Below are 115,343 nucleotides of genomic sequence, written 5' to 3'. Positions count from 1 at the left end.
TCCAAATCGGGTTATATAAAACGTGCGATGGCGTTAGGTGTTAAAGCATTTATTTTAAAAGAATCACCTACTGAATACTTAGTAAACGCAATTGGTAAAGTCCAAAAAGGACAACGAGTTATCGACCCCGAACTGGCACTTATGGCACTTGACGATAACGATCCGTTAACTGAAAAAGAACGCAAAGCTATCAAATTAGCAGGGGACGGATTAAAAACTGCAGAGATCGCCCAGGCGCTATTTTTATCAGAAGGTACGGTGCGCAATTATTTATCAGAAGCCATTTCAAAACTAAATGCCGCAAATAGAGTTGACGCTGCAAGAATTGCAAAACAAAAGGGCTGGATTTAGCCCATTTGAAACCCTTAAACTGGGTAAGACGTTCAATCTGATTATCGTAATAAAAAGTTGGTTTGTGATCCAAGTCCCGTTAAAGTAGGGCTTAGCTGATTTTATTGGCCCACAGGAATCTATGTAGAAAGGATGGAACCATGATTATAAAAGCGTTACTTATTGTCGCAGCCCTAAAGCTCCACAATCAATTAGATGAACCAATCGCACCCACTTTAGTTTATCTCATCCCTATGTTCATCATTTCCCTGTTTGCAGGTGCATCATTTTTTTGGCTTTTACTCACAAGCATTGTTTTAGGATGTTGTTTGTTCTGCTATTTTTTATTGTTGTCTCGATGGAATAGTGGACTGAACTATTATGGGATCATGGCCCTTGGGATCGCAGTTTTATTGTTTTTGTTTTAAATCACCTCGAACAAATAAAACGGTCAAACAAGAACATTCAAGGCCCCAGTTGGTAAAACAGGAAACATCATGAAGATAACAAGAACGACGTTAATTGTAAGAATTGTATTATTTGTCGGTACCTTTACGTCAATGTTTTTTGTCCCTTGGATTTTAGTCAAAGCCTGGTTGATACCACTACCAGACACTGTTCAAGAGCAAGTCATCGAGGCGATAAACTACGACTTTGATGGCATGGTTGTTTATGTCGATAAAGCGGGGGAGCCACCAGCGTGGTATACCGCAGGGTGGAAAGACCGAAACAATAAAATTCCTGCAGATCCAAACGCCTTATTCAAAATCGCCAGCATCAGCAAATTGTACGTTTCAGTCGCGACGGCAAAACTCGTCAACGCCAACCGCTTGTCACTGGATAAAACCCTGGCTGACTATTTTCCAGAACTGGTTGGCCGAATAGAAAACGCCGACAAAATAACGTTACGATTAATGGTTCAGCATCGCAGCGGCATTCCAAATTATACCGACACACCGGCTTATTGGGATGCACCTCCGGATACCAGCGATGAAAAGCTCGCCCTTGCACTTGATTTACCCGCGACATTTGCCCCAGGTTCGAGTTACGAATATTCAAATACCAACTACTTATTATTGGCAGAACTTATAAAAAAAGTGGTGGGTTACAGCCATCACCAATTTATCAAAGAAGAAATTTTAATACCTCTTGGGCTTACAAATACGTTCAGCTCGTTAAGCGAAGTTGATATTGATGACGTTATGGGGGGTTATTATGTTGGTGTTGAGCAAGATATTAAAGCAAACGACTACGGGTCGATGTTAGCCACGGTAGAAGATGTCGGTATTTTTCTGCGTGCGTTAAATGATGGCTCGGTATTTAAAGAGGGTGAAAAAGAAATCTACTCTTCTATTTATGTCTATGAACATGGCGGGTTAATTCCCGGCTATCAAAGTTTAGCAGAGTATCACAAAGACATTGACACCATAGTTGTCCAAGTGATTAATACCACAGACTTTAATGGCTACGACTGGAATTTGTCGCAAATTTTATACAGCCGTATAGTGAAAATTTTAAGAAACCAGCACGCTAATTAACAAGCGTATAAAAACGAGCTTGCTGTTCGACAAACTTAAAACAACAAAGCGACTTTCGAGTCGTACTTACTGACCATAGTGAAGGATTATCGATGTACCGAATTTTAATTATTTCCTTATCAATATTTATTGGCGCTTGTTCTAGCGTGGCTTCTAAAGACCGGCCTAGCAGTTATTATCAGGGTAATACAAACACAAAAGGCATTACCAGTGACTCGTTATTAGGTGAAAACGACCAAAAGATAAACGAATTACTTTATTACCAAGTAAAGCTACCAGCCAAAAATAGAATCGCGATTTTGAAATTAAGTCGAGACAATCAGTGGCAATTTTACTCTAACGACTTTACGACCCTTACGACATCTTTAATTGACGGGTTTATTTCTGAGCTACGTTCGTCTCCTCGGGTATATGACGCTTCGTTTTTACCGGCCATGTTAGTTCCTGATAAAAGAACGGTTCCCTCTTTAAGAGAAGCGGCAGCAAGGTTCCAAGCCGACTTACTACTGGCTTATAGAAGCTCATGTAATTCCTATAATAAATATCGATTTATGGACCCGAACGAAACCAAAGCTTATTGCTCTGTAGAAGCCGTATTGCTCGATGTTCGCTCTGGCGTAATTACCAAGTCTGTTGTGAGTACTCAAGATTTTGTTGCAGTAAAACAAAAAGACGATGTTAACTTTTCGGAAACAATAAAAAAGGCGGAATTAGAAGCGGTCGCCAAATCGCTATTAGACGTCGCTAAAGGCGTTAACAACTATTTGTTAACCGTACCAACTATCAACAATTAATTGAAAAAACAAATACCAAGAGGTTGCTCGTTACTGAATATCAGCACAAGTAACCTCTGTTTTTTGTTGCAGGTCTATTTAGGTTCAACTGTGATAACAATCCGTTTATAACTCGACAAAGCTGGCGTACCCTTATCAGACACTTTTAAAATAATATGTACCGTTTTTGTTTCGGTTACTTCTGGCGCTGTTATGTAGATCGCATGCGCATTATTGGCAGCACCGGTAGAAACCGTTTTTTTATAAGTGCCCGCTTCTGGGTAGTCAAACCAAATAAAGCTCAAGTTATCACCATCTGGATCGTAGGAATCACTGGCATCCAATGCCAAACTTTGTCCAGACTTTACGGTCATACGATCTGAGCTTTTTAATACCGCTATTGGTGCGTGATTCGCTTGTTGATAACTTTGAGTTGTCCAATCCATTCGTGCCGCAAAATCATTTTGCAAATCATCTCGCCAGCGCCATAGCGTTTCTTTATAACCTTCAAAACTACGCTTACCGGGGATGGTTGCCCGGCCATATTCTCCCGCCACATAAGGGGTAAACGTATCTGTGGCATTGGTCCAAATTGCCCGGGTTTCAGGGGCGATAATCACATCCGATCCCCCTTCCTTAGTTTTTGAAAAGTCTGGGATATAGAGTTCATATCGTCCCCCCCAGCCTCCCCAGTTCGGTTTTTCTGCATGATTTAACCCATTCGGGATTAAAGATAAAAAAGCCGGTGTATCGCCTTCCACGCCCCAAGCCACATCTGGATATCGAGCGCCTAAAGGACCGTGACCTTGCTGAATGTTAGTAGCAAACCACTTATTACTTATTGTGCTGTTATCTATACCGTCGATAACTGAATTAATGCCTGTCCATGTTGCGCTACCATAGTCATCACCTGGGCTCACAATATAAAATAAATTAGGGAAATTGTTTCTGATCCAAATCCCGCTATCGTCTTGGTCAGAAATGGTATAAACCCTAATTTTAGCAATCAGCGCCTTGGCTTCATGAGCGGGTTTGGTTTTGCGTATTTTATACAACGCCTGAGCAAGGGTATTTACGCCTCCCCAGGTTGATATCCATAGCGGACGTTTATCATTTTTTTCAAGCTCCGCAATGATCAAATCTGAGCCTTGAGAATCATGACCATCTCCAACCCCCTTCATACCGTAAAGAGGCAAACCAGATTTAACCAGCTGCAAAAGTGCTTTGCCACTTGGGTAACCTGATTGATGATTGACTAAATTAGGCTGAACTTCACTATAAGCATTAATCACCTTAACAATCGACTCCGGTTCAACCGAGTTTTTGTGCCAAACAGACGTTGTTGCGACAATCCCTTTAATGTCGATTTCATTGGCGTACAAAAACAGCCGGACTAATGACTGCGTATCGTCAGGATCTGCTTCTATGTCTGTTAAAATGATCACTCTATGTTTTTCATAATCTTGAGCGTAACCAAGATTAAGTGTCACGGTTAAACATATCATTATTAAAAGGAATAAATATCTCATCGATTAAACCCACAGCCAATTACAATGGGGATAAATTAAACCTCCTATGCACTATTGGTCTATTACGGTTTTTTATTTATTACGTATTATTACTTTTATATTTATTTAATTTGGTAAAATTGCTAAATCAATTTAGCCGTCAAACATACATTCAACCCTGTTAGTAATTAAGGATTTCATGTCAAAGTCAGTGCAACATATTGGGGCAATATCTCTGGTCGTAGAAAACTACGATGAAGCAATTGAGTTTTATACGTCAAAATTGCAATTTACGTTAGTCGCCGACACCGACTTAGGCGATGGCAAACGCTGGGTTTTGGTATCCCCGCCAAACTCAAATGGCACTAACTTACTGTTAGCGGAAGCGAGCAGTGAGGCGCAAAATAAAGCGGTTGGTAATCAAACTGGGGGGAGGGTATTTCTATTCCTACAAACCAATAACTTTTGGTACGACTACGAATTGATGAAAGCAAATGGCGTGGTATTTGACGAAGAACCCCGTGTTGAAGAGTATGGTACGGTAGTTGTTTTTCAAGACTTGTATGGCAACAAATGGGACTTGTTACAACTGGTTATTCCAACACTCTGACACAGTTAAGGAGTAGCAACATGGATTTTACATACCCGTTTAATCGCCACCTTGTTTAAGTCCTGTATCAAATGCTTTAATTAATACTTAAACAAGGCGACAGAAAATGCTCTATTATTTACCCGTTAGCGCTTTGAGTATAATTGTCCAATGATCTAAACCACCGTAAAATGCTTTAATCGGTAAACGCTCATTTAATCCGTGAGCGAACATGTCATCTGGATTCATAAACGCGCTAGACATCGCCCAAGTTGGGATCCCAGCTTTACGAAAATGCATGCCGTCGGTGCCACCAGACTCCATATAAACAACTATATCTACTTTTGGATAGCGACTATGAACTGCCTTACTAATCGCCGCCATCACATCTGCTCTTGGTTCTGAAATTGGGCTTTCAACTGGTGAGCCAGTCACGACAAACTCAACTGCGTCATTGTTAATCGCTTGTTTGAGTTGCTTTTGCACCTGCGCCACCGTTGTCCCAGGGAATATCCGGCAGTTTACGGTAACCATTGCTGATTGAGGCAGGGCATTTTCTGCATGTCCCGCTTTTAACATCGTAGGCACACATGTGGTACGGGTAGAACCGACATAAGACGGTTCGATTTCCAACCGGTCTGATGCCGCTTTATTATTGGGGTTATTGGCAAATTGCATCATTGCTTGACCCAACTCTCCCCCTAGCTTTTGTCCTGATATCCGAAAAAAATCACGGGTCATTTCACTATATTGAACAGGAAAATGGTATCCCTGAATTTTAGTAATCGCATCTGCGAGATCATAAATCGCATTATCCATTTTAGGTCGCGAGCTATGGCCACCAGCATTACGAATAGTAAGTTCGAACGTGGCGTAGGTTTTTTCTGCGGCTTGAACCAAATAGGCAACAGGCTTTCCGTCTGCACTCAAGTCTCCGCCTCCTGCGTCCGAGTTAAGCGCAAACTCAGCTTCTGCCAGTTCTGGCATGTCGTTCGCTAACATTTGAGTAGTTGTCATGCCGGTTTCTTCGTCACCAGAAAAGGCAATTATCAAGTCACGATTTGGTATAAAACCTTCATTTTTTAGCCGAATAAAGGTCGCTGATAACATAGTAATACCGTATTTGTTATCAATGGTACCGCGACCATAAAAATAGTTATCATCTTGGGTTAATTTAAACGGTGGGCGCTCCCAGTCTTTAGCTAATGCTTCAACAACGTCCATGTGCCCAATAAGTAAGATGGGTTTTTTACCCGAAGAACCATCGCCTCTGTAACGTACAATTAACGAAGCTGTTTCCCCCTTGGGAATAATTTGAATGTCTTTTGCTGCAAAGCCTGCTGCAGTAAATTCACTTGCCAAATATTTAGCCATTTTAGGAACATTACCGCGACCCGCTACGGTTGGGATTTCTATTATCGTTTGATATATTTCCAGGGCTTTTTTAGCATGGTTTGAATCCGCATTAGGGACACTCAAAACCGAAAACGTAGCGCTAAGTAGCACAAAAATTCCTAACAATTTTTTCATAATTAACTTATACATATCCTAAATGAACAACTAGCATATACCCGTTTATACAAAAACGATAGCGTGTCGTTTTTCACATACATAACCATTGTAAAACTCGAATCATTGCACTTATTGTTTCGGGGTTATCTATCGGGCTTGGTTGGCACGGCCATTTTGGTTGTCTAAAAGGGAACGCCAACAAGCGGTGAACCATTAACAATTGTCAGGTGTGTGACAAACTCTTTGGATTATTGCCTTCGCTTCGCTAAAGTAGAACCAATTTTTACGTGTAATAAAAATATAGCGTGGCCTGTTTTGGACTAAATCGGCATAAGGAACAATAATTGTGATAATTGATTGGGGTGTTGTCAGCTCTGCGGCTACCGCTGTAGGTTCGTTGGTTACGGCGCTTGGCGTTGGTTTTGGTGCGTGGCAAATTAAAGTCGGTAAAGAGCAAGCGCAAGCGACATTCGAAGATAGTTTAGATCAACAGTACCGCTCGTTATCAATGGAACTGCCCGTAAGTGTGCTAATTGGTGAACCGGTTGAAGAAAGTGATAGAAACCAGGTACGTGAGCTCATTTATAATTACCTTGATTTGAGCAACGAACAAGTCTATTTAAGGGCCAAAGGGCGTATTTCTAAACATACATGGACCTCTTGGTCTCAGGGAATAAAATTACATTTAGCGAAACCATCATTTGCGGAAGTGTACTCAGAAATAAAAGATAAATGTGACTTTACCTACTTAAATCGACTCGTAGCATCGGATTTTCAATCTGATCCAAAAAGTTGGTATCGCTAAGTCAGAAATGTCAATAAACCTATAATTCTTAAGTTTTCTATTCCTCGACTTAAGGTGGGTTTTAAATGCTGTTTCTATTTAAGGTTAATCTGGTTATACGCATCTATGATGTGCTGTGCCTTGTTGTTCCCCTTTTGAATACGCTGATAATGGCTAAGCGTTTTATGTAGATACCTTTGGGCAACCTTCTCTTGTTCTGCGGACTCCCCCTGCCAAATACTATCGCCGACAGGACTGATATCATGCTGAATATCGCTTGCGAGAGAAACATGAAGGATTTCATAAAAACGTTTATTGTCTTCGACTAAAACTTCATCGTTTAAACTGAAACCAAGCTCGATTAATTTTTGACGTAAAGAAAATTGATGATGTACGGGACACAATAAAAAGTCGAGTTTCAGGTTTTTATGTTCTTGCTGTTTTTTGTGTAGCGCTTCAATAAATTCAATCATTAAATCGCCACCCACACCTGCGATAATGACTAACTGTTGACCGTTAAAATCCCCTATAGGCAACTTTGCAACATCCAAGCAATGTGTTTTCCACAATGCGCTTTGAAGTGGGTAATGACGTTGTAGTTTAGTTTCTACCTCAGTCATTAGCGTCGGCACGATATCGACAAAATGTATTGTCGAACCCAAATTACGATCTAATAAAGCGGCACCTAAATAGCCATGATCACAGCAACAGTCCCAAATATGAGCATATCTAGAAGACACCATCTGTTCTATTTGCTTTAATCTTTTACTGAGTTTCAAAAAATGGTCCATTTAGCTATTCGACTGCCCGCATTGTATAGGGGATTGGGCAACGCCGACAAGTAACCATCAGGAACTCGACTTAGTATTAAACTTGTCGTTTTAACTAAAATTGCCAATAATGGCAAAAGCGTTAAGATAATGAATGATATACCGACCTAGGAATCGTAAACATGGACCAACAAAAGTGGTATAAAAACCCTGAGATGATAGTGGCATTATCGGCGCTTCTAATTGGCCTAGTAACCGCTTTCACATCTATTTATTCTGCTTATATTGACCGGGAATATTCTAGAGCCTCGGTATGGCCAAGATTGGAAATATTCAGAAGTCACAACCATGATTCCTTCAGTTACACGATAAAAAATAATGGCACTGGACCCGCGTTAATACATGATGCCAAAGTATTAAACGGCACCACATATATAAAGTACTGGCAAGAAATCCCACAATTTAAAAGCTTTGTGCAGTCGCATATAAGCAACCGTACCTTATCACCTCAAAATACAATAAGTCCGCTTGTGTACAATGGCGAACATGCAAAAGAATTTAAAATGGCCGATGAGTCAATTCAAATTGAGCTTTGTTATTGTTCAATCTATGACGAGTGCTGGGTAGTTGACAGAAATAATCAACCAACGCCAATTGAATACTGCGAAGTAAACGAAGCGCAAAAGTTTCTGCAATAACACAATGTGAGTTCACGATTTACAAACAAAAGGATGCGTTAACCGTGACATTCCCCATTATTTCAACCTATATATTTGGCATTTTTATCGCCGTCGTTGTGCTTTTCCAGTTTGCATTAATATTTGGTGCCCCGTGGGGAGAAATGGCGATGGGTGGAAAATTCCCTGGACGTTTACCTGTTAAAATACGCATCGCAGCGGTGATGCAAATCATACTGCTTTTATTAATGGCTGAAGTTGTATTCTCTCATTCGGGACTAGTTAACGATGTAAACTTTGGTTTTTTTCATATGGTCTTTCCAGACTATGCTATTTGGGTGGTCGTCGCTTTATGTTTATTAAGTTGTGTTGCAAATACCATGACCCCGAGTAAAAAAGAACGAGCATTATGGGCCCCGGTTTCGACCATTTTACTAATTTGTGTTTTAGTCGTTGCTCTCAACTAGGCAAACAACTAGCGTCATCAAACACCGCAAGGAGAACTAAAATGGTTACCGGTTACTGGGTAAGTAATAACTTAAAGGATATGGACCTCAATGCCATTCATGGTTATATATCTCAATCTTATTGGGCGAAAGACATTCCGATTGAAACGATGGAAAAAGCGATTAACAACTCTGTGTGTTTTGGTATTTTTACTGATTCAGGTGAGCAAATCGCCTTCGCTAGAATGATAACAGACCGTGCAACGTTCGCGTATTTAGCCGACGTTTTTGTATTAGAGCATCACCGAGGCATTGGTCTAAGTAAATGGCTAATGGAAGAAGTGGTTAAACACCCTGAGTTACAAGGATTACGTCGAATGGCGTTAGCAACTCGAGACGCCCACGAGTTATATAAACAGTTTGGTTTTACCGAATTACATTCGCCACATTCGTTTATGGAATTGCACCAACCAGACGTGTACAAAAAGACATGACGTTAAACGTTTAATTATTTTAACGTCTCATATCCGGCAATTTACCATTGTTAAATGCAACCTTTTACGACACAGATACCTTGTATTCTTTATTGCCAATCATCCAAAAGTTAGGCATGTTAGCGTGTCTTATTTGGTTTTTGGCTATATATTATTGCCATATTGAAAACCCTCAAACAACTTCCCCTTCGTCTTAAGGGTTATCGCTTAATCACAAAAAGTAGGAAATAATTTTGGATATTGCTGCAAACATACTCGTGCTGTTCATGGCCGTGCTTCATATTTACATATTAGTTATCGAAATGTGGTTTTGGGATAAACCACCGGGGCTAAGAGCATTTGGATTTAAAAAAGATTTTGCAGCCGCCACTAAGGTATTAGCTGCCAATCAAGGTTTGTACAATGGCTTTTTAGCGGCAGGGTTAATATGGGGCTTAGTGCATCAAGATCCGTTTTTTGGCCTGCAAATTCAATTGTTTTTCTTATCCTGTATTTTTGTCGCCGGTATTTTTGGCGCAATAACATCGTCAAAAAAGATCCTATTTGTGCAAAGTGTACCTTCGTTAATTACGATAATATTTGTACTGTTTAATTATTTAGGACTTTAATTTTACTTAATATTAGAAAAAAACAAGGCCAACATGGCCTTTTCAAGTGATGATGAAATGCTTAAAAAAGTGATATTGCAGGGCTATATAATAATTCCAGACGCAGATTTAAAGGAAGTGAATTCAGAATTGGATTTGCACATAAAATTAACACTCGGCGAACCTGGGTGCTTAATATTTGAAGTAATACATGATCAACAAAACCCGAACAAACTGCATGTCTACGAGGAATTTGTTGACGAACATGCATTTGAATATCATCAAAATCGAGTAAAATCTTCGAAATGGGGCAAAGTTACCACACGGGTTGAGCGACATTATAAGATTACTCACTGACTTCAAGATTAAAAATGGGCGACACCCAATATAGTAATAAGACGCACCGATTGTGAAATATAATTGCAGTACATAAACAAGTATTAGAAAGAAAATTGGAATGCCCAGTACAAGAGAAATTTAAATTTTCAAACTGGACTTTGTAATTCAAAAAATTACCCAGTTACTTAAAATGAATTTAAAGAACTGGTGTTTAGAATTTTAATTCACAACCTTCAACTCATGTTCGAACCACCCAAATAACAAGTAGATCCATCTATGCGAAAGACAGACAAAAAATTAGACAAACAAATTACGCTGGTGCTGAATGACATATGTGAAACAAAGTTAAAAGATTATTCAGGTTTTAAATGGGTTACACACTTAGCCAATTTTTCTAATTTTCCAAATAGCCTAAAAATTGCCATCGTATTTGATACTAACCAAAGTTTAACGCTGTTTAGAACAACAAATAACGACTCGAAAATCATTTCATTAATACAAGACAAACTGTCAAAAACCGGCATTGCGATCAAAGACCCTATTAAAAAAATTATTTTTGATACCGAAGAAAATTGCGAGCAACAGCATGGTGGAAATTGGCAACTTAGATTGAGTTAAATCGCTCTTCGGTTTTTATTTTTTACGTCAAATACACCTCAATAGAGTATGTTTGCAAAAAATTCCAAGCAAAAAAGGGGGTTGGTTACAACGAGAACAACTCGCTGTTTTAAGCCCCCTCGATTCCGCAGCGGTAATATGGAAGCCGTTTTGCTCAAAGCTCAAGGCGAGTTTGTTGCCGAAATTGTTTTAGTTTATATCAATGACCGTAATATGGTTGATCACGCAATGGTTTTTTAAGACTCGTTGCAGTTAAAACAAACTAAAAACAAATTCATGGCGATTTATCACACAACGATAAGTAATCAACTGGGCTGTATGATAAACTGCGCGCGTTTTTGGTACCGACCAAATATGCCCCACCATCAAAAATGGTTGCCGTTTTTTAATTTCAAACAGTTTAGGTTACAACATGTCAGATAAGTTCTTTTTTAAAGGCCGCCAAGATGCTCGCCAAAAACACATAAAATACGGTTACGAAGGTAAACTATATAACAAGCCTGGTAGCAAAAAATCACCTCTGCAATTAATCGTCACCTCAGAGACGCGTAAAGCCGAAGTAACTAAACTTGCTACAGAAGCCCAAATGTATGTTGATATCACGGTAGATTTAAGTGAGGGCGCTGTAGAATCCATCGCTGAGCTAACAACGCTATTAAATAAAGCTGAAACAGTTAAAGTAGATAAACTACCCGGTCGCAATGATCCTTGCGTATGTGGCAGTGGGCAAAAATATAAAAAATGTTGTGGTTAATTCGCTTCTGAATTCATTCCGTATTATTTTATATAACACAAAACAGTATGTTGCGACCTTGTGCGCAGCTAAATTGAAAAGACTGATTACCTATGGAATTAAGTGTTCAGAAAAAGTTTGAAACCTATCCCGACGATATTGCCGCCGCATTATTACGGATAAGAACACTTATTTACCAAGTAGCAGAGCAAGACGGCATTGATAAGTTGGAAGAAACCTTAAAATGGGGCGAACCCAGCTATATATCGCCAATTGGAAGTACAATCAGGTTCGATTGGAAAGCCAAACATCCCGACGAATATTGCCTATACTTCAACTGCAAAACAACCTTAATTGAAACCTTTAAAGAAATCTACGGTGAGACTTTTGTATACCAAGGTAACCGAGCTCTTGTGTTTAAAATAAGCCAAATTGATATTGACGCAATTAACGACAATCCAGCTCTTGCGCATTGTCTATCTATGGCATTGCGGTACAAAAAGATTAAACACCTCAAATTGCTAGGTGCATAATTATACGGTCTTATTTAATGATTTAATTTGGTTAAAAATTACCGCGCTAGAACATTTCCTTATTTCTGTTCTACACTGTAGGTTACCTGTTTTATTTTGAGTCGCACTGTTTGGCGACTTTTAGGCCATAAGCCGCCCATGGATTGAAATTAATACGGTCATAAATATTTTATATGTCTAATAAAACAGTAATGATTAGCCAATGTTCAAACATCGGTTAACTTAATGAGTAGACAATTAGAATGTGTGTGAAAAAAGAATAATTAAATAACCAATATGTCATAACACAATGAAAAATAACGAAAACTTACGTGTAATAGTTTACGTTTCTGAGCTTACATCAGACGTGGCTATTATTGATAAAACGTTAAAGGATATTATTACTAGTGCAAATCGTTTTAACGAAGAACACAAAATTTACGGTGCACTTTTTTATCATAATCAGCGCTTTTTACAGCTAATTGAAGGTGAGCACGACAAGTTATCATTACTTATGGATAAGTTGTATGCCGACACAAGACATACCAATTTAAAAGTAGTTGTTGATGCCCCTATTGGGGTTCGGACCTATGAAGATTGGACACTGGATTTATTTAATCTAAATGAAAATCAAAAGATAGACTTTGATCATATAATCACCATCAAAAAAATGTTTGATGCCCAATGTAAAATGGATGGTTGGTTGTTTGTACAAACCATAAAAGACTACATCAATTTAACGTAATTTTGGCTTATTCAAGTTACCCGCAACTAACATGACAAATCAATTCCAGATCGGCCCATCGTCACCATTTTTGTTAAAAACGACGTAAAGTTTTCATTTGTTATTGATTTGGTTTTACTCAAACGGATACAACCTTTTCCTAAATTATACCCTTTTAATAACTGACCTGTGGGATCCACTTTTGAAATATTTCCAACATATAGACTAACCGTATTTTTCTGGGCATTTAAATGACACATTACAATGTCATTAATTTTAAAACACAGCATTTTGTAGTTAATAGAAAGTTCTGTTTCTGGGGCCATTTCGAGTATTTTCTGTTGCAGTAATAACAACTTTTCTTTTCGCCAGTCATCTTCTAATGCAGCAACATAGTGTTCAGGTGTATTTACGTCATATTGCATACAAACTCCTTAATTGAAAAACGTTGTGTCGGTTATAGCAGTGGGATCTGCTGTTGTTCAAATATTAATAGCCATTGTTTTTTATCTAATCCACCAGCATAACCAGTAAGTGTGCCATTAGCCCCAATTACTCGATGGCAGGGCACAACAACCGCTAACGGATTTTTACCATTTGCAGCCCCAACCGCCCTTACAGCCCTAGGGTTATTTAAAACTTTAGCCAGATCCCCATAGGAACAGGTTTCGCCATAGGGGATTTGAGTAAGGCCCTGCCAAACTTGACGTTGAAACTCAGTACCAAAGTCACTTAAATGACAAAGTAAGTCATTAAACTCGGTTCTACGGTGAGCAAAGTACTCAGTTAATTGAGTGAAGGCTAAATCTAATAATGGGTGTTCATCGGAATTTTCGACATCAACCAAATCAGACTCTTTTACAAAGACAATCGACTTATAAACAGCGGGTTTAGAGGTGAAATTAACAACTCTAATTTCTAGTGGCCCCAGTGGTGTGGTCAGCCAGCGTGTTAATTGCGTGCCTTGCTCTTTATTATACGGATCTATTTTCATAACATTCCCCACATAGTAAATGTCATATATGAACGCCAAGGCTTTGCATGCTCGACATTAATGCTTGGGAAAATATCCAATGCCTTTTTAATACCTAAATCGGTATCAAGCCAGATGTCCGGGTGACCCTCACCGCGTAATTTTGCATACTCAACAGTCCAAGGTCCAATGCCTTTTAATGCTAACCATTGATCAATATCATTTTCAGCACCTGTTCCTTTTGTTGCAACAAAATGGTTAGCCAAATTTAAAATGGTCTGTTTTCGAGCACCTGGGATCTTTAAAAAGGCCAAATCAGATTTAGCGACTTGCTCTGGTGTTGGAAACCAGATCCGTTCATGGGGTTTATCATCATTGTTTATGTGATTAGCGGGCAACGCCACCCACTTTCTGTCACCTAACTGCTCCACTAACGTATTCAATAGGTTTGTCGCTGCTTTTACCGAAACTTGTTGGCCAAAAATAGCTCGGATCCCCGCCTCAAATGCATCCCAACATTTAGGAATGCGTAACCCCGAAATAATATGATGATCGGGTAAACCCGCACTGCGCAGTGACTGTTCAATGAGCGCGACGTTGGCATCTAAGTCAAAAATTTCACGAATGCGCTGACTGACTTGATAGAGGTATTTCGGGTTATCAAGTTCAATACTAACGTTAAATCCATGTTTATCTGGCCGATGCACCGCATTAAACCAACCTTTAACATACTGACCATCAGGCTGTTGCCAAGTGAATGTTCTACCGTAGGAACTTTGCCCAAGTGTTTCAACCGTATTGATCTGCCTATATTCGCAAAAACTTCGCCAATGCTGCCAGTTAAATGGTGGCTGGTAATTGAGCTGCAGACGAATAGGCACGTCTGCTGTGTGAAGTTTTTTGATCTCCGTTGGTGTTTTAGTCGTGATCCGCTTAAATGCGTCGTTAAATCGCCTAACATTATTAAAACCACAGGAAAAGGCTACATCTTGTATAGGCAAATGAGTTTGATGTAATAATGCTTTCGCAAACAAAATTTGCTGATGTTGAATATAAGCTTTTGGTGAAACCCCTAATTGTTGCTCGAACAGCTTTCGTAAATATCGATCAGTAATACCTAGACGCTCAGCAAGAGTAGTCAAATTTAAATCGTGAAAACCTTCGTTGTGAATAATATTTAGCGCTCGTTTAACCGTTGTTGCTGTGCCGAACCAAGCAGGAGAAAAGGGCGCAGACTCAGGACGACACCGTAAACATGGTCGATATCCTGAAACTAAAGCCTCAGAAGCTGTTTCGAAATATTCAACGTTTTCTTCTTTAGGGGGCGTGGCTGGACATACCGGACGACAAAAGATCCCAGTCGTCTTCACTGCGGTAAAAAATACACCGTCAAATCGGGCGTCTCGAGAAAGTCGAGCTTGTTGATAGTCTATTTGAACCATAATTTATTCTTCATCTTTAGCAATTAAACAAAAGTCTAACGTAAATCGGCAATAAAACTAGATGAATTCGGAACAGAATGTTAACAAACTTGATATGGTTTTTTTCTTTCCATATCGCGTGTTTTTGAGTTTTTGGGTTATATTATAGTGACTCAGTTTACAAATTACGGGTTAACCTTGTTAAAAACTTATAAACGGCTCTTGTTCTTTATTGCCATATCCGCCAGCCCTCTGGCATACAGTACAATAATTAAAGTACCAGCTCCTCGTTCGGTTTTTGATATTTCCCATGATTATCACGTTAAATTAATCAATCTTGCGTTAAACCAAGTCAGCGGAAGTGACTACCAAGTTCGCACCCTTAATCAAGTTAGTTTGTCCCAGGGCCGCGCAGAAGCTGAACTTAAAAAAGGTAAAACAATTAATTTGTATTGGTTTGGCGCAAGTAAAGAGCTAGATCACACATTGCGCGCAATCCCAGTCCCTACAACAAGAGGACTCATTGGTTTTCGTAAATTCATTATTCGGAAAGAGTCACTTCCTTCTTTTAATAAGATAACAAACGCCAAAGCACTCCGAAAAATGATTGCTTGTCAGGGCGAACACTGGCCTGATACCAAAATACTGCAAGATGCAGGTTTACCTGTCACAACTTCAGTGCAGTATGAAAGCTTATTTAAAATGGTAAAATTTAAACGTTGTGATTATTTTCCGCGCGGGTATCACGATGCAGAAAATGAGTTAGTTATGCGTAAACGTACCTACCCAGACTTAGTCAGCTATCCAAATATATTATTGCATTACCCATTTGCGGTTTATTTTTATACTAATAAAGAGAACGAGCAGCTAGGTAAAGATTTAGAAGAAGGTATGCATAAACTTGCACAACTTGGTGAAATAGAAGCCCTAATGAAACGCCATGAGTTAACAAAATCGGTTTATCCGCTTAAAAATGAAAGCAAAACCGTGCATATATCCATACCCAACAATTACATTACACCTAATCCACTGATCAAAGACGGGCGTTATTTCATCCAACCACAAGATTTCAAAATTGATTAAACTTGATTAAACATTAATTTGTTAATTCGAAAAGCAGTTGTTCAAGACTTGGATGCCACTGATATTGTTTTAAGGATACTGTTCGGCCCTTAAGAAAGATGCCTTCGTCCATCAATAACGCTTTTTGTCGTTGAAAGTCTTCACTACCAAGCGTAAAAGCCAATTGACCCGACGAGCGGAGTACTCGATACCAAGGCACGGGTTTATTATTGTGACCTTCTTTGGGAATAAATTGCATTGATTTACCAACTAACCGAGCTCTGCCCGGCAAACCGGCTAGGTCGGCGATTTGACCGTAACTTGCAACTTTCCCCACAGGAATTAGCTGAACTACAGACCATATTTTTTGGTACGTTTGTAAGCTACTCACAAATAACAACACTTACGTTCCATATGGAACAATGACTTACGCCCATTCACCATGCAAGAACACGCTATAGCGTTTTGTAATATTCATAACGAGATATAAGGTGCTCTTGAACGCCTACGTCAGTGTAATTTTGATGAATATATTTAAATATTTCAGGTTTACTCATTAGGCCACGCTTTTCTTTATAAGCCCAATAAGACGTCATTAAATCGTACTGAATTTCTTCTTGTTCTTGCTTAGTTCTCACTGCGATATTATGAACCATGACCATCACTCAAAATTAATTTTGGTTATTCTAACCTGAACGATAACAAATTCTAGTTTTATCCCATATTCAGAATAAGTTTTGCCTTTCCGACGCGCCATATTAATTTGAGCACTAAATTTATGCTCGCCATTATCAATTGTTTACTAGGTATTTATGGCGATTTGGCCATTTCCACAATGTGCTGACATAAAAAATCGTTTAGCTCTTCTATGTTCTATAGCTAACTGATATTTTCGCCATACTTTTACGCTTAATTGCGTGCTAGTTGCGCCATTAACGATTGCATCTACGAATTCTCTTTCTTCATCTAAGATAGGTTCAATGGCACATTCAGCTAACGCCTTTAAAAGTTGGCCATTTTGGGTAAGGAATTCTGCTTCTAAGACGGTAAAAAGTCCACAACGTCTAAACCCTTCAGGGAAATTAAGATCGTCATAGAATCGCGTTCGCTGTTTTCTAATATCATTTATCATGGGTTACCCTTAACTATTTACGAACAATAAAATGCAAAGTGTTAATCAGTTTGGCAATTTATAAGCTGAAAATAAGACAACGCCATGACAGAAAAGTGTCTTTTTTTAGAACATCTACGATATTGAAAAGATACGAGTTGAATAATCTAAAACCAACATGTTTTTACAAAAATACCGTCCTTAGCAAAAGGGCTGCTTTTAACCAAATAGCTAAATAAGTAACCATAAAACTGAAATTACAGGCGTTTATGCCGTAACGGTTGGTTCTACTAGTCTAATTGGACCATTAACCGCAGGTGTTATGTGTAATAAGGCACGCAAGAAGCCGTTTTAAGCGTCAATATAAGATAATGAGCTGTGGTGTATTACCCGCCGAAACATCGCCCTTTGTGGGGCATTAGGGGCCTTTATCTACAAATGAGGGATCGACGGAATAGTGCAATTAATTATGGAAGTAAAGTTGGTAGGCTAGTCAAACACCTAAAAACAAAAAACCCAGCCTAAGCTGGGTTTTAACTTTCAATCTAAACACGAAGTGTAAATCAAAATAAATTCTAGGAAGCTAATTTAGCCTTTACGAATTTGTTGGATAACACGTAATTGTGCAATAGCTTGAGCAAGCTCAGCTGCTGCTTCAGCATATTCAAAGTCAGCGCCTGGATTTGCAATAGCTTCTTCAGCAGATTTTTGTGCTGCTAAAGCTTCTGCTTCATCTAGGTCTTCTGCTCTAAGAGCTGTGTCAGCCAACACGGAAACGCTACCAGGTTGTACTTCTAAAATACCACCGGCAACGTAGAAAAACTCTTCTACTCCGTGTTGCTTAACTACGCGTACCATGCCAGGTTTAATGGCAGTAAGTAAAGGCGCGTGACCTGGATAAATACCCAAATCACCTTCACTACCTGTTACTTGTAATGTTTCAACAAGACCAGAGAATAATCTCTTTTCCGCGCTTACTACATCCAAGTGGACAGTCATTGCAGCCATTGTACGCTCCGTATTCTATTTATTCGCTTTTTCTACCGCTTCGTCGATAGAACCAACCATGTAGAACATTTGTTCTGGTAGTTCATCGTAGTCACCATTCAGAATGCCTTTAAATCCTGCAATAGTGTCTTTAAGCGATACGTATTTACCTGGAGAACCAGTGAATACTTCTGCTACGAAGAAAGGTTGAGATAAGAAACGTTCAATCTTACGAGCTCGAGATACAGTCTGTTTATCTTCTTCAGATAATTCGTCCATACCCAAGATAGCGATGATGTCTTTTAACTCTTTGTAACGTTGTAATACAGTTTGTACGCCACGTGCAACGTCATAATGCTCTTGACCAATAACTAATGGGTCAAGCTGACGTGAAGATGAATCTAGTGGATCGATCGCTGGGTAAATACCTTTTGATGCGATATCACGAGATAGTACAACTGTAGCATCTAAGTGAGCAAACGTTGTTGCTGGTGATGGGTCAGTCAAGTCATCCGCAGGTACGTATACCGCTTGGATTGAAGTGATTGAACCAGTCTTAGTAGATGCGATACGTTCTTGAAGAACACCCATTTCTTCAGCAAGTGTTGGTTGGTAACCAACGGCTGAAGGCATACGACCAAGTAGTGCAGAAACTTCTGTACCAGCTAGTGTATAACGATAGATGTTATCAACGAAGAATAAAACGTCACGACCTTCGTCACGGAATTTCTCAGCCATTGTCAAACCAGTTAAGGCAACACGTAAACGGTTTCCTGGAGGCTCGTTCATTTGGCCGTAAACTAGAGATACTTTATCTAGTACGTTTGATTCGTTCATTTCATGGTAGAAATCGTTACCCTCACGAGTACGCTCACCAACACCTGCGAATACTGAGTAGCCGCTGTGCTCGATTGCGATGTTACGGATAAGTTCCATCATGTTTACGGTTTTACCAACACCGGCACCACCGAATAGTCCAACTTTACCACCTTTAGCAAACGGACATACAAGGTCGATAACCTTGATACCAGTTTCTAGAAGTTCAGTAGAACTTGATTGTTCTTCATATGAAGGTGCTTCACGGTGAATTGTATAACGCTCTTCTTCACCAATTGGGCCCGCTTCATCAATAGGGTTACCTAGTACGTCCATGATACGACCTAGGGTCTTAGTTCCTACAGGAACTTCGATTCCTTTGCCAGTACCGACGACAACAGCACCACGAGACAACCCGTCAGTTGTACCCATCGCGATTGCGCGAACGATACCACCACCAAGCTGTTGTTGTACTTCTAATGTTAAGCCTTCAAGCTTACCATTAGTAACTTGTATTGCGTCATATACCGCAGGTACTGCATCTTGTGGGAACTCAACGTCCACAACTGCGCCAATGATCTGTACGACCTTACCTTGACTCATGACATTTCCTCATAAATTTTTGTTAACCTAAACCGCCGCAGAACCAGCACATATCTCAGAAATTTCCTGAGTGATGGCTGCTTGACGTGCCTTGTTGTAAACCAATTGTAAATCGTTGATAAGGTCACCCGCATTGTCTGTAGCGGCTTTCATTGCAACCATACGTGCAGCTTGCTCTGAAGCTGAGTTTTCAACGACACCTTGGTAAACCTGTGATTCCACATAACGAACTAATAAAGCGTCTAACAACACTTTAGGATCTGGTTCGTAGATGTAATCCCAGTTTCCTGACATGTCTTCATCTTCTGATTTTGGTAAAGGTAATAACTGATCGATCGTCGGTTCTTGCGTCATTGTGTTAACAAATTTGTTATACACAACGAACAAGCGGTCGATTTTGCCTTCATTGTAAGCGTCTAACATAACGCGAACAGAACCAACAACGTCTTGTACAGACGGTGCATCGCCGAGTCCTGAGTTTGCAGCAACTACTTTACCGCCAAAGCGGTTAAAGAAGCCGATAGCTTTAGTACCAATCGCAGCGAAGTCAACTTCAACATCAGCTTTGAAATACTTTTCAGCATCTTTTGCTACGGCTTTGAACTCATTTGCGTTCAAGCCACCACACAGACCACGGTCAGACGAAATCACCACATAACCTACACGTTTCACTTCACGCTCTTCCAAATATGGATGGCGAAATTCCAAGCTACCACGTGCAATGTGACCAATCACTTTACGCATAGTTTTCGCATATGGACGGCTAGAAGCCATACGGTCTTGAGCTTTCTTCATTTTAGAAGCCGCAACCATTTCCATAGCGTTGGTAATCTTCTGAGTATTTTTAATACTACCGATCTTACCTTTTATCTCTTTTGCGCCGGACATGTGATTCTCCGATAAACGTTCAACGAAAGTGAGTTACGCTTTAATAGCGAACTCACTTAACCTAATTACCAAGTTTGAGTCGCTTTGAACTTCTCAATGCCTTCTTTCAAACTTGCTTCGATTTCGCCGTTGAAGTTACCAGTTGCATCAATATTATCCATAAGCTCAGTGTAAGTACTTTGCATGAATGAAATTAACGCTGATTCGAAGTCCAATACTTTAGATACTTCGATGTCCTGTAAATAACCTTTTTCAGCAGCAAACAATGAAACACCCATTTCAGCAATTGACATTGGTGCATATTGTTTCTGTTTCATCAACTCAGTTACACGCTCACCATGCTCTAATTGAGCACGAGTTGCTTCATCTAGATCAGATGCAAACTGAGAGAACGCCGCTAATTCACGGTATTGCGCAAGTGCTAGACGGATACCACCACCTAGTTTCTTGATAATCTTTGTTTGTGCCGCACCACCAACACGAGATACCGAGATACCAGCATTTACAGCTGGACGGATACCTGCGTTGAACATGTCAGACTCAAGGAAGATTTGACCATCGGTAATCGAGATTACGTTAGTCGGGACGAATGCTGATACGTCACCTGCTTGAGTTTCAATGATTGGAAGTGCTGTTAAAGAACCTGTTTTGCCTTTAACTTTACCTTCAGTGTAACGTTCAACATAAACGTCATTTACTCGAGCAGCACGCTCTAGTAGACGTGAATGAAGATAGAAAACGTCACCTGGGTATGCTTCACGACCTGGTGGACGTTTAAGAAGCAAAGAGATTTGACGGTAAGCAACAGCTTGCTTAGACAAATCATCATATACGATTAGTGCGTCTTGACCGTTATCACGGAAATATTCACCCATTGTACAACCAGAGAATGGCGCTAAGAATTGCAATGCAGCAGATTCAGAAGCAGATGCAGCAACGATGATAGTATTATCTAACGCACCGTGCTCTTCTAGTTTACGTACAACGTTAGCGATAGTAGACGCTTTCTGACCGATAGCGACATACACACACTTAATATCAGAATCTTTCTGATTGATGATTGCATCGATTGCCAACGCAGTTTTACCTGTTTGACGGTCACCGATAATAAGTTCACGTTGTCCACGACCAACTGGGATCATAGAGTCAACAGACTTATAACCAGTTTGAACTGGCTCGTCTACCGATTGACGTTCGATTACACCAGGTGCAATTTTTTCTACTGGTTCAAAACCAGCAGCGTCGATTGGACCTTTACCATCGATTGGCTCACCAAGTGTGTTTACAACACGACCTAGTAACGCGTCACCTACTGGAACCTGTAAAATACGGCCAGTAGATTTAACTTTTGTACCTTCTCTAAGGTCCGCATATGGACCCATAACTACCGCACCTACAGAGTCACGCTCTAGGTTTAAGGCGATAGCATAGCGGTTACCAGGAAGCTCGATCATCTCACCTTGCATACAGTCAGCTAGACCGTGGATGCGGATGATTCCGTCGGTAACAGATACGATAGTACCTTCGTTACGTGCTTCGCTGACAACGTCAAACTGTTCAATTCTTTTCTTGATCAGTTCGGCGATTTCAGTTGAGTTAAGTTGCATGCTCAAATCCCCAATTACGATTGCAATACGTGTGATAAACGATCTAACTTGCCGCGGATTGTTGCATCAATAACGGTATCACCCGCCTTGATTAACATCCCGCCAACAACAGAGTTATCAACGCTGCAATTCAGCTTAATTTTGCGTGCTAGACGTTTTTCTAATGACGAAGATAATGCAGTTTCCTGCGCACTTGTCATCTCGATTGCTGAAGTGATTTCCACTTCAATTTCATTCTCGTACTCTGCTTTAAGTTCTGCGAACATTTCAGCAACAGCCGGAAGTGCAATCAATCGTCCATTCTCGGCCAATACTTTTACAAAGTTTTGACCGTTTTCATTCAGTTGTTCACCACATACTTTGATAAATAAATCAGAAGTAGCATCTGGTGAGTGAGAGCCAGACAAAAAGGTAACAATGTCGCTATTTTTTGCAACTTCTGAAGCAAAAAATAACATGTCGTTCCAATTCGAAACTGCTTGGCTTTCTACAGCGAAATCAAATGCAGCTTTAGCGTAGGGACGAGCTACTGTAGTCAATTCAGACATATTGCTCTATTCCTCTGCTTAAAGTTCTGCAACTAGTTTATCTAGGATATCGCTATGGGCAGCAGCATCTATTTGACGCTCTAAGATCTTCTCTGCACCAGCAATGGCTAAAACAGAAACCTGTTGACGAAGATCTTCCTTCGCGCGATTGCGCTCAGCTTCAACTTCCGCTTGACCTTGAGCAATGATTTTCTCACGCTCTTCATGTCCACGGGTTGTTTCTTCATCAACGATTTGTGTCGCACGCTTTTTGGCTTGCTCAATAATATCAGCAGCTTGAGCTTTAGCGTCTTTCAACTGCTCAGTTACTTTATGTTGGGCAAGTTCTAAGTCTTTTTCTGCACGTTCACCGGCAGCAAGACCTTCTGCAATCTTATTCTGGCGTTCTTCAATCGCACCATTCAATACTGGCCATACGTATTTCATCGTAAACCAGACAAAGAATATAAATGCAATCGCTTCGCCTAACAGAGTGGCATTAAGATTCACAACCGCTCTCCTTAATTAATTTAATGTTCGGAATGGACGAATTAATTAAAGTGCGAACATCAAGTATAACGCAATCGCCACACCAATCATCGCGATAGCATCGATTAGACCCGCTACGATGAACATTTTTACTTGCAGCTGTGGAGCTAGTTCAGGTTGACGAGCAGCAGATTCTAAGAATTTGCCACCTAGTATTCCGAAACCGATAGCTGTACCAAGTGCACCTAAGCCGATTAGTAAAGCAACAGCGATGTAAATAATTGGATCCATTTTTATCTCCAAATGGTTAGTTAAGTTAAAGTTAAAGTTAAAAGTAAAACTTGTTAGGACTTCCTGTCCTATAGATGGTAATTAGCCATCTATATAAAATCTTAAAAATTAGTGATCTTCGTGAGCTAACGATAAATATACAATAGTTAGCATCATGAAAATAAACGCTTGTAGCGGTATAACTAATAAGTGGAATGCAGCCCAGATAAAGTGAGCTGGCAATTGCCAAACACCAATCAGACCAGCAATTAGGATGAATATCAATTCACCTGCATATAAGTTACCGAATAAACGTAAAGCTAAAGACATTGGCTTAGCAAGCAAAGAAATAACTTCAATAATAAAGTTAAACCAGTACAACCAAGGTGTATTAAACGGGTGAGCATAAAGCTCTTTCATAAAGCCGCCAAAGCCTTTAATTTTAATCGAATAGAAAATCATTAGGACAAACACGCCCAGCGCTAATGCAGCTGTCATATTAAGGTCTGTAGTTGGTACAACCTTCATATATACGTCGTGTGGGTCATAACCCATTAGACCGCCGATCCATTGCGCTAAAGAAGGCAAGAAATCAACTGGGATAAGATCCATTGTATTCATTAACAATACCCACATAAAGATGGTTAATGCTAATGGTGCGATAAGTGGGTTTTTGCCGTGGAAAGTATCTTTAACACTTTGACCAACAAATTCGACAATCATTTCAACAAAACATTGAAATTTCCCCGGTACGCCGACAGTTGCTTTTTTAGCGACACTGCGGAATGAAAGAATGAATACCAAGCCGAGAAGGATAGACCAAGCAAGTGTATCCACATGCCATGTCCAAAAGCCTTCACCCACTGACGCATTGGTCAGATGGTGCTTGATGTAACCCTGTGTAGTGAGTTCACCAGCCATTGTTAATTTCCCAAAAGTTTAAAGTTATTAAAAAAAAATCGATTGCATAAACTGGCTAACTTTCATAATCACAAACCCTGCTAATAACGCCGGAAATACAACCGGAAGGGTCTTGATGACTAAAATAAACAGCGCACCAGTTAACATTATCTTTACCGTTTCACCGCGATAAAATGAAGCCGCAACTTGTTGTAGTTGTCTTGCCCCACTAAAACGAAACGCATATATAGTAAATATAAAAGCAGGAAGTACATCTAACATAACGCCAATCATAAATGACTGGCCAGCTTGCACTTCCCAAATAATTCCTACGGTAATCGCTAACAACATCCCAATGCTAATTTGCAAAGCCAAAAACTTAAATGCTTTGACTCTATTTATCTGGGAAAGATGTTGTACCAAAAATCGATTACCCTAACTTGTCATACGCACCCTACTTGGTGCAAAAACTGACTCCACTGAACTAAAAAACGTCACAATTGCTAAATTGTGGTGCATCAAGAGTCAAAAACTCGCGAAATTATACGTTTAAATGGTTTATTTGCAAGTTTTGCCAACCTTATTGTGTCTTTATCCTTTAAGCTCTATTTCCGCGTTGCGTGCAGTGAATACCATTAATTTCGGCGAACAGGCAGATCATTGATTTTGTTAACTAAACGCGACAAAAATGACACTTTTGTTGCAACTTACTAAAACTAAAGTTTGGCAGCTAAGTGTATTTAGTGAAATAAACATGGTGAATATTGATTATTAAATGATGTTTATTCAGTTACTTTGCGTATAAACAAACATATTTTCTTAGATCACTTAGAGTAAATAATCTAAATATGGTTATATCAGCGAATAAACTGGATCCGCTGATATTATCTTTAAATGTTAAACCGACTTATTTTAAGTGGTTTAAAATACCATCTAGTTCATCGAGTGAAGTATAGGAAATAACCATTTTTCCTTTGCCTTTTCGATTGTAAGATATCTCTACTTTGGCACCTAGTTTCTCAACTAACTGTTGTTCGAGTAGTTTTACGTCAGGATCTTTAACTTGTTCTGCTTTTGGCTTAGCTTCCTGCGATAAACTGTTTACCAGTTTTTCAGTTTCACGAACGGTTAGTTCTTTTGCGACAACTTTACGTGCAGCTAACACTTGCTCATCGCCACCTAAACCCAGTAACACTTTAGCGTGTCCAAACTCAAGATCACCATGTTCCATTAAGGTTTTTACATCGTCTTCGAGTTTATTTAAACGCAAATAGTTAGTGACCGATGTTCTTGATTTGCCGACAGCATCTGCTACTTCTTGGTGTGTTAATTCGAATTCATCTTGAAGGCGTTGCAATGCAATCGCTTCTTCCATTGCATTTAAGTCTTCACGTTGAATATTTTCGATAAGCGCAATAGCAACGGCCGCTTCATCTGGAACATCTTTGACAATGACAGGTACCGAGTCTAATTGGGCGATTTGAGATGCACGCCATCGACGTTCACCGGCAATAATTTCATATTGATCATCGCCAACAGGTCGAACAATTATTGGTTGAATAATGCCTTGGGTTTTAATTGATGCGGCAAGTTCTTCTAAAGCATCAGGAGACATATCTTTACGAGGTTGATATTTACCAGGTTGCAATTTTTCAATCGGAAGTTTCGACACAGCCGCAATTTCGTCATTAGGCTGCGCTGTTGAATTTCCTGTTGGATCGGCTTTATTCGATTGGGTCGCTAATAGAGCGTCAAGACCTCTTCCTAATCCACGTTTACGAGCAGACATTATTTTTCCTTTACTACAAATTGACGTTTATGATGATGCAGCGGCTTTTACTGCTTTGTCCGACCGACGTAAAATTTCTCCAGCTAATGCCAAATAAGCTTTTGCACCAGAAGAAGACTTGTCGTAATACATGACAGGCGAGCCAAAACTTGGGGCTTCAGCCAATCGAACGTTTCTTGGAATAACTGTACGGTAAACTTTATCGCCAAAATGGTGTTTTAGTTGCTCTGAAACATCATTGGCCAAACGATTTCGCGGATCGTACATAGTCCGCAAAATACCTTCAATTTTTAATTCTGAATTTAACACACTCGCCAGCGAAGTTATTGTGTCCATTAATGCGGTTAACCCTTCAAGGGCATAATACTCACATTGCATCGGCACGATAACGGAATCTGCCGCAGCCATTGCATTAACAGTTAACATATTGAGTGACGGGGGGCAGTCGATAAAAATAAAGTCATAATTGTCTTTTATTTTTTCTAAGGCTTTTTTCAAACGCAATTCACGTCCATACATTTCCATCATTTTGACTTCAGCTGCGGTGACGTCGCCATTGCCGGCAATAAGGTGATAGCCGCCAGACGTTTCTGTCTGAACAACTTGTTCGAAAGGCGTATCTTCGACTAATAGATCATAGGCACTGAATTCAATTTCATATTTATCAATACCAGAGCCCATAGTTGCATTACCCTGGGGATCTAAGTCGACTAACAAAACTTTACGCTTTGTTGCTGCCATTGACGCAGCTAAATTGACCGCAGAAGTGGTTTTGCCCACTCCACCTTTTTGATTGGCTATCGCTATAATTTTTGCCACGTTATCTATGATCCATATTCTAATTTATTGCGACGTTTTCTATTGCGATTTAAGCAACACTAAGTGTCGTTCAGCATTTAAATTCGGCACCACTAACGGTGCAATTGAGTCAACTTTAACAAAATCAGGCAAAGCTTCAATTTCTTCTTGTGCAAGTTGACCTTTTAACGCAAAAAATCGGCCATTAGGTGCAACAAGATGACGACTCCAATTGACCATATCTGAAATCGATGCAAATGCTCGGCTTAATACGCCAGCAAACTCGCCTTCGAAATCTTCTACCCGACTTTGTACAGGAATAATATTTTTAAGTCCTAAGTCGAGTTTAACTTGAGTCATAAATCTCACTCGTTTACCAAGGGAATCGAGCAACGTGAATTCTAGATCCGGATTTATAATCGCTAGTGGGATCCCCGGTAACCCTGGTCCGGTACCTACATCAATAAACTTATTATTAATATCAGTAACAGAAAGTAAGTGAGGACTTACAACTAGACTGTCCATTATGTGTTTTATTAACATCTGTTCAGGTTCACGCACAGACGTTAAATTATAGGCTTTGTTCCATTTATGCAATAACTCAACATAGGCGACTAATTGATCTATCTGCAAGTCACTAATTTTCAGGTCTGTTTGTGCTATTAATTTGGTAAGTTTGTTTTTTAACATGGGTGTATGAGATACAAGAAATTAAAATTACCGCTTAAGTATAACTAGCTAAACCAACCATACCTAGCGATAATTTTTAAACTTTGGAATTAAGCAAATCGGCGCAAAATGCCTTGTTTTTTAAGATAGACAAGGATCATCGAAATAGCTGCTGGTGTAATACCTGAAATACGTGATGCTTGACCAACAGTATCTGGTCTTGCTGCTTCAAGCTTGGCAATAACTTCATTTGATAAACCGCTTATGATCTTGTAATTAAAATCACTAGGTATTGTCGCTTGTTCGTTTTTGTCTTTTTTGGCAATTTCTAACAATTGACGATCTATATAACCTTGGTATTTAATTTGAATTTCAACTTGCTCAGCGGCTTGTTCGTTATCGCAACCCGGGCCAATACCATCGATTGCCATTAGATCTGTGTAGCGAATTTCAGGACGACGGAGCAGTTCTTCTAAACTTGCTTCTCTGCTCAACGGACCTTTTAACAGTTTATTAACGTCGTCTATTGATGCATGATCTTTATGAACCCAATTGCTTTTTAAACGTTGTTGTTCGATTGCAATTTTGTCCATTTTTTCATTAAATAATTTCCAACGGTGATCACAAACTAAACCAAGTTCACGACCTTTTTCTGTAAGGCGAATATCGGCATTGTCTTCACGGAGTAATAAACGATACTCAGCTCTTGATGTAAACATACGGTAAGGTTCTTTTGTCCCTAACGTTGCTAAATCATCAATTAATACGCCCATGTAGGCTTGATCTCTTGTTGGTGACCAGGCTTCTTTATCTTGTGCTTTAAGTGCGGCGTTTAAGCCAGCAACTAAACCTTGGGCACCGGCTTCTTCATAACCGGTTGTGCCATTAATTTGTCCAGCAAAGAATAAACCTTTAACAAATTTTGTTTCCAAAGATTGATTTAAATCTCGAGGATCAAAATAGTCATATTCGATTGCATAGCCCGGCCGTGTGATATGAGCGTTTTCAAAACCGGCAATTGAATGAACTAATTCAAGTTGAACGTCAAATGGCAAACTGGTGGAGATCCCATTTGGATAAACTTCATGGGTTGTTAAGCCTTCTGGTTCAACAAAAATTTGATGTTTGTCTTTATCTGCAAAACGAACCACTTTGTCTTCAATAGAAGGACAATAACGAGGACCAATTCCCTCAATTACGCCAGAATACATAGGTGATCGGTCTAATCCGCCACGAATAATTTCATGGGTTTTTTCGTTTGTGTAAGTAATAAAACAAGGGATCTGAGTTGGATGAGATCCTTTTTCACTGATGTATGAAAAATATGGTGTAGGAAGATCACCAGGTTGTTTTGCCATTACTGAAAAATCAATTGAGCGCGCATCGATTCTAGGTGGAGTACCTGTTTTTAAACGGTCTACACGAAATGGCATTTCACGAAGACGATCTGCCAATGCAATTGAAGGTGGATCGCCAGCTCGGCCACCAGAATGATTTTCTAATCCAATGTGGATCTTACCGCCTAAAAATGTTCCGACCGTTAGAACGACCGATTTTGCTTTAAACTTAAGGCCCATCTGGGTAACAACACCGACTACGGTTTCGTTTTCAATGATTAGATCATCACAAGATTGTTGGAAGATCTTTAAATTAGGCTGATTTTCTAGTGTGTTACGAATAAAGTTTCGATAAAGAATTCGATCGGCTTGAGCCCTTGTAGCCCGGACAGCTGGCCCTTTAGAACTATTTAATGTTCTAAATTGAATGCCACCAGCATCAGCTGCAAGTGCCATGATCCCGCCAAGAGCATCGATCTCTTTTACCAAATGGCCTTTGCCAATTCCGCCAATCGCAGGATTACAAGACATTTGGCCAAGTGTTTCAATGTTGTGAGTAAGCAATAGGGTTTGTTGCCCCATTCGTGCAGCAGCAAGGGCTGCTTCGGTGCCTGCGTGGCCACCGCCGATAACGATAACATCAAAATGTTCAGCAAAGATCATTAATACCTCAAATTCTTTAAATCGGGATCTTTTAAAAAGGGCGCATATTCTATCTTGCTTTTGCTGAGATTCAAATGGTTATTTTTTGGTCTGAAAGTGTCCAGTGATCTCATTTTCAGATCTCTTAATTATATTAAGATCTTTAAATAGATCTTTTATTATTACTACTATTAGCATTTGATTTTGTGTGCATAAGTGGTTTTTATTGTTATTTCATAGGATCTTAAAAGGATCCTAAACTGTGATCTAATGGGGATCTTATTCGGTATAACTTGGGTATAAACAGCCCTGTTATCCACAGGCACTGAAGTCGAAAAAGTTATATTCTGGATATCTCCAGTTAGAACATACGATCTTAACGATCTTATACACAACCTCTTCTAAGTATGAATGATACTGTGTGTATTATGTGTATATGTTGGGTACTTCATGTGATCGGGTTATTTAGTGAGGTGTTTTGGTGATCGATTGTGGGTAAAAATTATTTTTGTTTGATCAAAAAAAAAGATCCAATTTAGCGAATAAATTGAGATCTTTTTATGGATGATCGTATTTTGTGGAGTTTTTAACAGCTTAATTTAGTAAATCGAGTTTCGATTTTAGCCAAGGAATGATCAGATCTTCTGGTAATTCTTCGTCCATAGCGTCAACTGTGAAGGTTTCTGTGAGTTTATTTGCACCTAGTTTTAACAGTATTGATTCTATTTGATAGGCTGCTTTACAATAAGTGTCATAGCTACTATCACCTAGACCTATAACGATAAAACTGACATTAAATAAATCTGGTTTGGTGTTTTCTAACCAGGTTAAAAATGGTTTTAGATTATTTGGAATTTCACCAGCCCCATGGGTAGAGGTACAAAATATCCATAACTGTTTGGTGTCTGAACTGTCATATTCAGGCTCTAAAGTCACCTCTACAGGCAAATTATATTGTTCTAGTAGGGCACTTATATCATCCCCTACAAATTCAGCTGTACCGGTTTCTGTGCCTATTATTAGTTGTCGCATTGTGTTTCCTAGTTAAATATTTTTTCAATTTCTACTGGCGGCATTGGTTTATAGAAATAATATCCTTGGATTTGATCACATGAAAATTGTTTAAGTATTTCGACTTGCTGCACATGCTCTACACCTTCGACAATAGATTTCATACCAAGAGAATTTGCTATGGAAAGAATGTGGCTCATTAATTTTTGTCGTTTATTTTCTGTATGCAAATCATCAACAAAGACTTTGTCTACTTTTAGTATATCTACTGGAAATTCAATTAGATAACCCAAGGAGCTGTATCCTGTACCAAAGTCATCAAGCGCGATTTTTATTCCCATCGACTTTAAAATAGAGACTATTTTCTTAACTGCATTTGCATCATCCACCATGGCACTTTCTGTCATTTCGAGTTTTAAGTATTTTGAGGGGATGTTGTATTTTCTTAATGCGCTGTCTACTTCTTTTATTAGTGAAGGATTAACCCAATGTTTTGCTGATATATTAACGCCGACAGAAAACTCTTTGTCAGGCCCATATTTTGTAATCCATTTGGAAATTTGATTACACGTTTCATCAATTACGAACGAATCTATATCAAAAATTAGTCCTGTTTCTTCAGCCAATGGAATAAATTTGAAAGGTGTAATGAAGCTCCCATCGGGTTGGATCCAGCGGATCAGTGCTTCAAAAGTCTCTATTTCACTGGTAATCGTATTTACAATTGGTTGATAATATAAACACAATTCTCTGTTTCTTATCGCCTCTTTTAATTTGGGTTCTAGATGAAATTTATTTAAATTAGATTGATGAAGTTCTGGATCATAAAACGCAATACCAATGTCGTTGTCTAGAGCCGTTTGTGAAGCAAATGCGGCGTTAGCGATTAGTGACTTAGGTTTTTTCTCACGTCCTTTGGTCATGCTAATACCAATGCCAAGGTTTCCTTTAAAGGTTTCCTTTTCTAGCGTAATTGCCTGATTTAAGGGACTGTATAATTTGTCTAGAGTTTCTATGTTTTCAACCAAATAAGCTAAATTTTTTGCTGTACCGCTAATCGCAATTACATCATCAGCTAATCGGCCAATAGTGATTTCAGGGTCTTTGCAGGTTTTAGCAACTCGAACCCCTTGGTGCTGGATATATTCCCTCGCTAAATCTGGACCTAGCGTTTGACTAATAAAATTGAATAATGAAAAACGGATATAGACGACAACAAACGTTGTATCTAGGTTATTGCTCATTTCATTGTCTAAGGTGCCAGAGAACAATTCGAGTTTGGCAAAATCCGTATCTTTATCGAAGTCTTTATAATAGTTAGTTTCAATATTTACGAGCCGTCTTTTTCTAACCGCAGCCTTGAGCCTTGCGTTTAATAGTATCGGGTTGAATGGTTTTGGCAAAAAATCATCTGCGCCCATCTCAATCCCTTTTATGACATTTTGTATATCGTCTAATGCAGAGATCATTATGACCGAAATATTTGCCGTTTTAGGAGTTGATTTAATTTTTTCAAGGACTTCAAAGCCATCCATGCCTGGCATCATGACGTCTAATAGAACAATATCAAAAAGCTCGCTTTCCAATAATTTCAATGCAACAAAGCCGTCTTCAGCTTCGACAATATGTTTGTAATTAAGACGCGTTAATCTGCGCTTTAATGTATATCGATTATTTTCATTATCATCTACTACTAATATTTTAGTCTCTGGTGTCATTGTTCGTCCTTAGCGGTAGGTCTTTGCATTGATAAACATAGCTCTAATTATCTGCCTTTGGTCTCGTTAACTTAAATACTCTGAAAATATTAGACCGATGTTACTTTTATTAATGGGCTTTAATAAACAGTGCCTGACGCCTAGATTTAGATAAGTTTGTTTGTCTAGCTCTTCGCAGATTACAACAATTGGCACGTTATTCAATGTTTCATCTTTACTTAATGTTTGTATCATATTCATAGCTAGTTGCTTGTTAATTAAAGAATTGATGATAAACACACTTGGCTGTTTGGCAGACTTAAATTCAGCTATGTCGGTTTGAATTGCATAGGGCACGAGTTCGTTTGAATCACTTTGAAGGTGATACTTCAATAACTCTATCATGTGTTGGTCGTCGTCAATTATCAGCAATAAATTGGTATCTGTTTGAGTTGAGTCGTCTTGGCTTTCGGTTTCTTCTAAGCTATCTAACGTATTATTTGTGTTCTCAACAGTTCGTGGCATAGCAACTGGAATAGTGACATAAAAGTTTGTGCCGATATCAATTTCACTTTTGACTGTAATATTGCCACCCATTAAATTGGCTAGTTTTTGACTGATCGATAAACCAAGTCCAGTGCCTTCGTAGCGGCGGGTCGCTGATGAGTCTACCTGTTGAAAATCATTAAACAGTTTTGACAATTGGTTTTTGTCCATCCCAATTCCATTGTCACAGATGGCAAATTGAATATGAGCAATGCTGTCGATATCCAGTTTGTTCAACGTCATTCGAATAGTACCGTTCTCGGTAAATTTACAGGCGTTGCTAATTAGGTTTAACAAGACCTGTCTAAGTTTAGTTACGTCAGTAAACAAATCGCCAATATTGGGTTCTATTTCAACAATTAATGTGTTGTCTTGTTTTAGTGCAAGTGCTTCACAGGAGCGTTTTACGTCATTTATAAAGTAGCCAATATCAAATACTTCAGGGTGCAATTCCATTTTACCCGCTTCAATTTTTGATAAGTCTAGAATATCGTTTATCAGAGCGAGTAAATGTTTACTGGAGCGCAATACTCGATCTAACGGTTCAATATAATTTTCATCATTAGTCTCATTAGCGTCTTCTGACATCATTTCTGTTATGCCAATAATTGCATTGAGTGGTGTACGTAGCTCGTGGCTCATTTTAGCGAGGAAATCAGACTTTATTTGATTCGCTTGTATGGCTAATTTTTTAGCCTCTTCAGCTTCGTCACGGGCGTTTTCAGCGTCAATTTTTGCCTGGATAATTTTAACTTCAGATTCAGACAAATTATTTTCAATTCTTCCTAAAAAGTACCAAAACGAGATGAATATAAAGCTCATGATGACACCAAAAGAAATTGACGTGACTGTTAGTGAAACTTGGTAACTTCGTGTATCTGCACTTATATCTTTGAGCAACAGTACGCGCCCTAAGTAGTTTCCGTCGATATCATTAACTGGGAACAAAGCGAGATTAAATATTTTGTCGCCAAATCCAACTTGGTCTCGCATATATTTTAAATCCGGAGCATCGGTGGTCATAACGTCATCGAGCACATCGGCCAGCATTGGAAGATTGATATTGCCTTGAATCGGGGACATTAATACTAAATTCGTAAAATTATCCCAATGATTGATGATACCGAGTTGATTGTAGTGACGACTTACTGCGTTTTTAGATATTTTAGCTTTGTCGGCAAAAAGGTATAAATTGGCTTTATTTAGTGCAGAGACGTCTTGCACCGTATCAATTAGTGGCTTTGTAACTTGTACATAGCCAATTTTTGTATTGTTGTAAAAAATGCCGACAATGGCATAAATGTTTAATTTGCCATCGAGATTTAAATTAATGCCGGTCGCTGAATCGGTTTCAGCGTAAAGCGTATCGTGATGCGGCGCCTGGTTATAGTAAGTGCTGCCAACGCCAAAATTAGCTAAAAGATCTCCGTTTACGGAATATATTTGAATTTGTTCAATTAGCGCCTGGCTTGAATAGTTACGATGAAAAACCTTTATAGTAGCTTGTAGCGCTTCTTCGTTATTTGATTGAATCGCTGAAATTATTGGATTTCGAGAGGCTAATAATGTTGCAGAGCTGAGTAATTGATATCTTAAATCTTCACCCACTTGATATAGTTGGTCGTCTACCTGCTCAACTAATTCGGCTAAATCTTGTTGCCTTTCTTTAGTAGACCAACTGCTTAAAATAAATGTAAATATTAACCATAATGCACTAAAAGCGATAGCAAGAGCGATAAGTACCGGAAATCGCAATTTACCGCTGGCAATAATTTTGTCCCCCAAATTTAAATGCATCAATTCTGATCCTTGTTGTCAATTTGGTTTGTAATTAGCTGTTGTTGATCTAATTTTGACAACCAGGTTTTTTTTATCAGAACACGATCTTTATACACGCTGATGGTTTTATCTAGGCCTATGTCATAACGTTTTAAATAGGAAAATGAGTTAACAACGGTGGTTTTACTTATATTTGAATTTGGGTCTTTTACCCAGCCAACCACCTGATCTATAAGCTGAAATGGCAAGGTGATGATCTCTATAAAGGAATCAGTATGAACTTTGTTGACACTCTGAAACATCGAGTCGATGGCAATTTTAGCTAATAGATAGCCTTTTAAAGCTTGGTGAGAATAGGGCGCTTGTGGGCTGTAAGCTTTCATGTCTCGTATAAATTCTTCAATTAAAGGCAGGTTTCTGCGATGTAGCGGCACAGAACTTACAAATAATAGGTTGTGACTATTGGTGTCACCGTATTTTTCCACCAAAAGCTTTTGCAATAGTGTTTTTTCCACAACTGGTAATATAAGCATTTGGCACTGGTTTTGTTGTTTGGTTAATTCAGCGAGGATATTCGCTGTGGTGTTAACGTTATTTGCAAAAACAATAGTGCAATTTTTTTGTGTTTTTGGGGCACGAATGCGTGGATTAGTTAGCTTTCTTACTGATTTGAGCGAAATAGAACGAATCGCATCTTCTATGGCATTGAAGTCATAATCATTGTCTGCTGAGACATAAATCATGTCGCTGTTTTTTAATGTTTTGTTAAGAGAACGAAACATTTCAGAGTAGGGTTGCGATAAAAAACCAATGTATCTGTGATCTTTGATGTTAAGGGGTTGTTGGTGATGGTTCGCAGATAACAATAAGGTTTTATTATTGCCAGCCAGTCTAGCTAGATCAGCAACGTTTTCACTAATATCTGTAGTTAAAAGGGCCAACACATTTTTAGATGTTATTAACCTTTTAGCATTGGAAAGTGCTCGGTTCGCTTGGCCAATATCATCCATTGCTAGCAGTTTTATCTGGAATTTGTTGAAACGCTTCGATTGATTTTCGGCATGTATAAAGGCTTCAATTCCATTTTTGAAGTCGATACTAGATTGGGCATTTGGCCCGGACATGTTTAGTGTAATACCGATAGGTAATGTTTTTGCAAACACATTGGTTGAAATGAGGTTATTTGCTAATAGAGCAATAAGGCTCATAAAGAACATGTTTATGCATTTAGATCGAGTGATTAGCGCCATTCCTGCTTTTTAACGTCCTGAATCCATTGATGAGTCTAATACTAGTTTAAATATAGAATATTCCTAGTAATGAATTAATACCACTACATATAGTCTCTGTTATCTCTAGCTTTAACTACTTCCCTGTAATTATTCAAGTTTAATGCTATTTACCAATACAGAACGAACTGAATATTCGACCAAGTAAATCGTCTGAACTAAATTCACCCGTGATCTCATTTAGATGCTGTTGTGTCAGTCTGAGTTCTTCCGCGAGAATTTCGCCAGCAATGTACGAATCGAGTTGTTCTTTCCCCGTTAATAAATGGGATTCTGCTCTGTCTAAAGCGTCTAAGTGACGACGCCTTGCCATAAATGTACCTTCAGTCGTACCATTAAATCCCATCGCTTTTTTAAGGTGAGTTTTTAACGCTTCAATTCCTTTTTGTTCGCGGGCTGAAATTGAGATGATAGGTAATGTTCCATCAATGGTAATTTCTCGCTGATCAGCGGCAAGCAAGTCGACTTTATTGCGAACAATAGTCACTGGCATAGATTCAGGAAGTTTGGCCATAAATTCTGGCCAAATATCTTCTGGCGTTACACTGTGATTTTCCGTTGCATCTACCATCAATAGTACTTTATCGGCTTGTTCAATTTCTTGCCAAGCGCGTTCGATACCGATTTGTTCAACTTTATCAGGAGACTCTCTAAGACCTGCCGTATCGATTATGTGCAATGGCATGCCATCGATATGAATATGTTCTTTTAAAACGTCTCTGGTTGTTCCAGCGATGTCTGTAACGATTGCAGAGTCTTTGCCTGACAAGGCATTTAACAGGGAAGACTTACCTGCGTTTGGTTTACCTGCAATAACAACTTTCATGCCTTCGCGCATTATAGCGCCCTGTTTGGCTTCGTTTTTTACCACAGCAAGTTCGGCTATTATTTTATCAAGATCGCCTGCAACTTTTCCGTCTGACAAAAAATCGATTTCTTCTTCCGGGAAATCTATCGCAGCTTCAACATATATGCGCAGATGGATTGTCTGTTCAACAAGGTCATGTATTTTTTTAGAGAACTCACCTTGGAGCGATTGCAAAGCAGATTTTGCGGCTTGTTCTGAGGTACTTTCTATAAGATCTGCAATGGCTTCTGCTTGGGTTAAATCAATCTTGTCATTTAAAAAAGCGCGTTCTGAAAACTCACCCGCTCTTGCCAGTCTAACGTTGTCTATTTGGCAAATTTGCTGGAGTAACATATCAAGAATGATTGGGCCGCCGTGTCCTTGGAGTTCAAGTACGTCTTCACCGGTAAATGAATTAGGGCCTTCGAAAAAAAGTGCAATACCTTGGTCAAGAATATCGCCACTTAGCGCTTTAAATGGCAAATAGTCCGCGTAGCGTGGCTTTGGACATTTCCCTAAAATGGCAAGAGCGACGTCTTTTACCAACGGCCCAGAAATACGAATAATACCGACACCACCTTTGCCTGGTGCGGTTGCTTGTGCGGCGATAGTTTCAGTCGTATTTATTGTCATAATATCTCTCATTTTGTACAAAGTGCGCTCATTAAAAAAGCGACTCGAGAGTCGCCTTTTAATTTTAAACCAATTTACATTAAGTTGTTATGGTTAGTCTTTTTTTGCTGCGGCTTTTTTATCAATCCCGCGATAAATCAATAACATTTGAATGATAGAGATTACGTTTGAAACAAACCAATAAAGTACGAGTCCCGCTGGGAACCAAAGGAAAAATACTGAGAAGATAACAGGCATCCACATCATCATTTTTTGTTGCATTGGATCTGCAGCTGGCGTTGGACTAAGTTTTTGCATCAAGAACATCGACGCACCAAATAAAATTGGCAAGATGTAATACGGGTCTTGTGCAGATAGATCTGATATCCATAAACCAAATGGTGCATGGCGTAGTTCAACACTTTCTAAGAATACCCAGTATAACGCCAAGAAAATCGGCATTTGCAGTAACAGAGGTAAACAACCGCCCATCGGGTTAACTTTTTCTTTACGATAAAGTTCCATTGTGGCTTGGCCGTATTTTTGACGGTCGTCGCCAAAACGTTTTTTCAACTCTTCCATCTTAGGCTGTAATGCACGCATTTTTGCCATAGACTCATATTGTTTTTTGGTCAGCGGGAACAATGCTGTTTTCACTAAGATAGTGATAATTATGATTGCGATACCCCAGTTACCAACAACACCAAATATCCAAACTAAGGCCGAGAACAACATTTGGCTGATAAACCACAAAAATCCGTAGTCGACTGTTAAGTCTAACGTATCGTGAATAGCTTGAAGTTCGGCTTGATTTTTTGGGCCTGCAAATAGAGTCGCTGTAGTTGTTACAGTGTCACCAGCATTAACGATTTGAGCTGGTGATTTAACCCCAATGATCGCAGCTTGCTGATTACCTAAAATGCGAGTGTAGATAACATTTTGTTCCGTTTGTAACGGAACCCAAGCACTTACAAAGTAATGCTCAATCATGCCAATCCAACCGCCTGGTGTTGCTTTATTCAGTGGGCTATCTGCCATATCGTCAAAATCGTATTTTTCATACGCTTCATCAATGGTTGAGTAAACCCCGCCACGATATGTTGGCATCATCATGCTACTTTCAGTTGTTACAATTTCTTGTTTTAACTGGTAAAAAGGCTGAATTTCTAGAGAGTTATTAGACTGGTTTTGTACTTCAAATTTCACTTCAATTGAGTGTTTACCACGTTCGAAGTAAAAAGTTTTAGTAACTACTAAACCATTATCCATAGTGTAAGTAAGTGGGACGGTTAACGAATTATTCGTCATTGTCCATTCAGTTTGCGCAACGTCATAGACCGGACGGCCTGTACTTTGTGCGTCTGGCCCATGGCGACCTACTAAACCTGACTGGGCAATATATTGCGGAGCCTGGTGTAATAAATGATATTTTTCTTCAGACAGATGCGTTAAGTCATATTCGAGTAAAGTGGCTGACACTAGGTCACCGCCTTTTGTGTCGATTAGAACTTCGAGTGTGTCTGTAACAACCTTAACCACGGTATTGCTGGTTTTAGGCATAACGGCAGGAAATGCAGAATCTGATGACGGTAATTCGTCAACGGCGTTTGCAGTGTCACCTGTTGCGACTGGTTGGTCACCGGCTAAAATTGGCTGCGCAGTTTCAACAACTGCTTGCTCCGGTGTGTTGTAGTCGACTTGCCATTGTTGGTATAGCAAGAAACTGACTAACAATAATCCAATAGTTAAAAACGAACGTTGCGATTCCATAACGCTAATTACTCTTTATCTTTGTTTGATTTTGATGAATTTGGTACTGGATCAAATCCACCTTCAGTTAAGGGTTGGCATTTTAGAATACGTTTGATACTTAACCAAGTACCTTTTGATGCCCCGTGGATTTCGATTGCTTCTAATGCATAATTTGAACATGACGGATAGAACCGGCATTTGGCTCCAAACCAAGGGCTGATGGCGGTTTGATAGAATCGGATCAACGCTTTAAGGATTGTTCGCATCGTAAGCTAATTTTTTTCCATAGTTTATTCAATTGTTTTTGCAAATATGCATTATCTGCGTCGCCAATGTTATCACGGGCAAGCACAACTATGTCTATATTGGGCAAATTATCTTGATTTAAACGGAAACTTTCACGAATGTTACGTTTGATTCTATTACGGCCAACGGCTGTTTTTTCTTTTTTCTTTGCTATGGTCAGGCCTAATCTTGGGTGATCAAGGTCATTATATTTAGCAAGCAATGTGAAATGGTCTGACACCGCTTTTACAGGTCGGTCAAAAACTGGGGAAAAATGCGAGGGAGTTAACAGACGTAACTCCCTTGGAAAAGTATTACTTTTCACTGTTATGCAGAAAGACTAGAGCGTCCCTTTGCACGACGACGAGCTAATACAGCTCGGCCGTTTTTAGTAGCCATGCGAGCACGGAAACCGTGTGTACGCTTGCGTTTTAAAACGGTAGGTTGAAATGTACGTTTCATAGTTAAAATCCATCCGATCGGTTAATGTTACTATCACTTTTCTAACTAACAAAACACGTTAATTAGAACCTTCGAACCCGCAGGTCGCGACCCCTGCAGGGCCCCAAAAAAGGACGCCGAATAATATAGATTGATCCTTTATTAGTCAACAAGATCCTGATAAAAAATAAGTTATTTACAGGTTATTAACAATTAACACTGGTTTAGGTGTTGTTTTGTTGATAACTTTGTCGTTAAGAGCACTATGTTTGAGTATAGCAAAAACATTTAGAACGCCTAGAAAATATCGTTTTTGAGGTGTAAAAACGGTTTATGTAAGCGCTGTTCTTTTATTGCCTTTTTTTATTAATATTATTGTCATTCTTGGTTGAGTTTGTGGATAAATATAAGGCATAATGTATGGTGATTCGAAACAAAAATAATTATAACCGTACATCAATTTAGGATTATCCGTGTATCAGTCTCTTTGGCAGAGCTGCCTGCAAATTTTAGAACAAGAATTATCGCAGCAGCAGTTTAATATGTGGATTCGTCCGTTGCAGATACAAAGCTCCGAACAACTCATAACTTTATATGCACCAAACCGATTTGTATTGGATTGGGTGCGTGATAAATATATGAATCGTATAACTGAGTTGTTATCGCAATTTAGTGACGGTCATAGCACACCGAGTTTAAATTTTGATGTGGGATCAAATGCCGCAGTAATAGCGCCTCAAGTTTCTCATGCGGCTGCGACAAGCAATGTTTCTCATGCGCCTCATCATTCAACACAGCAACAGCACCATAACAACCAACAACAAACGCGACCATCTGAGTCAAATATCAGAGCCAGTTATAAATCAAATATAAATGATAACTATACGTTTGATAGTTTTGTTGAGGGTAATAGTAACCAATTGGCTCGCGCAGCTGCGATGCAAGTAGCAGATAACCCAGGTGAAGCATATAACCCATTGTTTCTCTATGGCGGCACCGGTCTAGGTAAAACCCACTTATTGCATGCTGTCGGTAATGGCATCATGGCAAATAAGAAAGATGCTAAAGTTGTCTATATGCATTCAGAACGTTTCGTTCAAGACATGGTTAAAGCGTTACAAAACAATGCGATAGAAGAGTTTAAACGGTACTATCGAAGTCTAGATGCATTGTTGATCGATGACATACAATTTTTTGCTAAGAAAGACCGTTCCCAGGAAGAGTTTTTTCATACGTTTAATGCGTTACTTGAAGGGAACAAGCAGATCATATTGACGTCGGACCGCTACCCTAAAGAAATTGACGGTGTTGAAGACAGACTTAAAAGTCGTTTTGGTTGGGGTTTGAATGTTCCAATTGAACCGCCAGAGTTAGAAACTCGAGTGGCTATTTTGATGAAGAAAGCCCATCAAAGTAAGGTTAAATTGCCAGAAGAGGTTGCGTTTTTCATTGCTAAACGCCTTCGTTCTAATGTTCGTGAATTAGAAGGTGCGTTAAATCGCGTAATTGCGAACGCTAATTTTACAGGTAGACCAATCACCATTGATTTTGTCAAAGACGCGCTTCGCGATTTATTGGCATTACAGGACAAATTAGTCACAATAGATAACATTCAAAAAACAGTGGCCGAGTATTTTAAAATTCGGGTTGCTGATATATTGTCAAAACGCCGTAGTCGCTCTGTAGCAAGACCAAGACAGATAGCTATGTCGTTGGCTAAAGAATTGACCAATCACAGCTTACCTGAGATTGGAGACGCGTTTGGCGGACGAGATCATACAACAGTCCTCCATGCTTGTAGAAAAATCAAAGAATTAAAAGAAGAAAGTCACGAGATAAAAGAAGACGTTCAAAATTTAGTTAGAATTTTGTCTTCTTAGTGGGAATAAACTAATGCATATAATAATAAGTAAAGATTCATTATTAAAACCATTGACCTTGGTCTCGGGGGCGATTGAACGAAAACATACGTTACCGATCTTATCGAACGTATTAATCGAAACGTCGTTAGACTCGGTTAAGTTCACTGGTACTGATATGGAAGTTGAATTAGTCGCATCGACTGTACCAGACAATGTTATTCAAGCTGGGGCGATAACAGTTCCAGCTAAAAAGTTATTTGATATTTGTCGTTCATTACCAGACAACTCAGAAATCGAGTTTAAAGTTGAAGGGCACTCAGTCATCGTTAAGGCAGGTAAAAGTCGTTTTAGTCTATCGAGTTTGCCAGCGAGTGATTACCCAAATTTGGAAGAATGGGATAGTTCTGATGTTATTCAGATGACTCGTCATACCTTACGTGCACTAATCGAAAGCACCCATTTTTCAATGGCGAACCAAGACGTTCGTTATTATCTCAATGGTATGAGTTTTGAATTTGAACCTTCGTTAATTCGAACGGTATCGACCGATGGCCACCGTTTAGCTTTAGCACAACAAAGTGTTGAAGGCGGTGTACAAGAGCAGCGACAAGTGATTGTGCCTCGTAAAGCGGTACTTGAAATTATGCGTTTGTTAGAAGATGACGACGCCTCAATTCAGTTTGAAATTGGCACAAACCATATTCGGATCGTAGAAGAAGGTTTTATCTTCACGACCAAACTTGTTGATGGTCGTTTTCCGGATTACCGACGTGTGTTACCACAAGGTGGTGATAAGTCGATAATTGCCGACAAGCAGATGTTAAAAGATGTGTTCCAGCGCGTATCAATTTTGTCTAACGAGAAGTTTAGAGGCGTTAGATTAAACTTGGCTTCAGGTGAATTGTTAGTGTCTGCTAACAACCCAGAGCAAGAGCAGGCTGAAGAGTTGGCTTTGGTTGACTACACTGGAGACAGTTTAGAGATTGGTTTTAACGTCTCTTATATTATTGATGTGTTAAATAATATCAAAACAGACACAGTAAAAATTATGTTAGCGGATTCAAATAGTAGTGCGTTAATTGAAGGGTTAGATGACGCATCGAGTTTGTTTGTCGTTATGCCGATGAAACTATAGAATTCTTATGCTGGTAAAATCCGTAATTATTTCTAATTTTCGAAATATCGAATCTGCAAACTTAATTACGGATAAAACAGTTAACGTGTTTTATGGCAAAAATGGTGGCGGTAAAACCAGTGTATTAGAAGCGCTGTTTTATTTGGGGCGGGCCAAATCATTTCGCACTTCTAAACGTAAAACGTTAGTCAATAATGACAGTGAGCGTTTTGCTGTTAGTGCAGGCCTTGTTCAACATGGAAATGAACATCGCTTGGGGATTGGGTTAGAACTAGCAGGTGAGTCGTTAATAAAATTGGATGGTGAAGTTGTTTCTCGTTTGTCTGAAGCATCTTCTTTATTTCCGACTCAAGTGATCACACCAGAAAGCTTTGACGTTTTTTTTAGCTCCCCTAAAGCACGGCGTAGTTTTATTGATTTTGGTTTGTTCCACGTGGAACACGAATACCAAGCAAAATGGTCTGAGTATGCGAGAGTCCATAAGCAGACAAACGCGTTACTAAGAAAACCAAATGTTAATAAAACGGAGTTACTTTATTGGTATAAGTGCCTTATCGATTCTGCAGAGATAATCGAAAGTTTTAGAAAATCATTTTTCGACAAATACTTTTCTAAAGCTATTGAAAAACTGGTAAATGAATTACCTGACAGTGAAACAGCAATACTGATTAGAAATGTCGAACTTAAATATAAACCAAAGACATTCAGTAGGTCGGAAGAAAATTTTGAACAACTCATTTATGACCAAATCGAAAAAGATTTACGTTATAAACAGGTTGGGTTCGGACCAAATAGGGCGGATATCGTTTTTGTTAAAGATGGCGACGATGTCAGTAATCAGCTTTCTCGTGGTCAGGCAAAAATGTTGTTTTATCTTTTAGAGATAGCGATGGTAAAAATCATTCGTGATGTTACCAAAAAGAATATGTTGTTATTGGTAGATGATCTTCCATCGGAAGTGGATGAATTTACACGTAGCACCATGCTTCAAATGTTATTACATTCAGAAGCACAAATATTTGTAACAGGGATAGAAAATAAAATTGCAATGGAATTTAAAAATTACACAGAATCGGTCAACGTGTTCCACGTGGAACAAGGTACCGTTACACCCAAAAGTATGGAGCAGTTATGTCCGTAGAAAATGATTACGACTCGGCTAGTATCAAAGTTTTAAAAGGCTTAGACGCAGTAAGAAAACGTCCTGGCATGTACATCGGTGATACTGATGATGGTTCAGGTCTACACCACATGGTTTTCGAGATTTTAGATAACTCTATCGACGAAGCCTTAGCAGGACACTGTAGTGACATTAATGTGAAAATTCACCTTGATGGTTCAATTTCAGTTAAAGACAACGGCCGTGGTATCCCAGTCGAAATTCACCCAGAGGAAGGTGTTTCTGCTGCTGAAGTTATCATGACAGTACTTCACGCCGGTGGTAAGTTTGGTGGCGATGATTCAGGTTATAAAGTATCTGGTGGTCTTCATGGTGTTGGTGTTTCAGTTGTAAATGCACTGAGCGACAAGCTTATACTTACAATTCGACGAAATGGTAAGTTATACGAACAAGAGTATAGCTTAGGTGTTCCGGTTGCCCCACTTGCAGAAATAGGCGAGTCTACTGAAAATGGTACTGAGGTTCGTTTCTGGCCAAGTCCAAAAACGTTCTCTGACGTGACTTATCACTTTGATATTCTTGTCAAACGTATTCGTGAACTGTCGTTCCTGAATTCAGGTGTATCCATTCGTATTACCGATGAACGTGAAGAAGACAAAAGTGAACATTTCTTCTTCGAAGGTGGTATCAAAGCATTTGTTGAGTATTTAAATACCAATAAAACTTCGGTCAATGATGACGTGTTCTTTTTCTCTTTAGAAAAAGATGACGGTATTATTGTTGAAGTTGCTATGCAGTGGAATGATTCGTTCCAGGAACACATCTTATGCTTTACTAACAACATCCCTCAACGTGATGGTGGTACGCATTTAAGTGGCTTTAGAGCGGCATTAACGCGTACTCTTAATACCTACATGGGTGCTGAAGGTTTAAATAAACCACGTGGCAAAGGCAAAAATTCAATCGAAGTTTCTGCTTCTGGTGATGATGCACGTGAGGGTTTAACTGCGGTTATCTCTGTAAAAGTTCCTGATCCAAAATTCTCTTCTCAAACGAAAGACAAATTGGTGTCATCTGAAGTTAAATCTGCAGTTGAACAAGCAATGGGTGAGAAGTTACAAGAATACCTATTAGAAAACCCAAGCATAGCTAAAAACATCATTATGAAAATTATTGATGCGGCCAGAGCTCGTGAAGCTGCTCGTAAAGCACGTGAAATGACTCGTCGTAAAAGCGCTTTGGACATCGCAGGTCTTCCGGGGAAATTGGCCGATTGCCAAGAAAAAGATCCTGGTAAATCTGAACTATATATAGTGGAAGGAGACTCTGCTGGCGGATCAGCTAAGCAGGGGCGTAATCGTAAAAACCAAGCTATATTGCCACTTAAAGGTAAAATCTTAAACGTTGAAAAAGCCCGTTTTGACAAAATGATTTCTTCTCAAGAAGTTGGAACGCTTATTACTGCATTAGGTTGTGGTATCGGTCGAGATGAATACGACCCAGAGAAATTGCGTTACCACAACATCATCATCATGACCGATGCCGACGTTGACGGATCGCACATTCGTACTTTGTTACTGACATTTTTCTATCGTCAGATGCCAGAACTCGTAGAACGTGGATACATCTATATTGCTCAACCACCACTTTATAAAGTGAAAAAAGGTAAGCAAGAACGTTATATCAAAGATGACGAAGTCTTAATTGAGTACCTAACTACATTAGCAATTGATAACAGTACGCTACATGTAAATGAAGATGCACCTTCGATCAGTGGTACAGAGTTGCAAAAAATTATTACGCAATTCCATACAGCTGAATCGAGTGTTTCTAAATTGAAACTGAAAATCAATCCAAGAATACTTTCTGGTTTGATGTATCAACATGAAATTACTCGTGAACAGTTGGCAGTAGAAACTGAAGTAACCAATTGGACTGAATCGTTTGTTAAATACCTAAATGATAACGAATCTGAAGGTGTTCACTACACTGCTATGGCAACGCGTGACGAAGAAAGAAACTTGTTCCTTCCTCAAATTCGCGTACGTCAACATGGCGTAGACCGTGATTATGTGTTTACTCGTGATTTCTTAGAATCAAAAGAACTACGCAGCTTATTTACCATTTCAGACCTTAATCTGAATATGTTAGAAGCTGGAGCTTATGTTAGTCGTGGTGAAAAACGTTTCCCAATCACAAATATCGCGACTGCGGTTGAATGGTTAATGAAAGAATCAAAACGTGGCCTATACATACAACGTTATAAAGGATTGGGTGAAATGAACCCAAGCCAATTGTGGGAAACTACAATGGATCCTGAAGCGCGTCGTATGTTGCAAGTTACAATTGAAGACGCCATTGGTTGTGATCAACTGTTCACTACATTAATGGGTGATCACGTAGAACCTAGACGTAACTTCATTGAACAAAATGCACTGAAGGTTGCTAACTTAGACGTCTAATGAGACGTCAAGTTAACTATTATTTAAAAGCGCAAAATGGAATTGCGCTTTTCTTGTCTTAGACAAACTAAAAACTTGCGATAAATGGACGGTCAAGTTGACGAAAAAAGCTATGAGCAGCAAATACGATATAAATACATTCCAAGGTTTAATACTTGCACTACAAGATTATTGGGCCAAACAAGGGTGCGTCATCATTCAACCACTTGATATGCAAGTGGGTGCAGGAACGTTTCACCCTATGACCTTTCTTCGTTCATTAGGCCCAGAGCCTATGAGCAGTGCCTATGTGCAACCATGTCGTCGACCTACCGACGGTCGATATGGTGAAAACCCGAATCGTCTACAGCACTACTATCAATTTCAAGTTATGTTGAAGCCATCGCCAAAAAATATCCAAGAACTGTATTTAGGTTCGTTGGAAGAATTAGGCCTAGATACTTTGGTACATGATATTCGGTTTGTAGAAGATAACTGGGAATCGCCGACATTAGGCGCCTGGGGTTTGGGTTGGGAAGTGTGGCTTAACGGTATGGAAGTTACTCAGTTTACGTATTTCCAGCAAGTAGGCGGCATAGAATGTTCACCAGTTACCGGTGAAATCACTTATGGCCTAGAGCGTTTAGCGATGTACTTACAAGGTGTCGACAGCATTTATGATCTTGTTTGGACTGACGGACCTCTTGGTAAGGTAACGTATGGCGATGTATTCCATCAAAATGAAGTAGAGCAGTCTACCTACAATTTTGAACACGCTAACGTTGATACCTTATTTCATGAATTCGACCAAGCCGAAAAAGAAAGCGCTAAGCTAATTGAAGCTGGTTTACCACTACCTGCTTACGAACAGGTTATGAAAGCTTCCCATGCATTTAATATGTTAGACGCACGACACGCGATTTCAGTAACAGAAAGACAACGTTACATTTTACGTGTACGAACGTTAGCAAAAGCATGTGCTCAAGCCTATTATGATGCGCGCGAAGCACTCGGATTTCCTCTTTGCAATAACACTAATCCGGTAGCCAAATAAAGGTATTTAACGACAATGATAAAAGATAACTTATTAATCGAATTAGGTACGGAAGAGCTACCGCCTAAAGTACTAAAGAAATTAGCCCTTGGTTTTAAAGACGGACTAACATCGCAATTAGACGCAGCGAACTTAAGCTACGACAATATCGAATGGTTTGCCGCCCCGCGTCGTTTAGCGTTACGTGTTAATCAACTTGAATCGCAACAAGCCGACAAAGAAGTTGAAAAACGTGGACCTGCAGTGAGTGCGGCATTTGACGCAGACGGCAATGCAACTAAAGCAGCATTAGGTTGGGCACGTGGTTGTGGTATCGACATTGCTGAAGCCGGCAGACTCAAATCTGACAAAGGCGAATGGCTGCTACACAAAGCCACTATTTCAGGGCAACCGTTGGCATCATTAGTTGAAGGCTTTATAACAAAAGCATTAAAGCAGTTGCCAATTCCTAAACCTATGCGTTGGGGAAGTGGTCGAGAAGAGTTTATTCGTCCTGTTCATACACTAATCGCATTGTATGGCGATAAAGTTCTACCGGCAACGGTATTGGGTTTAACATCTTCAAACTTGTCACAGGGCCATAGGTTTCATCATAGAGGGCTTATTGAAGTTAGCAGTGCTGATGTTTATGAAGAAACGTTATTAACGGCAAATGTCGTAGTTGATTATGCAAAACGTCAGGCGATGATTGTTGAGCAAATGGCAAAAATTTCTAACGATAATAACGCACAACCTGTTCAAGACGCTGATCTTTTAGATGAAGTGACTTCTCTAGTCGAATGGCCTGTTGCATTGGTGGGGACGTTCGAAGAGCGTTTCTTAGATGTACCGCCAGAAGCGCTTATCTATACGATGAAAGATGACCAAAAATACTTCCCATTGTTAGATCAAAATGGCGAGCTATTACCTAAGTTTATCTTTATCTCAAACATTGAAAGTAAAGACCCTAAACAAGTCATTGAAGGTAACGAGAAAGTTGTTCGTCCTCGTTTAGCCGATGCTGAATTCTTTTACAATACTGACAAAAAATCGACTCTTGAGTCTCGTTTAGAAAGCTTAGACTCTGTACTATTTCAAAAACAACTTGGTACGCTTAAAGATAAATCTGAACGTATTTCAAAACTAGCAGGGCATATTGCAGGAAAAATTGCTGCTGACGAAGCACTTGCAGCTCGTGCTGGTTTACTGTCTAAAACAGATTTGATGACTGAAGTTGTTATGGAATTTACCGACATACAAGGTGTGATGGGTAAATACTATGCTCTAAATGACGGTGAAGACTTGGTAGTAGCTGATGCATTGTATCAACAATACATGCCGAGATTTGCTGGTGATGCGTTACCGACGTCGTTAGAAGCTTGTTCAGTTGCATTAGCGGATAAGTTTGACTCATTAGTGGGTATATTTGGTATTGGGCAGCATCCAAAAGGTGACAAAGACCCTTTTGCGTTACGTCGCGCAGCTATCGGTATCATTCGAATTCTTATTGAAAAAGAATTGGAACTTGATTTCAGCGAATTAGCTGAATTTGCCAAAGCGTTATTTGGTGACAAGCTGACAAACGAAGCCGTCGTATCTGATGTAAATGACTTTATGTTAGGGCGATTCCAAGCTTATTACCAAGAGCAAAACATTAAAGTTGAGGTAATTCGTGCGGTTGAAATTAAGCGCCCAACCTCTGCTTTAGACTTTGAACGACGTTTAAAAGCGGTTGTGAACTTTGCAAATCTAGAAGAAGCCGTCGCACTTGCTGCAGCAAGTAAACGAGTTAATAACATACTTAACAAGAACAGCAAAAATGAGTTTAGCGTTATTAATGATGCTTTATTGTCAGATGATGCTGAGAAAACATTAGTTGCTAATATTCGTGATATTCAATCTGACGTAGAGTTTGCATTTGAAAATGGCGATTATACTAATGGTCTGACTCAGTTGGCGACATTGCGTGATTCGATAGATAACTTTTTTGACAATGTAATGGTAATGGCCGAGGACGACGCGGTAAAAAATAACCGCTTAGCGATACTTGGTTTGTTACAATCGTTATTTATGTTCACAGCGGATATTTCTGTACTGTAAGCACAGCAACAAAACTAACGTTTTAATTAAAGCCAGTTTACGAACTGGCTTTTTTATTGCTTAATTGTAGTACTGACTTTAATAAAAAAATCATTGCCTTAATTTAGGAGTTATTATTTTGAATAAACTAGCTATTTTAGTTTCGATTTTACTATTAAGTTCTTCGATGCTCATTTCTTGTACTTCAAAACCAAAATTAACGGCAACCAATTGGTATTTGAAATCGGAATTTACCTGGTGGGAAGCACGTCCGGAATATATGTTGCGTTTAAATGAAGAAGCCGGGTTGCTAGAAGTTCAATTTACATTAAGGCCAGACGGGCAGGCCTACCACCTAAAGCTTGCTGACAAATCCTGGTCGGTTGGTAAAAATTGTGGCTCACCACAAAATAATACCAGTGCAATTGAAATAGATACTTGGTATCCAGTCTACTGCGATCCGCAAAGTGATCCGATAACACCGTTAAATGGTAGCTATCGATTCCATCCTAAAGATAATGCTATGTATAAATTAAAAGTTAGATTTTACAAAGGTTTACCGTCCGAAATGTTGGTTTCCAAACAATAAGCTAAAGATTTTAGTATCGTCTACTTTGACCAAAGTATCTGTCCATTAAACTGTTAGAAAGTCAAAAAGGTTAGCAATATACAACCTGATCACGACCATTTTCCTTTGCCTTATACAGCCTGTTGTCAGCTATTTTAAGCCCATCTTCAAATGTTCTATTAGATAAAGTCGCAATACCAAAACTGCAGGTAAAGTTTATGGTTTGTTTGTCACATACCGTTAAGCTCGCTTCTTTTAGGCTGGTTCTCAATTTTTCTGCGATGACAATCGCCTGTTCTTTATTTGTATTGGGAAGGCAGATCAAAAACTCTTCGCCACCATAGCGGCATAGCAAATCAGATTTACGTATTTTTTGGCCAAAAATATTCGCGCAGTGCTTTAGCGCGAGATCACCTACCTCGTGGCCATATGTATCATTGACCATTTTAAACTTGTCGATATCCGCCATAATAACGATAAATGTTTCGTTGCATTCTACGACTTTTTTAACATAGTTAGATTCAAGGAAACGTCTATTTGGCAAACGAGTTAGTGGGTCTGTGTTTGCGTCTTTCTTATAATTTAGTGTCATATTACTGGTTTCGTAATATTCACGAGTTCTGAAATATTCATTGATAAAACAAAGTATGCTTATACACAATAAAGCCATTAGGTAACGACTTTTTTCTATTGCCGAATAAATCGCAACAATGTCGAAACTATAGAGCAATAAGATGGCGAACAAAAACATTACGCCGGTAAAAATTGTACCTAACGTTAAGCCTAAAACGGAATAAGCGGCGAGTGGGAAAAACATTGTCCAATATAGGGCGGTATTCTCTTTTCCACCACTATATATGAGCATTAAGTCTAGTATGCAGGCGAATGTAATACAGATGAGGCCGGAAACTATTAGATTTTTAGTTTTGGCATAAAAAGCAATAGAAGATATTAATCCAATGTTGTTAATAATTAGAATGTTTAATAGTAAATCGGGGTAGGTCGACCAGTTTGTCGCGATCAAAACAGACAAAGCAGAAATCCCCAAAAACGCCATGGCGATTAGAGATGCTTCCCTTCTGCGAAATTCAATACTCTTTGAATTTCTATTATCAATTAGTTCAAACCACTCATTTTTGATGTGGGATATCGAACTTTTGTTATCCATCTTTTAGCCTAATTTTTTTATCACGAATTCAAATGGGTCAAGATCCGTATTTTGACTTACTAACTCATGGCCCATAAACCGACAAAATGATGGTATATCCCTTACAGTGGCGGGGTCATCTGCTAATACTAAAAGCGTTTCACCGGGTGTCATATTTCTAATATTCTTTCTAATTAGCATTACAGGTTCAGGGCACCGCAAACTTACTGCATCTAAAACATTATCTGTGCTGTGTTCTGCTTTATTATTCATTGTGATTCCATAGTACATTATGAGATCAATTCTAGATGGCGAAAAAAAAAGTGCAATAAATAATATCATTGCACCTTTAGTTTCTGTTATCTATAGGTTTTTTAAAGTGCGGTTATGCTAAACCGTTTCAAATAAGGTCGCGATTCCCTGACCAAATCCAATACACATTGTCGCTAAACCAACTTTACCTTTAGTGCGTTCTAAATTGTTGATTAGTGTTGTTGAAATTCTAGAGCCTGAACAACCTAGTGGATGCCCCAACGCTATGGCGCCACCGTTTAGGTTAACTTGTTCCATTTTATTTTCAATGCCTAAACCCTTCATTACGGACAGTGCTTGTGCAGCAAATGCCTCGTTAAGTTCAAAAACATCGACATCTTCAATAGACAAACCGGCGTGTTTTAGTGCTATTTTAGTCGCAGGAACCGGACCCCATCCCATAGTTGAAGGTTCGCAACCAGAAACACCCATACCTATCACTTTTGCTCTGATCTTAAGTCCCAGTTCATTGGCTTTCTCTTCACTCATGACTAACATCCCAGATGCGCCATTTGATAAAGCTGAAGAAGTTGCTGCTGTTACTGTTCCGTTTACAGGATTAAATACAGGGCGTAGGCCTGACACTGATTCTATGTTTGTTTCCGGTCTAATAACTTCGTCATAGTCACATAATGTTAGCGCACCTAACGCATCATGACCTTCGACAGGAATGATCTCATTATCAAAATGGCCGTTTATAGAAGCTTGATGTGCTAGTTGATGAGAACGAACACCAAACTCATCTTGCTGCTGTCTTGAAATGTCGTGTTTACGAGCCAGTGCTTCGGCAGTTAAACCCATTGAACCCGCAGCTTGCGCTGTTGTTAGATTTAGTCCTGGGTGAAAATCTAGGCCGTGTGTCATCGGTACGTGCGTCATATGTTCGACTCCCCCGATGATAAACATATCACCTTGGCCCGCCATTATTTTACAAGCGGCATCGTGTAATGCTTGCATTGACGAACCACATAAACGGTTAACCGTTACAGCAGGGACTGAAGTCGGTATTCCTGCCAATAGAGCAGCTTGTCGTGCGATGTTAAAACCTTGCTCTAGGGTTTGCATTACGCAACCCCAAATTACGTCATCAAGCTCTTCTGCGTTTACTGACGGGTTACGTTTTAACAACGCTGTCATTACCGCAGCTGATAAATCTTCCGCTCGAACGTTGTCGAACATACCGTTACGTGCTTTTGCCATCGGTGTACGTACGCAATCTACAATTACTACATTATTCATATCAATCGCTCCTATTTTGCGCCGTAAGTTGAGTAAAATGTTTGGTTAGACTTTGCCATTTCGCGAGTCTTGTCCGTTACTTGATAGATTTCACCTAGTGCCGCGTATTTGTCCGCTTCCGCGACAAATTCAGCTAACCCCATTGTATCAACAAAGCGGAAAATACCACCTCTGAATGGAGGGAAACCAACGCCGTAAAGTAATGCTAAATCTGCTTCAGCAGGAGAAGCAACAATACCTTCTTCTAAACAACGAATTGTTTCGTTAACCATAGGTATCATTAACCGGTTAATGACTTCTAACTTATCAAACTTTTGATTGCTAGGAGCTGCCGCTTTTAGTAATTCCATTGTTTCGGGATTAACGTCTTTTTTCGGTTTGCCGCGTTTATCTAATGTATGATCGTAAAAACCCTTACCATTTTTCTGACCATAACGGTTTTCTTTATATAAAGCCGTAACAGGGTCATTGTTTAACTTAGGCATACGGGTTGGGAAACCGTCGGACATAACGTCTGTGCAGTGGTCAGCGGTATCAATGCCAACAACATCTAACAACATTGCCGGACCCATTGGCCAACCAAATTCACGCTCCATTACCTTATCAACATCAACAAAATTGGCGCCGTCGTTTAGCAATAAACTAAAGCCAGCGAAATAAGGGAATAATACTCGGTTGACAAAAAAGCCTGGGCAATCGTTTACAACTATTGGGGTTTTACCCATTTTAGCTGCATACGCCACTGTCGATGCAATAGTTTCGTCAGAGGTTTTTTCACCGCGAATAATCTCTACCAATGGCATTCTAGGCACAGGATTGAAGAAGTGCATACCACAGAAATTTTCAGGGCGAGCTAAGCTTTTTGCCAATAAGTTAATCGAAATTGTCGATGTGTTAGATGTTAAAATGGTATCGCTACCAACATGAGTTTCGGTTTCCGCTAAAACAGCGCCTTTAACTTTTGGGTTTTCAACAACAGCTTCTATTACAAAGTCGACATCTGCTAACGATTCGTTATTTAGGGTTGGAATAATGTTATTTAACACGTTTGCCATTTTGGCACCCGTTGTATGTCCCCGTGATAATTTTTTATCTAGTATTTTTGTCGCTTCAGCAAGTCCTTGATCCAATGCGCCTTGATTAATGTCTTTCATGACAATCGGCGTACCTTTAGAAGCTGACTGATAAGCAATACCGCCGCCCATTATTCCAGCGCCTAACACTGCAGCTTTATTTAATGGTTTTGTTACACCTTTGGCTGCTTTTTTAGCGAGACCTTTAACGTATTGGTCATTCAAAAAATTGCCAATCATTGCGGTAGCGGCGTTTGTTTTTGCGAGTTTTGCAAAATATTTGTTTTCAACACGCATCGCATCGTCTCGATGCATACCGGCAGATTCATATACCGAATCTACAGCTGCAACTGGCGCAGGGTAGTGTTTACCGGCTTTCGCCATTACCATTGTTTTTGCAACTAATACGGCATTTTCGAGCTCAGTTGCATTAAATTTAATCGGGTCGAGTTTTTGCTGACGTTTAGCTTGCCAATCTAACTTTCCGGCAATTGCAGAATTTAGCATAGACAATGCTGCAGCATCGAGATTCTCACTGCTAGTCACGGCGTCAATGGCGCCCATTTTAAGCGCATCTTTTGGCGATTTCGGGCGAGCTGAGGTGATCCACTCAAGTGCATTGTCAGGGCCAATAATTCGAGGAAGTCGCACGGTACCGCCAAAGCCTGGAATTAAACCCAAATTATTTTCAGGTAAGCCAACTTGTGCTGTGGCATCTGCAATTCTCATGTCAGTTGCAAGGCACAATTCAAATCCGCCACCTAATGCAAAGCCTCGTATTGCTGTAACGGTTGGGACCTTAATGTCTTCAATGGCATCAAACATGTCTGAGCTTGCTTTTACCCAAGTAACGAGAGTTGCTTCATCATTCTTAAATGTTTCTAAAAACTCAGTAATGTCGGCACCTACAATAAATGCGTTTTTTGCTGTTTTAAATACAACACCTTTAATAGTGTCGTCCGCGTTGATAGCCTTAGCTGCGTCACGACATTCTTGAATGGTTTGTTGATCAAATTTATTAACCGATCCTGCAGCATCAAATACAAAGTGGCCTATGCCATTGTCATCTAATGTTACGGATAAAGTTTGGCCTTTAAATAGCATTATTAATCTCCTCAGCGAGTAAAGGTACGACCAGTTGGTGTAGTCCGAGTTTGGCCTTTGTCGGCAAAAAAAGCAACTATTTTAAAACGATCGTTTAAATGCATTGGGTTATTCTAGTTACAAATAATGGCTAACGTGGTTTACCCATTGCGTATTTTTAATTAGATTAGTGTTTTAATGGACGTTGACTCAGTGCTTAGGCGATAAAAACCTAACTACTTGCTAAACAAGTGATAATCAATCTAGCCATTCGTTTTTTTTAAATTAAACTAAGGATAGGCGATGCATTCATTTTTTCTTTATTTATCGCTTAATTTTTGGAAGTTCCGATGAAAAATTGTATTTCGCTTTGTACCTTTATACTAAGCAGCGCCTTATGCGCCCAGCCCATAACAGATGTAGAAAAAATGCGTGAAGCATATTTGGAGGCGGAACATGCAGCCCAATATGAAAACCCGAGCGTTTATCGACAACACGCAAAAAAAATAAAAAACTACCCACTTGCCCCTTATGCCGAGGCCCTTTTTCTTGAGCGTCATTTATCTTTTCAACTAAGACACCGAATAAACCGTTTTTTAAAAGTTAATAATGACGCGCCATTTACAAAAGTATTAAAACAAAAGTGGCTGTCATATTTAGCTAAAAACAAATACAAAACAATGTTTATAGAAAACTATCAGGATGTCGGTGATACAAAACTAGCATGTCTAAATCTAAGTTGGTTGTTAGAGAATGGCGAATCTGAAAAATCAATATTTTCAAAAGTAACCCCATATTGGTTGTCTGCTACGTCTCAACCCAAAGTATGTGATCCTTTGTTCGAAAGCTGGAAAACCGCCGGTTATTTAACATCTGAAGTGGCATTGGAGCGACTCATTTTAGCCGTTAAGGCTAAAAATTGGGGCCTGGTACCTTATTTGAAAAAACAACTTAATAAAGGTGATATCCATCTTGCTTCATTATGGGTTGACGTTGTTAAGCAGCCTTCTTCAATATTTGATGACAATTTTTTCTTTTTGTATAACAGCGCTGAACGAGATGTGTTTTTATACGGGGTCCGTCGATTAGTGTTTTCGCAACCTGAAAAAATCTCTGAAGTGTGGTTAGAAAAAGCCGCCAAATTTAATATATCTCCGAAACTACAGCAGCAACATATTCGACGACTTGCCATATCGTATGCTATATCGCAGCATAAAGACGGACTTGAGTTTCTTAATAGATTGCCTGACGAATCGGTGGATGAGTCCGTCAAGCAATGGCGTTTGGCGTCAACCATCGGCAACTTAGATTGGCAAGGCACGTTAAATACCATCACAAGTTTGCCTGAAAAAATGCAGAAAGATTTAGCCGTAGTTTACTGGAAAGCCCGTGCTTTAGAGGGGGTTGGTGACATTGAGAATGCTTTGGTCACTTATCATGAATTGGCCCAAAGTCGAAACTACTACGGTTTTTTAGCCGCTAATCGACTTGGTGAACCCACTCGATTGCGACACGAACCTTTGGTCGTTGACCAACAGGATGTTATTCGTTTTCAGCAACAACCCAATTTACGGCGTGCGTTTGAACTATTTAAATTAGGTCGTGGCAATGAGGCACGTAAAGAATGGAATGTCTTGTCTCGGGGGTTATCTGATAAAGACAAGCTTGTCGTAGCCAAAATGGCCCATGATTGGGGGTGGTATTCACGACCAATATTTACTTTGGCAGAGGTTGGGCATTTGAACGATGTCGAATTGAGATTTCCGCTTCCTTATAAATCACTCGTTTTTGATATGGCTAAGCAGAATAATGTGGAACCGGCCTTATTATTTGCCATAGCACGCCGGGAAAGTTCTTTTATGGCAGATGCGTATTCCTCAGCAGGGGCAGCTGGTCTAATGCAACTCAAGCCTAGTACCGCAAGCTATGTAGCTAAAACAAAGATCAATCGTAGCCAATTGTTTGACCCTGATAAAAACGTACAGCTAGGAAGTCATTATTGGTCCTATTTGATGGAACGTACCAATCAGAATCCGATACTAACTGCAGCCGCTTACAATGCCGGTTTACGTAAGGTCTCGAGCTGGTTACCAGAGAAGGAAATGCCGGCTGATGCGTGGATTGAAACTATCCCATATAAAGAAACTCGTAATTATGTCAAAGCGGTTGTTGCCTATAGCAAGGTCTACGAGAAGCTGTTGAGTCAAGATAACAGTACATTTGGTGAAATTACCGATATTCGTATCTTACCGGCCCTGTAATTCAACGCCTATTAACGCTATGGTTGTTTCGTATAACTGAATTTCAGGCTAAACTTGCGGGAAAAAAACGGAGCCCTCTATGTCTTTATCGAATCAACTAGCACAATCGTATCCTCAACATATCGAACGATTGCAAAAACTCACCGCTCAAGTGTTAAAAGCGGAGCGTTTAGACGCTTTGGTTTTTCATAGTGGTAAACCTATGCGTCAGTTTTTAGACGACATGGATTATCCGTTTAAACCTAATCCACAATTTAAAGCCTGGCTGCCTGTTGTCGATAATCCAAATTGTTGGTTGTTGGTTGACGGCGAAAGCAAACCGAAACTCATTTTTTATCGCCCTGTTGATTTTTGGCATAAAGTGCCTGACGAACCAACTGACTTTTGGGCCGAACATTTTGATATTCAATTATTAACAAGTCCTGCAGAAGTAGGGCAATTTTTACCATATGACCGCAGTAATATTGCCTATATGGGTGAACATGTTGATGTTGCGCAAGCGTTAAGTTTTGGTCATTTTAATCCAGTTCCGGTCACCAACTTTTTACATTATCACCGCGCGTATAAATCAGATTATGAAAAACTATGTTTAAGAGAAGCCAATAGACGCGCAGTTACTGCACACGTTGCGGCTAAAGATGCGTTTTATGCGGGTGAATCTGAATATGGAATTCAGTTAGCGTATTTAAACGCCTGCCAACATACAGAAAACGAAACGCCTTACGGCAACATTGTCGCGTTAAATGAAAACGCAGCGATATTACATTACACTCATTTCCTTCGTGAAAAACCTGTTGACCCTCGTAGCTTCTTAATTGACGCTGGTGCTTCATTCCATGGTTACGCTGCTGACATCACACGTACTTATGCGTTTAAGCAAAATGAATTTGCCGAGTTAATTGGTTCTGTTGATAACATCGCAACGACCATGGTCGATGGCTTAAAGCCTGGTGCTTCTTATGTCGACTTGCATATTCAGTCGCATGCCATGATTGCCGAAACCTTATCGCAGTTTAATATTATTAAAGTGACCCCGGAGCAGGCTGTAGAGTCGGAATTAACGCGAACCTTTTTCCCACATGGGTTGGGGCACAATTTAGGCTTACAAGTTCATGACGTAGGCGGGTTTATGGCCGATAGTCGTGGAACAACAATTGCGTCACCTAAATCACATCCATTTTTAAGGACGACCCGAGGTATTGAATCTGATATGGTGTTCACCATTGAACCGGGTCTCTATTTTATCGACAGTCTATTAAGTGACTTAAAAGGCACAGATAAAGAAAAAATGGTGAATTGGGACAAGGTCGAATCGTTTAAACCGTTTGGTGGAATACGGATCGAAGATAATATTATTGTGCATCGCGAGCGTAATGAAAATATGACTCGAGATCTAAATCTTAATTAGTAACTAATAACTACAGAAAAGAATAAAATACATGCAGTATCGGACGATTATACGGATCTTAGGCCTGCTCGTTGCGCTTTTTAGTGTGACTATGTTGCCACCGGCTTTAGTGTCGTTAATCTACCGAGACGGTGGCGGTTTGCCGTTTGTCATCGCATTTGTGTTCAACTTAATAGCGGGCCTTCTTATCTGGTATCCAAATCGCTTTCATAAAGCCGATTTGAGAGCCAGAGAGGGCTTTCTAATTGTTGTATTCTTTTGGCTCGTTCTAGGGTCGTTTGGTGCTTTACCCTTTCTATTCTCGACAACACCGCAAATCGGTGTTGCCGACGCTTTTTTTGAATCCTTTTCGGGATTGACAACAACCGGCGCAACCGTTCTAACAGGGCTAGATTTCCTTCCTAAAGCGCTGCAATTTTATCGTCAACAATTACAATGGCTTGGTGGTATGGGGATCATTGTTTTGGCGGTGGCAATCTTGCCTATCCTAGGTGTTGGTGGCATGCAGTTGTATCGAGCTGAAATTCCCGGTCCGATGAAAGACAGTAAAATGACCCCGAGAATAGCCGATACAGCGAAACACTTGTGGTACATTTACGTGGTATTGACGACCTTGTGTGCGGTCAGTTATTGGTTGGCAGGTATGAATGTATTCGATGCAATTACTCATTCATTTTCAACAATAGCTATTGGCGGTTTTTCGACGCATGACGCAAGTATGGGATACTTCGACAGCTCTGCAGTAAATCTGGTTTGTGTGGTTTTTTTACTTATCTCCGCCGCAAATTTTTCATTGCATTACGCTGCGGTGACTAACCGTTCGATTAAGCAATACATTCGTGATCCTGAGTTCAAAACCTTTTTATATATTCAAGCGTTCCTTGTTTTGTTGTGCTGGTGGACACTGGTAGGTGAGTCAACGTATGAGTCTAATTTAACATCATTGGATCAGGCATTATTTCAATCTGTTTCGATGTCGACAACCGCTGGATTTACCACGTCAAACTTTGCCGTTTGGCCACTATTTTTGCCTATATTACTTATCTTTAGTTCGTTTATCGGCGGCTGTGCAAGTTCAACGGGTGGCGGATTAAAAGTGGTCAGAGTGTTGTTGCTCTTTAAACAAGGGCTCAGAGAACTCAATCGATTGGTGCATCCAAAAGCCATATTTTCGATTAAGTTGGGACAAAAAGCGTTACCTGATCGAGTGGTAGAAGCTGTTTGGGGATTTTTCTCAGCGTATACGTTAGTGTTTATTATTATTATGTTGGCGTTAGTGGGGTGTGGTTTAGATAACGTTACTGCATTTACAGCGACAGCGGCATGTTTAAATAATCTTGGTCCTGGGTTGGGTGAGGTGTCGGCAAACTACGCAAGTGTTGGTGACGGAGCTAAATGGATTTTAATGATTGCGATGGTATTCGGCCGACTTGAGGTCTTTACCTTATTAGTACTATTCACTCCGGCATTTTGGCGCAGTTAAATTGCGACGTTTGTTGAACTCTAAGTCGGCGGTAAAACCAGCAGGCGGCATGCTATGAAGAACTTGATACAACAAAGGTTTCAACTACTTTTGATAGCTGAAACCTTATGTTGAAAAGCATCTAATCCCAGTTCAAGATAACCTTACCTGAGAGGCCACTGCCCATAGTTTCAAAGCCAGCTTGAAATTCTTCAACTGGGAAACGGTGTGTAATAATAGGCGAGATATCTAAGCCTGACTGGATCAAACTTGCCATCTTGTACCAAGTTTCAAACATTTCTCGACCATAAATTCCTTTGATGACTAATCCCTTAAAGATAACCTGATTCCAGTCAACACCCATGTTTGACGGAGGTATGCCTAACATCGCAATTTTACCGCCGTGATTCATGTTATTTAACATGTCGTTAAATGCCACTGGAACCCCCGACATTTCAAGTCCGATATCAAATCCTTCAGTCATTCCTAATTCGTTCATAACGTCTTTTAGCTTTTGCTCAGCGACGTTTACGGCTCGTGTAGCGCCCATTTTTTTCGCAAGCTCTAAACGATATGGATTTACATCTGTAATTACGACATGACGTGCGCCAACATGTTTGGCAACGGCTGCCGCCATAATGCCTATTGGACCTGCACCCGTGATTAATACGTCTTCGCCAACGAGATCAAACGATAACGCGGTATGGACGGCATTTCCAAACGGGTCAAAGATAGACGCCAATTCATCAGAAATATTGTCTGGAATTTTAAATGCATTAAACGCAGGGATGACTAAGTATTCGGCAAATGAACCTTCACGATTTACGCCAACACCCGTTGTATTGCGACACAAATGTACACGTCCAGCGCGACAGTTACGGCAATGACCACAGGTAATATGACCTTCACCGGATACGCGATCACCGACAGAGAAACCACGAACTTCCTGGCCCATATCGACTACTTCACCTACATACTCGTGGCCTACAACCATAGGAACAGGAATGGTTTTTTGAGCCCATTCATCCCAGTTGTAGATGTGCATATCCGTGCCACAAATCGCGGTTTTACGAATTTTAATTAATAAGTCATTGTGGCCCATTGTTGGTTTTGGGCTATCGGTCATCCAAATGCCGACTTCGGATTTTAATTTAGCAAGTGACTTCATTAGTTGATCACCTTCAATTCTCTGCCCACTTTTATAAATGCAGCTATGGCTTTGTCGAGTTGCGCAGGCGTATGGGCTGCTGAAATTTGAGTTCGAATACGGGCTTGACCTTTTGGTACAACAGGGAAGCTAAATCCAACAACATAAATACCTTCAGCTAGCATTTTCTCAGCAAACTCTGAAGCAAGTTTAGCGTCGCCTAACATAACTGGAATAATAGCGTGGTCTTTACCAGCTAAGGTAAAGCCGGCCTTTAGCATGTTTTGTCTAAAGTAATTTACGTTAGCCCATAGAGTGTCACGCAGCTGTGAACCTTGCTCTAACATAGATAAGACTTTAATGGATGCGGTGACAATTGAAGGCGCAAGTGAGTTTGAAAACAAATAAGGACGAGAGCGTTGACGTAACCATTCTACGATTTCTTTTTTACCCGACGTATAACCACCAGATGCGCCACCTAGTGCTTTGCCAAGGGTTCCGGTAATGATATCTACACGGTCTAATACATTGCAGTACTCATGGGTACCACGGCCATTTTCACCAACAAAACCCACAGCATGAGAGTCATCGACCATAACTAAGGCATCGTATTTGTCGGCTAAATCGCACACGCTTTTTAAGTCGCAGATAACGCCATCCATTGAAAATACACCGTCGGTAGCGATAAGTTTAACGCGGGCACCGTCAGCATCGGCTTGCTTTAATTTCTCTTCTAAATCAACCATATCGTTGTTGGCATAACGGTAGCGTTTGCATTTAGATAAGCGAACGCCATCGATAATTGAGGCGTGGTTTAAAGAATCTGAAATAATAGCGTCGTCGGCCGTTAGAATGGTTTCAAACAGGCCGCCATTAGCGTCAAAGCAAGACGAATACAAAATGGTGTCTTCTGTTTTAAGAAACCCTGATATTTTTTGCTCTAACTCTTTATGGATGTCCTGTGTACCACAAATAAAACGAACAGAAGCAACACCAAACCCATGGTCTGTTAAGCCTTGTTTTGCCGCGTCGATGAGCTCTGGGCTGTTAGCTAAACCTAAATAGTTGTTCGCACAGAAATTAATGACTTGTTCGCCATTAACATCGATTTGTGCCTGCTGCTGTGACGTAATGACACGTTCAGATTTATACAAACCTTCTTGTTTTGTCTGATCAATATTTTGTTGAAGTTGTTTAAAAAAGCCTTCTGCGCGCATCGTGTTTACTCCACTGTAATAGCGACATTAATCCTACTTATTCAATAGAATAGTAAAAGATCGTTGAATATAAAGAATTGTAGCGGCTTTAATTGTTTTGGTCAGCCAAATAGATTGTATTTTGACCTAATAATTCTAATGAATAATATTAAAATTGTTCACAAAAGTGGACGTGTTGTTTTCTAAAGCTATGCTGATATCGATAACGCCGGAAGTGTCTCATAAGTAATTGCATGCAAACCAACTCAGTAATATTAGTAATGGATTAGTTACCCAGCTTTGACAGTCTGCTACTGTAGGTTTTAATCGAAATTTTGGCACTTGTAATAGCTGTTATTTACTGGTTATTAAATTATGGAATACGCTAATTGATTGGTTGTAAGTGGGTACTAACGTACTAGATGTTCCTTGTTTTTAAATATGGAGTATCAAACTTATAGATGGAGTTGTCCATGTTAGAAAATACTAAATGAAAATCAAAATGAAAATCAAAATGAAAATCAAAATGAAGAGAAAGGAAATAGGATGACAGCGAATTTAACAGGTCAGTTTACAATTGCGGGTTGGCAGGAAGAACCAAAATTTCAGAATGACGCAGGGCACAAAGTAAGTTATGCCGATATAAAACAAACCTACACAGGTGACATTGAAGGATCATCGGTTGTGCAATATCTGTTGTGTTACACCTCAGCTACGCATGCTCTGTTCACGGGATTCGAGGTAATTACCACCATAGTAGACAATGTCGAGTCGACTCTTACCATTAGCCATACCGGTGAATTCTCCGCAGGTGTCGCCTCTAGTACATTCATTGTGGTAGAAAACACTGGTACGGGCGCGTTTGCAAATGCAACGGGCCAGGGGTCATTTGGTGCCGGCGAAGCGGGAAGCGCAAAATTTGAAATCGAACTTAATTAATGACGTTTGAGACAGGTAGATTAACTATGAAAACAATTGGTATTTTAGGTGGCATGAGTTGGGAATCGACCGTTGGTTACTATCAACGTATTAACCGAGGCATTCAGGCGAAGTTAGGCGGTTTACATTCGGCCAAGGTACTAATTAATAGTGTCGATTTTGCGGAATATGAAACGTTACAACATCAAGGTGATTGGGCTGAAATCGCCCGGTTATTAACAACCGCAGCGCAACAGTTGGAGCGAGCGGGTGCGGATATGATCCTAATCGCGACCAATACAATGCATTTAGTTGCTGAGCAAATACAAAGTCAGCTTCAAATCCCTCTGCTTCACATAGCCGATGCAACGGGTGATGCCATTGTAGCCAAAAAACTAGACAGAATTGCTTTATTAGGCACCGCGTTCACAATGGAAAAGCCATTTTATAAGGCCAAACTTACCGATCAGTTTGGGTTGCAGGTTGATATTCCACCGTCGGACCAACGTAAAAAAATTCATGACATTATATACAACGAGTTATGTCGTGGTGAAATTAATGAAAAGTCACGTTTGTATTATCTTGATGTAATAGCAGACTTAGAACAACAAGGTGTTCAGGGGGTGATACTTGGCTGTACAGAAATTGGTTTGTTGGTTTCACAGCAAGATTGCAATATTGAAGTGTTTGATACGACACAAATTCATGCAGAAGCTGCAGTTAATTGGGCGTTAGCAAACGAGTTGTTGCCATAAATGTACCGAGTGCGCAGAGCCTTTCATCGATTTATGGTTAAAGATAATAATCGATAAATGTTTAACCATGGCAAATAAGTGTATAAATCTCTAACAAACAAAGTCTGCAAGTTGTTCTAAATTAGAAAAAACTTTGTCTGCTAAAGCGCGATCGCTTTCTGCTAAATCTTGTCCCGACGTTACGAGGAATTTCCTTCCAACACCAGCGTTAACCGCAGCTTTCATGTCGGAGCCTTTATCTCCCACCATTATACTTTTGGCCATATTTACTTGATGTTGTTGCTGTGCGTTCAGCAACATGCCCGGGGCGGGCTTACGACAGTCACAATGCTGTAAATAGGGCGGGTTCGCTTTTTCAGGGTGGTGGGGGCAATAAAATACATCTAAGATTTTGATGCCATTTTTTGCAAATTGCTCAATCATCCAGGAGCTTAAATTAGCAAAATCCTGTTCGGTGTAATAACCCCGACCAATCCCTGATTGATTGGTGATGACTATGATTTGAAAACCAGCCTGTTGAAACTTTTTACATCCCGCAAAAACGCCGTCAATAAATTCAAACTTTTCAGGCTCATACAAATAGCCATGATCGACATTTACCACACCATCTCGGTCTAAAAAGAGTATTTTATTGGTCATATTTTTTTGACTTCAATTTTAAAGTCTTGAACGATACGGTCGAACTGCGTTTTCACCATCTCAATACTAATTTCGCTCATGATGTTGTCACCTTTTACTCGCGTGCCCCATTTTACATGTCTTGGGGTTTTGCCATGTTTGTTTAGCAACGTTTGTTGATAAACTTCAGCGACGTATCCTTGATATAAATAAGGGCCCGTTCGTTTAGGGTTTGAATGGCCATAAAGCCCAATCACGGGCGTATGTTGTGTTACTGCCATGTGAGCAGGCCCAGTGTCAGGGGCAAGCACAAGCTTGGCATTTTTTAACAGCATTAACATTTGCTTTAACGTCGTTTTCCCAACTAGGTCGACAACGTCTGTTTTGATATGCTGCTTAATCTGGTCGGTCAATTCTCTATCAACGTTACCTGGACCGCCGCAAATGGCGACTTTGAAGCCTTTACTAGCCGCATAATTGGCAAGTGCTGCATATCGATCTGGTAACCAGTTTCGCTCTTTTTTACTGGCCGCAGGCGCTATAACAAAGGTGTTTGAATCTTTTGGAATATGTTGTTCGGCAAACGCTTTGTCGTCGTCGCTGGTGGGAATATTCCAAGTCAAATTTTCAAGTTCTGACGCTGGCACATCGACTTTTTCTGCAAAAGCAAAAAAACCTTCCAGTACATGGGGTTCAGTTTGTGGCTTGATTCGTTCGCGGGTGAATAAGGCGTGTAATTCTTTTGCTCGTTGCCAATCAAACCCAATTTTTCGTTTGGCCTTAATAAATCTTGCTGCCCAATTTGCTCTAAGTGCCACTTGCATATGCAGTAAAACATCAAAGTGGTAGGGTTTAAGATCGTGTTTCAACTTGGTAAATGCTTGTTTTCCCGTTGATTTATCAAATACGACAAACTCGACCCCAGGTAACCCGTCTAATAACATGAGTTCTATTTTACCTATTACCCAGACAATTTTTGCTTTTGGATGTTGTCGTTGTATGGCTTGCACAGCGGCTACCGCATGGCAAACGTCACCGATGGCGGAAAGGCGTAATATGCAAATAGACTTCAAAGACATAGTTTCTCTCGGTTGGTTAAATCAAATTGGCGTCAAACCGCAATGCTAATGTATGATTCTCTCTATTCCAAATTAAATCATGATAAAGATACTTTTTTGACTAAATCGAGCCTTCCATTGGATTGGATACAATCCAATGACTCAACAAATTACATATACGTGCGAGCTGATCTGAAACAATTGATCTCAGCTGATTGGTTTGAACCGCATTTTTGGGGTTCCCAGAAAAAAATCACCGGCAGTAGCCAAGGTCGGTTCACCACGTATTTTATCGATTATACCGATGATGCGGGCGTCACTAAAAATATGGTGTTACGTCATTATTATCGCGGCGGCATGGTTAGGTACTTGAGTAAAGATAAGTTCATTTATACCGGCATTGAGAAAACTCGCTGTTATCTAGAGTTAGAAATGTTGGCAAAAATGTCGGCTTTAGGTTTACCAGTGCCTGTACCGGTGGCCGCTCGTGTTCAGCGTCATGGGTTTAGCTTATGTAGCAATGCTATCTTAATAGAGACCATCGCAGGAACGAAGGACGGCTTTCATCATTTGATTGAAGGGACTTTGGCGGATAAAACCTGGTTTGCGATGGGGAAAACCATTAAGCGATTTCATGATGAGAACGTCTTCCATAGTGATTTAAATATTCATAATATTCTGATTGATAACAATCAAAACGTATACCTCATTGATTTCGATAACTGTAAGTTCCGTGAGAAAGACGACAAATGGCCTACTCAAAATTTGGCGCGCTTGTATCGCTCGTTAATGAAAGAGAAAAGGTTACATGAGTGTTTTCATTTTGAGCAAAGTGATTGGCAAACTTTGTTGGCAGGTTACAACTCATGAAAACCATGTTAGCGAGGTGGTTGTATGCTCTCGTACTCATGTTGTTTTATGTAATCGAATTGTTTATTTGGTTAAAAGAAACCTTTCTAATCAAGTGTTACTATGTTCCCTTTAAAAAGTCGCATCACTTAAAACGAGATTGGCAATGGGGCAGTAAACTTGGTTTATTACCCTTTGGGCTAAAACTTAATAGTGGTGAACAGGCGATCATCCACTGTGCATCTATGGGAGAGGTAGTCGCTGCGACCCCGCTTATCAAACAACTTCTCATCGATAAGCCAGAGTTGCATCTCGTTATTACCTCCAATACTCAAACCGGCAAACAACAAGTTCAACGTTTAAAGCAGTCGTGGCATGACTCGCCTTTGGCAGAACGCATTCAACATTGTTATTTACCTCTTGATTTAATGTCGTTGATGGCGGGTTTTTTAAATAAAATAAACCCTCAGTTTGTGATCATTATGGAAGTGGAATTGTGGCCAAATTTAATCAGATTGTGTCATCACCGAACTATCCCAACCATTGTTGTAAATGGTCGCATGACGGACAAAACAAGGCGCGGTTATCTAAAATTAAAATGGCTAGGGTTACCCATGATACGCCAGTTGAGTTTGGTTTTTGTTCGAAACAAACTCGACCAAGCCAATTATCTTTTATTGGGCATTAAGCCCGAAAACTTATTTCTAATTGGCAACATAAAGTTGGATGTCACTTTACCCATACTCGATATAGAAAACGATCCTGAAAATAATATCGATGAGAAGAGCAACCAACAATACGCAGCTCTACGTATGACCATGGGGTTGTCCAAGCGCCTCGTCTTGTTGGGGGGGAGTACCCATTTAGGAGAAGAGTCGTTATTAGTTGAGGCTTACAAAAAGCTTAAAAAATCGCATCCAACTTTGGCCCTAGTTATTGCCCCACGCCACCCTCAGCGTTTCGAAGACGTTTTTGAGTCTATTAAAAATGACGGCCTAAATGTTATTAAATATAGCCAACATAGCTGGATGAACGATGATAATGATGTTTTAGTTGTCGATAAAATGGGGATGTTGAGTCAATTGTACGCGGTCTGTGATGTGGCATTTGTCGGCGGCTCATTTGCTAATCGAGGGGGGCATAACCCTATCGAGCCAGCAGCATTTGCTAAACCAGTTTTGATGGGGCCACATATTCATAACAACCCCGAAATTTGTGAGGTGCTTTCAAAAGCCGGTGGTTTGCTAGTGTGTCAAAAAGAACAAGATTTTTATCATCAGTTGTCATATTGGTTGAACGAGACATCAGTAAGAATAAGCGATGGTTTACTTGGCCGGAAAGCGCTGGAAAGCCACTCTGGGCTAATTAAAACGACTTTGAATACGCTCTATCAACGTCTTGAAAATTGGGACAACAAAAAGTGAAGAACGTATTTTGCCGAGATAAAATCCGCCACTGTGCAAATTTGTTGGCACTGCAAATCGAAGGTTTTGATACTGACGGTTTTTATCAACTTGCCAGCCATAATATTGATCAGCATGAGTTAAAAGAGCGTGGTCATCAGGTTTTTATCGCACTGCAGCAGTATCTACCCGAAAATTTTGAACAGGCGATTGCGGTTCTATTGGCGACACTGCAACCGGTTTCTGACAACCAAGACCTAACTGACTTAACAACCGACGAACACGGCGTCGCAGGTTGGATGATACTGCCTTACAGCGAATATGCGGGTGAGTTAGGGCAGGCGAATTTACCAATGGCGTTAGATGCGCTTAAACAAATGACAAAGCGATTCACCAGTGAGTTTGGTATTCGTGCTCTATTTATTGCTCAGCCAGAAAAAACGCTCGATGTTGTTCGCTCTTGGCTTGTTGATCCTTGCCACCATGTACGTCGATTAGCGACAGAAGGGTGTCGGCCATTGTTACCTTGGGCACAACAAATTCCTCAATTTAAAGCTAATCCAACGCTAATCATGTTTGTACTTGAAGAATTAAAAGATGATGAGTCGGAATATGTCCGTCGAAGTGTCGCTAATAATCTAAACGATATCGCTAAACATCATCCAGATTTAGTTGCAGATGTAGTGCGTCAATGGTCCCAAAATGCCTCTAAAAATCGTCAACGGTTAATTAAACATGCAAGTCGCACCTTGATTAAGCAAGGTCACATAAAAACGCTAGAGACATTTGGTTACCGTGTTCCAGATGATTTGGTCGTTGAGCTTTCGATTGCCAACGATGTCGTTCAGTTAAACGAGAGGCTTGAAATGCACCTGCAATTAACGAATAAAAGTGATAAGGCATTGAGCGTATTATTAGATTTTATTATCGATCATCAAAAAGCCAACGGTAAACTCACCCCTAAAGTATTTAAATGGAAAGCGTTGGAATTGCGTGCAGGGGAATCCGTTAAATTAAATAAGGCGCATCACATCAAACCCATTAATACCCGAAAATATTATAAGGGTGAGCATCAGGTCGCGGTACAAATTAATGGCCAAATATTCGCAAAAACACGTTTTGATTTGACCATTTAAGTCCCGCAATCTGACTAAGCTTTAATTTTTTCGATAACTTTAGTCGTTGAACAACCATCAACAAAATCAATAGTTGCCACTAAACCACCATTTTTTTGAACAATATCTGCTCCGACAATATTGTCTATTGTATAGTCGCCACCTTTTACTAATACATCAGGTTTTATTGAATCAATTAGATGAAAAGGCGTATCGTCAAATCCATCGCCTAACTGTTCGCCAAATGGGATAACCCAGTCAACACTAGCAAGACCTGAGACAACAGTAGCACGTTCATTCAGTGGATTTATCGGACGATTTTCACCTTTTAAACGGCGAATTGAGTCGTCATTATTTAAACCGACCACTAGGCGATCACCGAGGGCTTTTGCCTGTTCTAAATAGTGGACATGTCCCGCATGTAGAATGTCGAAACAGCCATTAGTGAAGACAATTTTTTCACCACTTTGGCGAGCAAACTGAATATGCTGGAGCACTTCTTCAAACGGTGTTTGGTAATGTGCTTGTTTTGACGCAAACATATTTTTGTTTACGGCTTGGTATAATTCTTCAGGTGAAACCGTTGCTGCACCAAGTTTAGACACAACAATACCAGCAGCTAAATTAGCCACTTTTGCAGCATCTGCTAACGGTAAACCGGCAGCCATCATCATGGCGAGCGTTGCTATAACGGTATCGCCTGCGCCGGTTACGTCAGAAACTTCTAATACCTGCGCTGGCATATCGACTTTTTCAGTTACCGATATAGCGGACATACCCTGTTCGCTGCGCGTAAGTAATATAGATTCGATATTGTGCGTCGCAATAACGTCCTGTGCCGATTGCCAAATTTCTTGTTCGTTGGCAACTTTACCGCCAGCGGCGACAAATTCGGTTTTATTGGGGGTAATTACGTTTGCACCTGAGTAATCACTTAAGTCTTTTGATTTTGGATCAACAAAGACCATTTTCCCAGACGTTCGCGCTTTTTCAATCATGGATTTAATATTTGCTAACGTGCCTTTGTTGTAGTCTGAGAACACAATAAAATCGAAGTCGGGCAATACGGTTTCAAAGGCAACTTCCAGTGCGTCAGCATGAGCTTGATCAAATGCTTCTTCAAAATCCAGTCTTACGACTTGTTGCTGACGGCTGATAACCCGCAATTTGGTAATTGTTGGTTGGGTCGTTTGCGTAACCAATGCAGACTTGATTTGTTCACCAGCTAACAGTGACTCTAATCGCTCACCGTTTTCATCGTCACCGATAATGCCAAGTAAAGTCACTTGCCCGTCAAGGTGGGCAATATTGCGGGCGACGTTGGCTGCTCCGCCAACTTTGTCGTCTAGATTGTCAATTTTGACAACTGGAACCGGGGCTTCAGGAGAAATTCGAGACGAGTCGCCGGTCCAATATCGGTCGAGCATAACGTCGCCAACCACTAAGATTTTTACATGAGATAAGGTTTTAAATACGGATAAGTCGAACATAATAGCTGCGGTTTGGCTGTAAAAGTGTGGATAGCATAACGTAAAACCGTCTGATATCAATGGGGGAGAGCCGGATTTGGTAAAAGATTAGTTGAATGTGTACTGCAGCTTGTTGCATTAATTCGCAATTGAATCGTCATGCCAACCAGCGATTTGATTCGTAATGTTAGTCGTCTTGGGTGACTAATTCGTCAATGACTTCGCACAACCAGTGACCAATGAACATATGTGCTTCTTGAATGCGCGCGGTTATGTCGTTTTTAATAATGATAGGTAACTTAGCGATGTCTTTAACTTGTCCGCCGTCACGACCAGTAAATGCCACTGTATAGGCACCTATTTCGTTTGCTGCTTCTAAGCCTAAGTTAATATTGGCGCTAGTACCTGATGTGGTTAAACCAATCACGACGTCTTCTGGTTTGATCAACGCTTGAACCTGACGGGCAAACACTGTATCAAATTCATAGTCGTTTGTATGCGCGGTAAGAATTGATGTATCTGTTGTTAGTGCAATAGAAGCCAAAGCGCGGCGCTCTTTTTTAAAGCGCACAACAAATTCAGCGGCTAAATGTTGACTATCCGCAGCACTACCACCGTTGCCAAAAAATACAATTTTTCCACCTTTACCTAGTGCGTCAAAACACTCAATTGCGAGTTGTTCAACTTCAGGTAAATAAGATTCCATCGTTTGAAAAAGCGATAGGTGTTGTTGTAAGTTGTCTCGGTAACACTGTTTTAAGTCAAACATAATTATTCTGTCTCGCTGATTTCACCCGTCGCCAAAGCTTTGTAGCGACCTGTAAGTTCAGCTACGGCCACTTGGTAATCTGGTGTGACATAAGGTTTAAACAACAATAATACTTTAGTTAGGCCCTGATACAAAATTGGATTGTTAACCTCTGCCGCTTCTTCACTCGTTTTAATGTAACTGATCCAAAACGTAACTTGCTGCTTGATGATATTAGCGAAGTCATCAATATCGTTATTGTCGATATTTATTAAGCCGGCAACTTGCAAACTCACGATAAGGTGATGAATTTTTTCCATCATTTTATTATGGATTTTCAGGTATTGGGTTCTTAATTCTGGATCTCTTGCCATGATGACAGGGAGGTTATCGTACAAAAAATTGAAGTGATAAAGTGCGCTAAATACAGCGTCGAGATAATTGGTTAATATCTTCATTGCGTCTTGGCTAGGCTTTACCGGCTCAAAAGACGTCTGCATGTGGTCTGCGTATTTAGTGAATATATGTCGGATAATTTCTTCTTTGTTACGGAAGTGATAGTACAAATTACCAGGACTGATGTTCAGATGTGAAGCTATATGGTTTGTTGTAACGTTGCGTTCACCTTGAGCATTAAATAACTCAATACTCGCTTCTATAATGCGATCTTTTGTCTTCATATCCAATCTCTGTTATCAGCCAAAAAATTGACCAAATACCACTCCGTATCAATGTTTAATTCCGATGCTATTTTTAGTCACGCTTAAAAAGCGATTATAAAATGAGCCTAATCGAGCCATTCTCTATCTTACGCAAGTTTAGATCAATAGCTCTATTAACATTTCTTTATATCATATTTGTAATAGATTTTTCACGCTTACCTGCTTTATTTGTTTGTCATGATGAAAGTTTTCGCGGTGATTTCGAGTATGTTGCGATAATGTAATTCTGCTATAGTTCGTAAAATATTAAATCAGACGTGCTGGTTATCACTGTCACAAACGCAAATTTGCGTTAGTTTCAAGGATGTTAGTGGCGTTTAACTCTTTGAAGATTTGCTCCTATGAATGAAATGAAAAAACGCGTAATAGCGATTTACCCGGGCACATTTGATCCGTTAACAAACGGCCACATCGATTTAGTAAATCGAGCAAAAGACCTTTTTGATCATGTTGTTGTTGCCATAGCGAAGAGCGACAGAAAAAATCCCCTGTTTTCATTAGATGATCGAGTTGCGTTGGCACAGGCGTCATTAGCTGGTATCGATAAAGTGTCAGTGGAAGGTTTCTCTGGATTATTGGCTGAGTTTGCGGTGCAAAAGCAAGCAACGGTTTTACTTCGTGGAGTGAGAACAGTTGCTGACTTTGAATATGAATCGCAATTAGCCGAGATTAATCGCTCGCTTAATGTTGGACTTGAAAGTGTTTTGTTAACCCCAAGAGGTGAATTGGCCCATATATCTTCTACGATCGTGAGAGATGTTGCAGCCCATGGCGGCGATGCCAGTAAGTTTGTTCATCCAAGTGTTGCTCAAGCACTTAACTTAAAATTTCAAGCCAAGCTTTAATTAAAAGCGTTCACTTATAAGGAAGGTGTTATGAGTAAAGGTTTTACAACGGATACGGTACATCACGATAGATTACTTAACCCAGATAGTGGTGCGGTGCATTATCCCATTGTTAACTCTGTGTTGTTTGGTTACGACAACCCTCAAGATTTAGTTGATATTTTCCAGGGGAAACAAGCAGGTCATGCATACGCTAGACAGTCGACACCGACCACAGATGCCCTGCAATCCCTAATTACTCAGATGGAAGGTGGCACTTCATCGTTAGTTTTTGCGTCGGGTATGGCGGCAATTAGCACATTATTTTTTACGTTACTAAAAGCCGGCGACCATGTGGTAGCAAGTCGCTTTCTATTTGGTAATACTCCTAGTTTATTAAATACTTTTAAACGATTTGGGATTGAGGCAACACTAGTTGATGTCACCGACGTTGCACTCGTAGAAGCCGCAATTAAAGACAATACCAAATTTGTTTTTACCGAAACGATTGCGAATCCTGTAACGCAAATAGCTGACCTGTCTGCGATTGGCGCACTCTGCAAAAAACGCAACATACCGTTTGTGGTCGACAACACAATGACACCAAGTTACTTGTTTAAAGCCAAAGAGGTCGGTGCGAGTTTAATCACATGTTCGCTAACAAAGTATGTCAGTGGCCACGGTACCGTGACGGCTGGGGCAGTGATTGAAACCGGGCAATATAATTGGCAGGATTTTAGTAACATCTTGGACTCTTTTCGACACCTCAAATCTGAAGCTCAAGTGATGACTCAAATTAAGAAAAAAGGGTTAAGGGATTTTGGAGCATGCTTGTCATCTGACAGTGCTCAAATGATCGCTGTTGGCGCTGAAACCATGGCATTGCGTATGGACCGAGCGTGTTCTAATGCGTTGGCTTTGGCCGAATATTTGGCACAACATCCTAAAATAGCAAAGGTTTATTACCCCGGGTTAGCGGGGCATCCTCAACATGAGTTAGCTAAAAAGCATTTTAAACATTTTGGCGCAATTGTGAGCTTCGACCCAGTAGCGGATATTGATCCGGTCAAACTTTTATCCGAGTTAACCACTGTTATTTCAGCCACCCATTTAGGTGATAACCGAACGTTAGCGTTGCCAGTCGCTCAGACGATATTCTGGGAGATGGGTATAGAAAATAGACAACGTGCAGGGATCAGCGAAAACATGATTAGAATGTCAGTTGGCATTGAAGATGAAAAAGACTTAATTGCTGATTTTTCAAATGCGTTAACAAATTGCTAATGAGGATGTGCTTGAAATACTTGTCCTACGGCCTACTAGTAGTACTGTTGAATTTTTGCGGGCTAATCGCCTCAAGTGGCGTACAAGCCGTTCCGCTTTGGGATAATAAAGCGGATAATGGCGATGACTATTTGGTTGGTACCATTCATGTGGGTGATATTCGCCTACGTGATTTGCCCATTGAGATTAAAAAAGCAATTGATCAGGTCGAAGTTATTGTTGTTGAGTTTGATCCAAGTTCCACATCGACCTACCAGCGAGAGTTTCTAATGGCGAAGTTAGGCATGTTGCCCGCTGATGAATCTCTGCAAACTGTATTGTCGTCTCCGGTATACCGCAAACTCGCTAAGGTCCTTCTTGAATTCAACGTTGATATTAATACAGTAGAACAATTTAGGCCGTGGTTTTTGTCATTGATGTTGGTGCAACTGACTTATGAAATGCAGGGCTTAAACGCCGACCGTGGCGTTGATGTACAGATAGTCAACTATGCGCGTCGACAGGGCAAAAAAATCATTGGATTAGAAACGTTCGAGCAACAGCTAAGAATGTTTGACGATTTGTTTAAACGATATCCTAATATCAATCAGGACGATTTGATTTTAGATACCATTGATGAAATCGAAACCAATGTCGATTTACCAATCCAAATGATGGATGCCTGGATTGCTGGTGACATGGCGGCATTTGAAGAAATATATAGCCATACGCTTAATAAATCCGAATTCGATAAGGCCGCTGAACAAGTGCTTTTAGTGGAACGAAATCACAACTGGGTTCCGCAATTAAACCAATTATTAGCAAATAATTCTGTAATGGTGGCTGTAGGTTCGTTACATTTTGCTGGACCGAACAGTGTTAAAAAGCTTTTAAAATCAAAGTTTTCAATGTACAAACAAGATCCTAAAAACATTATTCCCTAATAAAGTTGCGTATTGCTTGTTCATTTGTAACAAACTTTGACTATACTGAAGGGCGTGGCTCATTTTTAGTGAAAACAAAAATGTGTAGTAGGGCTATTAAAAGGAATACGATCAAATATGATGATATTATCCATAACTCTGTTAAATCGATTGACATAATTGCTGTTTAACATGAAGCCTCAAGTCACCTTGCCTAATAACAAAAAAAATCATTGGCACTTAACATTACTTTTGCTGCAAGCGAATACGTTTGCTTGTTCGTATATATTTGCATTTAAACAACAATTTTTAAGGAAGTTTCTATGAAAAAACATCCGACGCTTTCCCGTATCGCTATTGCGTGTCTAATGACCTGTTCAGCAGGTGTTTTAGCTGCCAATCCGACGTATACACCGGGAGCCCTGTCGACATTAGGTAAAGTGAGTCACCCAGGTACCATTTTATCTTCTACGATTAATCCAGCAGCCGGCGAGTTATTAGTTGGAATGGACGAAAAAGTACGTATGGGCTTTATGAGTTCACTTGGCTATCGCCTTGAACTCGGTCCAATTGACAACTTTTTAGACCAAGCCGATGATTTAGCCGATGCACTAGAGGATGAAGATTTATCCCTTAATGATGCATTAGAACTGAAAGACGACTTTGATGCCTTATTACCAGAGTTTGGTCAAAGTGGTCGTTTAACTCAACAAGCCGGATTCTCTATTCCCCTTATGCCTTTCGCATTCAGAAGTGAAACACTTAACGGTGTTATTACATTTGATATTTCTGCTGGTGGCATGTTAGATGCTCGATTCTTAGATGATCCAATTCAAATTGAAGTTGCCAGTGAGCAAATCAATCTGTTGACCTCAAGTTCGTTTTATATCAAAAGTGCCGCAGCATTAACGGCATCTGTTGGTTATAGCCGCAACGTTTGGGAATCGGAAATGGGCGACTATAATGTTTACGCCGGTGCAACTGCAAATTTACATGTGATTGGCCTAAACAAACAGCTGATTGCATTGCAAAATTTAATCGACGATGAAGATGTTGGTACTGCAATTGAAGACGAATTTAGCAGCAATACAGGTTCAACAACTGAAGTCGGATTTGATTTAGGCGTGTTATGGACGGCACCAAACGCACAAATCGGTTTGACGATTTTAAATGCGAATGAACCAGAATTTGCTTATGGCGATATTGGTCAAAACTGTTTGGAATTAGACACCGTCTCATTGCAATCAAATTGTTTTATTGCGCAACAAGTTTTCTCTGATGAAATTGCCTTAAGTGAAACGGCAACATTAAGTGCTAAAACAATTGTTGAAGGTGCTATTTATACAGAGAGCCGAAACTGGTTAATTTCAGCAGCTGCAGAACTAAATTCAACTTACGACTTAATTGGTCGTGAGTCACAGTACGTTTCTGTTTCTGCAAGTTATTCGTCTGACGGTTACATATTACCTAGCTTGCGCTTTGGCGCGGCAAAAAACCTAGTTGGGACTGAATTGACAACGGTCAGTGGCGGTACAACTTTGCTAGGTATGATCAATATTGATTTGACCATGAGTTTAGAAACCATTGAAGTTGACGGAAGTGAAATTCCTCGAGTATTTGGTTTCAACATTGGTATCGAAGAGAAGTTTTAGGAGTTCGACTATGAGTATCAAGACAAAAAATATGAAAAAATTGTTTTTAGCAACCTGTGTTACAACAGCGTTGGTTGGACTTCAAGCGTGTAATGCAGATGACCCAGATGTTGGTGATTCTTCTGCTAAATCAGCTTTTGGTGGCCGTTTAATTGATGGTTATCTTGCTGGCGCAACTATCTATATTGATCTAAACAGAAATAATCGACGCAATGCTGGCGAACCTTATGCGATTACCGATAAGGATGGTTATTTTTCTGAATCTAAAGAAGGTGTGAATTATTGCCGCGAAGGCGCTCCAGAAAATGAATCACGTCATTGCTTGAATTCAGTTTTAGCTGACTCCGACGTTCTTATCCGTACTTATGGCGGCTTTGACGTTGCAACAGGCGAACCTTTTACAGGGAGTCTTTCTCGAGAAGTGAAGGTTTCAACAACAGGTGTTGTGAACAATAGCGTTGTATCTCCACTAACAACGGCGTTAGCCGCAGCAGAAGACAAAGAAAAACTGTTAGCTGATTTAGGCATTACAGAATCTGACTTAGACGTCGATTTTTTAAGTGAAGACGAGTTCTCTTCTGCGTTAACAGGTAAAGCGCTAGGGTTGCATAAAGTCGCGACCGCATTTTCTGAAGTTGTTGATAGTGTTTACACTGAGTTTGGTGAAGATTCAGATTTACCAAGTAACAGTTATGAACTTGTTTACAAAGGTTTAGTTAACAATGCTCCGGCGGATGGTGTTTGGACTGAAGCTGATCTATTTGCAGCGTTTGAGGCGGCAGAGCAAACTGCCATCGACCTTTATGTTGGCGCGGGCCTTTCTAATGCAGCGGTTGCTCCAGAAGACATAGTTGCAGCAGTAAATGGAGCAAAAGTCATACTGGGTGTTATTGGCACATCGTTTTCGAGCGAAACCACGTTTGATAACTTAAATCAAAACCTACTTGGTGTTGAGCTTGTTACCACTAAAATCGTTTATGAAAAAGCAGAATCGGACGAAGTGGATACGATTGTTAATGAACTTGGTGATCCTGGTTCAAACTTGAATCAAACCTTGTCTAATGTAAATGCCGATTTCCAAGGTTTAGCTAAGACTAAAATTGATGATTCAACTGACTATGATTCGTTGGTTGTTGTCGATCCTCAAAACTTAGGGGACCCAATCGACAAGCAGTTATCAATTAACTATGAAGATGAAGACGCCAGTGGCGCATTCCATATCTTCTTCAAAGGTACTGAAGGCAGTTCTTCTGGTACCTTAGTTACATGTTTAACTTATACCACAACTGACCAGTCAGAACTTGATGATTCAGATTTTGATCTTGAAGACGTTAATACTGCCGGCAATTGGTTTAACATTGATGCAAAAAGCATGGTTGTTACTCTAACGTTTGGTGGTGGTAACTATGATGTTGTATTGGCAAGTAAAGGCTTAGACGCCGAACAGCGCCAAAAATACAGCTTTAGTTACGGCGGTGAAAACGTGAGTTGGTATAGTAACAATGGTTTAATCGCCAACGACGATACTAACGCATTGCCTGTGCCAGTCTCTAATGATGACTGTTCTGCAACTCTGGGAGATTAATCCGGGGGCTTCACACGATTTAATGTCAGTGTGAAATAAAAAAGCCGCAATTTCTTATAAGAGATTGCGGCTTTTTAGTATCCAAAATTTAGAACCAATAAAATGGCTAAAACAGAACTGGTATTCAGGCTATTCTTTTAATGCGCAAGTCAAAAACGCAGCAACAATTTCATTGGTCTTTTTATTGTTGTGACAACATACGCCCAGTTCAAAAGGTTCCGGATTTACGTTAGGTTTTAACACCGATATTTTACTTTTCACTGGACTTGCATCAATAACCAATTGCGGTGCTATGCTCACGCCACACCCTAGGGCGACCATGCTCACTAGGGCTTCATGCCCAGAAACGCTGGCATAAATATTTGGCTTAATGTTCATAGATTTTAGCCATTTTTCAAACTTAAACCGAATTGGTCCAGACTCTGGCATGACAAAAGGTAACGACTGCCAGTCAATGTCTTCAGATTGTATTGCGATGGCTAAATCACTGTTCGTGTTTGGGCCTATGATTTTAAGTGGTACTTCCTGCAAGGATTGAAAAAAGTACTTACTTGATTGCCCATCACGCAATGCAGCAATTGCAATATCGACGTGACCATCGTCAATTAACGTCAGTGTTTGTGCCGCATCACCTGTTATTATCTTTAAATCGACATGTGGGTGAGCTTCAGAAAATCGTTCAATTAACGTTGGTAAAAACTCATATGCTGCGGTCACAGTACAAAATATTCTTAACGTCCCGGTTAATTGCTCACTTTTTTGTTTTAGACTTTGCTGCAAGTGATGCCAATTTGCCAATGTCGTCGCGGCAAATTCACGGGTTTTAAATCCGGCGTTAGTGAGTTCGACTTTTCGGTTGTCACGAATGAATAAAGCCTCACCAATTTCCTGTTCAAGCCTTTGGATCATGCGACTTAAGGTCGACGGACTCAAAAACATTGCATCAGCTGTAGTGGCAAAATGTTTACTCTGACAAAGATGTAAAAACGCGTTTAATTCTTTTAAATCCATAATATTGTTCTAACTTATATAGCATTTCATTAATCGCAATGATTGGTTGAGTATATATCAATTTACGCAATAATGAATTAATCCTATAGTCACTTCCATCAAAAAAACTCACTTTAGTGTGAGTAAAGTAGCTAAATATATAGGAAACCCCATGGCTAATTACTTTAATACCTTACCTTTACGCGAGCAACTGGCTCAATTAGGCGTATGTCGTTTTATGGATCGCAGTGAGTTCAGTGCTGGATGTGACGCTCTTAAAGGTAAAAAGATTGTCATCGTGGGCTGTGGCGCTCAAGGTCTAAACCAAGGTTTGAACATGCGTGACTCTGGTCTTGACGTTTCTTATACGCTACGCCAAGCTGCAATCGACGAAAAACGTGAATCATTTGTACGTGCAAGCGACAATGGCTTTACAGTTGGAACTTACGAAGAACTTATTCCTACTGCTGATTTAGTTTATAACTTAACGCCAGATAAACAGCATTCAGCTGTTGTTGACGCGATTATGCCTCTTATGAAGCAAGGTGCGACTTTAGGTTACTCTCACGGTTTTAACATCGTTGAAGAAGGCAAACAAATTCGCGAAGACCTAACTGTTGTTATGTGTGCGCCTAAATGCCCAGGTACTGAAGTACGTGAAGAATACAAACGTGGTTTTGGTGTTCCAACACTAATCGCGGTTCATGCTGCAAACGATCCTGAAGGCAAAGGCTGGGATATCGCTAAAGCGTTAGCATCAGCAACTGGCGGCGACCGCGCTGGTGTACTTGAGTCTTCTTTTGTAGCAGAAGTTAAATCTGACCTAATGGGTGAGCAAACTATTCTATGTGGTATGCAACAAGCAGCTGCAGTTGTTGCTTACGAAAAAATGGTTGCTGAAGGCATGGACGCAGGATATGCGGCTAACCTAATTCAATTTGGTTTAGAAGTGATCACCGAAGCAATGAAGATTGGTGGTGTATCGCACATGATGGACCGTCTAACAAACCCTGCTAAATTAAAAGCATGTGAACTTGCTGACGAATTCACTACATTATTCCGCCCATTGTTTGAAAAACATCAAGACGACATCATCAGCGGCGAGTTCTCACGCACTATGATGGCAGACTGGGACAATGGTGACGCAAACTTATTAAAATGGCGTGAAGAAACGGGCCAGACTGGTTTTGAAAAAGCACCTAAAGTTGACCACAACATCACTGAGCAAGAGTTCTTTGATAAAGGCATCTTCTTAGTTGCCTGTATTAAAGCTGGCGTAGAAATCGCGTTTGACGTAATGGTTGAAGCAGGTATCTTACCTGAATCAGCTTACTACGAGTCATTACACGAGACGCCGTTAATCTCAAATACAATTGCTCGTAAACGTCTATACGAAATGAACGTTGTAATCTCAGACACTGCAGAGTACGGAAACTACTTGTTCGCGAACGCGGCAATTCCAATGTTCCGTGAGCACGTTATGCCTAACTTAAGCCTAGAATTAATGGGTAAAGGTTTGGATATCGCGGACAATAAAGTAGACAACGTAACGTTAGCAAAAGTTAACGACGCTATGCGTAATCACCCAGTTGAAAAAATTGGTAAAGAATTACGTGGTTATATGACTGACATGAAACAAATCCAAACTGTATAACTTTTATATATTGGATTGCGTTAGACTTATAATTAAATGAACTAAGTGTTGTTGGCGATTTATTTGACATATAGAGCTGTAAATCGTAAAAACTAATGACACTTATTTCATTGTTCGAATCTTCGAGCAGCGAACGTAACAAAAGAATATTAGAGACATGAAATTTAATTTAGTTATTCTCATTATTAACGTCGTCGTGGTCATTTTACCGCGTCGGGGTTTGTTATGAGCGTAAATTAAATATCTCATATTAGACCCCGGCTTAATGTTCGGGGTTTTTTGTTACTAAAGCCTTGAACTAAACCGGATTAACCCTCGTCAGAGAAACGGTAGGAAACAAGATGAAAACAGGTGCAGATTTAATCATAGACACCCTATACGATTTAGGGGCGACTGAAGTATTTGGATATCCAGGTGGTACCATTATGCCGGTCTATGACGCACTCTTCCGCAGTCTCGAACGTGGTTCTCCCGTTAAACACTATTTATGCCGACATGAACAAGGCGCTGGTTTTGCCGCAGTGGGTTTTGCACGTAGTACCGGAAAAACCGGTGTATGCATTGCAACCTCAGGTCCAGGCGCAACGAATCTAATTACCGCTTTAGCCGATGCAAAATTAGACTCAGTTCCTGTAGTGGCAATTACCGGACAGGTTCCTCGTCCACTAATGGGCACTAATGCATTCCAAGAAGTTGATGTTTTTGGCCTTTCGGTAGCAAGTTGTAAACATAGCTTCCAAGTTATGGATCAATCTGAATTAGAAGATACGATTCGCCAAGCCTTTATAATTGCAAATGAAGGACGTCCAGGTCCCGTGTTAATCGACATCCCAAAAGATGTTCAGATGAACACTATCGTTAAGCAACGTTCATTAGTGTTACCTAGACAACCTGAACAGACAGCTCGTTCTGAACAGTTTGAACAAGCTAAGCAACTTATCTTAAAAGCTCAGAAACCAATATTCTATATCGGTGGTGGGGTTGACTTAGCGGGTGTAACAGACGAATTGAATCAAGTGTTACGTACGACTCAGTTGCCAGCCGTTTCTACACTAAAAGGTTTAGGCTCTGTTGAACCTGAATATGCTTACTCATTGGGAATGCTAGGAATGCACGGGAATGCGGGTGCCAACTTAGCGGTACAAGATTGTGATTTACTAATCGCATTGGGCGCGCGTTTTGATGACCGGGTGACAGGTCGCTTAGCGAGTTTTGCTCCAAATGCAAAAGTTTTGCATATCGACATCGACAATTCAGAAATAAATAAATTACGCCAGGTAGAATTGGCCATCAATTGTAACCTCAAAACGGCTATGTCGTTATTACATAAAGAGCTTACTGTTTTAAGCGCCGAGCAACAACAGTCTTGGCAGTCGTGGCGTGATACATGTACGCAGTTGGCTGAAGACCATCAATGGCGTTACGATTTCCCGCATGATGGGATTTACGCGCCGTCGTTACTTAAGCAATTAAGCGATAAATTAACACCTGCCTCAGTTGTTACTTGTGATGTTGGTCAGCACCAAATGTGGGTGGCACAACATATGAGCTTCGCGAGTACTAAAAACCACTTAAGTTCTGGTGGAGCTGGTACAATGGGCTTTGGCTTACCTGCAGCGGTAGGCGCAAAAGTCGCTCGTCCAAACGACCAAGTTATTGCGGTATGTGGCGATGGCTCGATAATGATGAATATTCAAGAATTAGGTACCATCAAGCGTTTTAACCTTGGGGTAAAAGTTTTACTTATCGACAATGCTAAATTGGGCATGGTTAAACAATGGCAAGAATTGTTTTTTGACCAACGTTTAAGTGAAACTGATCTGTCGGATAATCCAGAATTTGTCATGTTGGCAAAAGCATTTGATATTCCAGGTCAAACAATTACAAAACAAAGTGAAGTCGCCGGAGCGTTAGAGACGTTAGTCCAGCATGATGGCCCATACTTTTTGCATGTCAAAATTGATGCAGGCGACAATGTATGGCCATTAGTACCGCCTGGCGCGGCCAACCAAGATATGATAGATCACAGTCAACAAACGAGTTAACAGGAGAATATTATGACCATGTCAAATCACAACACACCCGTAGCTCATATCAGTTTGGTCTGTGTTCAGTCTAGTTTGTTATTAGAGCGTTTGTTACAAACATTAAGATATCGCGGTTTTAATGTCGTTAGCATGGCTTCAAATGATTTAAGTGCCAATGAGACTGAAGTCCACTTAGTCGTGAAGGGTCAAGGAAAGCTGACAACTTTACAAAAAAGCTTTGAAGCTTTGATTGAGGTTCAACAGTGTTATTTAACTGCAGATCAGGCAAAATTGGCGTCTTTATTAGAATTCGGGCTATCTACAAAGTTTAGCCCTGCAAAAACCACCCAACCGGGCTCTTATGCCGCGGAAGGCGCATAGAGGAAACAACAATGGCATTGTCATCATCAGCTGAAAAAATTTGGTTCAACGGTAAACTTATTCCTTTTGCAGACGCAAAAGTACACGTATTAAGTCACGCTATTCATTATGGTTCTTCTGTATTTGAAGGTGTTCGTGCATACGATACGCCAGATAAAGGCACATGTATCTTCCGTTTAGAAGATCACACACGTCGTTTATTTGATTCAGCAAAAATTTATCGCATGACGATTCCTCATACGATGGAAGAGCTTAATCAAGCACAAAAAGACGTTGTTGTTCAAAATGGTTTTAAATCGGCTTACCTACGCCCAGCGGCATTTTATGGTGAGATTGGCCTCGGTTTAGCGGTTCCTTTTAACACTGAAGCAGACGTCATTGTTGCGGCAATGGAATGGGGCGCTTACTTAGGTGAAGAAGCACTTGAAAATGGCGTTGACGCTGGCGTTTCAAGCTGGAATCGTCTTGCCGCGAATACTATGCCTACTGGTGCAAAAGCCGGTGGTAATTATTTATCTTCACAGCTAATTTCGATGGAAGCTCGTCGCCATGGCTACGGTGAAGGTATTGCGTTAGATGTGCATGGATATGTATCTGAAGGCGCTGGTGAAAACCTATTTGTTATACGTGACGGTGTTGTAACAACAACGCCAATTACAGCAGCAATTTTGCCAGGTCTGACTCGCGACACGATCATCAAGCTTTTAAAAGAGCTGGGTTATGTCGTCCGCGAACAAAATATTCCACGTGAAGCATTATACCTAGCTGATGAAGTATTGATGTGTGGTACTGCTGCGGAAGTTACGCCAGTACGCAGTGTTGACGGTATCGAAGTCGGCAGTGGTAAACGTGGACCGATTACAAAACAAATTCAAGAAGCTTTTTTTGGTTTGTTTAATGGTACAACAGAAGATAAGTGGGGCTGGTTAACACCAGTTAAATAATAGCGAATTGCTCTGCAGTTTCGGTCGAAACAAATGTCGACCGATACCATGTGGATAATTAGCCGTTACACGTCTTTAGAAAGATAGCTAAAAGCTTCTGTTGTTTTTGATTGAATTGTTCAATGCAAAAAGCGCAGAAGCTTTTTGCGTTTTAAGAAATAGATAAAAGGAAAATACACATGCCTAAGTTACGCTCGGCAACATCCACTCAAGGTCGCAATATGGCAGGTGCTCGTGCGTTATGGCGCGCGACGGGGATGACAGATGGTGATTTTGGTAAACCTATCATTGCAGTTGTTAATTCGTTCACTCAGTTTGTACCTGGCCACGTGCATTTAAAAGATATGGGGCAGCTTGTCGCCGGTGCAATCGAAGAAGCTGGTGGTGTCGCAAAAGAATTTAATACTATCGCAGTCGATGATGGTATCGCGATGGGTCATAGCGGTATGTTATATAGCTTGCCGTCACGTGACTTAATAGCTGACTCTGTTGAATACATGGTTAACGCCCATTGCGCTGACGCTATGGTGTGTATTTCCAACTGTGACAAAATTACTCCGGGTATGTTAATGGCGGCCATGCGCATAAACATACCAGTTATTTTTGTTTCTGGCGGACCAATGGAAGCGGGTAAAACGAAGCTTTCAGATCAAATTATCAAACTGGATTTAGTTGACGCTATGATCCAAGGGGCTGATCCAAAAGTGTCTAACGACCAGTCGGATCAAGTAGAACGTTCTGCTTGCCCTACGTGTGGTTCATGTTCTGGTATGTTCACCGCAAACTCAATGAACTGTCTAGCCGAAGCGCTTGGTTTAGCGTTACCGGGTAATGGTTCTATGTTGGCAACACACGCTGATCGTGAACAATTATTCTTAAAAGCAGGTAAACAAATTGTTGAGTTAACGAAACGTTATTATCAAGATGACGATGAGTCTGCATTACCGCGTAATATCGCTAACAAAGATTCATTTTCTAATGCGATGTGTTTAGATATTGCGATGGGTGGTTCAACAAATACTATTTTGCATCTTTTAGCTACGGCGCAGGAAGCGGGTGTTGATTACACTATGGAAGATATGGATAAATTGTCTCGTATTGTGCCGCAGCTATGTAAAGTCGCGCCGTCTACACCTGAGTATCATATGGAAGACGTCCATCGCGCCGGTGGTGTTATTGCCATTTTAGGTGAGTTATCACGTGCAGGTTTGCTAAAAACAGACGTACCAAATGTTTTAGGAACTTCGCTTGCTGACGTTATTTCAAAATATGATATTAAAATCACTGACGATGAAGACGTTAAAAAATTCTATCGCGCCGGTCCAGCGGGTATCCGTACCACAAAAGCGTTTAGCCAAGATTGTCGTTGGGATACATTAGACGAAGACCGCGAAAATGGCTGTATTCGCAGTATTGAAAACGCCTTTTCTACAGAAGGTGGGTTAGCGGTTCTTTCTGGTAATATCGCGGTGGATGGTTGTGTAGTAAAAACTGCCGGCGTAGCTGATGAGAATTTAGTATTTACCGGTCCTGCGCATATTTTTGAAAGCCAAGACGAAGCGGTTGCCGGCATCTTAGAAGGTAAAGTTGTGGCTGGTGAAGTCGTCGTAATACGTTACGAAGGCCCTAAAGGCGGTCCAGGTATGCAGGAAATGTTGTACCCTACGACTTATTTGAAATCGATGGGCTTAGGTAAAGCGTGTGCATTATTAACGGATGGTCGTTTTTCTGGAGGCACATCTGGTTTATCAATTGGTCACGTATCACCTGAAGCTGGAAGTGGTGGTGTCATTGGACTCGTTGAACAAGGCGATATTATTCATATCGATATTCCTACCCGAGAAATTACCCTAAAAGTATCTGATGCAGAACTTGAAGCTCGTCGTACAGCGATGGAAGCCAAAGGCAAGGGCGCTTGGAAACCAGTTAATCGTGTTCGTCCAATTAGTTATGCACTGAAAAATTACGCAATGTTGGCAACAAGTGCTGATAAAGGCGCGGTACGTAATAGAGAGTTATTGGATAACTATTAATAATTCAAAACAATTAATTTACATTAGCGAGAAAAATGATGTCACCTACAGACCAACTAAATAAACTGAAAATCGCACAGGGTTACGTACGTGATATTTTGTTGGCACCAATTTATGACATAGCTGTGCAAACGAGTGTTGACCGATTAAGCATACTGTCTACTCGTCTAGAGAATTCAGTATTTGTTAAGCGGGAAGATGAACAACCCGTACATTCATTTAAGTTACGTGGCGCATTTAACAAACTTGTTGGTCTATCAAAAGAAAAACAAGCATTAGGTGTTGTGGCGGCCTCAGCTGGTAATCATGCCCAAGGACTTGCCTTATCAGCAAAGACCTTGGGTGTTGTGGCGACTATTGTAATGCCGGAAACGACACCGGACATTAAGGTCAATGCGGTTCGTAGCCACGGTGCGAACGTTGTTCTTAAGGGGAAAAGCTTTGATGAAGCGAATAATTTCGCCTTAACACTAGCCTCGGACAAAGGCTTGAGTTATATCCACCCGTTTGACGATAAAGAAGTCATTGTGGGTCAAGGTACGGTTGCAAAGGAATTGTTACAGCAAATCCGTGACTTGGATGTGGTTTTTATTCCGGTTGGTGGCGGCGGTCTATTGGCTGGTATGGCGGTGTACATCAAGCAGCTCAAACCTGAGATCAAAGTTATTGGGGTTGAGCCAGAAGGGGCGGCCTGTTTAAAAGCGGCACTAGAAGCGGGTAAACCTGTTGATTTAGGTCAAGTGGATTTATTTGCAGATGGCGTTGCAGTGAAATTAATTGGAACGCATACCTTTGAGCTTGCTCAGCAGTACTGTGACGAAGTGGTTACCGTAAATTCAGACGAAATATGTGCAGCGATTAAAGACTTGTTTGATGACGTACGAGCGGTTGCAGAACCTGCCGGTGCGTTAAGTTTGGCGGGCCTTAAAAAGTACGTTAAAACGACAGGCATAAAAGGCAAACGACTCAGTTGTATATTGTCTGGAGCAAATCTCAATTTTGACAAATTACGTTATGTTGCCGAACGCACCGAGCTTGGCGAGAAAAAAGAAGCGGTACTTGCGGTGACCATACCTGAACGTAAAGGCGCGTTTATAGAATTCTGTGACGCGTTGGGCGGTAAAGCGATTACTGAATTTAACTATCGATATCATGATACCAGCTCAGCTGAGATTTTTGTCGGTGTTAAAATGTCAGATATGAGTACAGATTTACCTGTGTTAATTCAGAGCTTAATTAATAAGGATTATCAGGTTGTCGATCTCACTGATAATGAGTTAGCCAAACTCCATATCCGTCATATGGTGGGTGGCAAGCCAACTCAAAAAATCAATGAAAAGATTTATAGTTTCGAGTTTCCAGAATACCCAGGAGCCTTGTCGAAATTCCTAACAATGTTAGGTCAAAAGTGGAATATCACTATGTTCCATTATCGCAACCATGGTGCGGCTTTTGGTCAAGTTTTAGCAGGGTTTGAAGCTTTAGAAGATGATGCTGCTGAGTTGCAAGGGCATTTAGATGCTGTTGGGTTTAATTGGAAAGATGAATCAGATAATCCAAGCATAAAACTGTTTTTGAAAAACAAATAGTGGGTGCCTTTTAGAATTACCTATTAGAATAAAAAGGGATGTTCGCATCCCATTTTATTTGCCAAATACACTTACGTTACCCTAGCTACCCGATAAAATATCGACCCCAAAAGAATAAACCCTAAAGTATACAACCAAGATTGTAGGCTCGCCTGCGCTATCAACCAAACACAAACCAAAATACCGCTACTGGATATCAGAAAAATAACCCATTGTGACAATGGCAGTTGCATCTTTTTATGTAGTTTGGGTACGGCAAGTACGCACACTAAATAACCTATCAGTCGAGCCAGAGAGCTAAAAATTGCCAACCAAACAAAGCCTTTTGTAATGGCTAAAATCATGGCAAACCCCGCTAGAAAGTAAATTGAATTTATGGGGGTTAAATATCGTTTATGGGTCGACAGAAACCACTGGGGTAACTGATTGTTTTCAGCTAATGCGTAGGTCATTCTGGGTGCGGCTAACATTAAGGCAAGTAAATTACCAAAAATAGAAACTATTGCCGTGAACGCAATAACAAGACCAAATGACGTTATGCCTAAAGATTCGGTTATCACATTGGCACTTGTAACAAGTGGCGCATTGGTCGCGATGGGGGTTGGTAACGTACTGACGACAATTGCCTGAATAAAAAAATACAACACAGTTGTGGCGATGAGGGTAAGCAGCAACGCCTTTGGCATATCGGCTTTCGGGTTTTTTGCTTCTTTTGCCGGAATTATCGCACCTTCAAATCCGATAAAAGCGTAAACGAGTAATAACATTGACGTTGGAAATTGATCAAGTTGCGGCGGAGGTGCGGAAAACAATTGTTCGGCATTTATATAAGTGACGCCAAATAAAACAAAAAGCGCAATGGGTAGGAGTTTGGCCAAAGTGACTAGATAAATCGACGTCATGGCATTTTTGATACCAAGAATATTGATCGTTGCTAATAGGACAATGAGTAAACAAACTCCAATTGACGCAATTTCTGGTGTTTGTAATACGGGAAAATAAAGTGATAAATAAAGCACTAGAGCGTGTCCGTTGGCCGCAAGGGCACTGACACGACCTAAATATAATAGCCAGCCTGTTTGAAACCCAACAAAAGGACCAAAGGCTTTAGTGCTGTATAAAACAGGACCACCGGTTTGGTCGAAAGCACTAGATAAAATAGCAAAACAGGCAACTATCGGAAAAATAGCTATGCCACATAATAAGAACATCCATGGACTAAAGTAGGCCAGTTGATTGGCTGCCGCGGCGGGCAATGCAAAGATCCCGGCACCTATGAGGCCATTAATCGCAATCGCTGCGACACCTATCTTAGTTATGGATTGAGTTGAAAGTGTAGCCAATGAATGTTCCCGTTTTTAGCTAAACTAACAAACTAACTGTTTTAATTGCAATATTTCGCTGACATTGGTTATCAGCAAACTGTAAATAATCTTTTTCAGAAAAATAAAAGGCACTCGATGAGTGCCTTTTAATACAGGAATGAAACACGTTTAAAACTTAGCTATCACTTTAACGTCACCGGTTACTGATGCCGCGTCGATATAACCAATGATATTGGGATTCGAGCTTACGAGTCCGATAACTTCAGCGTCACTATTCAAAGCTTTAGGAGGTGTGCCTTTACCGGTAAAAACCAATTTTGACCAGTAGGCTTTTAATTGGCTACCGGATTTCTTAAGCACATTTTTATTAAACTCCTTGGTCTGTGCACTCGATTCACTCAAATTTATCGGAACAGCTTGGTCGCCACCGGGAAAGGATTTTAATTTCCCTAAGAACAATCTGGAGATCGCATTTGAGTCAAGTTCTGCATTATTAGATGGATGCACAATAACAGCTATTTCAGCGAAACTTGCGGTTGATGCAAGCAGAGCAAAACAAGCAATGGATAATTTTAATAATTTTTTCATGCTAATTACTCCTAAAAGACTAAGTCTAAACCGACAGACAAGACACTCGCATCAGAAGTTTGTCTCTCTCTTTTGGTATAATCAAACTTTAATGCGGCGGAAGGGTGGAAGTTATAACGAGCACCCACTGAAAAAACATCATTTTCTGTTTCTTGGCTTATTAATGTTGCTTGATACGCAGCTCGCACGTCTATTGGACCACCACCTAGGTTTAGGTCGGTGGGCAATCCGGCACTGTAGTCATCATCATTTTCATCTTTACGGTGTTCAAATGAGATATACGGAGTCCATTCATCAAACCGATAAGCAAAAGAAATGTAATATTGATTTTGTGTTGCGATAAGCGTGTCTTCAACTTCTACTCGGGTAAATTCTGAATCTATCAAGAAGTTTTCATAATCGATAGATACGCCTATTCCCAAAAAGGAACCATCATCTTCTTCAATTAAAAGGCCATTGGCTGCATCGGTTGCACCAATCGCCCCGAGCAATCCAACAAATTGGTTTAACTGCTGAGTTGGGTCCGGATCGTTAACAAAGCTTATTGAAGCATCTGCCTGCATATAAACGGCCCTAGCGGTCAACCAATAGTTGCCAACCGTCCAGTTAATACCATACATATTACTAAGCTTTGCAGGGTCGTCATCACTTAAAACATTCACGCTGCCTTCAAAAGACCCAACAATTAATTGTAAGCTAGAATCCCACTCTCCCATCGTGCTGGTATAGAGCAAGCTTGCTCCGTCATAGGTAGAAAACGTTAAGTTATAAACACTTTTTGGTGGACGAACCCAAGTGTAGGCATAACCTACATCAAGATAGTCAGAATAACGATAAAATGGGATCCGCATTCGTCCAACACTTAATTGGGTAGAATCTGAAATTGCGTAACTAAAATACGCCCATTCAAATGTTGCATCATAGTCGTTTTCTCCACGAGCAATAATTTGAGATGTCGCTGAGAGTCCGTCACCTAAATCTGATGAGACTTGCAGTGCAAATAGACTTTCAGGCTTAAATGACAATGTATCATCGTAACCATATAAAGATTTGTCCTCGTCCATGGATGTACCTGCAACAATAGAAGCAAAGCCGTTAATTCGCACTTCTGCCTGACTGGATAGTGAACTTATCGCCAATGCAGTCGCCGTTATAAATTTTACAGTGTTATTCATTATTAGTTACCTAATGTTAATAGTTAGCTAATGGCCAACAGACAATCTATCTGTGCCTAATTAAGTCAAGACTACTATTTATTATTATTCAAGAAATTAGATCGAAATTGTTAAGTGGCTGTTATTTTTTAGGGCTATAGTTTAACTGGGAGTCAGTTCCATCTGGGTGATTAGGTATTTTCCTACTTGTTATATTAGTAAAATCTAATATAATGGTTGGTATAGTCTAAATTTATTATGCGTTAATGATATTTACTGTCATTAATGTGGATTTACAGAGCTGAGGTTTGCAATGAAAGTATTAACGTCGTTAGGGTTAGTTTGGATTTTATTAAGTCATTCGACATGGGCTACGGAGATCCAAACATCACTGGTCGCTGAGATAACGGTTCCTAATTTACAAATGGTGGATGGGTCCATTGAAGCAATTAATCAGTCAACAATTAAGGCATTAGTAAACGCTAAAGTCACTGCGATTCATGTTGACGTTGACGATTATGTTGCGGAAAACACCTTGCTTGTCGAATTAGATGATACTGAAATTCGAGCCAACTTAGCACAGGCTGTTGCCGGTGTTAACATAGCTGAAGCTGCATTAATTCAAGCACAATCAGAACTAAAGCGGTTGCAAGATCTAAAAGACAGCAGCTTTGTAAGTGAGAGTGCATTGACTGCAGCACAGGCCAACAAGGACAAAGCGTTTGGTCAATTACAGTTTTATCAAGCTCAAGTCGACGAATCAAACTTGAGATTGTCTTACACCAAAATCATTGCGCCTTATTCTGGAGTAGTTGTTGCTCGGCATATTGAAGCCGGTGAAACGGCATTAGTCGGTTCGCCATTGTTGACAGGTTTTTCTATCGACCAAAACCGAGTTGTTGCGCAAGTGCCACAGCGGTTAATTGAATACATTGAAGACAGTAAGCAAATTTGGGTTCAGCAAGCAAACAAGTCTTGGATAGCGCTTAGTGATCCTATAATTGCCCCGAGCGCCAACAAATATAACCATACTGTTTTGGTTCGCGCCAATATCAGTAAGCAAGAATTTTCGATGAGACCTGGTAGTTTTATCAAAGTTGGCGTGGATATCGGGCCAAAAAAAATGATCACGATTCCTTCCTCTTCTGTTGTTTATCAAGGGGATCTCGTAGCGGTGTTTGTTAAGCAGTCTAACGGCTTTACTCTTCGTCAAATAAGAGTTGGCAAAAATCATGATGGAAAACTAGAAGTGATTTCTGGATTAGTTACCGGCGATATTGTTGCAACAAATGGCTCATCTGCCTTGTCTGCGCCACTGCAGAAAACCAATTTGTCTGGTCAGTAGGAGGACAACATGAAAGACAAAATGGGCATTTCAGGCCGAGTTGCAAAATTAGCACAAAATAATCCAATAACACCTATCGTCGCATTGTTAATTGTGATCTTAGGGGTTGTGGCGATACTCATTACGCCAAAAGAAGAAGATCCTCAAATTGATGTCACTATGGTCGACGTTTATCTATCGGCACCCGGATACAGTGCGCGTGAAGTTGAAACGCTCATTTCTACAAAAGCTGAAAACGCGATGGCGCAGATCGCTGGTGTTGACCACGTATATAGCACATCTATGGCAGACAATGCTGTGATTACCGTACAATTTAAAGTCGGTATTAAACGCCAAGAAGCGTTGGTTAAGTCATGGAATCAAGTGATGACCGAGTTACATTGGCCTGCTTCACTTAATATTAATTCGCCAGTAGTAAGAGCCCGTGGCATAAATGACGTCCCGATTTTGTCATTAACCTTATTTAGTAATGATTTAACAACCAATCAAAATGACCTAGGGCATATTGCCAATACTGTCGCTCAAGTCTTGCAGCGTGTGCCAGGCAGTCGCAATATTAAAGTCAGTGGTGGTAGCTCGTCAGTCGTAAAAGTGGTTTTTGACCCGGTAAAAGCGGCGGGGCACCAAATAGATATATCTACGGTAATTGCGGCAATACAACAATTTTCTGGCCGTCAGGGATTGATCCCAATTCAGACAGACGCGAGACAAGTGCAGGTTGAGTTAGGTCAGCATTTTAATCATGTAGATGACGTCGCCGGTTTAGTGGTGAGTCAACTAGATGGTCATCTGGTATTACTTAAAGACATTGCATCGGTGAGTTTAACGGTTGGTAAACCCAATCAATATGTACAGTTTGGGTACGGTGGTGGTTCAACGGATGTTAACCAACTCAATACCGCGGTTAGCATTAGTATCGCCAAGCAAGAAGGTGAAAATGCAATAGATGTGGCCAATGCGGTCTTGCTCACAATAGAGGATTTAAAAGGTCGTATTATCCCAGACAGCGTTACAGTAAATGTGTCGCGAAATAGTGGCTTTACCGCACAGCAAAAAGCCAATAAGCTAATTCAAAAGCTATTATTTGCGACCTTAGCGGTGGTTGTTTTAGTCTTTTTAACCTTAGGGAAACGAGCTGCGTTAATTGTAGGCGTTGCGGTTGGTCTAACATTATTAATTACTTTATTTTCATCTTGGGTGTGGGGCTTTACACTTAATCGAATATCCCTGTTTGCTCTCATATTTTCTATCGGGATCTTAGTCGACGACGCCATTGTTGTTATTGAAAACATACATCGACGTCAACAATTGTTCCCCATGGAACCTTTAAAGGTGCTCATTCCAAAAGCCATTGACGAAGTCGGTAGCTCTACGATCTTAGCAACATTTACAGTTATGGCTGCGCTTATACCTATGGCGTTTGTGTCTGGTTTAATGGGCCCTTATATGAGTCCTATTCCAATTAATGCCAGTACAGGAATGTTGTTATCGCTTATTATCGCATTCACCATTACGCCTTGGCTCGCACTGCGTTGGTTTAAATCTGACGCGCCTAGTGACGATGCAATCCCAGATAGTGAAGAAACTTCGGAAGAACATAAAGCAAGCGGACATGAAGAACATGATCGAATTGGTTTATTCGCCTCCAACATTTTGTCGCTATTTGTTAGCCATAAACGCGCGTTGCGCAACCAATGGTTGCTATTTGTCGGCATAGTGAGCTTGATGTTTGTGGTGATGATTTTACCAGTCGGAGGCCAAGTATTATTAAAAATGTTGCCGTTTGACAACAAATCAAGTTTGTCCGTCGTTGTTGATATGCCGGAAGGCACAACGCTGGAAGATACCTTAAGTGCACTGCAACAACTGTCAGATCCATTAAGAAAGGCGCCAGTGGTGGTTGATTTTCAGTTATATGCCGGTGTGAACGCGCCTATCGATTTTAATGGTTTAGTGCGTCAATATTATCTTCGCCAACAACCGCATTTAGGTGAAATTAATATCAATATTCTTGATAAAGGCCAACGAGATTTGGGCAGTCATGATATTGCAAAATTATTGCGAACCACTTTGTTACCAATAGCGACAAAGCTTGGTGCAAATATTAAAATTGTTGAACAACCTTCTGGGCCTCCAACATTAGCCCCGTTGGTTGCTGAAGTTTACGGACCAGACGCAGAGCGTCGACGTGAAACGGCGACTAAGTTAGAACGAGTTTTAGCCAATACACCTGAAATTGTCGATACGGATACGAGTATTGCCGCACCGCATGTCAGATTAAAGATAGTAGTCGATAATTCTAAAGCTCAGTATTTTGGTATTACAAAACAGCAAATACAATCAGTACTAGGCCTTCTTCTAACAGAACAACCTGTGGCGTATTTGCATGACCAACCAGGGATTACGGCAATTCCAATTATTGTGTCAACGGGTGATAGTTATCAAACAGACCGCGATCGCTGGCTGAATACTAAAATTCAACTGCCAAATGGTGAAAGTGTTGTTATCGGTGAATTCATCGAGCTTGTCGAAGTGAACGACGAAGGCGCTATTTACCACAAAGATATGCGTCCCGTGATTTATGTTGTAGCGGATATGGCTGGAGAAACAGACAGCCCGCTTTACGGTATGTTTGCAGCGCAGGCAAACTTTGATGAGCAAAATGGTGAAACTAATTGGCTATACACCCAAGCACCACAGCAAGCCTATCGCGAAGCGATCAAGTGGGATGGTGAATGGAAAATTACCTATGAAACGTTTAGGGATATGGGAATCGCGTATTCTGTCGGTTTGGTACTTATATACTTGCTCATCGTCGCGCAGTTCAAAAATTATATGATGCCATTAATTATCATGGCACCCATTCCGCTAACAGTTATTGGTATTTTCCCAGGGCACTGGTTAATGGCGGCAAAATTTACAGCGCCATCAATGATCGGCATGATAGCCCTTGCTGGTATTATTGTTCGGAATTCTATTTTGCTGGTGGACTTTATTGAGTCTCAAATTGAACAGGGAGTGGCCCTGCAACAAGCGGTAATTATGTCAGCTCAAATGCGCGCACGACCAATTATATTAACCGCACTTGCGGCGATGATTGGTGCAACGTTTATCGTATCGGATCCGATTTTTAAAGGGTTAGCTGTATCATTGATTTTTGGTATCGCTGTATCGTCGATATTAACGTTAATCGTTATTCCGGTTGCCTATTACCGAAATGCGTTAAAAAAACACGCCGTTTAAGACCGCAAACTATCAAACGCTCAATATATGAATGATGAGCGAGATTCATGGACTACAGAGGGAAGTTACTCGTGCTTCCCTCTGTTTATTCTCATGCAGTTATCCCAATCCTCACCTTTTGCAAAAAAAATTAAATAAATTAAAACTATCTGCAAACTTGCATCGACTATTAAGATGAGACAAAGCGATGGTTTATATCAATGACATTTAATAATTTGCGAGGGCGATTTGTCACTATTTCAACAAACAGACGATAAGTTGATCGAGAAAGCCCTCAAAGGCAACCAATCGGCATGGCGTAAGTTAGTCGATAGATACGAAAAAAATGTCTATCTCTACGCACTTCGTATGACGAGTAATCAACATGATGCAATGGATGTTATGCAGGAAACATTTATTTCTGTGTGCCGCAGTTTATCTGACTTTCGTGGAGACAGCAGCTTTAAGACCTGGGTGCTTAAAATAGCTCACTTTCGTTGCATCGAGTTTTACCGCCGTCGGAAATGGTTTGCTGACGAAAGCGAATTGCAGCACATGGACGCCGAGCCTGAACATAGCTGTCCTGAATTGGCTTTGGGGAATTCTCAGTCGCAAAAACAGCTATTGACCGTAATGAAATCATTGCCATTTGAACAGAAATTAATCGTTGAGCTAAAGGTATTTCAAAGCCAAACGTTTGACACTATTGGCCAACAACTCGGGGTTTCGACCAACACAGTGAAATCGCGTTTTTATACTGCATTAGATAAATTAAAAGTGTTACTGGAGGACTCGTATGACGCAGCCTGAAGAAGCAAATTTAGCCGAACTATTTGATTATTGGTTGGAAGGCAAGGCATTGACCTCTGACCAACTGGCCAGTCTGAAACAAGCGCCTTTGTGGTCGCAACGAATGGCTGTGCATAACGAGATGCTTGAGATGGCTGACAACCTGTCAGAGTCGGTCGATGTACCAAAGTGGCGTAAGGACAAAGGTTTTGACCAATATTTGGCAAAACCGTCGTGGTGGCAACGTCAAGGGACGTCACTTGTTGCGCTTAGCTTTTCAATATTTGCCTGTCTTATTATGTTATTTGATGTGCGTTTAGTTAATACCAATAATGGTCGAGAATTGGTGATAAATGACCAATCTCAACAGGCCTGGTTGGAGCAGCAGTTTGTCCAATTGGCCGAGAAAAATAATGAAGTTATTAATGCCAGAATGGATGATTTAAGCCTAAAGCAACAAAATGATACGGCACAACTGGCAAGTTATCTGGTTGCAAATAGCCGCCTTGAGCGTAAAGAAGACATAGAAGATGTGGTTCGGGTCATTCAACAACAAAGACAGGACGACATGCGCTATTTACGACAACAGTTTAGTGATGTGAATTACAACATCCGCCTGGCGTCACAGCAAAACGAACGAAATTTAAGAAAGTCTGACTATAACGACGCGTCAGAACAGCAAGTAACCGAGTAGGCATTGAGGTAAACCATCGCTTATTTACCTTAATTATTTAGAAACGGAAATGATCATGAAAAAACAAAATAAACTTTTGCAAAAAGCCACGTTAGCAAGTCTGTTATTAGGTCTAAGTTTTAGCTCAGCAGTTCAAGCACAGGACTTGTCTGAGAAAAAATTGAAAAGTGTGAAACGTGACCTAAACATCATGACCACGATTATTAAAACCGCCATCAATGGTAATGAAAATAGTCGTAACAGTCGCAGTCACCGCAGCAGTGACGTGGAGGGTATATATCTGGCAAACCAAGGAATGGTATTTACCATAGGGTCTCGCCATGGGGTGAGTTATAGCTTTAGTAGGGGTCATCATAGTGTTGCGCCAATTGCACCTGTACCGCCAATTCCACCCATTATTAGAAGTAGCGCACCTTTATCAGAAGATGACGTCGATAGGATTGAAGAGTCAACGATGGAAGCGGTAGAGTTGGCAATGGATATGGCGGAAGTTCAAATGGAGTTTTATTCTGAAATGGATTGGTCTCATCGTTCGAGCCAAGAGCGCAGTGAAGGTCGTGCGGAACAAAACGAATTGGAAAAACAACGCCGAGAATTGGAACGAGAAGCCCGTAAACTGGAGCGAAACGTACGTGATATTGAACGAAAAATACGTGACGCTGAGTATCAACAAGAACTTAACGCAAGTGCTGACAATAAAAAGAAAATCGCTAAGTTAGAAGCCGAAATGAAACAACAGTCTGAAAACTTGACCAACGTCGCTAAAGAAATCAGCAGTAAGGCTGAATTACTTCAAAAAAAGGCAAGTGAGATGCGCGAAAAACAGATCGCACAACTTAATGCTCGCATTAAAGTAACTGAAACCGCGATAAGTCAGGCGGTCTGTGATTTTGGTGGAGGGTTGCGGTCATTAGCCAAAGGTGAACACATCACATTTAATCTAAAAGGACGCAGCGACCGCTTGTACATATTTGATATGCCATCAATATATAAATGTGCAGATGGTGATATTACGGCGACTGATTTGTTAAACAAAGCAGTGCAATACAGTCTTTAAAACTAAGATTCAGTAGGGAGCACCAAACTCCCTACTGAATGGATTATATCGCTTAGTTTTTGGGCTGTTCTAACGTTCTAGCATAATCCGCCATATCGGCCTGCAAATTTAGAATCGGCGATTGGTCTATTTCAATTAACCCACGTCTTGGTCGGTCAAGGTCGACGATCACAAAAACCAACGACACAATTAGCGCCACCATGACATATGCACTATAGGTTGTGCGGGTACCAGACAAGCCCGATACATAACCGACAATGCTTCCGGTCATTAAAAAAGTCCCATAGAGCAGCATAAGCACAATTTCAGGAACGTGGCGATTAAGTGCCGAATCTCGAACATGGAATACCTGCATTAGTTTGCCAATGGCATCAGTAAACGAACCTGTTCTTATGGCTCCGGCTGTAGAAGTTTGGATCTCAGTTGCTAAAATCCACAATTGGTTTTGTAATTCCTTAGCTTCAGTAACAAAAGATTCTCTTTTGTCTTCATTTACCATACTGACATTACCCGCTTCAGTACGATTGTTGGTGTATGCGATAAGCAATTGTTTGGCTTTTAATTGACTTTCCTGAGGCAAAAGGTCGGCTCGAATAAAGGCGTTATGAATTGCGTTACTTTCATCGAGTACTGCATTACTCCTAGCGTCAAATCGTTGCAAAGACTGCGAGAAGGTAAAACCAAGTAACAGCGCTAATATCCCTAGCAAAGAGGATTGGATTGCACTGACTTGAGCCTTACTGGCATCATTCGCCTTAATTGCAGGCCGACGACCTATTCGAAAACCACACTCAATGGCGACTGCCATTGAAACAAACAATGAAGATGCAATTGCCAAGCTATTAATGTCGTATAACATTTCTTTCATTTAACCTTCCGCCACTTTAAACGTCACAAATAGCACATTTGCGTTTACCTATAAACGTTTTATAGGTGTGATTTGAAATGGGATCAACTAATACCCAAATTAACTGATAAACAGCGTCGAGTTTCTAGGTCGCAAGAGAATGGTTTATCTAGCTACCTAGATTTAATACGATCACTAACCACATCCCTATAGTGCAGTTAAAAGACATGATGAAAGCAAAAAATCGGTGAATCGGGTGATTGTACGTTAAGTGGATTGCACTGTGGATTAATCGAAAAGCGACAAACGCCCAAGCAAAAGCCGTCAAATAGACATGGGAAATATTTAAAGCAAGAGCAGTAACGCTAGCGACATAAAACAAAACGGGTACTTCAAATAGATTGTCAAAGTTACGACCAAATTTGGCAATGTCATCTGGAATATCGTATTTCCCCATTAATTTGAAATAACGAGGGTCGACTTTGCCTGCATAGGCGCCTCTGATCCTGATAACAGCGGTAAAAACACCGACGACGGCGGTAAGTAATACCATCACAAACATTGGGTAAACGAGTTCCATATTGATTTCCATTGTAAATTTTTAAAAATGATTACGACGTTTGAGCATAAGGATGCGGTAAATATTCAATATATTCAAATACTCGTTTTATTCGAGGTACATTCAGGTGTGTACTTATTGTTGTTAAGCGTTTTAGTGGCAACGCCTTATCGCCAATTGAGCCAATTGGTGAGTGTTAAATATCTGTTATTTTCTCAATGGCATATAGTTCATCATCTATTGTCGCGACTTTTTCAGAAATGATGGCTCGTGCATCTGTCAATCCTTGGTTATAAAAGTGATCACCTATTTGCTCAGCAAAAAAATCGAGTAAAAAGCCAGCTTCAAATTGCCCAATTTCTTGATCAAGCTGTGACTCAAAGTAGTTTTGGATCTTGCTAATTATGATTTCTTGTTCAGATTTTTTGAACGTTATATTACTCATTAATGACCTCTTCTATGTCGAATACGTTTTACTAGTCGCTTTATTATTTCATGAGCTGTTTACTAATGTTAGATCAATTTCATACGTATTCATCTAACATTGGGTACGCTTTTAGTTTTGAATACCGGCTCAAACACAATGTTAATTAAAAACAACAGCGTTTAAGAAGGCTTTTTAAACATACTGACTTAGGATATTTATGAAAATAAAATACGGAATGACGATTGTTATTACGCTGATTGTCGTGGTCTTTGGGATCCGCATTTTTGAGCCAAAATCCGCAACAGTAACCTTTATGCTTAAAGCGCCAGATTCGACGGCACCGGCAGACGAAATTCATATCGTAGGAAACTTTAGCGATTGGAAGTTTGAAAGCAAACATGCGATGAAACTAGAGGGTGAGTTTTACCGTGTTGAAATCCCAGTTTCTGAAAAACCGTTATTTTATACCTTTATCAAAAACCAATCATGGCAACATGGTCCAGCTCAAGCATACGGTAAAGGCATGTGTCAGTTTTCCTATAATCCTGAGGCTGGATTGAATATCGTTGAAAATGGCTTCCCAGCCTGGGGCGGAGATAAACCAACAGAACCATTAACTTCCTCGCTGGTGGGCAATATTGAAAAACTTATTGATATTGATTTTCCTCAGCTACAAACAAAACGTGATGTTTGGGTTTATTTGCCACCGAGCTATCAAGCTGAGTCGAACACGGCATTTCCAGTGCTTTATATGATGGACGGACAAAACGTATTTGACAAAAAAACGTCATACAGTGGTGAATGGCAAGTTGACGAGACGCTGCAGCAAATGTTCACCGAGCAGCAACTTAGTGAGTTTATTGTGATTGCGATAGATAATGGCCCTCGACGAATGAACGAATATAGTCCTTGGAAGTTTCAATATGGTGACGATGTATTTGAAGCTGAGGGGGAGCAGACTATGAAATTTATCACGCAAACATTAAAGCCTTTGATTGATGACAAATACCGTACTCAAGTGGGTAAAAAGACCACAGGCATAGCGGGGTCAAGTTTAGGTGGCTTGATGGCAATTTATTCTGCACTAAATTACAGTGATATATTTGGCTATATCGGGGCGTTTTCGCCGTCGTTGGGTATTGAAAATGAAGAGGGCGTTAACGTTTTATTCCAAGCTATTGAACAGGTAAATCAGATAGATGATGTCGTTATTTATACTGACATGGGGTTAGGTGAGTATGGCGACTATGCAAAGTTTGATAAATTGACGCAATTACTTAACGCAAAACTGACAAATGGTGCATCTCTCACAACCGTAAAAGATGACTTAGGCCGGCATTGTGAAGCGTCTTGGTCTGAGCGTTTTCCAAGATTTGCTTCGCAGTTTTCTAAAAATTAGTGAGTTGGTATTCGTGACGTTCAACGCCACATCTGCGTCGGACGGCCACGAATAACACAAGTAATAGTAGAACAGAGAAAGATAAATTGGCCGAGCCTGATTTTTTAGGCTCATCGGGTATAGCATTGACTGTGATAGTGACTTTATCTGTTGCGGTTGCACCATGTTCATCGGTTACAGTTAAGGTCACTTCAAATACACCAGTTTGTACAAATTCAACAATAGTCGTTTCACCTTCAGCACCAATTGACCAAACAAATTGGATAATTTGGCCATCTTGGTCGCTCGACGCAGAGCCATCAAGTTGCACCGACTCACCCACAGTAACCATTAAATCGGGACCTGCGTTGGCGGTTGGCGCAACGTTTGGTTTGTCCGTTCTGAACATCGTATAGGCGCCAGTAAAAGCGTTGAATTGAATGAGGTATTCGCCAAAGCCATCATCAAATGGGATTGAATCGCCGCCTAATTCAGCAATGCCATCGGTATTGCTGTCACCAAAACTTGTGCTCCAATCGGCGTAAACGTCAAATTTAAATCTAGGCACGCCCGTGGCGTTTGTGGCTTCATTATTATTTACCGTGACTTGCCAAATATTGTCTTCTATTTCAATCATAGGCGTCGTGCCCCATTGATTGGTTACACCACGAAAATAAAGAGATGGATAAATGTGGTCGTCAGACTTAATACCACTTAATACGGCCGATTTACGAGTTGTATACCAGTTTTTACCTGAGCTAAAGTCGAATAAACGATAAGAACTTTGATTGCCCCAATAAGCGGGTTCATCGGTAATCTGTTGGTTGTCACCTGTGTCATTGAGCAAACTATATTGAATAAGTTGGTGAACGTCACTAATCCAGCGTGTTGAATAATGCTCGGTCATTAAGTTGTCTTGGTTTACCAACTGGGCCAGGAGAGCTTTAAACTCGGTACGGTACTGCGCGATGGCCAATACTTTCTCAACTAAAATAGGGCTACGAGCGGCAAAGTTCATTGGGTTCCGACTACCAACATCTTCAACTAACAGGGACGTTCCAAGGGCATTGTCGGTGTCGTATGGAATAAAATAAACCACTTCGGATTCGTCGATATAAAAGTAGTAGTTATTGCCATTGCCCCAAAAACCGTCCCAATGTCCTAAAACAGCCTCCGCTGCCAGAAATTTAAGAAATACAGGGATATCCAAATGTTGTTCGATATAAAGCTTAAACTCGTTGCCGCTCAATTGCGTGAAGTTATTCGCGATAGTTATAAGTTGTGATTTAGCTTGTTCAAAGTCATCGTCTTTACCTTTAAATTCAAAGGTCGCTTGGTCGTTAACGTCGATGCCTTGCCAATTTTCCTGAATATTTGAAAAAAGCGCTGCACCAAACCCTTTGTGGTTACCTTGCCACAAAAAACCTTTGTCATTATCAGTACCAAAGCGCTTATCGATATACTCTTTTCGGTTAACACTTTCATTCATTCGATAAACACCAAAGTAGGCAGTATTTGCGGCGCCCACTTTAATGAACAAACGGGCATATGTAGACGAGTGTGCGGTCCACAAATCAAAGTTATGCATGATCTGATTACTAAGGGGTTCATGAACAAATGTTGGATCGTTATGGAAACGTTTAAGGCGTAATTTACTTAACTTTGAAAAGGTTTGTTTGTCGACAAATTCGTCAAAATCTAAAGAAAAATGAGCTTGACGATATTGGCCATTACCGTCGTCTGGTAAAACAAAGCTGGTATTGCCACTTAGCTTTACGCCAACCGAAGTGAGTTGCGTGACGGTACCGTTTTTATCAAATGAAAAATCGGCAGGCACCTCATATGGAACTTCGCGACTTGATTGTAAAAGGCTCTGCCATTCGTCGTCGGAAAAGGTTAGGGTAATTGAGGGCAAGGCATTGATATCAAATACATATTTGTGGTCGGCTTGAGCTAGAAAGCTTGTATCTTCAACCGCTATAGTTACATTTGAGAAGAGCAATAAAAGGCAGGCAAGGATGTGTCTTAATGGTTTACCAGTCATTGGGTAACCTACGCAAGAATAGAGTTATTCAACCCTAGAGACAGAACGGACTGTTGGCAAATAGGTACATACGTATTCAGCTATTAACCAACGGTCGTATTATTGAAATATTCAATATAAACAGCGTGTTAACACAGTTGTCATGTTTAAAATGAAAAGTAAAGCAAAGCAAAGCAAAAATTAACACAGGTTAGAGGAAGAAAGCATTCACTTGGAATAATTTTTCAACTTCACTAATGTATTTTTTATCAACTAAAAATAAGATCACATGGTCATTACTTTCAATAACCCTATTGTCATGAGCAATGAGCACTTCGTTACCCCTTACGATGGCCCCAATAGTTGTACGAGGTGGCAATTTCAGTTCTTGGATTGAGCGACCAACGACTTTAGAGGTGCTTTCGTCACCGTGGGCAATCGCTTCAATGGCTTCGGCTGCACCGCGGCGAAGTGAGTATACATTTTCGATATCAGCTCGGCGAACATGAGTTAAAAGTGCTGAAATTGTTGCTTGTTGCGGTGAGATTGCGATGTCGACTTCACTACCTTGGACTAAGTCAACATAGGCGCTACGTTGGATCAATACCATGGTTTTTTGGGCGCCCATGCGTTTGGCCAACATGGCAGACATAATGTTGGCTTCATCGTCGTTTGTAACTGCGATAAAGACATCGGTTTGTTCAATTTGTTCTTCAGATAGCAATTCTTGGTCTGACGCATCGCCGGTAAAGACAACCGTGTTTTCAAGCGACTGGGAAAGTTCTTCGGCGCGTTTGGGGTCAAGTTCGATTAACTTTACACGATAATCTTTTTCTAATAATCGGGCGAGTCCAGAGCCTATGTTTCCGCCGCCAACAATCATGATCCGTTTATAGCTTTGTTCTAGCTTTTGTAATTCATTCATAACTAAACGAATGTGTTTTGACGCCGCTACAAAAAACACTTCATCATCGGCTTCAATGACGGTTGTCCCGAGTGGGCGGATTGCTTTACCTTTACGGTATATTGCCGCAACACGAGTTTCAACCGACGGCATATGTTCTTTTAATGCCGATAAGGCGTAACCCACAAGTGAGCCACCATAGTAGGCTTTTACCGCAACTAAACTGACTCTACCTTCTGCAAACTCAAGTACTTGTAAAGCGCCCGGATATTCAATTAAACGGCGGATATACTGCGTGACTAATTGCTCTGGGGCGATGTAATGGTCTACAGGTAAGTCATGGTTATGGAAGAGTTGTTCTTTGTATTCTAAATATTGCTGTGAGCGAATTCGGGCTATTTTGGTCGGGGTATTAAAAATACTATACGCTACTTGGCAGGCCATCATATTGACTTCGTCACTGCGGGTTACGGCAATGAGCATGTCTGCGTCTTCAGCTCCCGCTTGACGCAATACGTCGGGGTAAGAACAGTGACCAACAACCACTTGGAGATCATATTTGTCCTGCAACTGATGTAGTGCGTCAGCATCGATATCTACCAGGGTGATTTCATTTTCTTCACCTGCTAGGTTTTCCGCTAACGTAGCACCAACTTGTCCTGCGCCGAGTATTATGATCTTCATGATTTAGCTTTTGTGACCTATTCTTTTTATTGTGATTTTTTCAAACGGCAGTAATAAAACCCGTCCATATTATGCTCACCCGGTAAAATTTGCCAGCCTGGGTTGTCGACTGTCTCATTCAAACTTTGTTCGTCAGAATGACCTTGATTAACGATTGGCACGAGAATCGCGTCAGCGTGAGTCGTTAAAAATTGTTGCATCTGCAATTTATTTTCATCCGGAAGTATAGAACAAGTGGCATATAATAATGTGCCGCCTGGTTTTAGCTTATCCCACATGGTTTGTAAAATATTAGCTTGGAGCGTACTGAGTTGCTCAATATCTTCGTTGCGTCTTAACCATTTGATATCTGGATGACGACGTATAACCCCAGTAGCAGAACATGGCGCGTCTAATAGAATGCTGTCGAATTGCTCAAATGACTCAAGGGTTTTAGGATCGGACAAATCTCCGCATACTAATTGAGCTTCAAGTTTTAACCTTGTTAGGTTTTCCTGTACTCGGCTTAAACGAGTTTCGTCAATGTCGGCTGCCACCATATTTACTTTTGCGGTGTCAAGCACATGGCAGGTTTTACCACCAGGGGCGGCACAGGCATCGAGTACATGTTCATTATCACAAGCACCTAACAATCGCGCCGCGTTTTGTGCAGCAGCGTCCTGAACCACAAACCAACCTTGGTCAAATCCCGGAATTTTATCAACGGGTTTTGGTGCTAACAAACGAATTGCGGTTGGGTTGTGTGGATGTACTTCGTATTCAATTTTAGCGTCATCAAGTGCAGTACAAAATTCAGTTACCGGTTTATTTGAGGTATGAACACGCAGCCACATTGGCGCACGTTGTAGATTTTGCTCAAGAATGGTTTGCCATTGTTCAGGGTAGGCTGCTTGAATGCGTTTAATGAACCAAGACGGATGATTGTATTCAGTAACAGGGTTAGCTGTTTTTTTCAGTAAAACGTCTTTGTTTCGCATAAAGTTACGTAAACAAGCGTTAACTAAGCCTTTTAGTCCCTGTGCTTTTAGTGAAACCGCAGCTTGAACCGTTTCGGCCACCGCGGCGTGTTCTGGGATCCGCATATGTTCTAACTGATATAAGCCAACGATAACTAGATGATGAAAAACCCGTTGTTTACCCTTGAGCTTTTTGGTTAATAGTTGATGGCAGATCGCATCGTAACGAGCAAAATGTCGAATGGTACCAAAACACATTTCCTGTAATAAGGCAGCGTCTTTCTCGCCAACATTTATTTGTGCTTGGGGTAAGACGTCTGATAAAGACTGACCTTTATCTAACACCGCTAGTAAACAGCGAGCGGCTTCGGCGCGAACATTTTTGCTGGCTTTTGACATTAGTCCGCCTGAGTTAATAATGAAGTTCCAGGGGCAACCCATTCAAGGCGACCATTAACAAAATCGCCTGCTGACATTGGTTTTTTGCCCTGTGGTTGCAGACTTTGGATAGATATAACACCGTCGCCGGTTTGGATCGAAATACCAGATTTATCGGCCGAGATGACATCGCCGGCGTTTTTCCCTGAGTTTTCTGGGGAAACCGCTGCTTGCCAAATTTTAACGACATTGCCACTTAAATTTGCATAGGCTACAGGCCAAGGTTGATAACCTCGAATTTTACGTTCAATAACGGCGGCAGGTTCAAGCCAGTTAATCTCAGCTTCCTGCTTTGTTAATTTATGAGCGTAAGTGGCTTCGTCGTCATTTTGTTTTATCGGAGTTACATTGTTTTCAGCAATGGCGTCTACGGCTTTTATCAATGCTGAAGGGCCAATGTTTTGAAGTTTTTCGTAGACGCTGCCGCTGGTGTCGGTTGATTCGATAGGGCAAGTCTCAACTAACAGCATGTCGCCGGTATCAAGCCCAATGTCCATTTGCATAATTGTAACGCCAGTTTCAGCGTCACCCTCTAATACGGCACGTTGAATTGGCGCAGCACCGCGCCATTTAGGCAAGATAGAGCCATGGACATTGATGCAACCAAGTTTAGGCGCGTCTAATGCTGCTTTTGGTAATAGAAGTCCATAAGCCACGACGATCATTAAGTCGGCATTCCAAGCGTTTAATTCAGTTAATGCGTCATCGGTTTTTAATGATGGCGGCTGACATACAGGAATATCATGCGCTAAGGCAACTTGCTTTACGGCACTTGGTTGCAGTTTTTTACCGCGTCCCGCTGGACGGTCTGGCTGAGTATAACAAGCAACAATGTTATAACCTTGCTCGACTAAATGAGACAAATGTTGGGCGGCAAACTCAGGAGTTCCCGCAAAAATGATATTCAAATTGTTACCTGACATTGACTCTGCTTATCCTTTAGCGGCTAAACGGCTTTCTTTTTCAAGTTTTTTCTTGATGCGGTCACGCTTTAAAGGTGACAGATAATCAACAAACAATTTGCCATCTAAGTGGTCTAGTTCGTGTTGAATACAAATAGCCAATAACCCTTCTGCATCCATTTCAAATCCACTGCCATCTTTGTCTAACGCACGAACCGTAACGGTTTCAGAACGTTCGACTTTGGCGTAACAATTTGGCACAGACAAACAGCCTTCTTCATTAATGACCATGCCGTCACGGGCAATGATTTCTGGGTTGATGAACGTTAGGGGTTCATCACGCTCTTCAGACGTATCAGCGACAAAGAGTCTTACATGTTGATCAACCTGCGAAGCAGCTAGGCCAACGCCATTTTCGTCATACATTGTTTCGAACATATCGTCGACGAGTTGTTTGATTTCTTCATTTACTTCTGCGACAGGGGTCGCGACTGTGCGTAAACGTTCGTCAGGGAAACGTAATACATCTAAAATTGCCATAACTAGTAGTTACCTTGCCAAATACCATGATTAGCTTGTAATTTTACCTGTTTACGATCACTATTAACAGATTAAAGCCAAAACAAATATTGGCTTACATTAAGTATAAGTTAGTTAATTTTTATAAAAGGGATCTGCGGATGGCTAATTTCCTTCGCCAACTTGTTAGCGTAATTGTATTTTTAGGTTTGTCAGCAACAGCAAGTTATGCTGAAACGCTGCGAATTAAGTCTGACGCGCCTAGCGAATATGTCGTTAAAAAGGGGGACACCCTATGGGATATTTCAAGTTTGTTCTTGAAAGATCCATGGAAGTGGCCGGAATTGTGGAAAATGAATCCGCAGGTTTCAAATCCAAATTTAATTTATCCAGGCGATAACTTACAACTTATATACACCGCATCAGGTGAACCTGTGTTGATCATGGGTAAACGTGTACTAAAAATGTCACCGCAAAAACGTGTTTCGCATAAACGTGACGAACCTATCCCATTGGTTCCTTTAAATTCTATTGCCCCATTTTTGAGTTATGAACAAACGCTAGAAGAAGATGTCATTGAAGGGCTCCCATATGTATTAGGTACAGATCGCGCGATCAAACGCGCAACTGTTGGCGATATGCTCTATATTAAAGGTGACCTTGGTGCAGAACGTCGATTTGCAATTTATCGTAAAGGTAAAAAATACATCGACCCTGAAACCGATGACATTTTAGGTTATGAAGCGGTACTCGTTGCGATTGCCAAACTTGAACATGCTGGCGACCCAGATAATGGGGTACCTGCAAAAGTGACTATCGAGTCGGCGAAACAAGAAGTGAAAGCCAGTGACGTTTTATTGCCTATTAGGCAAGGTCAGGATTTACCTGCATTTTTTAAAATGCGACCAATTGAGAACGACTTAGAAGGTGCCATCATTGGTACACCTTCGGATGTTGCCGGTGTATCAAAATATGACGTTATCGTAATAAACAAAGGCTTTATGCACGATGTAGCACCAGGTCATATTTTTGATGTTCGACGTCAGTCTCCAACTGTTGTGAATCAAGGGTTGGGTCCGAAGTATCAAGAAGACGCAAGCAGTTATGAACGCTTTGTTGGCCAAGTTAAAAATTGGTTCCAAAGTGACGAAGATAAAGGCATCTATGTCATGCCTTACGAAAAAATTGGCCAAGTCATGCTGTTCAGAGTTTATGAACGCGTTTCGTATGGCATAGTGATTAAGAATTCAATTCCTATTTATGTTGGCGATAAAATTCAAACGCCGGAATAGATAAATACATTACGCCCCGCAGGATGTGGGGCCATAAAGGAGCCAAGGATGGACCTCGAATTTAGTCAACTTACCCGATGGTTAGCACTTATTAAGTGCCCCCAATTTGGTATAGTCTCGTTTAGAGCACTTGCTGCCGTATTACCAAGCCCAACAGACGTATTTACGTTGACTCCCAAAGAATTAAGCCATTACCCACTGAAAGCCTGTCATGTGAAGTATTTTTCCGCACCTAATTGGCCATGGGCTGAGCGAATGGCGCATTGGATGATACACAACCAAGTCCGTTTTATTTCGATATTGGATGCCAAATACCCTCTACTGCTAAAACAAATTAGTCGGCCGCCAATAGGCTTATTTGTTGCGGGCAATGTGGATGTTTTAAATTCGACCCAAATCGGCTTTGTCGGTTCTCGGAGTCCATCTTCTTACGGTAGACAAATGACAAGCCATCTTATTGACGGATTACGACACACGCCGGTAACGATTACTTCTGGACTAGCGGTGGGGATTGATGGCGATGCTCACAAATTGGCATTAGATAATGGTTTACCTACAATTGCCGTAATGGCGACTGGAATGCAAAATATTTACCCTAAAAGACATTGCAACTTAGCGGAACGCATTAAAAATTTTGGCTGCTTAGTGTCGGAGTTTCCCCCAGATGTACCAGCTATTCAGCATAACTTCCCCCGTAGAAATAGGATCATTGCCGGGCTCAGCAAAGGAATTGTTGTCGTCGAAGCAGCCATTAAAAGTGGTTCATTAATATCAGCTCGAATTGCAATGGAAGAAAATAGAGACGTCTTTGCGGTCCCTGGCAACGCATTTAGTCCATTGAGTGAGGGTTGTAATTCGTTGATTAAACAAGGAGCTAAACCGGTTACAGGTGCAGCCGATATCGTAAATGAGTATTTGATTTCACCCTGTCGCAAAGAAGTTAGAAAAAATCACTTGGCAGGACCTAATTTGTTAGCTAGTGTTGACCATGATACTACCCCGGTAGATGTCATTGTCCAACGTTCCAATATGCCTGTGGATGAGGTGTTAATTGAAATGTTGGAATTGGAAATACAGGGCTATGTAGAAGCTGTCCCAGGCGGCTACATTAAAGTACCAATCTAACGAAAATAATAATTAACAAAGGGGCTTTTTATGTTTGATATCCTTTTGTATTTGTTTGAAAACATTGTAAATGACAGCGCTGAGATCTGGGTTGATGAAGATGAACTCACAAAAGAACTCAAAAAAGCGGGCTTTCATGATGACGATATTTTCAAAGCGCTAATGTGGTTAGAAGATTTAGCTGATCTCCAGGCTAATGACATTTCACCGTTTATCAACGGGCAGACCGCCATTTCGAATCGAATTTACACGCCGCAGGAAATGTTGAAACTCGACACTGAATGCCGTGGTTTCGTTTTGTTCTTAGAGCAGATTAATCTGCTGGACGTTGCAACTCGTGAAATGGTCATCGATCGGATAATGGAACTAGAAGAAACACACATTTGTTTAGAAGACTTAAAGTGGGTGGTTCTAATGGTGCTATTTAACGTTCCTGGCAAAGAGTCTGCATTTGAGCAGATGGAAAACTTAGTTTTTGACGAGCCTGAGGGCGCAATTCACTAAGCTTCCATCGATCTGCACAGAAAACTATTGCGTTACGCCGTGGAGTGACTAAGATCCACGGCATATTGCCGACTATACGACAAAATTCATGGAATCCGATCCGGACTTACAACATAACCAACCCGAAACTAAGAACTATTGCCCAAAATGCAATGCGGAACTGCACATTCGTTCTGGCGCGACAGGCGCGTTTTTGGGTTGTACTACCTATCCAGCATGTGATTACACACGTCCTTTAACTACGTCGTCTGAAGTCCAAGTGTTACGTATTCTCGATGAAGTCTGTTGCCCAAAATGCGAGGGCGACTTAGGTGTTAAGTCGGGTAAATATGGTATGTTTATTGGTTGCATGAATTACCCAGAATGTGATTTTCTTGTGAAAGAAGATGACGACGACGATTTTGAACCCGTCGATTGCCCAAAATGTGATTCGGGCGAACTTCACATGCGAACTAATAAAAAAGGTCATCGTTTTTATGCCTGTAATCAATACCCGGAATGCGACTATTTAGTGAATCAAAAACCAATAGCGACACCGTGTTTAAAATGCGAGTGGCCAATTGTTGTTGATACCGGTGATGGTGAAAAGCAATGTCCGTTTTGTAAACTGTATGTAGATTAATTCCGTAGAGGTTTTACTGTGAACACCCCAGATCCAACAATTACTCATTCTCCAGAAGTAACATCGCTATTAAATGGCGATGTAATCGTATATCCAACAGAAGCGGTTTACGGCATGGGATGCGATCCGCAAAATGAACTAGCGGTATTAAAATTACTAAAGATAAAGCAAAGGCCAATTGAAAAAGGATTAATCTTAATTGCGAATGATTACGGCCAGTTGTTGAAGTTTGTTGATGATAAAAAAATCCCAATGGATAAGCGTACTGATATTATTTCTCGTTGGCCAGGCCCAACAACTTGGTTGCTACCAGCCGCACCAGACGCACCTAAGTGGATTACAGGACAACACGATTTAATTGCAGTTCGGGTGACCGATCATCCAACTGTGAAACGCATGTGCAAAGAGTTTGGTGGAGCGATCGTCTCCACAAGCGCTAATGTAACAGGGCAACCCACGATAACTGACGTTGCTACTCTTGCATTGCAATTTTCTGATCAAGTTGGTTACATTGTAGATGAGCCATTAGGTGGTTATGATCAGCCATCAACCATTATTAATTCATTTACAGGCGAAGTAGTAAGGACTTAAATTGAACTCACCAATGTTAGACCAAGTAAAATCATTTTTTATGTCGCTGCAGGATCAAATTTGTGAGCAACTCTCGACACTTGATGGCACTGAGTTTGAGCAAGATCAGTGGATTAGAGAAGAAGGCGGCGGCGGACGAAGCCGCGTAATTAAAAACGGTAATGTATTTGAACAGGCCGGAGTAAATTTTTCCCATGTATTTGGCGCTAATATGCCCGCTTCTGCAACAGCACACCGCCCAGAGTTACAAGGTCGAAGTTTTAATGCCTGTGGTGTGTCTTTAGTTATTCACCCGCATAATCCATATATCCCGACTACACATATGAATGTGCGCTTTTTTATTGCTGAAAAAGAAGGTGCCGAACCTGTTTGGTGGTTTGGCGGGGGTTATGATTTAACGCCATTTTATCCGTTCGAACAAGACATCAAACATTGGCATCAGACTGCTAAAGATGTATGTGATCAATATGGAGAGGCGGTTTATCCAAAATACAAAAAATGGTGTGACGAATACTTCTACCTTAAACACCGTGACGAAACTCGTGGGGTAGGTGGTCTATTTTACGATGATCTAAACGAACTAGGCTTTGAACAGTGTTTTGAGTTTACCCAAAAAATAGGTCATTCATTCTGTGAAGCGTATGTGCCAATTGTCAATCGCTGTAAAAACCTAGAGTTTGGTGACCGCCAACGACAATTTCAACTTTATCGCCGTGGTCGTTATGTTGAATTTAACTTGGTATTTGACCGAGGTACGTTATTTGGCCTTCAAACAGGTGGGCGCACTGAGTCGATATTAATGTCTATGCCACCTCTTGCCCGCTGGGAATATCAATACACACCAGAAGCAGGCAGTGAAGAAGCCAAACTCTATGACGTATTACAACCAATTGACTGGTTGTAGTCTTATCAAGCTTGTTTTGCCGTTTTAATCTTGATTAATAATATGCGTAGCCATTTGTGCAAAGGCATCTTTTAGATGCGCTTTAACTTGTGGTTGCGTTACTTCGAGTTCCAACGCTGTATTCATACAATATATCCACTGGTCCCGCAGGTTTTGGTCAATTAAAAACGGCAAATGTCGGGCACGTAGGCGAGGATGTCCGTATTTTTCCATAAAGATATTCGGCCCACCTGTCCAACCAACTAAAAATTCATAAAACTTTTCGCGGATCGCATCGAGTGGTTTTGGATGCATATCGTACAATTCTTTAGCCCGCAGGTCGGTTTCCATAATGTCATAAAAGGTATTGGCAAGCTTTTTAACACCGTCATTGCCAATCACATCGTATGGGGTATGGCTTATATTTAAATGAGACTTGTTTTGTTGTGGCTTTTTAGACACTATTTTATCCATCAATTTTTTTAACATTTACGAGCCCAAATGAAAAAGTTTGCCGTAATCGGTAACCCAATCGAACAGTCAAAGTCTCCAATAATTCATCAAGACTTTGCAAAGCAATTTGATATTGCGCTTACATACGAAAAGCTATTATCGCCAATTAGTGATTTCAAACCAACGATAAATTCGTTTTTTGACGCTGGTGGCATTGGCATTAACGTCACTATGCCGTTCAAAGATGAAGCGTTTGCAAGTTGTGACGAGCTATCACCACGCGCCAAGCTTGCCGAAGCGGTAAATACCTTAACTTATAAAGATGGCAAATTATTGGGTGATACTACCGACGGCGAGGGCGTTGTTCGCGACTTGTTATTTCACGGTATTGAATTAAAAGGTCGTCGCGTATTGTTGATCGGAGCGGGTGGTGCAGGCAAAGGCAGTGTTGCGAGTATTTTAGACCAACAACCCAAAGAGCTGATAATTGCGAATCGCACACTATCTAAAGCGCAACATATAGTGGATAAAGTGCCTGGTGCTCCGGTTGTCGCCAAAGGTTTTTCAGAACTCGATGGTAATTATGATGTGGTTATCAATTCAACGTCGTGTTCATTAACGGGTGAACTTCCTGATATTGACCCTAGTGTTTTCAAAAACACCGTCGCTGCTTATGATATGTGTTACAAAAAAGAAAAGACTCTGTTTAATAACTGGCTTGAACTGCATTCCAAAGCATTAACGATTGATGGATTGGGTATGTTAATAGAACAAGCAGCAGAATCCTTTCGTATATGGCATGGCGTCGTTCCCGACACAACGGAAATACGCAAGGTATTGCGAGATCTATAGTAGAAAAATACATATATAGAGTAGCGCCATTATTTACGTGGCGCATTCTTCTATATATGTAGTGTTAATCGAGGCACTGTATTGTGACTAACTATGTTGTTCTATGTACTCATCTTTGAGTAAGACGTAGTTTTTGGCTGAAACGGTCAAAAAGTCGAGTTCTACTTGTTTTAAAGGCCGTGCCTTTTTCATCGGGTTTCCAACATATAAAAAACCAGACTCCAATTTTTTATTAGGCGGAACTAATGTACCGGCACCAATAAATACATCATCACCAACTTCAGCACCATCCATTATGATTGCGCCCATCCCAACTAAAATACGATTACCCAATTTACAACCATGTAACATTGCTTTATGACCAATTGTTACGTCGTCTCCTATTATTAGGGGGTTGCCTAAGGGATTATTGTTAGATTTTCTCGTTACGTGCAGCACCGATCCATCTTGTACATTGGTACGTTTACCAATAGAAATATAATTAACGTCACCTCGAGCAGCAACCATCGGCCAAATACTAGAATCGTCGCCAATAGTGATTTCTCCATATAGTACTGCGGATTCATCAACATAAACTCGGTCGTAAATAGTAGGAAGTATATCGTTATAAGATTTTAGGTTTTTCATTGTTAACCTCAATTACACTTTATAAGCCTCAAATATCACACTTTTTGACCACATTAGTCAATAAATATGCGTTCTGTAGCAATAATAGCCAAACAGAAAACTATTTGTAAAAAGTAGTTGCGCGCCGGAAAATGATCTCTATAATGCGTCCTCGTTGTCAGGGAGACATCAACCGCTCAAAACAATATGTTTAGTAGCAGGATTGGCGTCTAAATCGACTAGGAAGTTTGAAAAAACTTTCAAAAAGATTTAAATAAAACGTTGACAACAAAAACAGGAAGCGTATTATACGCCTCCCGGTTGAGACAGAGTCTTAACCCAGAGGAAACCCTCTAAACCGTTCTTTAACAATTTGTAATTAATTATCTGTGTGGGCACTCCGTAGAGTAGTGACAACAAATATATATGTATAAAG

111 protein-coding genes (1 of these 111 running past the window's edge) are annotated in these 115,343 nt (G+C 40.5%); 55 read left to right on the top strand and 56 right to left on the bottom strand.

All coding sequences use genetic code 11. From position 1 onward, the window contains the following. The 4 genes from Q4575_RS06115 to Q4575_RS06100 form a co-directional block, all read left to right on the top strand. Nucleotides 1-351, top strand: partial view of a DNA-binding response regulator gene (locus Q4575_RS06115; RefSeq protein ID WP_215964621.1) — the 3' portion only. Its footprint begins 252 nt before the window's first position; the window shows 351 of its 603 coding nt (coding positions 253-603); its start codon lies beyond the left edge, outside the window; its stop codon occupies nucleotides 349-351. Nucleotides 352-491: 140 nt separating this feature from the next. Further along, nucleotides 492-758, top strand: coding sequence for a hypothetical protein (locus Q4575_RS06110; RefSeq protein ID WP_215964510.1), 267 nt, complete (start codon nucleotides 492-494; stop codon nucleotides 756-758). A 69-nt stretch (nucleotides 759-827) separates the two neighbouring features. Beyond that, nucleotides 828-1,868 (top strand): serine hydrolase, encoded by a 1,041-nt coding sequence (locus tag Q4575_RS06105; RefSeq protein ID WP_303521714.1) that lies wholly within the window; start codon nucleotides 828-830, stop codon nucleotides 1,866-1,868. A gap of 92 nt (nucleotides 1,869-1,960) precedes the next feature. Then, nucleotides 1,961-2,662 (top strand): hypothetical protein, encoded by a 702-nt coding sequence (locus tag Q4575_RS06100; RefSeq protein ID WP_303521713.1) that lies wholly within the window; start codon nucleotides 1,961-1,963, stop codon nucleotides 2,660-2,662. Between the two features lie 74 nt (nucleotides 2,663-2,736). Here Q4575_RS06100 and Q4575_RS06095 read toward each other — a convergent pair whose 3' ends face one another. Next, nucleotides 2,737-4,170 carry a nucleoside hydrolase-like domain-containing protein gene (locus tag Q4575_RS06095; protein WP_215964513.1) on the bottom strand — a complete coding sequence of 478 codons (1,434 nt, stop codon included), beginning with the start codon at nucleotides 4,168-4,170 and terminating at the stop codon, nucleotides 2,737-2,739. 178 nt (nucleotides 4,171-4,348) lie between these two features. On the opposite strand from Q4575_RS06095, the gene Q4575_RS06090 reads away from it, so the two are divergent. Continuing rightward, nucleotides 4,349-4,759, top strand: coding sequence for a VOC family protein (locus tag Q4575_RS06090; RefSeq protein ID WP_215964514.1), 411 nt, complete (start codon nucleotides 4,349-4,351; stop codon nucleotides 4,757-4,759). 114 nt (nucleotides 4,760-4,873) lie between these two features. Here the strand turns inward: Q4575_RS06090 and Q4575_RS06085 are convergent, their stop codons facing one another. After that, nucleotides 4,874-6,268, bottom strand: a complete 1,395-nt coding sequence (locus tag Q4575_RS06085) for a M20/M25/M40 family metallo-hydrolase (RefSeq protein WP_303521712.1) — start codon at nucleotides 6,266-6,268, stop codon at nucleotides 4,874-4,876. A 328-nt stretch (nucleotides 6,269-6,596) separates the two neighbouring features. Between Q4575_RS06085 and Q4575_RS06080 the strand changes: the two genes are divergently transcribed. Continuing rightward, nucleotides 6,597-7,055 carry a hypothetical protein gene (locus Q4575_RS06080; RefSeq protein WP_215964516.1) on the top strand — a complete coding sequence of 153 codons (459 nt, stop codon included), beginning with the start codon at nucleotides 6,597-6,599 and terminating at the stop codon, nucleotides 7,053-7,055. Between the two features lie 74 nt (nucleotides 7,056-7,129). Here the strand turns inward: Q4575_RS06080 and Q4575_RS06075 are convergent, their stop codons facing one another. Beyond that, nucleotides 7,130-7,813: a tRNA (adenine(22)-N(1))-methyltransferase TrmK gene (locus Q4575_RS06075; RefSeq protein ID WP_252736808.1), complete on the bottom strand. Its 684-nt coding sequence runs from the start codon at nucleotides 7,811-7,813 to the stop codon at nucleotides 7,130-7,132. 173 nt (nucleotides 7,814-7,986) lie between these two features. Here Q4575_RS06075 and Q4575_RS06070 point away from each other — a divergent pair, with 173 nt between their 5' ends. The 9 genes from Q4575_RS06070 to Q4575_RS06030 all read left to right on the top strand — a co-directional run bounded on the left by Q4575_RS06070 (nucleotide 7,987) and on the right by Q4575_RS06030 (nucleotide 12,955). Next, a complete protein-coding gene (locus Q4575_RS06070; protein ID WP_215964518.1) occupies nucleotides 7,987-8,502 on the top strand; it encodes a hypothetical protein in 516 nt (171 codons plus the stop codon). A gap of 44 nt (nucleotides 8,503-8,546) precedes the next feature. Then, nucleotides 8,547-8,948, top strand: a complete 402-nt coding sequence (locus tag Q4575_RS06065; RefSeq protein ID WP_303521711.1) for a hypothetical protein — start codon at nucleotides 8,547-8,549, stop codon at nucleotides 8,946-8,948. Nucleotides 8,949-8,989: 41 nt separating this feature from the next. Beyond that, nucleotides 8,990-9,421 (top strand): GNAT family N-acetyltransferase, encoded by a 432-nt coding sequence (locus Q4575_RS06060; RefSeq protein ID WP_303521709.1) that lies wholly within the window; start codon nucleotides 8,990-8,992, stop codon nucleotides 9,419-9,421. 233 nt (nucleotides 9,422-9,654) lie between these two features. After that, entirely contained in the window at nucleotides 9,655-10,029 is a 375-nt protein-coding gene (locus Q4575_RS06055; RefSeq protein ID WP_303521708.1) for a DUF1304 domain-containing protein, read from the top strand. 33 nt (nucleotides 10,030-10,062) lie between these two features. Continuing rightward, a complete protein-coding gene (locus tag Q4575_RS06050) occupies nucleotides 10,063-10,365 on the top strand; it encodes a putative quinol monooxygenase (RefSeq protein ID WP_252736806.1) in 303 nt (100 codons plus the stop codon). 258 nt (nucleotides 10,366-10,623) lie between these two features. Beyond that, nucleotides 10,624-10,965 (top strand): Fis family transcriptional regulator, encoded by a 342-nt coding sequence (locus Q4575_RS06045; RefSeq protein ID WP_272181177.1) that lies wholly within the window; start codon nucleotides 10,624-10,626, stop codon nucleotides 10,963-10,965. Nucleotides 10,966-11,377: 412 nt separating this feature from the next. Next, nucleotides 11,378-11,719, top strand: a complete 342-nt coding sequence (locus tag Q4575_RS06040) for a PBPRA1643 family SWIM/SEC-C metal-binding motif protein (protein WP_303521707.1) — start codon at nucleotides 11,378-11,380, stop codon at nucleotides 11,717-11,719. A gap of 92 nt (nucleotides 11,720-11,811) precedes the next feature. Continuing rightward, nucleotides 11,812-12,231 carry a DUF1801 domain-containing protein gene (locus tag Q4575_RS06035; protein ID WP_303521706.1) on the top strand — a complete coding sequence of 140 codons (420 nt, stop codon included), beginning with the start codon at nucleotides 11,812-11,814 and terminating at the stop codon, nucleotides 12,229-12,231. 289 nt (nucleotides 12,232-12,520) lie between these two features. Next, a complete protein-coding gene (locus tag Q4575_RS06030; RefSeq protein WP_303521705.1) occupies nucleotides 12,521-12,955 on the top strand; it encodes a BLUF domain-containing protein in 435 nt (144 codons plus the stop codon). 26 nt (nucleotides 12,956-12,981) lie between these two features. Here the strand turns inward: Q4575_RS06030 and Q4575_RS06025 are convergent, their stop codons facing one another. From Q4575_RS06025 to Q4575_RS06015, 3 genes are read right to left on the bottom strand one after another with little or no spacing between them, the layout of a single operon-like run. After that, nucleotides 12,982-13,359: a DUF1801 domain-containing protein gene (locus Q4575_RS06025; protein ID WP_303521704.1), complete on the bottom strand. Its 378-nt coding sequence runs from the start codon at nucleotides 13,357-13,359 to the stop codon at nucleotides 12,982-12,984. Nucleotides 13,360-13,391: 32 nt separating this feature from the next. Then, on the bottom strand, nucleotides 13,392-13,928 hold the full coding sequence (locus tag Q4575_RS06020) for a methylated-DNA--[protein]-cysteine S-methyltransferase (RefSeq protein ID WP_303521703.1): 537 nt from the start codon (nucleotides 13,926-13,928) through the stop codon (nucleotides 13,392-13,394). Beyond that, on the bottom strand, nucleotides 13,925-15,349 hold the full coding sequence (locus tag Q4575_RS06015) for a DNA-3-methyladenine glycosylase 2 family protein (RefSeq protein WP_303521702.1): 1,425 nt from the start codon (nucleotides 15,347-15,349) through the stop codon (nucleotides 13,925-13,927). Before Q4575_RS06015 ends, Q4575_RS06020 begins: the two co-directional genes overlap by 4 nt. Before the next feature lie 147 nt (nucleotides 15,350-15,496). On the opposite strand from Q4575_RS06015, the gene Q4575_RS06010 reads away from it, so the two are divergent. Further along, nucleotides 15,497-16,411: a hypothetical protein gene (locus Q4575_RS06010; RefSeq protein ID WP_215964528.1), complete on the top strand. Its 915-nt coding sequence runs from the start codon at nucleotides 15,497-15,499 to the stop codon at nucleotides 16,409-16,411. A gap of 13 nt (nucleotides 16,412-16,424) precedes the next feature. Here the strand turns inward: Q4575_RS06010 and Q4575_RS06005 are convergent, their stop codons facing one another. The 25 genes from Q4575_RS06005 to rpmH form a co-directional block, all read right to left on the bottom strand. Continuing rightward, nucleotides 16,425-16,793 carry an MGMT family protein gene (locus Q4575_RS06005; RefSeq protein WP_272181184.1) on the bottom strand — a complete coding sequence of 123 codons (369 nt, stop codon included), beginning with the start codon at nucleotides 16,791-16,793 and terminating at the stop codon, nucleotides 16,425-16,427. 52 nt (nucleotides 16,794-16,845) lie between these two features. After that, a complete protein-coding gene (locus Q4575_RS06000) occupies nucleotides 16,846-17,046 on the bottom strand; it encodes a hypothetical protein (RefSeq protein WP_215964529.1) in 201 nt (66 codons plus the stop codon). Between the two features lie 146 nt (nucleotides 17,047-17,192). Further along, nucleotides 17,193-17,522 carry a DUF413 domain-containing protein gene (gene maoP / locus Q4575_RS05995; RefSeq protein ID WP_215964530.1) on the bottom strand — a complete coding sequence of 110 codons (330 nt, stop codon included), beginning with the start codon at nucleotides 17,520-17,522 and terminating at the stop codon, nucleotides 17,193-17,195. Nucleotides 17,523-18,089: 567 nt separating this feature from the next. Continuing rightward, nucleotides 18,090-18,509: a F0F1 ATP synthase subunit epsilon gene (locus Q4575_RS05990; RefSeq protein ID WP_215964531.1), complete on the bottom strand. Its 420-nt coding sequence runs from the start codon at nucleotides 18,507-18,509 to the stop codon at nucleotides 18,090-18,092. 15 nt (nucleotides 18,510-18,524) lie between these two features. Beyond that, the gene (atpD, locus tag Q4575_RS05985) at nucleotides 18,525-19,907 is read right to left on the bottom strand and encodes a F0F1 ATP synthase subunit beta (protein WP_215964532.1); all 1,383 of its coding nucleotides are present in this window, start codon (nucleotides 19,905-19,907) and stop codon (nucleotides 18,525-18,527) included. A gap of 27 nt (nucleotides 19,908-19,934) precedes the next feature. Continuing rightward, entirely contained in the window at nucleotides 19,935-20,795 is an 861-nt protein-coding gene (gene atpG / locus Q4575_RS05980; protein WP_215964533.1) for a F0F1 ATP synthase subunit gamma, read from the bottom strand. Nucleotides 20,796-20,860: 65 nt separating this feature from the next. Further along, nucleotides 20,861-22,402, bottom strand: a complete 1,542-nt coding sequence (atpA, locus tag Q4575_RS05975) for a F0F1 ATP synthase subunit alpha (protein ID WP_215964534.1) — start codon at nucleotides 22,400-22,402, stop codon at nucleotides 20,861-20,863. 14 nt (nucleotides 22,403-22,416) lie between these two features. Next, nucleotides 22,417-22,950 (bottom strand): F0F1 ATP synthase subunit delta, encoded by a 534-nt coding sequence (atpH, locus tag Q4575_RS05970; protein ID WP_272181186.1) that lies wholly within the window; start codon nucleotides 22,948-22,950, stop codon nucleotides 22,417-22,419. An 18-nt stretch (nucleotides 22,951-22,968) separates the two neighbouring features. Then, on the bottom strand, nucleotides 22,969-23,439 hold the full coding sequence (gene atpF, locus Q4575_RS05965) for a F0F1 ATP synthase subunit B (RefSeq protein WP_215964536.1): 471 nt from the start codon (nucleotides 23,437-23,439) through the stop codon (nucleotides 22,969-22,971). 45 nt (nucleotides 23,440-23,484) lie between these two features. Beyond that, nucleotides 23,485-23,709 (bottom strand): F0F1 ATP synthase subunit C, encoded by a 225-nt coding sequence (gene atpE, locus Q4575_RS05960; protein ID WP_215964537.1) that lies wholly within the window; start codon nucleotides 23,707-23,709, stop codon nucleotides 23,485-23,487. Between the two features lie 108 nt (nucleotides 23,710-23,817). Next, complete coding sequence (atpB, locus tag Q4575_RS05955; protein ID WP_215964538.1) at nucleotides 23,818-24,609, bottom strand: F0F1 ATP synthase subunit A; 792 nt, start codon at nucleotides 24,607-24,609, stop codon at nucleotides 23,818-23,820. A gap of 27 nt (nucleotides 24,610-24,636) precedes the next feature. Further along, nucleotides 24,637-24,957: an ATP synthase subunit I gene (locus Q4575_RS05950; RefSeq protein ID WP_303521700.1), complete on the bottom strand. Its 321-nt coding sequence runs from the start codon at nucleotides 24,955-24,957 to the stop codon at nucleotides 24,637-24,639. Nucleotides 24,958-25,495: 538 nt separating this feature from the next. Beyond that, entirely contained in the window at nucleotides 25,496-26,377 is an 882-nt protein-coding gene (locus Q4575_RS05945) for a ParB/RepB/Spo0J family partition protein (RefSeq protein WP_215964540.1), read from the bottom strand. Between the two features lie 27 nt (nucleotides 26,378-26,404). Next, the gene (locus Q4575_RS05940; RefSeq protein WP_215964541.1) at nucleotides 26,405-27,196 is read right to left on the bottom strand and encodes a ParA family protein; all 792 of its coding nucleotides are present in this window, start codon (nucleotides 27,194-27,196) and stop codon (nucleotides 26,405-26,407) included. 39 nt (nucleotides 27,197-27,235) lie between these two features. Continuing rightward, nucleotides 27,236-27,865 (bottom strand): 16S rRNA (guanine(527)-N(7))-methyltransferase RsmG, encoded by a 630-nt coding sequence (gene rsmG / locus Q4575_RS05935; RefSeq protein WP_303521698.1) that lies wholly within the window; start codon nucleotides 27,863-27,865, stop codon nucleotides 27,236-27,238. 89 nt (nucleotides 27,866-27,954) lie between these two features. Further along, complete coding sequence (gene mnmG, locus Q4575_RS05930; RefSeq protein ID WP_303521697.1) at nucleotides 27,955-29,844, bottom strand: tRNA uridine-5-carboxymethylaminomethyl(34) synthesis enzyme MnmG; 1,890 nt, start codon at nucleotides 29,842-29,844, stop codon at nucleotides 27,955-27,957. 573 nt (nucleotides 29,845-30,417) lie between these two features. After that, the gene (locus Q4575_RS05925) at nucleotides 30,418-30,855 is read right to left on the bottom strand and encodes a flavodoxin domain-containing protein (RefSeq protein ID WP_215964544.1); all 438 of its coding nucleotides are present in this window, start codon (nucleotides 30,853-30,855) and stop codon (nucleotides 30,418-30,420) included. An 8-nt stretch (nucleotides 30,856-30,863) separates the two neighbouring features. After that, nucleotides 30,864-32,552, bottom strand: coding sequence for an EAL domain-containing protein (locus Q4575_RS05920; RefSeq protein ID WP_303521696.1), 1,689 nt, complete (start codon nucleotides 32,550-32,552; stop codon nucleotides 30,864-30,866). 66 nt (nucleotides 32,553-32,618) lie between these two features. Continuing rightward, a complete protein-coding gene (locus Q4575_RS05915; protein WP_303521695.1) occupies nucleotides 32,619-34,874 on the bottom strand; it encodes an ATP-binding protein in 2,256 nt (751 codons plus the stop codon). Then, nucleotides 34,874-36,064 (bottom strand): ABC transporter substrate-binding protein, encoded by a 1,191-nt coding sequence (locus Q4575_RS05910; RefSeq protein WP_303521694.1) that lies wholly within the window; start codon nucleotides 36,062-36,064, stop codon nucleotides 34,874-34,876. Before Q4575_RS05910 ends, Q4575_RS05915 begins: the two co-directional genes overlap by 1 nt. Before the next feature lie 187 nt (nucleotides 36,065-36,251). Next, complete coding sequence (mnmE, locus tag Q4575_RS05905; protein ID WP_215964625.1) at nucleotides 36,252-37,619, bottom strand: tRNA uridine-5-carboxymethylaminomethyl(34) synthesis GTPase MnmE; 1,368 nt, start codon at nucleotides 37,617-37,619, stop codon at nucleotides 36,252-36,254. 99 nt (nucleotides 37,620-37,718) lie between these two features. Beyond that, complete coding sequence (yidC, locus tag Q4575_RS05900; protein ID WP_215964548.1) at nucleotides 37,719-39,374, bottom strand: membrane protein insertase YidC; 1,656 nt, start codon at nucleotides 39,372-39,374, stop codon at nucleotides 37,719-37,721. 8 nt (nucleotides 39,375-39,382) lie between these two features. Beyond that, nucleotides 39,383-39,622, bottom strand: coding sequence for a membrane protein insertion efficiency factor YidD (yidD, locus tag Q4575_RS05895; protein ID WP_215964549.1), 240 nt, complete (start codon nucleotides 39,620-39,622; stop codon nucleotides 39,383-39,385). After that, nucleotides 39,598-39,966, bottom strand: coding sequence for a ribonuclease P protein component (gene rnpA, locus Q4575_RS05890; RefSeq protein ID WP_215964550.1), 369 nt, complete (start codon nucleotides 39,964-39,966; stop codon nucleotides 39,598-39,600). The genes yidD and rnpA overlap by 25 nt, the downstream gene beginning before the upstream one ends. Before the next feature lie 2 nt (nucleotides 39,967-39,968). Further along, entirely contained in the window at nucleotides 39,969-40,103 is a 135-nt protein-coding gene (rpmH, locus tag Q4575_RS05885; RefSeq protein ID WP_215964551.1) for a 50S ribosomal protein L34, read from the bottom strand. 452 nt (nucleotides 40,104-40,555) lie between these two features. On the opposite strand from rpmH, the gene dnaA reads away from it, so the two are divergent. The 7 genes from dnaA (at nucleotide 40,556) to Q4575_RS05850 (ending at nucleotide 50,341) form a co-directional block, all read left to right on the top strand. Continuing rightward, on the top strand, nucleotides 40,556-41,962 hold the full coding sequence (dnaA, locus tag Q4575_RS05880; protein WP_303521693.1) for a chromosomal replication initiator protein DnaA: 1,407 nt from the start codon (nucleotides 40,556-40,558) through the stop codon (nucleotides 41,960-41,962). Between the two features lie 13 nt (nucleotides 41,963-41,975). After that, nucleotides 41,976-43,079 (top strand): DNA polymerase III subunit beta, encoded by a 1,104-nt coding sequence (gene dnaN / locus Q4575_RS05875; protein WP_215964553.1) that lies wholly within the window; start codon nucleotides 41,976-41,978, stop codon nucleotides 43,077-43,079. A gap of 7 nt (nucleotides 43,080-43,086) precedes the next feature. Further along, nucleotides 43,087-44,220: a DNA replication/repair protein RecF gene (locus Q4575_RS05870; protein WP_303521692.1), complete on the top strand. Its 1,134-nt coding sequence runs from the start codon at nucleotides 43,087-43,089 to the stop codon at nucleotides 44,218-44,220. Then, nucleotides 44,211-46,661: a DNA topoisomerase (ATP-hydrolyzing) subunit B gene (gyrB, locus tag Q4575_RS05865; protein ID WP_303521691.1), complete on the top strand. Its 2,451-nt coding sequence runs from the start codon at nucleotides 44,211-44,213 to the stop codon at nucleotides 46,659-46,661. Before Q4575_RS05870 ends, gyrB begins: the two co-directional genes overlap by 10 nt. 112 nt (nucleotides 46,662-46,773) lie before the next feature. Then, nucleotides 46,774-47,694: a glycine--tRNA ligase subunit alpha gene (gene glyQ, locus Q4575_RS05860; RefSeq protein ID WP_215964556.1), complete on the top strand. Its 921-nt coding sequence runs from the start codon at nucleotides 46,774-46,776 to the stop codon at nucleotides 47,692-47,694. 15 nt (nucleotides 47,695-47,709) lie between these two features. After that, nucleotides 47,710-49,773 carry a glycine--tRNA ligase subunit beta gene (gene glyS / locus Q4575_RS05855; RefSeq protein WP_303521689.1) on the top strand — a complete coding sequence of 688 codons (2,064 nt, stop codon included), beginning with the start codon at nucleotides 47,710-47,712 and terminating at the stop codon, nucleotides 49,771-49,773. A gap of 118 nt (nucleotides 49,774-49,891) precedes the next feature. Continuing rightward, the gene (locus tag Q4575_RS05850) at nucleotides 49,892-50,341 is read left to right on the top strand and encodes a hypothetical protein (RefSeq protein ID WP_303521688.1); all 450 of its coding nucleotides are present in this window, start codon (nucleotides 49,892-49,894) and stop codon (nucleotides 50,339-50,341) included. Between the two features lie 70 nt (nucleotides 50,342-50,411). Here the strand turns inward: Q4575_RS05850 and Q4575_RS05845 are convergent, their stop codons facing one another. The 4 genes from Q4575_RS05845 to fadB all read right to left on the bottom strand — a co-directional run bounded on the left by Q4575_RS05845 (nucleotide 50,412) and on the right by fadB (nucleotide 55,195). Beyond that, entirely contained in the window at nucleotides 50,412-51,488 is a 1,077-nt protein-coding gene (locus tag Q4575_RS05845) for a GGDEF domain-containing protein (protein ID WP_303521687.1), read from the bottom strand. Nucleotides 51,489-51,491: 3 nt separating this feature from the next. Further along, nucleotides 51,492-51,740, bottom strand: a complete 249-nt coding sequence (tusA, locus tag Q4575_RS05840; RefSeq protein WP_215964560.1) for a sulfurtransferase TusA — start codon at nucleotides 51,738-51,740, stop codon at nucleotides 51,492-51,494. Between the two features lie 117 nt (nucleotides 51,741-51,857). Beyond that, entirely contained in the window at nucleotides 51,858-53,018 is a 1,161-nt protein-coding gene (fadA, locus tag Q4575_RS05835; RefSeq protein WP_303521686.1) for an acetyl-CoA C-acyltransferase FadA, read from the bottom strand. An 11-nt stretch (nucleotides 53,019-53,029) separates the two neighbouring features. Further along, nucleotides 53,030-55,195: a fatty acid oxidation complex subunit alpha FadB gene (gene fadB, locus Q4575_RS05830; protein WP_303521685.1), complete on the bottom strand. Its 2,166-nt coding sequence runs from the start codon at nucleotides 55,193-55,195 to the stop codon at nucleotides 53,030-53,032. 329 nt (nucleotides 55,196-55,524) lie between these two features. Here fadB and Q4575_RS05825 point away from each other — a divergent pair, with 329 nt between their 5' ends. The 3 genes from Q4575_RS05825 to Q4575_RS05815 all read left to right on the top strand — a co-directional run bounded on the left by Q4575_RS05825 (nucleotide 55,525) and on the right by Q4575_RS05815 (nucleotide 60,326). Further along, on the top strand, nucleotides 55,525-57,435 hold the full coding sequence (locus Q4575_RS05825; RefSeq protein ID WP_303521684.1) for a lytic transglycosylase domain-containing protein: 1,911 nt from the start codon (nucleotides 55,525-55,527) through the stop codon (nucleotides 57,433-57,435). Nucleotides 57,436-57,514: 79 nt separating this feature from the next. Continuing rightward, nucleotides 57,515-58,843, top strand: a complete 1,329-nt coding sequence (pepQ, locus tag Q4575_RS05820) for a Xaa-Pro dipeptidase (RefSeq protein ID WP_215964564.1) — start codon at nucleotides 57,515-57,517, stop codon at nucleotides 58,841-58,843. A gap of 31 nt (nucleotides 58,844-58,874) precedes the next feature. Continuing rightward, on the top strand, nucleotides 58,875-60,326 hold the full coding sequence (locus Q4575_RS05815) for a TrkH family potassium uptake protein (RefSeq protein WP_303521683.1): 1,452 nt from the start codon (nucleotides 58,875-58,877) through the stop codon (nucleotides 60,324-60,326). Between the two features lie 121 nt (nucleotides 60,327-60,447). Here Q4575_RS05815 and tdh read toward each other — a convergent pair whose 3' ends face one another. Together tdh and Q4575_RS05805 are read right to left on the bottom strand one after the other, a co-directional pair. Continuing rightward, on the bottom strand, nucleotides 60,448-61,473 hold the full coding sequence (tdh, locus tag Q4575_RS05810; protein ID WP_215964566.1) for an L-threonine 3-dehydrogenase: 1,026 nt from the start codon (nucleotides 61,471-61,473) through the stop codon (nucleotides 60,448-60,450). Next, a complete protein-coding gene (locus tag Q4575_RS05805) occupies nucleotides 61,473-62,669 on the bottom strand; it encodes a glycine C-acetyltransferase (protein ID WP_215964567.1) in 1,197 nt (398 codons plus the stop codon). The genes tdh and Q4575_RS05805 overlap by 1 nt, the downstream gene beginning before the upstream one ends. A gap of 525 nt (nucleotides 62,670-63,194) precedes the next feature. On the opposite strand from Q4575_RS05805, the gene Q4575_RS05800 reads away from it, so the two are divergent. Together Q4575_RS05800 and Q4575_RS05795 are read left to right on the top strand one after the other, a co-directional pair. After that, nucleotides 63,195-63,587 (top strand): DUF3224 domain-containing protein, encoded by a 393-nt coding sequence (locus Q4575_RS05800; protein ID WP_215964568.1) that lies wholly within the window; start codon nucleotides 63,195-63,197, stop codon nucleotides 63,585-63,587. A 26-nt stretch (nucleotides 63,588-63,613) separates the two neighbouring features. After that, the gene (locus Q4575_RS05795) at nucleotides 63,614-64,321 is read left to right on the top strand and encodes an aspartate/glutamate racemase family protein (protein WP_303521682.1); all 708 of its coding nucleotides are present in this window, start codon (nucleotides 63,614-63,616) and stop codon (nucleotides 64,319-64,321) included. A 90-nt stretch (nucleotides 64,322-64,411) separates the two neighbouring features. On the opposite strand, the gene gmhB is transcribed toward Q4575_RS05795, so the two are convergent. Further along, nucleotides 64,412-64,960 (bottom strand): D-glycero-beta-D-manno-heptose 1,7-bisphosphate 7-phosphatase, encoded by a 549-nt coding sequence (gmhB, locus tag Q4575_RS05790; RefSeq protein WP_303521681.1) that lies wholly within the window; start codon nucleotides 64,958-64,960, stop codon nucleotides 64,412-64,414. Beyond that, nucleotides 64,957-66,018, bottom strand: coding sequence for a glycosyltransferase family 9 protein (locus Q4575_RS05785; protein ID WP_215964571.1), 1,062 nt, complete (start codon nucleotides 66,016-66,018; stop codon nucleotides 64,957-64,959). The genes gmhB and Q4575_RS05785 overlap by 4 nt, the downstream gene beginning before the upstream one ends. 96 nt (nucleotides 66,019-66,114) lie before the next feature. Here Q4575_RS05785 and Q4575_RS05780 point away from each other — a divergent pair, with 96 nt between their 5' ends. The 3 genes from Q4575_RS05780 to Q4575_RS05770 are packed head-to-tail and all read left to right on the top strand — an operon-like array spanning nucleotide 66,115 to nucleotide 69,385. Then, nucleotides 66,115-66,867 (top strand): 3-deoxy-D-manno-octulosonic acid kinase, encoded by a 753-nt coding sequence (locus Q4575_RS05780; RefSeq protein WP_303521680.1) that lies wholly within the window; start codon nucleotides 66,115-66,117, stop codon nucleotides 66,865-66,867. After that, complete coding sequence (locus Q4575_RS05775) at nucleotides 66,864-68,270, top strand: 3-deoxy-D-manno-octulosonic acid transferase (RefSeq protein WP_303521679.1); 1,407 nt, start codon at nucleotides 66,864-66,866, stop codon at nucleotides 68,268-68,270. The genes Q4575_RS05780 and Q4575_RS05775 overlap by 4 nt, the downstream gene beginning before the upstream one ends. After that, nucleotides 68,267-69,385 (top strand): DNA alkylation repair protein, encoded by a 1,119-nt coding sequence (locus tag Q4575_RS05770; RefSeq protein WP_303521677.1) that lies wholly within the window; start codon nucleotides 68,267-68,269, stop codon nucleotides 69,383-69,385. The genes Q4575_RS05775 and Q4575_RS05770 overlap by 4 nt, the downstream gene beginning before the upstream one ends. A gap of 14 nt (nucleotides 69,386-69,399) precedes the next feature. Here the strand turns inward: Q4575_RS05770 and hldE are convergent, their stop codons facing one another. From hldE to Q4575_RS05755, 3 genes are all read right to left on the bottom strand, one after another. Beyond that, on the bottom strand, nucleotides 69,400-70,854 hold the full coding sequence (hldE, locus tag Q4575_RS05765) for a bifunctional D-glycero-beta-D-manno-heptose-7-phosphate kinase/D-glycero-beta-D-manno-heptose 1-phosphate adenylyltransferase HldE (protein ID WP_303521676.1): 1,455 nt from the start codon (nucleotides 70,852-70,854) through the stop codon (nucleotides 69,400-69,402). A gap of 166 nt (nucleotides 70,855-71,020) precedes the next feature. Then, complete coding sequence (locus Q4575_RS05760; RefSeq protein ID WP_303521675.1) at nucleotides 71,021-71,602, bottom strand: SIS domain-containing protein; 582 nt, start codon at nucleotides 71,600-71,602, stop codon at nucleotides 71,021-71,023. 2 nt (nucleotides 71,603-71,604) lie between these two features. Next, nucleotides 71,605-72,261 (bottom strand): TetR/AcrR family transcriptional regulator, encoded by a 657-nt coding sequence (locus Q4575_RS05755; RefSeq protein WP_215964577.1) that lies wholly within the window; start codon nucleotides 72,259-72,261, stop codon nucleotides 71,605-71,607. A gap of 392 nt (nucleotides 72,262-72,653) precedes the next feature. Between Q4575_RS05755 and coaD the strand changes: the two genes are divergently transcribed. The 5 genes from coaD (at nucleotide 72,654) to Q4575_RS05730 (ending at nucleotide 78,550) form a co-directional block, all read left to right on the top strand. After that, nucleotides 72,654-73,148 (top strand): pantetheine-phosphate adenylyltransferase, encoded by a 495-nt coding sequence (gene coaD, locus Q4575_RS05750; RefSeq protein WP_303521841.1) that lies wholly within the window; start codon nucleotides 72,654-72,656, stop codon nucleotides 73,146-73,148. 30 nt (nucleotides 73,149-73,178) lie between these two features. Then, the gene (locus Q4575_RS05745; protein WP_303521674.1) at nucleotides 73,179-74,411 is read left to right on the top strand and encodes a cystathionine gamma-synthase family protein; all 1,233 of its coding nucleotides are present in this window, start codon (nucleotides 73,179-73,181) and stop codon (nucleotides 74,409-74,411) included. 47 nt (nucleotides 74,412-74,458) lie between these two features. Further along, nucleotides 74,459-75,334: a TraB/GumN family protein gene (locus Q4575_RS05740; protein ID WP_303521673.1), complete on the top strand. Its 876-nt coding sequence runs from the start codon at nucleotides 74,459-74,461 to the stop codon at nucleotides 75,332-75,334. A 302-nt stretch (nucleotides 75,335-75,636) separates the two neighbouring features. Continuing rightward, nucleotides 75,637-76,965, top strand: coding sequence for a conjugal transfer protein TraF (gene traF, locus Q4575_RS05735; RefSeq protein WP_303521672.1), 1,329 nt, complete (start codon nucleotides 75,637-75,639; stop codon nucleotides 76,963-76,965). Nucleotides 76,966-76,975: 10 nt separating this feature from the next. After that, nucleotides 76,976-78,550, top strand: a complete 1,575-nt coding sequence (locus Q4575_RS05730; protein WP_303521671.1) for a hypothetical protein — start codon at nucleotides 76,976-76,978, stop codon at nucleotides 78,548-78,550. Between the two features lie 129 nt (nucleotides 78,551-78,679). Here Q4575_RS05730 and ilvY read toward each other — a convergent pair whose 3' ends face one another. Continuing rightward, a complete protein-coding gene (gene ilvY, locus Q4575_RS05725) occupies nucleotides 78,680-79,561 on the bottom strand; it encodes an HTH-type transcriptional activator IlvY (RefSeq protein WP_215964582.1) in 882 nt (293 codons plus the stop codon). Between the two features lie 151 nt (nucleotides 79,562-79,712). Here ilvY and ilvC point away from each other — a divergent pair, with 151 nt between their 5' ends. The 6 genes from ilvC to ilvA all read left to right on the top strand — a co-directional run bounded on the left by ilvC (nucleotide 79,713) and on the right by ilvA (nucleotide 88,168). Then, nucleotides 79,713-81,194, top strand: a complete 1,482-nt coding sequence (gene ilvC, locus Q4575_RS05720; protein WP_303521670.1) for a ketol-acid reductoisomerase — start codon at nucleotides 79,713-79,715, stop codon at nucleotides 81,192-81,194. Nucleotides 81,195-81,535: 341 nt separating this feature from the next. Next, complete coding sequence (ilvG, locus tag Q4575_RS05715) at nucleotides 81,536-83,239, top strand: acetolactate synthase 2 catalytic subunit (protein WP_303521669.1); 1,704 nt, start codon at nucleotides 81,536-81,538, stop codon at nucleotides 83,237-83,239. Between the two features lie 12 nt (nucleotides 83,240-83,251). Next, nucleotides 83,252-83,602, top strand: coding sequence for an ACT domain-containing protein (locus Q4575_RS05710; RefSeq protein WP_215964585.1), 351 nt, complete (start codon nucleotides 83,252-83,254; stop codon nucleotides 83,600-83,602). A gap of 11 nt (nucleotides 83,603-83,613) precedes the next feature. After that, nucleotides 83,614-84,546, top strand: coding sequence for a branched-chain amino acid transaminase (locus tag Q4575_RS05705; protein WP_215964586.1), 933 nt, complete (start codon nucleotides 83,614-83,616; stop codon nucleotides 84,544-84,546). A gap of 179 nt (nucleotides 84,547-84,725) precedes the next feature. Then, a complete protein-coding gene (gene ilvD, locus Q4575_RS05700) occupies nucleotides 84,726-86,579 on the top strand; it encodes a dihydroxy-acid dehydratase (RefSeq protein ID WP_303521667.1) in 1,854 nt (617 codons plus the stop codon). A 35-nt stretch (nucleotides 86,580-86,614) separates the two neighbouring features. After that, a complete protein-coding gene (gene ilvA / locus Q4575_RS05695) occupies nucleotides 86,615-88,168 on the top strand; it encodes a threonine ammonia-lyase, biosynthetic (RefSeq protein ID WP_303521666.1) in 1,554 nt (517 codons plus the stop codon). Between the two features lie 71 nt (nucleotides 88,169-88,239). On the opposite strand, the gene Q4575_RS05690 is transcribed toward ilvA, so the two are convergent. The 3 genes from Q4575_RS05690 to Q4575_RS05680 all read right to left on the bottom strand — a co-directional run bounded on the left by Q4575_RS05690 (nucleotide 88,240) and on the right by Q4575_RS05680 (nucleotide 91,256). Next, a complete protein-coding gene (locus Q4575_RS05690) occupies nucleotides 88,240-89,511 on the bottom strand; it encodes an APC family permease (protein ID WP_303521665.1) in 1,272 nt (423 codons plus the stop codon). Between the two features lie 150 nt (nucleotides 89,512-89,661). Next, nucleotides 89,662-90,081, bottom strand: a complete 420-nt coding sequence (locus Q4575_RS05685) for a phosphate ABC transporter substrate-binding protein (RefSeq protein ID WP_215964589.1) — start codon at nucleotides 90,079-90,081, stop codon at nucleotides 89,662-89,664. 11 nt (nucleotides 90,082-90,092) lie between these two features. Then, complete coding sequence (locus Q4575_RS05680; RefSeq protein WP_303521664.1) at nucleotides 90,093-91,256, bottom strand: porin; 1,164 nt, start codon at nucleotides 91,254-91,256, stop codon at nucleotides 90,093-90,095. A gap of 292 nt (nucleotides 91,257-91,548) precedes the next feature. Between Q4575_RS05680 and Q4575_RS05675 the strand changes: the two genes are divergently transcribed. The 5 genes from Q4575_RS05675 (at nucleotide 91,549) to Q4575_RS05655 (ending at nucleotide 98,342) form a co-directional block, all read left to right on the top strand. Further along, nucleotides 91,549-92,580, top strand: a complete 1,032-nt coding sequence (locus Q4575_RS05675) for an efflux RND transporter periplasmic adaptor subunit (RefSeq protein ID WP_215964591.1) — start codon at nucleotides 91,549-91,551, stop codon at nucleotides 92,578-92,580. Nucleotides 92,581-92,589: 9 nt separating this feature from the next. After that, a complete protein-coding gene (locus tag Q4575_RS05670; RefSeq protein WP_303521663.1) occupies nucleotides 92,590-95,823 on the top strand; it encodes an efflux RND transporter permease subunit in 3,234 nt (1,077 codons plus the stop codon). Between the two features lie 228 nt (nucleotides 95,824-96,051). After that, nucleotides 96,052-96,612: an RNA polymerase sigma factor gene (locus tag Q4575_RS05665; protein WP_303521662.1), complete on the top strand. Its 561-nt coding sequence runs from the start codon at nucleotides 96,052-96,054 to the stop codon at nucleotides 96,610-96,612. Continuing rightward, entirely contained in the window at nucleotides 96,599-97,285 is a 687-nt protein-coding gene (locus Q4575_RS05660) for a hypothetical protein (RefSeq protein ID WP_303521660.1), read from the top strand. Before Q4575_RS05665 ends, Q4575_RS05660 begins: the two co-directional genes overlap by 14 nt. Before the next feature lie 55 nt (nucleotides 97,286-97,340). Further along, nucleotides 97,341-98,342 (top strand): hypothetical protein, encoded by a 1,002-nt coding sequence (locus tag Q4575_RS05655; RefSeq protein ID WP_303521659.1) that lies wholly within the window; start codon nucleotides 97,341-97,343, stop codon nucleotides 98,340-98,342. Between the two features lie 52 nt (nucleotides 98,343-98,394). Here Q4575_RS05655 and Q4575_RS05650 read toward each other — a convergent pair whose 3' ends face one another. The 3 genes from Q4575_RS05650 to Q4575_RS05640 form a co-directional block, all read right to left on the bottom strand. Then, nucleotides 98,395-99,210, bottom strand: coding sequence for a hypothetical protein (locus tag Q4575_RS05650; RefSeq protein WP_303521657.1), 816 nt, complete (start codon nucleotides 99,208-99,210; stop codon nucleotides 98,395-98,397). Between the two features lie 148 nt (nucleotides 99,211-99,358). Further along, nucleotides 99,359-99,769: an MAPEG family protein gene (locus Q4575_RS05645; RefSeq protein WP_215964597.1), complete on the bottom strand. Its 411-nt coding sequence runs from the start codon at nucleotides 99,767-99,769 to the stop codon at nucleotides 99,359-99,361. A gap of 175 nt (nucleotides 99,770-99,944) precedes the next feature. After that, a complete protein-coding gene (locus Q4575_RS05640; RefSeq protein ID WP_215964598.1) occupies nucleotides 99,945-100,193 on the bottom strand; it encodes a DUF2164 domain-containing protein in 249 nt (82 codons plus the stop codon). A 199-nt stretch (nucleotides 100,194-100,392) separates the two neighbouring features. Between Q4575_RS05640 and Q4575_RS05635 the strand changes: the two genes are divergently transcribed. Then, entirely contained in the window at nucleotides 100,393-101,574 is a 1,182-nt protein-coding gene (locus Q4575_RS05635) for an alpha/beta hydrolase (RefSeq protein WP_303521656.1), read from the top strand. Here Q4575_RS05635 and Q4575_RS05630 read toward each other — a convergent pair. From Q4575_RS05630 to def, 5 genes are all read right to left on the bottom strand, one after another. Then, nucleotides 101,564-103,597 (bottom strand): CotH kinase family protein, encoded by a 2,034-nt coding sequence (locus Q4575_RS05630; RefSeq protein WP_303521655.1) that lies wholly within the window; start codon nucleotides 103,595-103,597, stop codon nucleotides 101,564-101,566. The two genes, Q4575_RS05635 and Q4575_RS05630, sit on opposite strands and share 11 nt — an antisense overlap. Nucleotides 103,598-103,787: 190 nt before the next feature. Beyond that, a complete protein-coding gene (gene trkA, locus Q4575_RS05625) occupies nucleotides 103,788-105,164 on the bottom strand; it encodes a Trk system potassium transporter TrkA (protein WP_215964601.1) in 1,377 nt (458 codons plus the stop codon). 26 nt (nucleotides 105,165-105,190) lie between these two features. Next, on the bottom strand, nucleotides 105,191-106,519 hold the full coding sequence (rsmB, locus tag Q4575_RS05620) for a 16S rRNA (cytosine(967)-C(5))-methyltransferase RsmB (protein ID WP_215964602.1): 1,329 nt from the start codon (nucleotides 106,517-106,519) through the stop codon (nucleotides 105,191-105,193). After that, nucleotides 106,519-107,481 carry a methionyl-tRNA formyltransferase gene (gene fmt / locus Q4575_RS05615; protein ID WP_215964603.1) on the bottom strand — a complete coding sequence of 321 codons (963 nt, stop codon included), beginning with the start codon at nucleotides 107,479-107,481 and terminating at the stop codon, nucleotides 106,519-106,521. Before fmt ends, rsmB begins: the two co-directional genes overlap by 1 nt. A gap of 9 nt (nucleotides 107,482-107,490) precedes the next feature. Further along, the gene (gene def / locus Q4575_RS05610) at nucleotides 107,491-108,000 is read right to left on the bottom strand and encodes a peptide deformylase (protein WP_215964604.1); all 510 of its coding nucleotides are present in this window, start codon (nucleotides 107,998-108,000) and stop codon (nucleotides 107,491-107,493) included. A 140-nt stretch (nucleotides 108,001-108,140) separates the two neighbouring features. Between def and Q4575_RS05605 the strand changes: the two genes are divergently transcribed. The 6 genes from Q4575_RS05605 to hemF all read left to right on the top strand — a co-directional run bounded on the left by Q4575_RS05605 (nucleotide 108,141) and on the right by hemF (nucleotide 113,017). Then, nucleotides 108,141-109,271, top strand: coding sequence for a LysM peptidoglycan-binding domain-containing protein (locus Q4575_RS05605; RefSeq protein WP_215964605.1), 1,131 nt, complete (start codon nucleotides 108,141-108,143; stop codon nucleotides 109,269-109,271). 48 nt (nucleotides 109,272-109,319) lie between these two features. After that, the gene (gene dprA / locus Q4575_RS05600) at nucleotides 109,320-110,396 is read left to right on the top strand and encodes a DNA-processing protein DprA (protein WP_215964606.1); all 1,077 of its coding nucleotides are present in this window, start codon (nucleotides 109,320-109,322) and stop codon (nucleotides 110,394-110,396) included. Nucleotides 110,397-110,426: 30 nt separating this feature from the next. Then, nucleotides 110,427-110,900 (top strand): DUF494 family protein, encoded by a 474-nt coding sequence (locus Q4575_RS05595; protein ID WP_215964607.1) that lies wholly within the window; start codon nucleotides 110,427-110,429, stop codon nucleotides 110,898-110,900. An 88-nt stretch (nucleotides 110,901-110,988) separates the two neighbouring features. Beyond that, on the top strand, nucleotides 110,989-111,522 hold the full coding sequence (locus Q4575_RS05590; RefSeq protein ID WP_215964608.1) for a type I DNA topoisomerase: 534 nt from the start codon (nucleotides 110,989-110,991) through the stop codon (nucleotides 111,520-111,522). Between the two features lie 18 nt (nucleotides 111,523-111,540). Further along, a complete protein-coding gene (locus tag Q4575_RS05585; RefSeq protein WP_303521654.1) occupies nucleotides 111,541-112,113 on the top strand; it encodes an L-threonylcarbamoyladenylate synthase in 573 nt (190 codons plus the stop codon). 13 nt (nucleotides 112,114-112,126) lie between these two features. Beyond that, complete coding sequence (hemF, locus tag Q4575_RS05580; protein WP_303521839.1) at nucleotides 112,127-113,017, top strand: oxygen-dependent coproporphyrinogen oxidase; 891 nt, start codon at nucleotides 112,127-112,129, stop codon at nucleotides 113,015-113,017. A gap of 24 nt (nucleotides 113,018-113,041) precedes the next feature. Here hemF and Q4575_RS05575 read toward each other — a convergent pair whose 3' ends face one another. Further along, a complete protein-coding gene (locus tag Q4575_RS05575) occupies nucleotides 113,042-113,485 on the bottom strand; it encodes a group II truncated hemoglobin (RefSeq protein WP_215964609.1) in 444 nt (147 codons plus the stop codon). 12 nt (nucleotides 113,486-113,497) lie between these two features. Here Q4575_RS05575 and aroE point away from each other — a divergent pair, with 12 nt between their 5' ends. Further along, nucleotides 113,498-114,301: a shikimate dehydrogenase gene (gene aroE / locus Q4575_RS05570; RefSeq protein WP_215964610.1), complete on the top strand. Its 804-nt coding sequence runs from the start codon at nucleotides 113,498-113,500 to the stop codon at nucleotides 114,299-114,301. Between the two features lie 87 nt (nucleotides 114,302-114,388). On the opposite strand, the gene Q4575_RS05565 is transcribed toward aroE, so the two are convergent. After that, a complete protein-coding gene (locus Q4575_RS05565) occupies nucleotides 114,389-114,928 on the bottom strand; it encodes a gamma carbonic anhydrase family protein (protein ID WP_215964611.1) in 540 nt (179 codons plus the stop codon). Nucleotides 114,929-115,343 lie beyond the last annotated feature (415 nt).

The sequence above is a fragment of the Psychrosphaera sp. 1_MG-2023 genome, from assembly GCF_030548245.1.
GTDB lineage: Bacteria > Pseudomonadota > Gammaproteobacteria > Enterobacterales > Alteromonadaceae > Psychrosphaera > Psychrosphaera algicola.
Note: the sequence above shows the minus strand (reverse complement) of the source record. Positions and strands in the feature narration are given on the sequence as shown.

Coding starts and splice junctions, on each gene's coding strand:
- tdh (WP_215964566.1), bottom strand. CDS start 61,473: ATGAAGTCACTTGCTAAATTAAAATCCGAAGTCGGCATTTGGATGACC.
- maoP (WP_215964530.1), bottom strand. CDS start 17,522: ATGATAAATGATATTAGAAAACAGCGAACGCGATTCTATGACGATCTT.
- Q4575_RS06095 (WP_215964513.1), bottom strand. CDS start 4,170: ATGAGATATTTATTCCTTTTAATAATGATATGTTTAACCGTGACACTT.
- Q4575_RS05925 (WP_215964544.1), bottom strand. CDS start 30,855: ATGCGACAACTAATAATAGGCACAGAAACCGGTACAGCTGAATTTGTA.
- Q4575_RS05775 (WP_303521679.1), top strand. CDS start 66,864: ATGAAAACCATGTTAGCGAGGTGGTTGTATGCTCTCGTACTCATGTTG.
- Q4575_RS06020 (WP_303521703.1), bottom strand. CDS start 13,928: ATGAAAATAGATCCGTATAATAAAGAGCAAGGCACGCAATTAACACGC.
- Q4575_RS05920 (WP_303521696.1), bottom strand. CDS start 32,552: ATGACACCAGAGACTAAAATATTAGTAGTAGATGATAATGAAAATAAT.
- Q4575_RS06000 (WP_215964529.1), bottom strand. CDS start 17,046: ATGGTTCATAATATCGCAGTGAGAACTAAGCAAGAACAAGAAGAAATT.
- Q4575_RS06035 (WP_303521706.1), top strand. CDS start 11,812: ATGGAATTAAGTGTTCAGAAAAAGTTTGAAACCTATCCCGACGATATT.
- dprA (WP_215964606.1), top strand. CDS start 109,320: ATGGACCTCGAATTTAGTCAACTTACCCGATGGTTAGCACTTATTAAG.
- rsmB (WP_215964602.1), bottom strand. CDS start 106,519: ATGTCAAAAGCCAGCAAAAATGTTCGCGCCGAAGCCGCTCGCTGTTTA.
- ilvG (WP_303521669.1), top strand. CDS start 81,536: ATGAAAACAGGTGCAGATTTAATCATAGACACCCTATACGATTTAGGG.
- gyrB (WP_303521691.1), top strand. CDS start 44,211: ATGTCCGTAGAAAATGATTACGACTCGGCTAGTATCAAAGTTTTAAAA.
- Q4575_RS06070 (WP_215964518.1), top strand. CDS start 7,987: ATGGACCAACAAAAGTGGTATAAAAACCCTGAGATGATAGTGGCATTA.
- pepQ (WP_215964564.1), top strand. CDS start 57,515: ATGTCTTTATCGAATCAACTAGCACAATCGTATCCTCAACATATCGAA.
- Q4575_RS05915 (WP_303521695.1), bottom strand. CDS start 34,874: ATGCATTTAAATTTGGGGGACAAAATTATTGCCAGCGGTAAATTGCGA.
- Q4575_RS05870 (WP_303521692.1), top strand. CDS start 43,087: ATGCTGGTAAAATCCGTAATTATTTCTAATTTTCGAAATATCGAATCT.
- Q4575_RS05590 (WP_215964608.1), top strand. CDS start 110,989: ATGGAATCCGATCCGGACTTACAACATAACCAACCCGAAACTAAGAAC.
- Q4575_RS06085 (WP_303521712.1), bottom strand. CDS start 6,268: ATGAAAAAATTGTTAGGAATTTTTGTGCTACTTAGCGCTACGTTTTCG.
- coaD (WP_303521841.1), top strand. CDS start 72,654: ATGAAAAAACGCGTAATAGCGATTTACCCGGGCACATTTGATCCGTTA.
- trkA (WP_215964601.1), bottom strand. CDS start 105,164: ATGAAGATCATAATACTCGGCGCAGGACAAGTTGGTGCTACGTTAGCG.
- Q4575_RS05990 (WP_215964531.1), bottom strand. CDS start 18,509: ATGGCTGCAATGACTGTCCACTTGGATGTAGTAAGCGCGGAAAAGAGA.
- fadB (WP_303521685.1), bottom strand. CDS start 55,195: ATGCTATTTAAAGGCCAAACTTTATCCGTAACATTAGATGACAATGGC.
- Q4575_RS05650 (WP_303521657.1), bottom strand. CDS start 99,210: ATGAAAGAAATGTTATACGACATTAATAGCTTGGCAATTGCATCTTCA.
- atpH (WP_272181186.1), bottom strand. CDS start 22,950: ATGTCTGAATTGACTACAGTAGCTCGTCCCTACGCTAAAGCTGCATTT.
- atpB (WP_215964538.1), bottom strand. CDS start 24,609: ATGGCTGGTGAACTCACTACACAGGGTTACATCAAGCACCATCTGACC.
- Q4575_RS05755 (WP_215964577.1), bottom strand. CDS start 72,261: ATGAAGACAAAAGATCGCATTATAGAAGCGAGTATTGAGTTATTTAAT.
- Q4575_RS05710 (WP_215964585.1), top strand. CDS start 83,252: ATGACCATGTCAAATCACAACACACCCGTAGCTCATATCAGTTTGGTC.
- Q4575_RS05660 (WP_303521660.1), top strand. CDS start 96,599: ATGACGCAGCCTGAAGAAGCAAATTTAGCCGAACTATTTGATTATTGG.
- Q4575_RS05575 (WP_215964609.1), bottom strand. CDS start 113,485: ATGTTAAAAAAATTGATGGATAAAATAGTGTCTAAAAAGCCACAACAA.
- Q4575_RS05595 (WP_215964607.1), top strand. CDS start 110,427: ATGTTTGATATCCTTTTGTATTTGTTTGAAAACATTGTAAATGACAGC.
- def (WP_215964604.1), bottom strand. CDS start 108,000: ATGGCAATTTTAGATGTATTACGTTTCCCTGACGAACGTTTACGCACA.
- hemF (WP_303521839.1), top strand. CDS start 112,127: ATGTTAGACCAAGTAAAATCATTTTTTATGTCGCTGCAGGATCAAATT.
- ilvD (WP_303521667.1), top strand. CDS start 84,726: ATGCCTAAGTTACGCTCGGCAACATCCACTCAAGGTCGCAATATGGCA.
- glyS (WP_303521689.1), top strand. CDS start 47,710: ATGATAAAAGATAACTTATTAATCGAATTAGGTACGGAAGAGCTACCG.
- rpmH (WP_215964551.1), bottom strand. CDS start 40,103: ATGAAACGTACATTTCAACCTACCGTTTTAAAACGCAAGCGTACACAC.
- atpA (WP_215964534.1), bottom strand. CDS start 22,402: ATGCAACTTAACTCAACTGAAATCGCCGAACTGATCAAGAAAAGAATT.
- Q4575_RS05630 (WP_303521655.1), bottom strand. CDS start 103,597: ATGACTGGTAAACCATTAAGACACATCCTTGCCTGCCTTTTATTGCTC.
- hldE (WP_303521676.1), bottom strand. CDS start 70,854: ATGTTCGACTTATCCGTATTTAAAACCTTATCTCATGTAAAAATCTTA.
- ilvA (WP_303521666.1), top strand. CDS start 86,615: ATGATGTCACCTACAGACCAACTAAATAAACTGAAAATCGCACAGGGT.
- ilvY (WP_215964582.1), bottom strand. CDS start 79,561: ATGGATTTAAAAGAATTAAACGCGTTTTTACATCTTTGTCAGAGTAAA.
- rsmG (WP_303521698.1), bottom strand. CDS start 27,865: ATGTTAAAAAACAAACTTACCAAATTAATAGCACAAACAGACCTGAAA.
- Q4575_RS05910 (WP_303521694.1), bottom strand. CDS start 36,064: ATGAGCCTTATTGCTCTATTAGCAAATAACCTCATTTCAACCAATGTG.
- fmt (WP_215964603.1), bottom strand. CDS start 107,481: ATGTCAGGTAACAATTTGAATATCATTTTTGCGGGAACTCCTGAGTTT.
- atpG (WP_215964533.1), bottom strand. CDS start 20,795: ATGTCCGGCGCAAAAGAGATAAAAGGTAAGATCGGTAGTATTAAAAAT.
- Q4575_RS05605 (WP_215964605.1), top strand. CDS start 108,141: ATGGCTAATTTCCTTCGCCAACTTGTTAGCGTAATTGTATTTTTAGGT.
- dnaN (WP_215964553.1), top strand. CDS start 41,976: ATGCATATAATAATAAGTAAAGATTCATTATTAAAACCATTGACCTTG.
- traF (WP_303521672.1), top strand. CDS start 75,637: ATGAAAAAACATCCGACGCTTTCCCGTATCGCTATTGCGTGTCTAATG.
- Q4575_RS06030 (WP_303521705.1), top strand. CDS start 12,521: ATGAAAAATAACGAAAACTTACGTGTAATAGTTTACGTTTCTGAGCTT.
- tusA (WP_215964560.1), bottom strand. CDS start 51,740: ATGAATAATAAAGCAGAACACAGCACAGATAATGTTTTAGATGCAGTA.
- Q4575_RS06015 (WP_303521702.1), bottom strand. CDS start 15,349: ATGGTTCAAATAGACTATCAACAAGCTCGACTTTCTCGAGACGCCCGA.
- Q4575_RS06105 (WP_303521714.1), top strand. CDS start 828: ATGAAGATAACAAGAACGACGTTAATTGTAAGAATTGTATTATTTGTC.
- Q4575_RS06110 (WP_215964510.1), top strand. CDS start 492: ATGATTATAAAAGCGTTACTTATTGTCGCAGCCCTAAAGCTCCACAAT.
- Q4575_RS05670 (WP_303521663.1), top strand. CDS start 92,590: ATGAAAGACAAAATGGGCATTTCAGGCCGAGTTGCAAAATTAGCACAA.
- Q4575_RS05730 (WP_303521671.1), top strand. CDS start 76,976: ATGAGTATCAAGACAAAAAATATGAAAAAATTGTTTTTAGCAACCTGT.
- atpD (WP_215964532.1), bottom strand. CDS start 19,907: ATGAGTCAAGGTAAGGTCGTACAGATCATTGGCGCAGTTGTGGACGTT.
- Q4575_RS06060 (WP_303521709.1), top strand. CDS start 8,990: ATGGTTACCGGTTACTGGGTAAGTAATAACTTAAAGGATATGGACCTC.
- Q4575_RS05760 (WP_303521675.1), bottom strand. CDS start 71,602: ATGTTTGACTTAAAACAGTGTTACCGAGACAACTTACAACAACACCTA.
- Q4575_RS05845 (WP_303521687.1), bottom strand. CDS start 51,488: ATGGATAACAAAAGTTCGATATCCCACATCAAAAATGAGTGGTTTGAA.
- Q4575_RS05800 (WP_215964568.1), top strand. CDS start 63,195: ATGACAGCGAATTTAACAGGTCAGTTTACAATTGCGGGTTGGCAGGAA.
- Q4575_RS05685 (WP_215964589.1), bottom strand. CDS start 90,081: ATGAAAAAATTATTAAAATTATCCATTGCTTGTTTTGCTCTGCTTGCA.
- yidD (WP_215964549.1), bottom strand. CDS start 39,622: ATGCGAACAATCCTTAAAGCGTTGATCCGATTCTATCAAACCGCCATC.
- gmhB (WP_303521681.1), bottom strand. CDS start 64,960: ATGACCAATAAAATACTCTTTTTAGACCGAGATGGTGTGGTAAATGTC.
- Q4575_RS05815 (WP_303521683.1), top strand. CDS start 58,875: ATGCAGTATCGGACGATTATACGGATCTTAGGCCTGCTCGTTGCGCTT.
- Q4575_RS05565 (WP_215964611.1), bottom strand. CDS start 114,928: ATGAAAAACCTAAAATCTTATAACGATATACTTCCTACTATTTACGAC.
- Q4575_RS06025 (WP_303521704.1), bottom strand. CDS start 13,359: ATGCAATATGACGTAAATACACCTGAACACTATGTTGCTGCATTAGAA.
- Q4575_RS05785 (WP_215964571.1), bottom strand. CDS start 66,018: ATGTCTTTGAAGTCTATTTGCATATTACGCCTTTCCGCCATCGGTGAC.
- Q4575_RS05675 (WP_215964591.1), top strand. CDS start 91,549: ATGAAAGTATTAACGTCGTTAGGGTTAGTTTGGATTTTATTAAGTCAT.
- Q4575_RS06040 (WP_303521707.1), top strand. CDS start 11,378: ATGTCAGATAAGTTCTTTTTTAAAGGCCGCCAAGATGCTCGCCAAAAA.
- Q4575_RS05705 (WP_215964586.1), top strand. CDS start 83,614: ATGGCATTGTCATCATCAGCTGAAAAAATTTGGTTCAACGGTAAACTT.
- Q4575_RS05680 (WP_303521664.1), bottom strand. CDS start 91,256: ATGAATAACACTGTAAAATTTATAACGGCGACTGCATTGGCGATAAGT.
- Q4575_RS05805 (WP_215964567.1), bottom strand. CDS start 62,669: ATGCGCGCAGAAGGCTTTTTTAAACAACTTCAACAAAATATTGATCAG.
- Q4575_RS06045 (WP_272181177.1), top strand. CDS start 10,624: ATGCGAAAGACAGACAAAAAATTAGACAAACAAATTACGCTGGTGCTG.
- Q4575_RS05945 (WP_215964540.1), bottom strand. CDS start 26,377: ATGTCTGCTCGTAAACGTGGATTAGGAAGAGGTCTTGACGCTCTATTA.
- Q4575_RS06090 (WP_215964514.1), top strand. CDS start 4,349: ATGTCAAAGTCAGTGCAACATATTGGGGCAATATCTCTGGTCGTAGAA.
- yidC (WP_215964548.1), bottom strand. CDS start 39,374: ATGGAATCGCAACGTTCGTTTTTAACTATTGGATTATTGTTAGTCAGT.
- Q4575_RS05640 (WP_215964598.1), bottom strand. CDS start 100,193: ATGAGTAATATAACGTTCAAAAAATCTGAACAAGAAATCATAATTAGC.
- Q4575_RS05795 (WP_303521682.1), top strand. CDS start 63,614: ATGAAAACAATTGGTATTTTAGGTGGCATGAGTTGGGAATCGACCGTT.
- Q4575_RS05825 (WP_303521684.1), top strand. CDS start 55,525: ATGAAAAATTGTATTTCGCTTTGTACCTTTATACTAAGCAGCGCCTTA.
- glyQ (WP_215964556.1), top strand. CDS start 46,774: ATGAGCAGCAAATACGATATAAATACATTCCAAGGTTTAATACTTGCA.
- aroE (WP_215964610.1), top strand. CDS start 113,498: ATGAAAAAGTTTGCCGTAATCGGTAACCCAATCGAACAGTCAAAGTCT.
- mnmG (WP_303521697.1), bottom strand. CDS start 29,844: ATGATCTTTGCTGAACATTTTGATGTTATCGTTATCGGCGGTGGCCAC.
- fadA (WP_303521686.1), bottom strand. CDS start 53,018: ATGAATAATGTAGTAATTGTAGATTGCGTACGTACACCGATGGCAAAA.
- ilvC (WP_303521670.1), top strand. CDS start 79,713: ATGGCTAATTACTTTAATACCTTACCTTTACGCGAGCAACTGGCTCAA.
- Q4575_RS06050 (WP_252736806.1), top strand. CDS start 10,063: ATGGCCTTTTCAAGTGATGATGAAATGCTTAAAAAAGTGATATTGCAG.
- atpE (WP_215964537.1), bottom strand. CDS start 23,709: ATGGATCCAATTATTTACATCGCTGTTGCTTTACTAATCGGCTTAGGT.
- Q4575_RS05655 (WP_303521659.1), top strand. CDS start 97,341: ATGAAAAAACAAAATAAACTTTTGCAAAAAGCCACGTTAGCAAGTCTG.
- Q4575_RS05635 (WP_303521656.1), top strand. CDS start 100,393: ATGAAAATAAAATACGGAATGACGATTGTTATTACGCTGATTGTCGTG.
- Q4575_RS06100 (WP_303521713.1), top strand. CDS start 1,961: ATGTACCGAATTTTAATTATTTCCTTATCAATATTTATTGGCGCTTGT.
- Q4575_RS05745 (WP_303521674.1), top strand. CDS start 73,179: ATGAGTAAAGGTTTTACAACGGATACGGTACATCACGATAGATTACTT.
- Q4575_RS05645 (WP_215964597.1), bottom strand. CDS start 99,769: ATGGAACTCGTTTACCCAATGTTTGTGATGGTATTACTTACCGCCGTC.